The organism is Bacillus sp. FSL R5-0593, from assembly GCF_038603755.1.
Lineage (GTDB): Bacteria > Bacillota > Bacilli > Bacillales > Bacillaceae > Bacillus > Bacillus velezensis.
The window spans coordinates 2,283,282-2,395,107 of sequence record NZ_CP152011.1 but is presented as its reverse complement, the minus strand read 5'-3'; the positions used below and the strand labels follow the sequence as shown (position 1 = coordinate 2,395,107).

The window sequence follows — 111,826 nt, the reverse complement described above, 5'->3', positions numbered from 1 at the left end:
TGAAGCCATGAACAAATGTTAAAAACCTCCTTTTCTCATAAGGAGGTTTTTTTGTATGAAAAAAATCCTTCACCTGGTTGAGGTGAAGGATTTCGTCCGCTAATGAGCGGAATTTGACTGGATGGTTGACGAATTGGACTGCCCGTTGATATTTGAAGATGAGTCTTGGTTTTTGTCCGTTTGACCGTTGTCAGGTTTATTTGAGCCGTCTGAACCGGAATCGGAATCATTATCAGAGCCGTTATCTTGCTGTCCGTTGTTATCGGTCCCGTTACCGGGCTGATTCTGATTGTTGTTATCTGTTTGATCCTTATCGGATTGATCCTGATTTTTATCGGGGTCATCAGTTGGTGTTTGATCCGATCCGTCAGACGTATCTGTCTGATTGTCATCTGTGTTTGAATCATCGGTTTGCGTCTTGTCTTTGTCTTTATCTTCATCAGACTTCTGCTCATCGTCAGTCGCTTTATCTTTATCCGCATCGTCTTCTTCATCTTTCGGGACTTTGAAAGAAGCTGATGCCGTATCGCTTTTTCCGTCATCGTTTTCCGCTGTCACCTGGAAGCTGTATGTGGAGCCTGGTGTGACATCTGAGACGACGGCTTCTTTTGCTGAACTGTTTTGAATGTCACTGTAGCTTCCGCCGTCAACGGATTGTTTGACATTGAATGTTGCATCACCGTCATAATTCCAGCTTAAAGTTAATGATTTTTTATCTTTGTCGTATTTCACTTGCAATCCTGACGGTTTATCGGCTTTTTCTTTCGTGTACGTTTTAGAAACGGCAGTTGGCTGCGTTCCTTTCACGAAGTACTCCGTCACTTTTTTATCATCCGGTGTATTCGGTCCGGCTAAAGCGGCAGGATTCGAGCCTTTCTCAACTGTTTCTTTTACGACGCTGTCAGGCTGCTTGAAGCTTCCTTTACCGTTATCAACGTAAGAGATCAGCTTTTGGAAAATCCGTTTTGCGACTTGCTGGTCAGCAGAAGACAGTGATTTCTTGCCTGCTTTGTTGCCAGACTCAACTCCGGTCCAAACCGCTGCTGTATATTGAGGGGTGTATCCGACAAACCAGGAGTCTGGGACTCCGCCTTGTGCGATATTATATTTTTGAATATCCTCTTTAGTAAAGTTGGTCGTACCCGTTTTACCGGCGACTTCCACGTTCGGCACCTGAGCTAGTCTGCCTGTTCCTGACTGCACGACTGTTTTGAGCATATCGGTAATCATGAATGCCGTGTAATCGCTCATAGCACTTTTCGGTTTCGGTGTTAAATCAAGCTTAGTGCCGTCATTAAATTCAATCGATGTGACCGCGTGCGGTTCATTGTACGTTCCGTTATTTCCGAACGCACTGTAGGCGCCCGCCATTGTCATAGTAGATACACCGCGGTTATCCTCACCAAATCCTCCGATCGAATAAGATTCGGTTACACTCTCTTTGTTTAATCCTAGTCCTAAGTCATTTGCGAAGTCGACGGCATTATCTTTACCGGCTGCTTGATATGCTTTCAGAGCCGGAATATTACGCGAGTCTGAGAGAGCCTCTCGCATTGATATCATATTTCTGTATTTATTGTCGTAGTCGTGAATCGGAGTGCCGTCAGAGTACGTATAAGCTGAGTCGTCAATCTGCTCATACGTCGACCATTTTTTATTTTCAATGACCGGGCCGTAATCAAGAATCGGTTTTATCGTTGAACCGGGCTGGGTTTTACCTTGTGTTGCATAATTGAATCCCCCGGTAGTTCTGTTCCGTCCTGCTCCGATAGCGCGGATTTCTCCGTTTGTCGTATCAAGGAGCGTGACGCCGCCCTGCATGCCTTCCGAAAAGCCGGCTGTATCTCCGTTCATCAATTGATCAAGATAATCTTGTGCTTTCGTATCAAGAGTCGTGTAAATTTTCAATCCGTCAGTTGAAATATCGACGTCTTTCTTTTCTTTTGTCTCAATTTCTTTCATAACTTCTTCGACAAAAGCGCTGTATTTATTTGTGTCCTTTTTATCGTATTCCTTTTGGCTGACGACGCCTTCATCTTTCATGGACACTTTCTTTGCTTTTTGGTAGTCAGAATTTGAAATGAATCCTTGTTTTTCCATTAAGCTGAGAACAATGTTCCGGCGTTTTTCGGAAGCCTTCGGATTTTTAACCGGGTTATATCCGGTCGGGCTTTGCGGCATTCCGGCAAGCGTCGCCGCCTGTTCAACCGTAAGCTTGCTCAAATCTTTTACGCCGAAGAATTCTTCAGCGGCTTTACCGACGCCGTAGGCACGCGGTGAGAAATAAATTCTGTTTAAATACATTTCTAAGATTTCATCTTTAGAATAATGGCGCTCCAGCTGCAGTGAAAGCCACACTTCCTGTGCTTTCCGTTTAATCGTTTTCTGATGGGTCAAAAGCGAGTTTTTCACAACCTGCTGGGTGATTGTGCTTCCTCCCTCTGAACCGAATCCATCCGTAAAGTTGGCGACCAAGGCGCCTCCGATCCGGATCGGGTCTATACCGTGGTGCTTATAAAAACGGGCGTCTTCAGTTGCGATAAATGCTTCTTTCACAACATCGGGTATATCCTTAATCGGGACGTAGGTTCGTTTTTCACCGCCCACTTCCGCGATTTCTTTGCCGTTTTTATCGTAAATCGTTGAAGAGTAAGGCGTTTTCAGCTTGGCTTCGTCCAAAGACGGCGCGCCGGAAACCAAAACGGCAAATGCCGCCGCTCCGCCGACTATGCCAAGGACAAACAGAATAACCAAGGACAGCACAATCTTTTTGAATAAACCGCCTTTACGCTGTTTCTTGCCTTTTTTCGGTGAAGAGGGCTTAGTGCTTTTCGTCTGCCTTGCCTTACGGCGTTCTTCACGGCTCGTAAATTGATCTGACATAACATCTCAACCTTTCGTTTATCAACCTTTCGCTCAGTCTACTGTTCCTGCGAAAAATAAAGCTGTTCAATAATACTAATATAATCAATTCTCGGTGAGTATCCAAGAGAAATCGGAAAGGAAGCATCTTCTAATTCGTCTTTGCGAATTGATTTTCTGCCATTGTTCTCCTTTCTCTCCCAAAAGACAAACAGCTTGTCGGCTTCGAGGAAATAAACCTTTCCGAAAGCGGATATAATAACAAAACAAATGCCGTCTTGCCTGACCACCTGCTTCATATGCTCAATCTGATGATCGTGAAAATTATGCAGCGGAAATGCCGTTTTGTTTTTTGTTTCTTTTGCCTCAAAATCAATGTAGCGTCCTTTATAAATGCCGTTGTAGTCAGTTGTGGAAGACTGTTTAAAATAAGCTTCCTTAATGACTGCGGCGCTTCTTTTCGGATAGTGGACGTTTACAATTTGGACGGGTGTCGGCTTTTTGTGAATGACAGCAATTTGGTTAGCCAGATAATACTTATTCGTTTCATTCAGGTCGTCTTCGAGGGTCATGCCGCGATTACTGTATGAATGGGACCGTTTCTGGCTGTTTTGGGATGAAACCGTTTTGTTCGGCTGAAAAGTTTTTCCATTCGGGTACCGAATCACTTTTTCCATCCTCCTTATCAAACTAATAGTGACGGAAGTGAATGAACGTGCATAAACGACAGACCGTAACCGCCATTCTTCGCCTGATCGAAAAAGAGACGAAAATAAAAAATGCCGATAATATTTCCCGGACGAATGCCTATAAAGCATATTTTGACCGCCATCCTGAGATCAAGTGGCCGCTTTTGGCATCCTTTGTGTCCCGCAATGCGGGCTGGTCGATGACTGATTTAAGAGGCGTCCTTTATCAGGAGGGCCTTGACAGCAGTCAGAAAAACTGTTTTTTCCTTTCGTATGAAAGGGCGAATTGGCTGATTTTTTCTGATGCCTATCCTCAGCTTCTGGTCTACCAGTGGTCAAAACAAATCGGCGAACCTCTTTTCCGTCATCTTCCTCATTTCCGCGTCTCGGCTTTTATGCAGGAAGAGTGGTTTCGCTTTTGGCGTGACGGAGATACGGAACGGCTCATGTATGCTCTTATTATAAATGAACAAAACACTATCCAAGCACCTATTATACAAAATCCTTCGTTTAAAAAGAATGTTTTTGGCACGATTCCTTTTTATTTAAGTGATTGGTTTCACTTTAATACGGTGATATTCCCTTCAATTGACGGACATTTATACGGAATTTCCGTCAAACGGTTTTCAAAAACCGAAGAGAGAATTACGCTCGGAAAACAGCTGGCCCGCCTTCTGTTCAGCCCTGATCTTCACGCTTCTTTTTACCGTTTTCTTGATACCGTTCCTCATACCGGTTCACGCTTTGATATGGAGAAAATGATCGGCATCAAAAAAAGAACATCACCGATGCTGAGGACAACCTATCCCATTGTTGCCCACCCATTAGACGGCGAAAGGGCGGATTGGTTTCAAAAAAGGTTAAGAAAAGGGGCTTTCTTACAGGAGAAAATGCCGAAACAGCTTGAACTGACGGACTGGTACTTCCAGAAAAGACGGGAGCTCCATGCGCTCTTCGCGGTTAAAGAGTGGCTGAAGAAATGAAAAAGCCCGAAACCGTTCGCTGGGGTTTCGGGCTGCTGATGTGTTACGTGGAAGGGCGGTTTGGGCCGCCTAATTTTTTATCAAGCGTATCAGTCGTTTTTGCTTCGGTTTTTTGCTGTTTACCTGCATTTTTCGGTCTCGTTTTCATACGGCACCTCCTCAACTGTATCGTTTGCATTAACGTGCCGGTTCATACAAAGTTTGCGGCACTTTTTTGTCGAAAGGCACGCCTTTTAGGATAATCTCTGTTTGTTTGCCGAACTGCTTCTACTTTTGTCATGTGCAGAGGAGAGCGGTATGAAAACGAGAATTATATTCTAAAGAGACGCAAGTGATAAAAGGGAGGAACATGAATGTCTGTTTACACGAGCAAGGCTGATATTCTCCGTCTGCTTTCTGATATCGAATTCCGGATTTCTGCTGCTGAAAAGACGCTTACCCAAGCAGTCAGATCCTGTCAGGCGGAAGCTGAAGAAATCAGACAGGAGAAACTTTCCCGCCTTGAGGAAGAGGCGCGGGAGCTTCATGTTTGTATTGATGACCTGTTTTTGGCTGACCGGCGTAAAAAGGATTTGCCGAGAGTCTGCCGGATCAGCTGATTTTATGCAAAAACTTTGGTACCATATGTACTGAGGTGAGTCCGTTTGCAGACACAGTCGTTATTGGAGCTGACAGAACAAATGATAGAGGCGGTTCTGGAAGCCGAAAAAAGGTATCAGGATGGAAAAGAGTCAGGCCGTTCATATGATTTTTTTGAGATTATTAAACCCGATGTTGAAAAAAGAGACCGGCTTTGCGCGCTTTGGACAGAAGCAGCACTTGCGTTTATTCAGGAAAACCGTCCGAAATACGTTCATCACGCACAAATTCAGGCCGTTACAGAAAATTTCGGAGAGCTGATGCTCCAATCATATGTTCATCATATTCATAAAAAAAGATACAGGGATTTAACTGAATCTGTTTTATATACGCTTCGTATATTAAGGGATGAAATTGAAAAAGAAGGCAGCTGAAAACGGCTGCCTTCTTTTATATAAAGGGGTCGGGTATGTTATTCATACGCCGGGTTTTCTGCTCCACTTGCTTCGAGAACCTTCATACTGTTTCGAAATTCGGTTGCGGTGAGATGGCCTTGAATATAGAGGAATTTTGCAAAGTCCATCAGTTTATCTGCACAATCTGTTTCATATTTTTTCACTTCAGCAAAACGCTTTCTTAAGTATGATACGTTCATAATGGTGCATCCCCTCTCATGTATGTTGAGATTATGGTAACATAACGATTCGACTTTTTTCTGTTTTTAAAAAATTAAGACTTTCGACAGCATTTGACAAAAATCAGAATCACCGAAAGCACATAACCACGGCGGAATTCATACATATATAGCAGAAACTTAGTGAGAGACAAGGGGGAATGTCGTATGCAATGGAGAGCAGAGCCATATCAAAATATGTACCAGCAGCCGGCGGGATATTTCTACCCGCAGCAGATACAGCCATTACAGCAGCCGTATCCGCAGCAGATACAGCCGCTACAGCCGCCGAGTCCGCAGCAGATACAGCCATTGCAGCATCCGCCATATCATCAGCAAGGGCAGTACCCGCAGCAATTTTATCCGAATCAGGAATACGGTCATATGCAGCAGCCGTTTGCTCCCTCTCCTCCTCAGGCAGCCATGCCCGGGGGGCAGCCGGGGTTTGTGAATCCTTACCCCGTTCCCAGACCGAATCAGCAGCAGTCTTCCCAATTCTCAGGCATACTCTCCCAGTTTAAAAAAACGAACGGACAGTTTGACTTTAATAAAATGATAGATACAACGGGGCAGATGGTAAGCGCCGTAAATCAGGTCGGATCGCTGGTGAAAGGCTTCACCAGTATCTTCAAATAAAAAGCATGAATGATATCCATCATTCATGCTTATTTTTTAGGGAAAAAGAGGGTAAGCGTCTGTTCATTCCAGGATGTTTCCATATCTTCTTCACTCACCTTATACGGGAGGACAACGGTTCTTGTCATGCTTGAAGACACATGGGATGAATGAGCCTGTTTATGATCGTAGCGGATTGTAACGTGAAGGTAGCACCCCTTCGTTTCCACCAGCATATCCCCGTCACGGAACGTCTCGGGAACGCCGATATCAACCGCGAGGCCCTTCGGCTCTTCTCTGACGTCAATCGTCACTTGCGCTTCAGTAAAAGCCGAATTGACAAGGTGCTGAAAACCCTGCATCAATTCTGCGAAGGGACCTGAGTGAAAAAATTGGTCCATCGCATGGCTGATGATGTCCTCATTACTTTGCGGATCAAGTTTATCGTTTTGTGATTGATCCATATGACCACCGCCTTTTTACAAACAGACTATGCGATGTTATGCCGTATGGTTAAGAATTGAAGGAAAAAAGAAAGTATGGTTAAATAGTGGAGAATAAACTGGTAACGGATTCACATTTAGGAAGGGGAGCACAACACATTGCTGAAAAAATTATTCGGATTGGGAGACAGCCGGAAAAAGCCGGCCGAGGAAGTGATTTTTTCTCCGGCTGACGGAGCGGTGATGGATTTGGCTTCAGTGCCGGATCCCGTATTTTCACAAAAAATGATGGGGGACGGGATCGCCGTCGAGCCTGCAAACGGAGACATTGTTTCACCGGTTGAGGGAGAAGTGATTCAGCTGTTCCATACAAAACATGCTGTCGGCATCCGCACCCTTTCCGGAGCGGAACTTTTGATACATGTCGGTTTGGATACCGTCAATATGAACGGCGAAGGCTTTGAAGCGCATGTAAAAGAAGGAGACAAAGTGAAAACAGGCGATCTGCTTTTAACGTGCCGGCTGGATTTAATAAAAGAAAAAGCAAGCAGCACCGTCATCCCTATGGTGATTATGAATGGCGATGCCGCAGAACCTTTGCAATTTGCAGGCGCAAATGAAGCGAAAAAAGGACAAACAGAGCTTTTTACGATAAAAATGAAGTAGGCAGGGGCTGATTCCCTGCTTTTTTTCTTGTGCAGGATTTTCATCTAGCCAGGCAAACAAATATTCGGTAAACTGTACCTCATAAAGAGGTGTGAACGATGAAGAAAAAATCATTGAGCGAACTGATTCAGGAATTAAAAAATCATGAAAATATTGTGCATTGGCATGAAGAGGAACCGCGGGAGGCGAAAACCATGCCGATGCCGGAGCAAGTAGATCGGAAAATTCGGGCGGCTCTCGAAAAGAGGGGGATCGAGCGGCTCTTTACACATCAATACTCCGCTTTTCAGACGGTTCAAAACGGAGAAAGCATTGTGGCTGTCACACCGACGGCCTCCGGAAAAACACTGTGCTATAATCTTCCGGTTCTTCAGTCTATCGCGGAAGATGCCTCAAGCCGCGCGCTGTATTTATTTCCGACAAAGGCGCTCGCACAGGACCAAAAAAGCGAGCTGAACGAAATTATAGACGAGACGGGCATGGACATTAAAAGCTTTACCTATGACGGAGATACGTCACCGGCCATCAGGCAGAAAGTCAGAAAAGCCGGGCATATTGTGATCACAAACCCTGATATGCTTCATTCAGCCATTCTTCCCCACCATACAAAATGGGTGAGTCTGTTTGAAAACCTGAAATATATCGTCATTGATGAATTACATACGTACCGGGGCGTATTCGGCAGCCATGTGGCGAACGTCATCCGCCGTTTAATGAGAATCTGCGCTTTTTACGGAAGCAAGCCGTCATTTATCTGTACATCCGCCACAATCGCCAATCCGAGGGAATTGGCGGAGCAGCTGACGGGAAAATCAGTGCGCCTGATTGACAATAACGGCGCCCCGGCCGGAAGAAAGCACTTTGCTTTTTACAATCCTCCGATTGTAAATAAACCGCTGCATATTCGAAAAAGTGCCACCGTGGAAGTGAACGAACTTGCCAAAACTTTTTTAAAAAATAAGATCCAGACGATTGTTTTTGCCAGAAGCCGTGTTCGGGTTGAAATTATTTTAAGCCACATTCAGGAGATCGTAAAAAAAGAAATCGGTGCGAAGTCTGTCAGAGGTTATCGCGGCGGATATCTTCCGAAAGAAAGAAGAGAAATAGAGCGGGGGTTAAGAGACGGAAGCATTCTCGGCGTTGTCAGCACAAACGCGCTGGAGCTCGGCGTTGATATCGGCCAGCTTCAGGTCTGCGTGATGACGGGGTACCCGGGCAGTGTCGCGAGCGCATGGCAGCAGGCGGGCCGGGCCGGGCGGCGGCAGGGAGAGGCGCTTATCGTGATGGTGGCGAACTCTGATCCGATTGACCAATATATTGTGCGCCATCCTGATTATTTCTTTAAACGCTCGCCTGAATCTGCAAGGATCAATCCCGATAATCTCATTATATTGGTCGATCACCTGAAATGCGCCGCGTATGAGCTGCCTTTCAGAGCCGATGAAACATTCGGAGAAAATGATGCAAGAGACATTCTCGAGTATTTAGAAGAAGAAGGGGTGCTTCACGAAAACCGCGAACGCTATCACTGGGCGAGCGAATCTTTTCCCGCCTCCAACATCAGTCTCCGTTCGGCGTCACAGGAAAACGTGGTCATCGTTGACCGGTCAGAGACGGCTGATGTAAAAATCATCGGAGAAATGGACCGCTTCAGCGCGATGACGCTTCTTCATGATGAAGCGATTTATCTTCATGAAGGGGTGCAGTACCAGGTTGAAAAGCTTGATTGGGATCATAAAAAAGCGTACGTGCGAAAGGTCGATGTCGAATATTATACAGATGCCAATTTAGCGGTGCAGCTGAAAGTGCTGGACATTGACAGAACGGACAGCAGAAAGAAAACGGCCTTACATTTCGGCGATGTAACCGTGAACGCACTTCCGACAATATTTAAAAAAATTAAAATGACGACATTTGAAAATATAGGATCAGGGCCGATTCATCTTCCAGAAGAAGAACTGCATACCAGTGCTGCCTGGCTTGAATTGAAAGAGGCGGATTCGGAGATCGGCGAAAAAACGCTTGAACAGCTGCTTTTAGGCATTGCCCACGTCCTGCAGCATATCGTGCCTGTATACGTCATGTGCGACCGAAATGACGTGCATGTCGTGCCGCAAATCAAAGCCGCACATACCGGACTTCCGACAATCTTTCTGTATGATCATTATCCGGGCGGAATCGGACTTGCTGATGAAGTATATAAGCGATTTGATGAAATCAATGAAGGGGCTGAGCGCCTGATCAGACAATGTCCATGTCAAGACGGATGTCCTTCCTGCATCGGCTCCGAAATAGAAGGAATAGATGCAAAGAAAGCGATACTCCGGCTCTTGAATTACGTGTAAAAGAAAAGGGGGACGAAAGATGTCCTTGAAAAATAAATTAAAGCGGATGAAAAACCACCTGAATGTGCCGGAAGCTGAAAAAAAGCCGGCAGCTTCACAACTTTCGGTCCCGGATATTCAAGTCCCATTTAGAGAAGAATGGGAGGCATTCGGAGTGAAGCCTTTCTTTTTTGAGGATGAATACTGTCTTATCCGCGAAACCGTCTATCCGCTTTCGCACCGCCACGGACGGTACAGCTTCAGTGAACTTGATGACGTCATGGCATTATGGAATAAAGGCGGTTTGACACATACTTTATCAGCAGAAGGATACGAAAAAAGCCAGCTGTTCTTCTTTGATACTGAAACGACCGGCCTCGGCGGCGGGGCCGGCAATATGATCTTTTTGCTCGGCCATGCAAGAGTGTATGAAGACCGTGTCGCGGTTAAACAGCATCTGCTTCCTAAACCGGGAAACGAGACGGCTCTTTACAAAAGCTTTTTAAGTGAGGTTGACATTACGTCTCTTGTTACGTATAACGGAAAAGCCTTTGACTGGCCTCAGGTGAAAACTAGGCATACATTGCTGCGGGACAGGGTTCCGAAGCTTCCTGACTTCGGTCACTTTGATCTTCTGCACGGGGCGAGACGGCTTTGGAAACATAAATTAGAGCGTGTATCGCTTTCGGCGGTTGAAAATGAAGAGCTTGCTTTTAAAAGGGACGAAGACACACCTGGTTATTTGGCGCCGATGCTGTATTTTCAATTTTTAAAGGCGGAGGATCCGGCTCTTTTAACGGGAGTGCTCTCGCATAATGAACAAGATGTGCTTTCCCTCATCGCTCTTTACATCCATATGTCAAAAAAGATTTTTGCATCTTCTGATCAGACGTCAGAACGTCAGGAAGCATACGCCATGGCGAAATGGTTTATCGCTCATAAAGAAACCGATCGGGCTGTTTCACAGCTGGAAGCGCTGCAAGGCAAAGACTTTGAAGATTCGGATCGGGCCCTTTTTGACTTAGCAATGCTTTATAAAAAACAAAACCGCAGGCAAGACGCCGTGCCCCTTTGGGAGAAACTGACGGGCTCTGATCTTCACATATGCAGACACCAATCAGCGGTAGAGCTGGCGATCTATTTTGAACATCACGCAAAAAATTATAAAAAAGCTCTGCAGGCCGCGCAGCAGGCGGCAGAAGACGGGGAAATATCGGAAAAAGAAGCCGAGAAGCTCCATGTGAGAATTGCCCGGCTTAAGAGGAAATATTCTTCTTGAAATATTGCCCGGGAAAGCGCAAAAGCCGAGCTGTTTCGCCAAAAATATTTTTTTCTGAATCCGCATCGATTTTGTTGTAGAATGGTGCCGCATCTTGTAAAATAGCGTTAGTTATTTATAGGGGAGAGTTGGTATGTATAAAGGTGTTTTTTACTTGTTCTTTGTCGTGGTTTTTTTGATTGCGTTTGTATTTTCGAATTTTAAAGACAGCTTGCTGACACACTTTTAAATTGGGTGATTGAATTAGAACATGCACCCTCTTTTCTTCATAACCTAACAGTGTAATATAAGTTAATGGAGAGGGGATTTAGCATGTTTCATCATCATTGTTGCAGACCAAACGTGATGCCGCCGATTGTCCATCCGACTCATTGCTGTGAACACCATTGTTTTTCTAACACAGTTGTGCCGCATATTCATCCGCAACATACAACTAACGTAAATCACCACAACTTTGAGCACGTTCATTACTATCCGCACACTTTTTCAAATGTTGACCCGACAACTCACCAGCATTTTCAGTGCGGAAGCCCTTGCTGCGATCATTAGTATTGAACGCTTAAGCAAGATCGGTTAGGATATCAGCAAATCAAAATGGGGCCCGATGGGGAGCCCCATTTTTTAAGCAGGTGATCAATTGAAAGTATTAGCCGTAACAGGATACAAGCCGTTTGAACTCGGAATTTTTAAACAGGATGACCGGGCGCTTGTTTATATAAAAAAGGCGATAGAAACCAGACTCAGAAGCTTTATTGACGAAGGCTTGGAATGGATTCTCATATCCGGACAGCTGGGGACTGAGCTTTGGGCGGCTGAAACGGCGTACGATCTCAGAGAAGAGTATCCGGAATTAAAGGTTGCCGTTATCACGCCTTTCTACGGCCAAGAAGAAAAGTGGAAGGAACCGAATAAAGAAATGTATGAAGCGGTGCTTGCTCAGGCAGATTATGAGGAGAGCCTGACGCATCGGCCGTACGAAAGTCCGCTCCAATTCCGGCAGAAAAACGCGTTCTTTATTGAAAAGTCAGATGCGCTTTTGCTTTTATATGATCCTGAAATGGAAGGATCGCCGAAATATATGCTGCAGCAGGCAGAAAAACGCCGTGAAACAGACGGATATCCGATTTATTCGATTACGATGGATGATCTCCGTGCCGCCGTTGAAGAAGAAGATTTCTTTTTATAACACGTCAGAGAATATTTGACAACGGGACGTGTTTCTGAATAAAATATAACATGATGATTCACGATATGAGGTGAAAAAGATGCTTGCTGATAAAGTAAAGCTTTCTGCGAAAGACATTTTGGAAAAAGAATTTAAAACAGGCGTTAGAGGTTACAGACAAGAAGACGTTGACAAATTTTTAGATATGATTATTAAGGATTATGAAACCTTTCATCAAGAAATTGAAGAACTGCAGCAAGAAAATCTGCAGCTGAAAAAACAGCTTGAAGAAGCAAGCAAAAAACAGCCGGTGCAGTCCAATACGACCAACTTTGACATTCTGAAAAGGCTGTCCAACCTTGAGAAACATGTATTCGGCAGCAAACTTTATGACGAATAGGGCAGATGCACTTGTCAAATGAGACAAGTTGCTTTATAATGAACAAGTGTTCTTAACGTTCGGGTAATCGCTGCAGATCTTTGAATCTGTAGAGGAAAGTCCATGCTCGCACGGTGCTGAGATGCCCGTAGTGTTCGTGCCTAGCGAAGAAATAAGCTAGGGCAGCCTTGATAGGCTGACGGCAGGAAAAAAGCCTACGTCTCCGGATATGGCTGAGTATCCTTGAAAGTGCCACAGTGACGAAGTCTCATCAGAAATGGTGAGAGTGGAACGCGGTAAACCCCTCGAGCGAGAAACCCAAATTTTGGTAGGGGAACCTTCTTGAAGGAATTGAACAGATAGAAGGACAGAATGCTTTCTGTAGATAGATGATTGCCGCCTGAGTACGAGGTGATGAGCCGATTGCAGTACGACGGAACAAAACATGGCTTACAGAACGTTAAACATTATTGATATGACAAATTAGAGCTCTCCTTTAAAGGGGAGCTTTTATCTTGAATGAGACGAAAGCTTAAAAGAGACAGGGTGATACGATGAAGAAGTACACACTAATAGCGACGGCGCCGATGGGAATTGAAGCGATCGTCGCCAAAGAAGTGCGTGATTTAGGTTATGAATGCAAAGTAGACAACGGAAAAGTCATTTTTGAAGGAGATGCGCTTGCGATCTGCCGCGCTAACTTATGGCTGCGGACGGCTGACCGCATCAAAGTACAGGTCGCCGAGTTTCAGGCGAAAACGTTTGATGAGCTGTTTGAAAAAACAAAAGCGATTGACTGGCGCGCGTACATTCCGGAAAACGCAAAGTTCCCCGTTATCGGAAAATCCGTGAAATCAGTGCTTGCCAGTGTGCCTGACTGCCAGCGGATCGTCAAAAAGGCGATAGCGGAAAAGCTGAAACTTCAATCAGGAAAACAAAATGAATGGATTGAAGAAACGGGCCCCGAGTATAAGGTGGAGATTTCCCTTTTAAAAGATAAAGCCGTGCTTACACTGGATTCATCAGGAACAGGCCTTCACAAACGGGGATACAGGGTTGATCAGGGAGGAGCTCCGATTAAAGAGACGCTCGCTGCCGCGTTAATTCAGTTAACCAACTGGACGCCTGACCGTCCGTTCGTCGATCCGTTCTGCGGTTCCGGCACGATCGCCATTGAAGCCGCTTTAATCGGACAAAACATTGCTCCCGGTTTTAACCGTGATTTTGTTTCAGAAGACTGGGAATGGATCGGAAAAGAACTGTGGGACAAGGCGCGTCTTGAAGTGGAAGAAAAGGCGAACTATGATCAGCCGCTGCAGATCTTTGCCAGTGACGTAGATCACCGGATGGTAAACATCGCCAAAGAAAACGCAGAAGAAGCGGGACTCGGTGACCTGATCGAATGCAAGCAAATGCGGGTGCAGGATTTTACGACGAAACTCGAATACGGCGTAATCGTCGGAAACCCTCCGTACGGCGAACGGCTCGGCGAAAAAAGGGAAGTCGAGCAGATGTATAAAGAAATGGGCCGGGCATTTGAATCTCTTGATACATGGTCTGTCTACATGTTGACGTCAAATGAACAATTTGAAGAGGTCTACGGAAGAAAAGCAACCAAAAAACGGAAGCTCTTTAACGGTTTTATCAAAACGGATTATTATCAGTACTGGGCTAAAGTGCGGCCGCAGCGGAAAAAGCCGCAACAAAGAGAAGACGCCTGAAACAGCGTCTTCTCCGGCATCTTTACGTTTTATTCTGCCATTACCAGCGGTGCGCTTTTGCGTTGCTCCGTAAAATAATGTTGGTCTGGGACATTTCGGTGTGGCCGTTCACTTGCGATTTAGAGCGTTTCGGCCGCGTCCAATTGTGATGAAACAATTCAGAATGCTGATCTAATCGATCTTTATAACTCATGTAACCATCACTCCCGGATAGAATAATTTTGTGAAGATGGATATTCGATCGAATATCTGTTGTAGTTTGTGCAGGTCAGGTGCGGATCATTCAGAATGGCATGTATAGAAAGTGAAGCATCGGCATAGAATGATGATTATTTCTATTTGAGAGGTGATCTATTTTATGCTGAACAGCGAGCACTTCAGTAAAATACAAAAGGCGTTAGACGCAACTGCTTTCCGGCTGGAGGAAGCCGGAGCGGAGTTCGGTCCTTCCGCCATGACACACGCACAGGAAGAACTTGAAAATGCGGTAAAACATACACATTCAACAGACCATCCGTTCCTATGTACACATATCATTAACCGGAAATGATAATGACAAAAACTTGGCGAGGCCAAGTTTTTTTGTTGTATTGAAAAGGGTTAAATGATATTATAGATGGTCTGAATGCCGAATAGTTAGGGGTTGGAGTTGGGTGACAACATCACGTTTGCCTTTTGCTTTAACAAAAGAAAAGAATTTTTACGAAGAATTGAACAATTGGATTGGTGACGTGTTTTACGATATCCTTCCCGAGAAAGGCTTTGACCTTCGGGATGAGCAGGTATTTATGGCGTTTCAGCTTGAACGGGCATTTAAAGAGAAAAAAGTCATGTTCGCTGAGGCAGGAGTCGGTACGGGGAAAACGCTGGTGTATCTGCTGTTTGCCATCAGCTATGCCAGATATACGGGTAAACCGGCCATTATCGCATGCGCCGATGAAACGTTAATTGAACAGCTTGTCAAAAAAGAAGGCGACATTTCCAAGCTGACAGAACATTTGGATCTGCAGATTGATACACGGCTGTCCAAATCCCATGAGCAGTATTTGTGTCTGAAAAAGCTTGAGAAAACGATGCAGCGTTCTGATGATGAAAAGTGGCTGGATCTTTATGAGTCGCTGCCTTCATTCGTACACGAGTCACAAGCGATGCAGCGCTTTTATCCGTACGGCGACCGTAAACAGTACGCTGATTTGACGAATGAAGAGTGGGCAGGCGTCAGCTATGATTCCTTCCAAGATTGTTTAACTTGTGATATGAGACATAGATGCGGTTTAACACTTTCGAGAGATCATTACAGAAAATCAACGGATCTGATTGTTTGCTCCCATGATTTCTACATGGAGCATGTATGGACGGAAGAATCACGCAAAAGGGAAGGACAGCTGCCGCTTTTGCCGGATCACAGCGCCGTCGTGTTTGATGAAGGACATCTGCTGGAATTCGCCGCGCAAAAAGCGTTAACGTATCGTGTGAAGCAGTCGACGCTTGAGCTGTTTTTAGAGCGTCTGCTTCAAAATGATATCAGAGAGGAATTCGCCGAACTGATTGAAGATGCCCTTGCCGCAAACGATGAGTTTTTCTATGTGCTGTCAGAGGAATCGAAGGAAATCGCCGGCTCTCACCGATTGGACATCCAAAACGACCAGCGTGTTAAGCGTGCGGCTGACGAACTGTGCCGTCTGCTCGATAAAATCGGCGAGGCGCTCGTATTTGAATCGGAAATGTATACGATCGATAAGTACGAGCTGTCAGTTGTAGAAGAATACGTCGAACAAATGGCATATTCGCTGTCGCTGTATCAAAAGGATGCCATCAGCTGGCTTGAAACGCGGGATACAGACTCAACGTTTGTCGTTATGCCGAGAACAGTAGCCGAAGTTTTGGGAGAAAAGGTCTTTTCTAAAAAGATTCCTTATATCTTCTCATCGGCCACTCTTTCTGAGGGCGGTTCATTTGATTATATCGCTGACAGCCTCGGAATCCGTGATCCTTTATCATTCACCGTTGAATCTCCGTACGATTACGAGGAGCAAATGTCTGTTGCGCTTCACGGTGACATGACGTCTGAGCAGAAAACTGCCGAAACGATTGAAACCATTAAGGAGAATGAAGGACGCACCCTCGTTCTTTTCCCTTCCTTTGAAGACATGAAGGAATTTAAAGAACAGGCTGCCGCGTGGGAGCTGCCGTATCCGATATACTACGAAGGTGACGAAGAGATCTCCAGTCTGGTCGAAAAATTCCAGCGGGATGAAGAATCCGTGCTTTGTTCCGTCCACTTATGGGAAGGTCTTGACATTCCCGGTGACTCGCTCCGGAATGTGACCATTTGGGCGTTGCCGTATCCGCCTCATGATCCCGTGTTTACCGCAAAGCGGAACGGAGCGAAAAAAGATCCGTTTGAGGAAGTTGATCTGCCGTACATGCTCTTGAGAGTCCGGCAGGGAATCGGCCGCCTCATCCGTTCTAATCAGGACAGCGGAACCATATCCATTTATGCGGGCGGAGAAAGTGAACGGGTCTTGGCCGAAGTCAAAAAGATCTTGCCTGTTACACCGAAAATCGTATAAAAACAAAAGCTGCAGGATTCTTATCCTGCGGCTTTTTTAAATCCGGGAAGTTGACTTTATCACGGCATTCCATTAGCCTGTAATTGATAGTGAAAAGGGAGGGGAACGGATATGGATTTACATACATATGAAAAAGAGTTTTTTGATCTGTTAAAAAGAGTATCCCACTATGTCGAAGCCATTGCACTTATGCATTGGGACTTAAGAACGGGAGCCCCAAAAAAAGGCTCTGATGACCGGGCGGAAAGCATCGGACAGCTGTCGGCTGACGTTTTTCAAATCCAGACATCCGACCGGATGAAAGAGCTGATCGACATCCTTCTCGCGCATGCAGAGGAGCTCTCTGAAGATACAGTGAAAGCGGCGGAACTTGCGAAAAAAGATTATGATCATAATAAAAAAATTCCTGAAGATGAGTATAAAGAATATGTCATTTTAACATCGAAAGCTGAAACGGCTTGGGAGAATGCAAAGGCGGACTCTGATTTCTCTATGTTTGCTCCGTACCTTCAGAAGCTGATTGATTTTAATAAGCGGTTTATTTCGTATTGGGGCTATGAAGATCATCCATACAACGCATTGCTCGATATTTTCGAACCGGGTGTTACGGTAAAGGTGCTGGATCAGCTGTTTTCTGAATTGAAGGAAGCGATTATTCCGCTTATCAAAAAAGTGACGGAATCCGGCAATAAACCGGACACTTCCTTTATAACGAAAACGTTTCCGAAAAAACAACAAAGAGACCTCTCCTTGTATTTCTTAAAAGAGTTCGGGTATGATTTTGACGGCGGCCGCCTGGACGAGACGGTGCATCCGTTTGCGACGACAATCAACCGGGGCGATGTGCGGGTGACGACCAGATATGACGAAAACGATTTCCGCACGGCAATTTTCGGAACGATTCATGAATGCGGGCATGCGATCTACGAGCAGAATATTGACGAAGCGCTGAGCGGAACGAACTTATCTGATGGTGCATCCATGGGAATTCATGAATCCCAATCATTATTTTATGAAAACTTTATCGCCAGAAATCAACATTTCTGGACCGCCTATTATGAAAAAATGGTTGAGGCTTCGCCTGATCAATTTCAAGATGTGAAAAGAGAGGACTTTGTACGCGCCGTAAATGAGGCGAAACCGACATTTATCCGAATTGAAGCCGATGAGCTGACATATCCGCTTCATATTATTATCCGTTATGAAATTGAAAAAGCGATTTTCAGCAATAAAGTGACAGTGGAAGAACTGCCTGCATTGTGGAATCAAAAATATCATGATTATTTAGGCATTACGCCGCCATCTGACGCCAAAGGCATTTTGCAGGACGTACATTGGGCGGGCGGCGATTTCGGCTATTTCCCTTCCTATGCGCTCGGATATATGTATGCGGCACAGCTGAAGCATACCATGCTTGACGATCTGCCCGAATTTGACCAATTAATAGAACGGGGCGATTTTGAGCCGATCAAACAATGGCTGACAGAAAAGGTTCATCAGCACGGAAGACGCAAAATGCCGCTTGACATCATAAAAGATGCAACGGGAGAAGAGCTGAACGTTCAATATCTCATTGAGTATCTCGTCGGCAAATATTCAAATTTATATTTATAAACGAAACGCCCGGCATACACCGGGTGTTTTTCTAAAAATTCTAAAAAGACGAATAATCGAAAACCAATTCTTTGTAAAAGTTCGGAAATATTCAAATTTCACTATGCAAAAGAAGTGTATCTTGTTATAATTTGATTAATATCATACGAACACTCATATAATCGCGTGGATATGGCACGCAAGTTTCTACCGGTCACCGTAAATGTCCGACTATGAGTGAGCAATGGAACGGCTTTATTCGGCCGTTGCGTGTAGATCATTCGGCATTGCTTGCTCTTTTTTTGGAGAGCGGGCAATGCTTTTTTATTTTTTTATAAGCGGGGGTAATCATTGTGGAAGCATTAAAACGAAAAATAGCAGAAGACGGAATTGTTCTTTCTGATCAAGTGCTGAAAGTGGATTCTTTTTTAAACCATCAAATTGATCCGGTTCTCATGCAGCAGATCGGCCGGGAATTTGCGCGCCGTTTTGAAAAAGACGAGATAACCAAAATCGTCACAATTGAATCTTCGGGCATTGCCCCTGCGGTGATGGCCGGCCTTGAACTCGGCGTTCCCGTCATCTTTGCGAGAAAAAGGAAGTCTCTCACATTAACGGATGATCTGCTGACGGCATCCGTCTATTCTTTCACGAAAAAAACAGAAAGTCAGATTGCAATCTCCGGAAATCATCTGTCGAAAGATGACCGCGTGTTAATCATTGACGACTTTTTAGCGAACGGACAGGCGGCAGAAGGACTTTTATCCATTGTAAAACAAGCAGGCGCAGCGGTTTGCGGGATCGGAATCGTCATTGAAAAGTCATTTCAGCCGGGAAGAGATGAGCTGATAAAAAAAGGATGCCGGGTCGAATCATTGGCGAGAATTCAATCGCTTGAAGACGGAAAAGTGACATTTGTACAGGAGGTCCGTTCATGAAAAACGGCTATGCCAAAACACTTTCCCTCGGTATCCAGCACGTGCTTGCCATGTATGCCGGCGCCGTCGTCGTTCCTTTAATTGTAGGAGCGGCATTGGGACTGAACGCAGAACAGCTGACATATCTCGTATCAATTGACATTTTTATGTGCGGGGCGGCTACGCTGCTTCAAGTATGGAGGAATAAATGTTTCGGCATCGGCTTGCCTGTTGTGCTTGGCTGTACGTTCACCGCGGTAGCGCCGATTATTTCCATCGGTAAGGAGTACGGGATTTCAGCCATTTACGGGAGCATTTTGGCATCGGGTCTGCTTGTCATTCTGCTGTCGTTTTTCTTCGGCAAGCTCGTATCCTTTTTCCCGCCTGTGGTAACCGGATCTGTCGTGACGATTATCGGGATGACCTTAATGCCGGTCGCGATGAATCATATTGCCGGCGGGGAAGGCAGCAAGGATTTCGGTGATCCGGCTAACCTTGCCCTCGGATTTACGGTGCTCGTCATCATCGTGCTGCTTTATCGGTTTACAAAAGGATTTTTGAAATCCATTTCGATTTTAATCGGCATTGTCATCGGGACGGTCATCGCATATTTTATGGGAAAAGTGCAATTTGACAATGTGGCGAATGCTGACGCAATTCAAATGATTAAACCGTTTTACTTCGGGACGCCGACATTTCATGCGGCACCGATTATTACGATGTCCATCGTTGCCATTGTCAGCCTTGTTGAGTCAACCGGCGTCTATTTCGCTCTCGGTGACCTGACAAACCGGCGCCTGTCTGAACGTGATTTAGCAAAAGGCTACCGCGCGGAAGGCCTGGCGGTATTCATCAGCGGCATTTTTAATGCTTTTCCGTACACGGCTTATTCCCAAAACGTCGGCCTCGTGCAGCTGACAGGAATTAAGAAAAACGCGGTTATCGGTGTCACGGGCGCACTTTTAATGCTCTTCGGCCTTTTTCCGAAAATCGCAGCCTTCACGACCATCATCCCGTCTTCCGTACTGGGAGGCGCGATGGTGGCCATGTTCGGCATGGTCATCTCCTACGGCATTAAAATGCTCAGTCAAATTGACTTTAAAAAGCAGGAAAACCTTCTGATTGTCGCGTGTTCGGTCGGATTGGGACTCGGTGTAACCGTCGTTCCCGATATGTTTAAGCACCTGCCGTCTTACTTAAATCTGCTGACCACAAACGGAATCGTCGCCGGAAGCTTTACCGCCGTCCTTTTGAATATTATTTATAATATGATTCCTAAAACGAAAAAAACCCTTGATGTGACAAGGGTTCAAGAGGGTTAGTTATCCGTTTTTCTTTAAAATAACATCTTATTTTATCCAGATCGAGGATGCTTCCGAAAGTTGATGAACTTTTTGCGAGGCATTCTCTTTTTTTATTAGTTTCATTGTTTGAAAAGAAACAAATTGAGTGATGAGGCATCCGCCTTATTTCGCCGAAAAACCGTCCTGGACTATATGTACGTGAACGAGTATCTTGTGCACGGATCCTTACAAATGAGAGTGAAAAGAAGGGAAAGCCCCTTCTTTTAATTAATCCATCCTTCAAAAGTTGCGCGATAGAACCCTTCGATTATCTCTACTTTCTTAAGGTAATATGTAACACCATTCTTAGCAGTTGTATTTGGGATATCCCATCTATGAAGGTAATCCATTGTAAAAGAATCTTTGGTCGCTTGTGTCGAAATTTTTGTTTGAGTTGAGTCGCTATTTGTATGACCAGGGCTAGATGCAAAAGTAGGGGCAGCGGAAACGAGTAAAGCGAGAGACAAGGCAGAACCAGTTAAAACTTTTTTTAATTTCATTTTAAACACTCCTTTGTTTTTTAATACACTTGTATTATCACATACAATACAAAAATAACCAAGGTTTTTTTTGTTAATATTTTGTGAGCGTGAATGTAGTTAGGGGCAGTCCTTTCATTCACTGTTGCGGCTTATTTCAGAATATTGATAAGTATATAGAGAAAAAGAGTTGAATATTGCTGGCTTCTGGTGAGCTGCAGCCTTTGAGTCAGTGCTTGCTTTAGCTATTCCAGCGCTTTTCCAACGGGGAAGGTGCGATATGAAATTTAACACTGAAATAATTGTACAAAAGTAAAATCTTTATTTAAAATGTTATAAATACGGATTTTCAATATAGGAGGTTATCTGATGGCAGAAAAGAAAAAAGCTTTAATCATTGTGGATGTACAAAAAGCCTTTGATGATAAAAAGTGGGGAGACCGAAATAACGTAAAGGCGGAAGAAAATATCAGCAAAATACTGAAATTATGGAGAGAAAAAGGATGGACAGTCATATACATACAACATATTTCTGATAAACCTGGTTCTTTATTTTATCCAAAAAATGAGGGGGTTGCTATAAAGGAAATCGTTAAACCTATGGATAAAGAAGTCATTATAACCAAGAAAGTAAACAGCAGCTTTATTGGGACTAATCTAGAAGAGCTCTTAAAAGCAAATGATATAACAACTGTCGTAATCACTGGCTTGACTACGCCGCACTGTGTTTCAACAACCACAAGGATGAGCGGTAATTTAGGATTTGATACATACCTGATTTCAGATGCAACAGCAGCCTTTGGAATGAGAGACCAAAATGATACATATTATGATGCAGAGACTATTCACAATATATCTCTGGCAACATTGCATGATGAATTCGCCACAATATTAACGACTGATCAATTAATCAATGATTTTATAAAAACTCACTGATTGACATTATGGCTAAGGCCGGCGGTGGGGATAGGCGGCTGAAAAGCATATTCAGGCGCATACAAGGACCTCGTCGGAAAATACGGGGATCACGATTGAAAAAAAGGCATCTGTTTCAGATGCCTTTTTGTTTGTTGCGGTCAACGGTTTGATTCGGCCTTAGTTTTGAATAGTAAAAAGGCTTTACCAATCAGCGAATTATTCAAACTTTTTTGGCTTGTGCTGAGTCTGGTGTCTTTTGATTTCCTCGAATAGATTGGCTTGATCATCTTTTTGAGGCTGAGGCTCTTTGTTAAGACATTTTGGATCGATCACATTTTTAAGATCTTTGATGGTTAAAGGCTTACAGTCATCTTTTAATTCGTAGCCTAATTGTCCATTAGCTTCTAAAGTGGCATATTTAATTGTGTTTATATCTGAAATGCCAAGAAGTCTTAAACGCATTTCGAGTTGATCTGCTGTCAGTCTCAGCTTCTTTAAGTTTTCTATATTGAGTTGGCCGTCTTCTATAACGAATTTAGATTTTCCGGTTAAAAAAGATTCAATCCAGTTTACTTTTACTTGAAACCATTCCATCAAAATCAAAGCGCTAAAAAGGATAGACGCAGCGATTAATGTTTTCAATAAACTGGTTTCTAAAATGGGGTGAACGATAATCGTACCGATTGAAATCATCACCATTGTCTGTGCAATGGTCATTTGTGCAATGGATTTTCTCCCTGAAATTCTCAGTAAAATCATTCCGAATGCAATTATAATTAATTCTTCCCAAGCAAATCTCATGTTATCACCTTGGATTGTGTTTTATCAAAAATAAAAGAGCAAGTAAGAGGTTTTATGGGGTACTTGCTCACGAAGAATTATTGCCCTTACATTTGATAACTAAAGAGGGGAGGAAAAACATTCCATGGCCTTTTGTTTACGTCAGCATATATCAAGAATAGAGTTACCTTAACATGAGCTGGGGAACTCAAGCGTCCATAGAAATGTTCTGAAGGATCTGGATTGATTCTTCGTAAAGAGTTGAGGCTCGGCTTTTGGATAGACATGTGATTCACTAAAGTGCTGCAGGATCCGATCAAAAAACCTATGGCAGGAGAGAATTTTAGATTATGTGTTTTTGCGTCTAAAAGCAGAAAACAGTACAACTGATAATGATCATTGGGTGAAATGAAATTACGCACCTAGGTGCTATATGTTGGATCAATTATAAAAGGCAGTGAAACTAGAAAAAGGGGCAAAGCCCCCTTCATATTAGTAACAGTGCTCATCATTCCCATACCAGATTCCGTTCCAGAAAGAAACTTCTTTTAGATACCAATTGTTCATATCCTCCAGAAGTTGCAAAAGCAGGAGATTCCGATACAAGTAGAGCAAGAGATAATTCAGAATCTGTCACAATTTTCAATTTTGACACTTCTTAGGTACATGTTAGCAATCATTTATTCTCTTATCGGCACTGTAACATATGGATTTTTTTTAGTTGTTGCTTAGAACAAACATTCCGCGTCATGAAAAATCAGCTTTTGTAAACGGCTGTCCAAGTGCCATCAGCACCATGGAAGGTGATGTTGTCTAAATAATAGGTGATTCCATTCCGGTAAATTGAAGTAGGATAATCAGGGCCGGAACCATTAAGTATGAACGTCGCCAAAGCAGATACTTCCTTCGTTTTACTTTCTGCAGAAGGTGTATCAGCAGGACCTGCGGCAAAAGCAGGGGCGGCAGAACAGAGTAAAGCGAGTGATAGGGCTGAGCCGGCTAAAGCTTTCTTCATTTTCATTGTAAACACTCCTTTTCTTTTTTAATACAATTGTATTATTACATATTATGTTAAATAAGTACATGCTTATCTTTGTTGATTTTTTGTGAACAAACAGATAATCTATTTAAACGCAGAGATGAAATAAGTATGATGATGAAGCAATTATCATCTATAAATATAAGATCAGGAAGTGGCTGATTTTCTCAAAAATCATCTGCTCTTGCGAAATGGGGAGTTGCATGACATTTACGGAACGGGCGGTAGCCATTATCTGAAGGAAAAGTGATGACGTATGGTCAAATTGCCGGTCTTGCGGGAAGTCCGCGGGGAGCGAGGCAGGTTGTGAGGATTCTTCACTCCATGAGTAAAAAGCATCGTCTTCCTTGGCACAGGGTCATCAATGCAAAGGGCGAAATCGGATTGAGAGACGAAGAGATGTTTTCTGTACAGAAGCTGTCTCTTGAAGCTGAGGGGGTAGCGGTCACGTCAGACGGACGGATCGATCTCAATTTATACGTATATGATCCGAATATGTGAAAAAACCTGCCGTATATCGGCAGGTTTTTCAGTTATATGCTGCGAGCCGGCCAGAAAGGTTTTGCCGGATATAAGGCCATTCCTCCCGAAGGATGGAGTAGTAGGCAGTATCTCTGAGGCCGCCGTCGACAGCCGGAATGTGTGCGCGACGGGTCCCTTCAAATTGGGCTCCGATCCGTAAAATTGCGGTACGTGAGCGCTGATTGCGAACGTCGGTTTTCAGCGTCACCCTGACAGCTTGCCACACGTCAAACGCATGCGTCAGCATCAGAAGTTTACATTCCGTATTGACACCGGTCCGCTGCACGGCAGAGGCATACCATGTGCTGCCGATCTCACACACTTCCGGAGCTGCGTCCGCCGTCCGCGTAAACACTTCCGCATCCATAAACCGCGTGCTTCCGACGATTCGGTCTGTTTCAAGACTCCGTACTGCAAAAGGCAATACAAGTCCTTTTTCATAATCGGAAAGCGCACGCTCAATATAACGCTTTGTTTCTTCGATTCCGTCAGGGACATGGGTGTAAGCGTAATTCGTCCTATTTTCTGAAGCAGCGTCACAAAGTGCCTGAGAGTGATCAATCGTCAGCAGCTCTAACTGAACGAGTGACCCTCTAAGAATGACAGGTGTCAGCATTCTTATCACAACCTTTTTTATGAATGGATCAAGTATAGTCGAACGGTTTCTTATTCAAAAGGGCCAATTTCCTATTAAAATGGCATGTCAGTGAAATCCTCGATTCAAACTTATGCATACATTCAGAAAAAAAGCGGAAACCTTTATGTAAAGAGGTGATGGGCATGGCATATGTGTTATCTGTCGGAACGAGCATTCCAAAGTATCATGTCTCGCAAGAAACGGCGGCGGATTTTGCGAGAGGGATGTTTGCCGATTCATTTAAGGATATTGATCGGCTGTTAAAAGCCTTTCAAAACGGCGAAATTGAATCAAGGCAGTTTGTCCGGCCGATTGAATGGTATAAAACGGCACGGGGTTTTTCAGAAAAAAACCGGCTGTATACGGAAGAAACCGTTAAGCACAGTGCGGATGCAACGCTTGATTGTTTAACAAACCCGGATTGTTTAACAAATCCCTTTCCATATGAAAAAGTGGATGCGATCTTTTTTATTTCCAGCACCGGGCTTTCAACACCCAGCATTGAAGCGAAAGTGATGAATCAGCTACCGTTTTCTGCGAAAACAAAACGGATACCGATCTGGGGCTTAGGATGCGCGGGCGGAGCGGCCGGCCTGTCCAGGGCGTACGAATACTGCCGCGCGTATCCTGAAGCATACGTGCTTGTCATCGCGGCTGAACTTTGCAGTTTAACGTTTCAGCCGAACGACAAGTCAAAAAGCAACTTAATCGGAACCTCCCTGTTTGCGGACGGGATTGCCGCATTACTAATCGGAGGAGAAAAGGCGAACCGAAACGACGTCAAACAGCCGCTTCTTCCGCGGATATTCGCCACTCAATCGGTGATGATGCCGGATGCGGAAGATGTGATGGGCTGGGAATTCACCGACAGCGGTTTTCAAGTCATCTTTTCAAGAGACATTCCCACCCTGGTTTCACAGTGGCTGAAGGACAATGTTGATGAATTTTTATTTGAATATGGTGTCAGTCCTCACGACATTAAAACCTTTCTTGCCCATCCAGGCGGGAAAAAGGTCATTGACGCCTATTTAACGAGTCTTTCAATGGACACCGGTCAGCTTGCGGCATCTCGGAAGGTGCTGCAAAAACACGGGAACATGTCTTCCGCAACTATTTTTCATGTGATAAAAGAACAGTTGCTCCGCGGACGGCAGAAAGAAAACGAAAAAGGGCTGATCGGCGCTCTCGGGCCGGGATTTTCGTCTGAGCTTTTGCTGTTCAGCTGGGAAAAGGGGGCTTCTTAATGTTTTGGCTGTTTATCATGGTGCTTGCGGCCCAGCGGATTGCGGAGATGATCGTGGCCCGGCGCAATGAGCAAAAGGTGAAAAAGCAAGGCGCAGTCGAATACGGAGAAGGACATTATCCCTTTCTCGTCCTGATGCACGTGCTCTTTTTTGTCTCTCTTACAGCTGAGGTGGCGGCGTTTCAAAAAACGCCTTCTCCAAGGTGGGCCGCCATTATATGTATTATTTTATTTGTACAGGGGATCAGGTATTGGGCGCTATTATCATTAGGGCGGTATTGGAATACGAAAATCCTTGTCGTGCCGGATGCGGAGCTTGTCAGAAAGGGGCCGTACAGGTGGATGAAGCACCCGAACTACGCGGTCGTCGTCTTAGAATTTATTTTTCTGCCGCTGTTATACGGAGCGTATTGGACACTGTTTCTCTTTTCGATTCTCAATGCCTGCATGCTCACTGTGAGGATTCACGCCGAAGAGAAAGCGCTAGAAGAAAACACCGCAAAATAGAGATTGAAAATCATTCTCACTCATGATAAGATATAAATATGAAAATGATTCTCATTCAAGGTGGTGCCGAAAATGACAATGTTATTTTTATTTGCAGCCGTTTGTACATACAGTGTTTTAATTGGTTTCGTATTGAAAAAAGTTTCGAATAAATCGATGTCTTCTTAAACATCTGCGGTTTTTCCTGCCGCGGATGTTTTTTCTTTATCAGCTGCCGATATCGGCGGCTTTTTTGCGTTTCCTGAAGAAAAGTGAGCCATTCTTGTGTAAAATGGGGGAGAGGTTTTTTTCAGAGCTTTCTAAAAATGAAAAACGTCATTTGATGCGACAGACACAAAGGGGTAAAGACACATGACAGAAGAAGAACGCCATAACAGGGAGATTTTCAGCAGAACGGGTGCCTTATACGCACAATTTTTGGATCATCAGGATGAAAAACGGGCCGATCAGCTCGCGGCCATTATGAAAAAAGCGGCTGATGAAGAGGTTTATATCGCGTTTACCGGGCATTATTCGGCCGGAAAGTCCTCTTTATTAAACACATTGCTCGGTGAAGACATACTGCCGACAAGCCCGATTCCCACAAGCGCCAACCTCGTTGTCATCCGGCACGGTGAAGATAAAGTCGTGCTTCATACGACGGGGGGGGCTTATGCAGAAATTAAAGGAAGTTACGATAAAGAACAAGTGCAGCAATTCTGTAAAGACGGTGAGCAAATTGAAACGGTGGAAGTCTATGCCGGCTTTAAGGAGTCAGAGCCTTATGCGGCCTACATTGACACACCGGGAATTGATTCGACGGACGAAGCGCACTTTTTATCTGCCGCTTCGGTTCTGCATCAGGCTGACGCTTTATTTTACGTCGTTCATTATAATCACGTCCATTCAGAAGAAAATATGCTGTTTCTCAGCTCCATTAAAGACCGTATTCCAAATTTGTTTCTGATCGTCAACCAAATTGACAGACATGATGAAACTGAAACGAAGTTTGAAGAGTACCGCAGGCAGGTGGAAGACATGCTTGAAGGCGCGGGAATACCGAAAGAATCGCTTTTCTTTACGTCTGTCACAGAGCCTGACCATCCTTTAAACGGCATGGAACAGCTGAAAAAACATCTGCAGAAGCTGAAACAGCAGGCAAAAACAAATTTATGGTCCTTAACGGAGAGAAAAGTTGCACACTTAGTCAAAGAGCATACAGAGATGCTCGTAAAAGAAGATAAAAACGGCAGCGGAGAGCAGTTTGACAAACAAGAAGCACTTGTCCGTTCTGTTGAAGATGAGCTTAAACAAGCCGTTCAACAGGCTGAAACAGCAGAGAAAGACATCAGAAAAGACGTGCAGAACATATTGCAAAACGCTAATCTGACACCCTTTGAGATGAGGGAGCTTGCATCTGCTTATATTGAATCACAGCAGCCCTCATTTAAAACCGGATTATTCTTTTCAAAAGCGAAAACGGCTTCGGAAAAAGAAAGAAGGCATGCTGAATTTTTTGCCGATATTAAAAAAAGAACGGAAGGGGAAGCGGATTGGCATATTATCGACACATTTACGAAAGCGGCCAAGCGGTATGAAGCGGATTCGGACGAACTGATCAAGAAAATCCAGGCGTACCGCACACCGCTTTCTGATGATATCACCGCTCAGGCCCTTAAGCAGGGAGCGGCCTTTTCATCTGAATACGTATTAACTTATACGAAAGACCTCGCTGAAATGATCAGAAGGGAAGCCAAAAGACAGACAGCGGAACTCATTGAGGAGCTGACCGCTTATGTTCAGACAAAAAACGGACCGCTCATTGAGAACTTGAAAAACCGGCTCGAAAAAGAAAAGAAAATAAGGGATGAGCTCGCGCAATCGGCAAAAGAAGAACGCAATGCCTTGGAAAAAGCAGCCCGCGTCCGCGCTTTGTGGGAAGAAGAATTGACCTGTGATACGGGAAGCGGCGACTGGTATACGCGAAAAAAACGCCTTGCAAAAGCGCCCGTCCAAAAGAAACCAAAAGAGGCTGTACAGCATGAAGTAAGCAAGCCCGAAAAAAATGCGATGAAGGAACTCCCTATAAAAGAGCAGACTGATCGGTTCTATGAGCTTGCCGGGATTCTTGAATCCTCAAGCATTTTAGGCAAACAGGCAGAAGCCTTTCGAAGCAGGATTGAGCGGCTTGAAAACCGCCAGTTTACCTTGGCGTTATTCGGCGGATTCAGTTCCGGTAAATCATCATTTGCAAATGCGCTTGTCGGTGAATACGTGCTTCCATCATCACCGACGCCCACAACGGCTACGATCAACAAAATAACGAAACCGCAAGACGGCAAACCGCATAAAACTGCGGAGATCGTTTTTAAAACGGAAGAGGAGCTGGATGCTGAAATGCTTCAGCTGACTGAGCTGAAAGACGCTGACGTAAAGGGGCGTTCACTGAAAGAGAGATGGAATTATGCCATTAAAAAGGGAAAAATTCCGGATGAACTCATCCCGGTGATTCAGACGATGCTGCAGGCGTTTGATGCGTATGAAGAACAGATCCGTCAAAGGCTGACACTGTCGGTGCCGGTTGAAGATTTAAAACCGTACGCAGCCGAAGAAAAAACGGCCTGCTGCGTAAAAGAAGTCACCGTGTATTATGATTCGCCTCTCACGCAAAAAGGCATCACCATTGTTGATACGCCGGGAGCAAGCAGTATAAACAAGCGCCATACGGAACTTGCCTTTCAATATATAAAAGATGCTGACGCGTTCTTTTATATGACGTACTATCAGCATTCTTTTTCAAAAGGAGACAGGTCCTTTCTGAAGAAACTCGGCCTCGTCAAAGAATCATTCGGCATGGATAAAATGTTTTTTGTCATTAACGCCGCCGATCTGGCCAAAACCGAAAGCGAACTGGAAACCGTCAAAGACTATGTCCGCTCAGAACTCTCAAAAGAGGGGATTAACCGGCCGAAATTATATCATGTCTCAAGTAAAGAAGAGCTTGCGGGTAAAAAAGCAGCTTTTTATAACAGGTTCTCTGATGTAAGAACCGGGCTTGAGCACTTTATTGAGGAAGATGTAATGAGGGCCAGCTGCGCCCAGCTGAAAACAGAGGCGGACAAATTGTGCGATATGGTGGAACAGCTTCACGAATCTCTTCACCAGTCGGCAGAAGAAAAAGAGAAAAAGAAACAGCGTCTGGAGTTCTCCTATGAAAAAGCTCTCGCTGACATTTCAAAGCGCCGTACGTCTGAGGTCATCATTCGAAAAGTGATGAAAGATACGGAAGAACAGCTCTACCACATTAAACATCGCCTGACGTTTTATGCGAATGATATGCTGAAAACCGCCTTCCATCCGGGTCTTCAAAACGGTGATTGGAAACGAAATATATCAGCGGCGCTGAATGAAGCGCTCAAGGAATTCCGTTTTGAATATATTCAAGAGCTGAAAACGCTCGATATCCGAATGACCGGTTTTATTGAGCGCCATATGACTGAGGAATGGATGGAAAACTGTCAGAAGAAGCTTATGGAAGACGGAGATTTCTCCATTTATGTGAGCGGTGAAAACGAATTTGCCGTTCAGCTGAAAGAGGTCGCTCCGGTCATTGACGTCTCGGCATTCTCACATCACGTAAAGGAAGTTAAATCACCGAAGCAGTTTTTTGAACAGAACGGAAAAGCAGCGTTTGTAGAAGGGCTCAGGCTGAGCCTGCAAAAAGTGACAGAAAAGTGGCTTGAGCAGGAGAAAGAAAGCCTTTCAGAGCGATATGCTGAGCAGGTGCGCCGTCTGCAAGAAGACATGGCGGATAAAAGCCTTTCCCAGATCCGCGAGCAGCGGGACACTTATTTACAAGGTCTTGCGGAAAATACGAGTGCAAGGGAAATTGAACACCTTTACGAAGCCGAAAAAGCATGGAAAAAGAAAGATGAAATGCTGAAAATTTAAAAATCCGCTTGGCGGGCAGATAACAGTCGTGGTAGACTAAAATGAAAAAAAGCGAGATGAAACCTTTTATGTCAGAAGTCCATAAAGCAATTTCAGCACATTCCGCAAAACAGCATCAGCACGTCAAAACATTTGTACAGCTTGATTATGAGCGTGAACAGGCCATTGAAGAAGCCGTTGTAAAATGCAGACAGAATAAACCGTTCACGACAGATGCCATCAATGGCATCACCGCAAAAATGAACCAGCTGGCGAAAAAGGGCATCGTGCCGCAAAGACGATTCGTAAGTGAAGCGATGGTGAAAGAATTCGTCAGCAGACAGTAATGGATGAACCTGCCGCGTGTGTCATCAGCACTTGCTGTACATACTATCCGTATCTTCTCTAAAGGGGGATATGACCATGGGCAGAACAAAACTGGGAAACAGAAATGCTCAGCAGAATAACAATGCCAAAAAGAAAAACGGCTTCGGACAGAAATTTGATTCTTATGCCGGCCGTGAAGCTGAAAAGCTGATGGCAAGCAATAAAAGACACGGTGAGTAAACGTGACGGCAGCATCTTCCAAATGGGGGGATGCTGTTTTTTTACCGCCTTCTTTGGTAAAATAGGAACATTGAATAAAAAAGGAGTTTCGATATATGAATAAAAAATTACTGCTCGTTGACGGCATGGCGCTTTTGTTCCGCTCGTTTTTCGCGACGGCCGTTCATCGCAATTTTATGATAAATGAAAACGGAATTCCCACAAACGGAGTCAACGGTTTTTTAAAGCATCTTATTACGGCGGTTGATACGTTTCAGCCTACACATGTCGTCTGCTGCTGGGATATGGGAAGCAAAACGTACCGCAATGATTTGTTTCAAGATTATAAGGCCAACAGAAGCGAACCGCCGCTAGAGCTGATTCCGCAATTTGATCTAGCGAAAGAAGCAGCGCGAGAGCTCGGTTTTTTAAACATCGGCATAAAAGGCTATGAGGCGGATGACTGTATCGGTACGCTTTCTGCCCTATTTTCCGGGGAAGCGGAAATTACGATTGTAACGGGTGATAAAGATCTGCTTCAATTGCTGAATCATCAAGTTCAAGTAGCGCTGCTGCAAAAGGGTATCGGTAATTATAAGGTATATACAGATGAGATATTCAGAGAAGAAACGGGAGTTCCTCCAAAAGCGCTGATTGACATTAAGGCGCTGATGGGAGACACGAGCGATAACTATCCCGGCGTTAAAGGGATCGGGGAAAAAACGGCGTACAAGCTGATCCGTGAATATCAAAACATAGAGCGGTTATTAGAAAGCCTCGCTCTCTTGCCGAAGGGCCAGCAAACGAAAATTCAGCAAAGCTTGAAAGAATTGGAGCTGTCAAGGCAGCTTGCTGAAATACATTGCGAGGTGCCGTTAGTCTGTACGCTTGAAGAAGCGCTTTTTTCATTAAAGATGGAAGAGGCGGCATTAATGCTCAGACGTCATCAGATAAAAGGAATTGAAAGGATGCTCGAAAAGCTGAACGCCAGAGAGATCAGCTGATCCCTCTAGCGTTTTGTATTGCTTTTTTTTGCGTTGTTTTCAAGGGCTGATTTCGGGTCTTTATGCGCATTTCCTTCCATATTTCCCTGAGGATTCACGCCCCCGGTCAGCCTGCCTTTATTTTCTTTTCTCATAGCTGTTCACCTCATTTGTAGGATGAACAGTGAGACGCAATTTCATTCCGGTTATTTATTCAGCCGAATCGCTTTTTTTGCGAGCTGATCGGCTGTTTGGTTTTGTCTGCCGGGAATCCACTTAATGAAAAACAATGGAAATCCGGCCTTTAACTGGATGATTTCGTCCACAAACGGCTGGAAAGCCTTGTTTTTAACCGCTTCAAGATCTGCGGCCCGCTCCACGATATCCGAATCCGTCCGGAATGACACGGACTCAAATCCGCGGGCGGCACACAGCTTCATTCCTTCAATTAAAGCGAGAAATTCAGCTTCCTGATTTGAATGGTCGCCGATCGGAATTGAGAAAGATTCTGTTTTCCCGTCATGTTTAATAAAAATACCGATACCGGACGGGCCCGGGTTTCCGGCGCTTGCACCGTCTACATAAATTTCAGCGGGCATCATCCGTCACTCTCCCTTCGGTGTCATTCGTTTTGCCGCATACGCATAAGGGACAGAAATGAGTGATACCGCAAATTTAATCAGGTAAGTTGAAATGAAGATGCTGAACCATACGCCCGCGGAATAAACGCCGATAAAGGCCACGGCAGTGAAGATAAATGTATCCAGCAGCTGGCTGAGCGCCGTGCTTCCGCTGTTTCTGAGCCAGAGAAGCCTGTCTGAAGGAAAGATTCTCCGAATGGCTGAATATACATAAACATCTATCGTTTGGCTGAAAATAAAAGCCAAGAGGCTTCCGAGCGCAACACGCGGGAGAAAACCGAAAATCGTCTCAAGGGCAGGCTGTGCGATATCTGACGCAGCCGGTTTATATAAAAGAGCCCCCTGCATGGCGCATGTCAAAGCGAGCAGAGTGGAAAACCCGAGCCAGACGGCTTTGCGCGCTTCCTTGGGACCGTATTTTTCATTCAGCACATCCGTTGCGAAGAAAACGGTGCCGTACATGATATTTCCCAGTGTCGCCGTAAGCCCGAACAGCTCGACTGTTTTGACAACCTGCAAGTTGGCGCACACCGTGGCGAAACCGATCCATACGAATAGGCCCGTTTTGCCAAATCCTTTATAAAACAGAAGAACAATGATAAAATGAATGACCGCAAATAAGATCCATAACACATCGTTAAACAAAACCTGCTGACTTCCTTTCAATTTGAGAATGGTTTGATTATAGCACACGCCCGTCAACTAATGAATGGTAAGGTGATTTCAATGAATCTAAAGCCGTATATCGAAATAGAAGCAAAAGGAACAGGCCCTGTCGCGTTTTTTTCCGAAGATTGGCTGACCGTTCCGAAAGCGCGCATGCTTGCAAGAGAAGTCAGCCGCTTTCCTTATATAAAAGACATTCATTTTGAGGATGAAAAAGGCGCGAGCTGGACGCTTAAAGAATTAGAAAAGCTTACTGAAGAGCTTGCGCACGAACCTGACGACATTACAGTGTATTTCGACGGCGGCTTTGACAAAACAAGCGGACGCGCCGGACTCGGAATTGTCGTGTATTATTCTCTCGGCGGCAAGCGGCACCGCATACGAAAAAACAAAAGCTTAACGCTTCAGACGAACAATGAGGCGGAATATGCCGCTTTATACGAAGCGCTTAAGGAAGTGCAGGAACTTGGCGCAAGCAGAAATTCAATCACGATAAGAGGGGATTCCCTCGTCGTTTTGCATCAGCTTGACGGCAGCTGGCCGTGTTATGATGAAACGCAAAACGAATGGCTGGATAAAATTGAAGCGCTGCTCGAATCCTTAAAGCTGACACCGACATATGAAGCCGTAAACCGAAAGGAAAATCAAGAAGCGGATGACCTTGCCAGAAAAATTCTCTCGGACCGGCAGATTGAAAGCCGCATAACATTAGAAGGTAACGGAGATGACTGATATTGGATAAAAAAAGCATTTATAAAGAATTGACAGAGCTTCAGGATGAATATTGCAAAGACTGTTTCGTAAAAAAGCATTTCCGCAAAGAGTTTGGAAAAACGCACGCTCATTCTTTCTGCATCAACCAATGCACAGTGGGGGAGAAGCTGAAAGCCTACGGCAAGGTGCTGACAAATCAATAAAAAATAAAACCGCAGCTTCTGCGGTTTTATTTTTCGAATTCATCGAGCTGATGCTGGCAATCGTCGAGAAGCATTCGCTGCTTTTGCAGAAAATCCTGGTCGAGAGCTTGCAGTTCACTGGATTGTGACATTGTTCTGGCATCCTGAATCGCCTGGTAAGCAGATTCCACCAAAGTTGAATTTTGGCCCCGGGTAGCCGCTCCCGTTGTTTTCTGGGCCGTTTCCACCGCTAATTCAAGCTGGCGTTTATCCGTCAGTCCGTTTGGGAAAAATTCAGAGTCCATTAAAAAACACCTCCGCAAATAGTTTGGAGATTTTTTTTAGAAATATGTACGGAAAATAGAAAAAAATATAGAAAATAAGCCGATATAACTATTGAACCTGATTAATTAGGGCTTATTTACTATTATTCAGGGTATCTTGGGAGAGAAGGGAAAAACCAGCCGTGAATGATAAAGATTTAAAAACAATCCTTCAGCAGACATTTAAAGAAATATACGGTGATTTGGGAAGTTTAGCGGAAATGGCAAAAAAAGGAATGCCGTCAATGGAGAAACAAATTGAAGAAATTGAGCAGCGCTGCAAGCAGAATCTTGTCGCAATTGAGATTCAGACGGCAATCAAATAGGAGAGGCATACGCCTCTCCTCTATTTGTCATCTGATCAACATGTATTGAGTTTAGAGTTTTACAACATTAGAAGCTTGAGGTCCACGATTACCTTCGACAATTTCAAAAGAAACTTCTTGTCCTTCTTCTAATGATTTGTATCCTTCTCCTTCGATAGCAGTGAAGTGAACAAATACGTCGTCTCCGCCTTCAACTTCGATGAAGCCGAATCCTTTTTCGTTATTGAACCATTTTACTTTACCGTTTTGCATATTGCTTAATTCCTCCTAGTACTGTAGCACCTTCGTGCTAAAAAAAATTTTGTCATCATCCAACCGTACGTATGTAAACGTTGTTAAATGATGGTTCAACTATACACCATATGGGAGCGGACGTCAAGCGGCCGCTCCCTATTTTTTATCTTTATTTTTCCAGTCACAAAGCTTAACCGAAAAAAACAAAAAGCACACGAATCGTTCGTGTGCTTTTCTCTTACGATAATGCCATATCCGCCTTTTCGGCCATCATTTCAGATTCTTTTATAATGTCCTGCAAAATGACTTCAGAGGAGTTAGGGAGGTGCAGGCTTTTAATATTGTCCTTCATCCGGTTCAGCTTCTCCTCATCCGCGAGAAGGGAGGTGACAGACTCTAAAATTTCTTCGTGGCGGTTGACCACGACAGCCGCACCGCGATCTTCAAAGAAAATGGCATTTTCTTTTTCCTGTCCGGGAACCGGTTTGTACAAAATAACGGGTACTCCGATCGCCGTCGCTTCCGTCAGTGTGATGCCGCCCGGTTTCGTGATCATACAGTCCGTAATACGGAACAGCTCGTCAATTCTTTCTACATAGCCCAGGACTTTCAGCCGGTCGGCATTGTCACCTTCCAAGCTGCTGAGGGATTCTTTCAGCGAGCTGTTTTTGCCGCATACCACCACAACCTGCACCTGATCGTCATGAACGAGATTTTCGCACAGTTCTTTTACGTTTTTCAGCACACCATGCGCTCCCGCCATAATAAGAAGAACTTTTTTGTCGGGAGAGAGATTGTATTTTTTATAAATCGGCTCTTTCGGCATCGATTCCTCGAATTGAGGCCTGATGGGAATGCCCGTGATCTTTACGTTGTTCGGGTGAGTGCCGATTTCAATCAGTTTTTCCTTCACGTAATCTGTGGCGACATAATATTTATCAACATTTTCATGAACCCAGATTTTGTGAAGGCAGAAATCGGTCATAACGTTGAACGTCGGGATCACTTTTCCGGTTCTCCGTCTGTATTCCGGTACGACAATCATCGGAAATGTATTGATAATAATGTCCGGCTTATGCTCTTCGACGAGCTGGCCTAAACGTTTATTTCCCATTTTAAAATAAATATTGAATTTGCGTTTATTATAGATTTTGTCAACTCCGTAATAAAACAAACGATAAAACTGTTTCCCGATTGAGAAGCTTTTTAAATAAAGGTATTGAGTAACCTCTGAAACAATCGGATTTGACTCTTGATACAAATTGGAAACCGTCACATCTAAGCCGAGACGCAGACATTGTTCGTAGAGCGTTTTGGCCACTTGAACATGCCCGTTTCCGTAATTTGCAGTCAAAATTAATACTTTTTTATTGGTATTCAAGTAAATTCACCTCAATGTAATCAACAACAAGCAAGCTTCATGCATCGTAAGGAGTTATTGTCTATAGATAAACATAACACAAGTGCATCATTTTATAATAAGCGCGGCAACATATTTAAACTAAATTTAATTGATATGTTCCATTATTTTAAAGTTTTGTTATACGCATACTGAATCAAGAGTATTTTATCATATTTTTGTCACCGTATCACTCAAAACAAAAATTAATCCCATTCATACGGGGTTTCCTGATATACGTAATAATTCAGCCAATTCATAAACAATAACGTTGCATGAGCTTTCCAGCGGTTAACAGGTTCTTTCCCGCCGGGCGCAAAATAGTGCTTAGGAGCTTCTACGTTTGAAAGATTTCTCTCTATGTCTCTCTCATACTCCTGAAGTAGCGTATCGGTATCATATTCCGGATGACCCGTTAAGAAAATCTGTTTTTCGTCTTTTGAAACGATTAAACAGACCCCCGCTTCCTCTGAAACGCTGAGCACATCCAGATCCGAAGCCGATTGCAGCTGCTCCTTATTAATATCTGTATGCCGTGAGTGGGGCACATAGTATAGCTCGTCAAATCCTCTTACCAATCTCTCATGTTTTTTAAGAACGGTATGCTCAAACACACCGAAGATTTTTTTCGGCAGCTCCACTTTCTCAATGCCGTAATGATAGTATAAACCGGCTTGAGCGCCCCAGCAGATATGGAGGGTTGAAGTGACGTTCGTTTTGCTCCATTCCATGATTTCCTTCAATTCTTCCCAGTAAGAAACATCTTCAAACGGCAGGTGCTCAATCGGAGCCCCGGTAATAATCATTCCGTCAAACCGTTTGTGGCGGATGCTGGAAAAATCCGTATAAAATTCATCCAGATGCTGCCTTGCCGTATTTTTTGGAGTATGTGTGCTCGGAATTAAGAACGTAAAGTGAACTTGTAAAGGTGAATTCCCAAGCATCCTGAGGAGCTGGGTTTCCGTTTGGATTTTTTTCGGCATCAGATTTAAAATCACGATCTTCTGCGGCCGGATATCCTGATGAAAAGCCCGGCTTTCATCCATTACAAAGATGTGTTCACTTTCAAGCACCTGCTTAGCGGGCAGGTGATTTGGTATATTAATAGGCAACATGCCACCTCCGTTATTCCCCGTTAATTTTCTTCATTATAGAAATTTTTAAGCCATTTTTCAATCCATCCCGGCGTAATAAACCGCATTTAACGCATAATGACAGGGATAAAAGCGGCAAATGGGCATAAATTCGGAGCGGCTCTTTATTATGACGGGTAAAGAGCCGTTTGGTTCCTCGAAAAAAACGTTTTCCGTTAAGTGGAAGGAAAAAGCGGTTGCCGTTTGTTTTGCAGTGTAAAACAGGTAAAATAAATGAAGAATGTAAAAAGGAGGGCCGCAGATGACAATTTACGATATAAACGTACGGACCATAACAGGCGAAGACATGACGCTATCGGCTTACAGAGGCAAGGTGATGATCATTGTGAATACAGCAAGCAAATGCGGGTTCACATCCCAGCTCAAGCAGCTTCAGGAGCTCTATGATACATATCGGGAGGAAGGTCTTGAAATATTGGGATTTCCCTGCAACCAATTCATGAACCAAGAACCTGGAAACGAAGCGGAAATTCAAGAGTTCTGTGTGAAAAACTACGGAGTCACATTCCCTATGTTTGCGAAAGTTGATGTCAATGGAGCAGACGCTCATCCTCTCTTCACATATCTGACGGAGCAGGCGAAGGGGATGCTCGGCACAAAAGCGGTCAAATGGAATTTCACTAAGTTTATCGTGGACCGAAACGGTGAAGTCACCGGGCGTTTTTCACCGAACGTCAACCCAAAAGAGCTTGAAGATACGGTGCAGAGGCTTTTGGCCCGATAAGAGGTGATACGGTGAACGAAAAAGAGCAGCTGGAAAGCGTCAGGAATTGGGTCAGAGAAAAGCTTATCAATGAACGAACGGGCCATGACTGGCTTCATATTTCCCGGGTCGCAACACTTTCTGTTTATATGGCAAAAGAAGAAGGCGCCGACTTATTTATCACTGAGACGGCCGCGCTGGTTCATGATCTGATTGACGCCAAGCTCGAAAAAAGCGAAAGGCTGACGGCAGGCGAAGTGACAGAACGGCTGGCTGCTTTCAACATTGCGGATGGCTCCATTCAGGAGATCGCGGATATTATCACGAGAATGTCATTCAGACATAGGGAACTGCTGATAAAGCGGCCGCTTTCATTGGAGGGGAAAGTTGTTCAGGATAGACATGCTTGATGCGATCGGCGCAGCGGGCATCGGCAGGGCTTTTATGTTTGCCGGGGCGAAGGGTCACCCGATGTACGGAACTCAATCAAGTGTGCTGGCCCATATAGAGGATAAATTAATCAAGCTTAAAGGCTTAATGAATACAAAAGCGGGGGCCGGTTTAGCAGAGGAGCGGCATCAATTTCTTTTGCAGTTTGCCGCCCGTATCCAAAAAGAGGCCGGCATTTGCAAAAGCTAAGCGGCGCAATAGAACGCTTGTGCCGACTATGTTAGAATAAGTGTCAGATTGTGCATAGGAGGACCAATATGAAGATTAAATCAATAGAACCGACGCCGAGTCCGAACACGATGAAAGTGATTTTGACTGAAGAGCTTCCGGCAGGGAAAAGCAACAATTACAAGCCCGATCAGGCAGATGATGCTCCGGCTGTCGTACGTGATATTTTAAACATTGAAGGAGTAAAGGGCGTTTATCACGTTGCCGATTTCCTTGCTGTGGAGAGAAACGCACGTTTTGACTGGAAGGAAATTCTGCCTCAGGTCCGTTCCGCCTTCGGAATGGAACATACGGAGCAGTCTGAGAGCCGTTCTGAACAGGAATCGTTCGGTGAAGTGAAGGTTTTCGTACAAATGTTCAGCGGAATCCCGATGCAGGTCAAATTGACGGACGGCGAACGTGAAGAACGCTTCGGCCTTCCGGAACGTTTCCAAGAAGCCATTTTAAAGCTGCGTTCCGAAGCTTCAAATGTTGTATTTGAGCGGACTTGGAAAGAACAAGGCGTGCGCTTCGGAGATTTTACCGAAATCGGACACGATGTCACAGAAGAGCTTCAGGCCGCCTACAGTGATGAGCGGCTCAAACGTCTGACAGAAGCAGCCGCACAGCAAAAGGGTGAGGCCAGACCGGCAGTGCAGCGGAAAGCTTATAAAGTGACACTGGACATGCTTGATGATGAAGACTGGAAACAGCGCTATGCCCATCTTGAGCAAATGGATCCGGATGAAGACGATTTACCAGTATTGGAAAAGGCGCTGCATGATCCGAAGACTTCGATCAGAAGACAAGCCGTCGTTTATTTGGGAATGATCGAAAAGCCGTCTGTGCTTCCGCTGTTATACAAAGCGCTTGAAGACAAAACGGTGACGGTCAGAAGGACGGCGGGTGACTGCCTGTCGGATCTCGGCGATGCGAGCGCCATCCCGGCCATGATGAAATCGCTCAGTGACTCAAGCAAGCTCGTGCGCTGGCGCGCGGCCATGTTTTTATATGAAGTCGGCGATGAAAGCGCGCTGGAAGCATTAAAAGCGGCGGAAGACGATCCGGAATTCGAAGTCAGCCTGCAAGTCAAAATGGCGATTGAACGGATTGAGCACGGAGAAGAGGCGAAAGGTTCAGTCTGGAAACAGATGACTGAAAGCAGAAAAAAAGAACAGTTATAACAAAAAGGTGCGCCATGCACCTTTTTTATTTGAATTCACTTTTTATAAAAATTATTTAGAATATTGTTGAAAAATGATTCAAAACTCTATATAGTAAGTACAATATTAATTGTTGGAGGGTTTTTATCGAAATACAGAAAGAATAGAAAAGCGAGACAGGGCAAAGACACTGTAAAATTTGCAGAACGCGCCCTAGAATAAACTGAAAATTTTAAAAATAGTGCACAGTCTAAAAACAGTAGGGGGATCACCATGGCAGAATTACGCAGTAACATGATCACACAGGGAATTGACAGAGCGCCGCACCGCAGCCTTCTTCGCGCTGCCGGCGTAAAAGAAGAGGACTTCGGCAAGCCGTTTATCGCGGTCTGTAATTCATACATCGATATCGTTCCCGGGCATGTTCACCTGCAGGAATTTGGAAAAATCGTAAAAGAAGCAATCAGGGAAGCGGGCGGTGTGCCTTTTGAATTTAACACGATCGGAGTAGATGACGGAATCGCAATGGGGCATATCGGCATGAGATATTCGCTGCCGAGCCGCGAAATCATTGCCGATTCAGTTGAAACGGTCGTCTCGGCGCACTGGTTTGACGGAATGGTCTGCATTCCGAACTGCGACAAAATTACGCCGGGAATGCTGATGGCGGCTATGCGGATTAATATTCCGACCATTTTTGTCAGCGGGGGGCCGATGGCAGCCGGCCGCACAAGCGACGGTCGCAAAATTTCGCTTTCTTCAGTATTTGAAGGCGTCGGCGCATATCAAGCCGGGAAAATCGGTGAAAGCGACCTGCAGGAGCTGGAACAGTTCGGCTGCCCGACGTGCGGATCTTGTTCGGGCATGTTTACGGCAAACTCCATGAACTGTCTGTCTGAAGCGCTCGGTCTGGCGCTTCCGGGCAACGGAACAATTCTTGCAACTTCACCGGAAAGAAGAGAGTTTGTGAGAAAATCAGCGGCCCAATTGATGGAGACCATCAAAAAAGACATTAAGCCGCGCGATATCGTCACCGAAAAAGCGATTGACAACGCATTTGCGTTAGACATGGCTCTCGGCGGCTCAACCAACACAGTGCTACATACGCTTGCGCTTGCCAATGAAGCTGGGGTTGAGTACTCTTTAGAACGCATTAACGAAGTGGCTGAACGAGTGCCTCACTTATCGAAATTGGCGCCGGCCTCGGACGTCTTCATTGAAGATCTGCACGAAGCGGGCGGAGTCTCGGCGGCCCTTAATGAATTAGCGAAAAAAGAAGGGGCGCTTCATCTTGACGCGCTGACTGTAACAGGCCGCACACTCGGAGAAACAATTGCGGGTCATGAAGTAAAGGATTATGACGTGATTCATCCGCTTGACAATCCGTTTACCGAAAAAGGCGGTTTGGCCGTCCTGTTTGGGAATCTGGCTCCGGACGGCGCCATTATCAAAACAGGCGGGGTGCAGGACGGGATTACAAGACATGAAGGCCCCGCTGTTGTCTTTGATTCCCAGGATGCCGCGCTTGAAGGCATTATAAACCGCAAAGTAAAAGAAGGAGATGTTGTCATTATCCGTTATGAAGGGCCAAAGGGCGGCCCGGGCATGCCGGAGATGCTCGCTCCGACGTCTCAGATTGTCGGAATGGGGCTTGGCCCGAAAGTGGCGCTTATTACAGACGGCCGTTTTTCAGGAGCGTCCCGGGGCCTTTCAATCGGGCACGTATCGCCTGAAGCGGCTGAAGGCGGCCCGCTCGCATTCGTAGAAAACGGCGACCATGTCATCGTTGACATAGAAAAACGGATTTTGGACGTACAAGTGCCTGAAGAAGAATGGGAAAAACGCAAGGCCGAATGGAAAGGCTTCGAGCCGAAAGTAAAAACAGGATATCTGGCCCGGTATTCCAAACTCGTAACAAGCGCCAATACGGGCGGAATCATGAAAATATAAAACAGAGGCCTGAACAATTGAATTCCGGCCCCCTCTATAGTATCCTTGACTTCATATAAGGATTTTAGAGGGGGCTTTTTTATGTCAATGGCTTATGAAGAATATATGCGCCAGCTGGTCGTGCCGATGCGCCGTGAGCTGACGGGTGCGGGTTTTCAGGAATTAACGACTGCTGAAGAAGTAGAAAGCTTTATGGAACAGGCAGAGGGCACGACATTGGTCGTTGTCAACTCTGTGTGCGGCTGTGCAGCAGGTCTTGCCCGTCCGGCTGCGACTCAGGCTGTTTTACAGCATGAAAAAGCGCCTAATCATACGGTTACCGTATTTGCCGGTCAAGATAAAGACGCAACTGCAAAAATGCGTGAATACTTTACAGGGCAGGAACCTTCCTCGCCATCAATGGCGCTGTTAAAAGGTAAAGAGGTCGTTCATTTTATTCCCCGTCACGAAATCGAAGGGCATGACATGGAGGAAATTATGAAAAATCTGACGGATGCCTTCGATGCGCACTGCTGAAATGCCCGAATTCCGGGCATTTTCTTTTTGGAGAAAAAGATGATCACAACGAGTTACCGACCAAGCGAATATACGATACACACAGCGCAGTCACTCAGTGTCAGGCTGGGTGACACTTACTGCAGCCGCAATAAACAGCCCATTGAAAAAATGCTGGAACGAGCGGCTGGCGATCTTTTAGTCATCGGAAAGGAACGGTTCGAACTTTACACGAAGCAAGGGGAGAAGTTCTTTTTTCACCCGAATACAGCGATGTTCCGCGCAAAGCGGTTTTTGAGAGGGGAAGCCGAGCCGTTGTTAAAAGCAGCCGGATTACGCGAAGGGGATTCCTTTTTAGATTGTACGCTCGGCCTGGCATCCGATGCGATTTTGGCAAGCCTGGCAGTCGGAAAAAGCGGACAAGTCATTGGCCTGGAGAAAAACAAGCTTGTCTCATTGCTTGTTGAAACAGGACTTCAAACGTGGGAAACCGGAATGGAGCAGCTCCAAACCGCCATGAAACGCATTCAGGTCAAACATGCCGACTGCGCCGATTATTTGCGGGAGCTTCCTGATTCATCGGTAGATGTCATTTATTTTGACCCGATGTTTCACGAACCTGTTGAAACGTCAGACGGCATTGCACCGCTCCGCGCGCTGGCAGAAGAGGGTTTTAACGAAGAGTGCATCACGCAAGCCGTCCGGGCGGCGAAAAAATGCGTAGTGCTTAAAGACCATTGGAAAAGCCCGCGGTTTGAACGATACGGCTTCAAGGTGCTGAAAAGAAAGACGGCGCTTTTCCACTTCGGTGTCATCCATGTGAGCTCATGATATCATGGGCCTCTTTTTCGTTAATCAGTGATTTCCATAACGACAAAATAAAGCAGCGTGAGAAGTGATACTGTCGCAAATAAAACGTTAATCATCTCATCCCCTCCTTTTTCTCCTTCTTATTGTAAGCGGTTTATCCGCTCGGTCACAGTTACCAATTTCCCATATTGCATGATAATACGCTGCCGGACATGACGCCGCGCTTTCATCTATGCTAAAATAAAGGAAAAGAGGACAATAAAACAGAGGGGAACAATCTGTCATGAAATTGTGGATGAAAAAGACCCTTGTGGTTCTGTTTACCATTGTAACGTTCGGACTCGTGTCTCCTCCGGCTGCTTTGATGACAGACAAGCCTTCAGGACAGTCGAGCAGTCTTGAGCAGAATGATTACACCGCTTTTTATGATGAACACGCCCTGCCGGGAGAAGAGAAGGCAGGGCGGGAGCCTGAATTACTGTTTCAATCGTATCAGCAGCAGCTTCTCGGTGATGCTGAAAATCAATCATTTTTAAAATTCGGCAGCAAAATCTCTCCGGTCATTGAAGATGATTACAGAAGTGAAATTCTGCCGAAAATCGAAGATGTGATCACAGGACATTTAGCCAAGTTTCAAGATGATGAAGCGTATCAGGATGTGGTTATTTCCAGCAAACCGTCGGCCGGAAAAACTGAAAAAATTTTTCATGTGTATAACAGGCTGACGGGTGAAGATCTTTTAAGGTTCCACGTCCGCCGGGATCATCCTCCGCAAGACGGCTACTGGTTTAATTTTCATTACCATACCGCTGAAGACGGATTTCAGTCACATCATGAGCTCGGCAGCATTTACTGGGACCGCAATACGCCGCCTGACTGGATGAGCGTGTAATAGCGAGAAGAAATAAAAAAATCATTTCTGAGAAATTTTGCAGAAATGATTTTTTATTGTGTTACACTACTAAAAGACTACTTTAAAAGGATGAAAAAAATGAAACAATATAAAGATTTGTGCCGTCATGTGTTAGAAAACGGAGAAAAAAAAGGAGACCGTACGGGAACGGGTACGATCAGCACGTTCGGCTACCAAATGCGGTTTAACCTTCAGGAAGGTTTCCCGATGCTTACGACGAAAAAGCTCCATTTTAAATCCATCGCGCATGAGCTGCTTTGGTTTTTAAAAGGAGATACGAATGTCCGCTACCTTCAGGATAACGGAGTCCGCATCTGGAACGAATGGGCGGATGAAAACGGAGAGCTCGGACCGGTTTACGGTTCTCAATGGCGTTCATGGCGCGGAGCGGACGGCGAGACCATCGATCAAATCTCCCGGCTGATTCATGACATCAAGACAAACCCGAATTCCAGGCGTTTAATCGTCAGCGCCTGGAATGTCGGCGAAATTGATCATATGGCGCTTCCGCCTTGCCACTGCCTGTTTCAGTTTTATGTCGCGGACGGAAAACTGTCGTGTCAGCTTTATCAGCGCTCAGCGGATGTCTTTCTCGGCGTGCCGTTTAATATTGCGTCTTATGCGCTTTTAACAATGATGATCGCGCATGTGACGGGGCTTGAACCGGGTGAGTTTGTTCATACATTCGGAGACGTCCACATTTACCAAAACCATGTGGAGCAGGTGAATTTGCAGCTGACAAGGGATGTCCGTCCGCTGCCGAAACTGCGGTTTGCGCGAAATGTTGATTCTATTTTTGATTTTACGTTTGAAGACTTTATCATTGAGGATTATGACCCGCATCCGCACATAAAAGGAGCTGTCAGCGTATGATTTCGTTTATTTTTGCGATGGATGAAAACCGGCTGATCGGAAAAGATAACGATCTGCCTTGGCACCTTCCCGATGATCTCGCATATTTCAAAAAAGTGACGACGGGCCACACCATTGTAATGGGGCGGAAAACGTTTGAATCAATCGGACGCCCGCTTCCGAACCGGCGTAACATCGTTGTAACCTCACGGGACGAATCTTCATTCCCGGGCTGTATTATCGCTGACTCGGCTGAGGAAGTGCTCAAGCTGATCCCAGCAGATGAAGAATGCTTTGTGATCGGCGGCGCCCAGCTGTACAGTGCGCTCTTTCCTTATGCGGACAGACTCTACATGACAAAAATTCACCATGTCTTTGAAGGAGACCGTTTTTTTCCGGAATTTAATGAAGCTGAATGGGAATTGACATCCCGCAAACAGGGAGTAAAAGATGAAAAAAACCCTTACGATTATGAGTACCTTGTATACGAGAAAAAGAATTGAGTTTAAGCAGGGGGACAAGAATTGATTCGTTACGGCTGCCTTGTGATGTACGTTGTATTTATGTTCATGAAAAATATTCAGGAATATATCAATCAAAAAGAGCTTGACCCGCGGCTTTCTTTTCAAAAACAGATGAGGCTGGTGTATGAGCGGCCGAAAGCCTTTATGAGAGGCTGCATTGACGTGTCGGGATCGGCAATCGGCATTCATCATGATCAGCCGATACCGGACGGCCCCGTATTGTATGTGCATCCTAGATTGCGCCCGGCTGATCTTCTGCTGCTTGCGGGACATCTTGAAGAGCCGGCTGGTTTTATCGCTGGCGAGAAAGCTTTCCGGATGCCGTTTCTCGGAAATTGGCTGCGGCTGATGGGTGTCATTTGTGACGGGGACAGCCGGGATGCCGTGTTGCAGGAGGCAGAAGTCCGTCTGCAAAAAGGGCAAAGTCTGATTCTGTCCGAAGACGGCAAAATCAATCCGGAGGAACTGGCCCTTCGTTTCGATCTCCCGATTGTGCCTGTCAGCACTTCGGGAACAGACCGGCTGCTGCGGGGCAGATTACTGAAACGGCTGAAACCGGCTGACATTGAATTACATATAAAGCCCGCTTATTATCCGGCCGGTCAGAAACGGCTCCGTGCATAAAAAAGCACAGTCTCTATAGAGAGGCTGTGCTTTTTATTTCAGATAAAGGGGACTTTGACGCAATAAAATAAAATACAGAAAAACATCGAGGCGCTGCCGCCTAAAACAAAACTGTGCCAAATGGCGTGATGATACGGAACCTTTCTCCAAATATAAAATATTGTGCCGGCGGAATACAATAAGCCGCCGAAAAGAAGAAGGCCGAAACCGGGGCCTGACAGCGAAGCGTACAGCGGTTTAATGGCGACGATGATCAGCCAGCCCATCATTAAATAGACAAGCGTTGAAAAAATGATAAACCGCTTCACGAAAAAGATTTTAAACACGATGCCTCCGATGGCAAGCGACCAAACAATAATTAAAAGGGTCAGACCGAGCGCCCCTTTAAGGGGTCCTAATAAAAATGGCGTATATGTTCCGGCTATTAATACGTATATCGCGGAATGATCCACAATTTCAAGAATGTCTTTCGTTTTTTTATGCTGAATGCTGTGCAAAAGAGTCGAGCTGAGATACAGAAGCAGCATTGAAGCGCCGAAGATTGAAAAGCTGACGATGTCTGTCGGCGAGCCGTATTTCACCGCGAAGAGAATGAGAAAAATAAGCGCCGGAATCGACAGCAATACACCGATTCCGTGTGTGACGGCATTTGCGATTTCTTCTTTTATTGTGAACAATCAAATGTCCTCCTTTTTAAAGGATTTGTTTTTGCAGTGACTGCAAAAAGCTCAACCCTTCTAATGTAATTTTTGTTCCAGCGCGTCCACGGCCTTTTGTCACATAGTTCATCTTTTCTAAGTAATCAAGCCTGTTTCTGACCTGCTGGGGCGATAATGTCATTGTGCTGTTTTCGCTTAATTCGGATATGCTCCGTCTGCTGGCGGGTTCGCCTTTTGTATTTAAGTCTTTAATTGATTCCAAAATAAACAAAAACTCTTCTTTCTCCATCAATGTCAGCCGTTTTTCTTTTTTCTTAGCTGTTTTCGCTTTCTGGCTGTTTTTGATATACAGCGGGACATCATCGGGATAAATCGTGCTGCCGGATGCTGCCGCGGCCATATAGTGCGCCGCATTTTGAAGTTCTCTGATGTTGCCGTTAAAGGTGTGCCGCTCAAACAGCGGATAAACGGACGGATCGATATGAACATGCTGCCCCGAGGCTGTCAGCATATGCTGCAGAAGAAGCGGTATATCGCTTTTTCGTTCAGATAAAGCAGGGAGCGGAAGGCATAACACGTGAAGCCTGTAAAATAAATCTTGGCTGAACGTATTTTCTGCGCCGGTATCGCCAAGATCCGCCGTGCTGCTTGCAATGATGCGGGCGGAAAACCCGGCATCCAGCTCGGAAAGAAGGCGGGCCTGTACCGAGAGCGGCATGTCTCCGATTTCATATAAGAATAATGTTCCGCGGCGGGCCCTGTTTAATGCGCCTTCAGCGCCGAACAGTTCATATTCGAGCCGCTCTTCGCTTTGGCTGCAGTGAACGGTAATAAATAGTTCGCTGTTTCTGCGGGATTTATGATGGATCGCTCTGGCCATTTGTTTTTTTCCGGTTCCGACTTCACCTGTTATGAAGACCGGCAAATCAGATAAGGCAAATTGCGAGGCCAATCGTTTCGCTTCTGAAAAGGTGTGATGTTCGCCGGCCAGCTGATAAAAAGGATCAGTTTGTTCAATTACACTCATGAATTGGCTCCTTTTGGTTCTAATTGGTTTAAGTATAACACGTTTGTGCGATCAAAAATATCTTTTTCTCTTGTATCGGTTCATTTAATTTTATTTACAAAATTAAAATAATTGTCTTATTATTTGAATATTCATGTTATAATGGCATATTAAATAGGGATTTAAATAAGAAAGGACTCTGTAAATGAAACCGTTGCTTAAAGAAGACTCTCTCATCCAGGTAAAAGACATTTTAAAAGCGCACCAAAATGTAAAGGACGTTGTGATACATACGCCTTTGCAGAGGAATGACAGACTTTCTGAGAGGTATGGCTGCAACATCTATTTGAAAAGGGAAGACCTGCAGGTGGTCAGATCATTTAAGCTCAGAGGGGCTTATAATAAAATGAGGCAGCTCTCAAAAGAGCAGACTGAAAACGGAATTGTATGCGCAAGTGCGGGAAACCATGCGCAGGGGGTTGCGTTTTCATGCAAACACCTCGGCATTCACGGCAAGATTTTTATGCCGTCAACCACACCGAGACAGAAAGTATCCCAAGTGGAACTGTTCGGAAAAGAATTTGTAGAAATCATATTGACGGGTGACACTTTCGATGATGCGTATAAGAGTTCTGCGGAATGCTGTGAAAAAGAAAACCGCACGTTTATTCATCCGTTTGACGATCCCGATGTCATGGCCGGACAGGGAACGGCTGCCATCGAAATTTTAAATGACATTGACGTTGAACCGCATTTTCTTTTTGCAAGCGTAGGGGGAGGAGGACTCCTGTCCGGGCTCGGCACGTACATGAAAAACATCTCGCCGGATACAAAAATCATAGCGGTAGAGCCGAAGGGCGCAGCCTCCTATTTTGAATCGAAAAAAGCCGGACAAGTGGTTGAACTTGAGAAAATTGATAAATTTGTCGATGGGGCGGCCGTAAAAAAAATCGGCGCCGAAACCTTTCAAACGCTCGAAACCGTCGTCGATGACGTTGTGCTTGTCCCGGAAGGAAAAGTGTGCAGCACGATTCTCGAATTATATAATCAATGCGCCATCGTAGCGGAGCCGGCGGGGGCATTGTCCGTGTCAGCACTTGATCTGTACAAGGAAGAGATTAAAGGGAAAAACGTCATCTGCATGGTCAGCGGAGGGAATAACGACATCGGCAGAATGCAGGAGATGAAGGAGCGCTCCATGATTTATGAGGGGCTGCAGCATTATTTTATCGTTAATTTCCCGCAAAGGGCGGGAGCGCTTCGCGAATACCTAGATGAAGTGCTTGGGCCTGATGATGACATCACCCGGTTTGAATACACGAAAAAAAATAACAAAAGCAGCGGCCCCGCATTGGTCGGCATTGAGCTTAAGCATCGGGAAGATTACGGCGCGCTCATTGCCCGGATGAATCAAAAAGGATTTCATTACGTAGAGGTGAATAAAGATCAGGATCTGTTCCACCTGTTAATCTGACTTTTTTTAGAACGGCCGCGCAAAATGACAGACACGCTTTCTCAGATTGTATATAATAAAAAGAAAACAATCGAAAAAGAAGGATTGATATCTTGTTACTCAAAAGCCTAGAGTTCAAACGACAGGACGGGATTCAGGTAAAAGTGACAGAAATTCCGGTTGTCACGGAAGGTGAACATTATTTTTTTCAAATTCATCAGCACCTTGAGCTTTATTTGAGAGAGGTTTTTGCTTCACAAAGTGTGAGAACAGTGTATTCATTCCGACAATATGTCAAGCGCCGTATGAAGTGGAAAGATTACGAGGCCGTTTTCAACCAAGAGATTTTAAAACATAACGCCTAACGGTGCATATTCCTTAGCGCCTTCCTTTTGATAAGGGAGGGTGCGGGAATTTTTTTATGATGAATGCTGTAAGCGTTTTATCCATGGGGGGAATGGAAATGAAAAAAATGAAAATCTTCGCTGCCGTCTTTTGTTTGCTGCTCTTGTGCGCCTGCGGGGGGAAAACGATAAAAGACCCGCTGAACTATCAGATTGAACCGTTTTCATATCAGAACCAAGATGGGAAAACAGTGTCACTGAAAAGTCTGAAGGGGCATGTCTGGATTGCCGATTTTATGTTTACAAATTGTAATTCAGTCTGCCCGCCGATGACGGCCCATATGACCGAACTGCAAAAAAAACTGAAGGCTGAGAATCTGGACGTGCGGATTGTGTCGTTCAGTGTAGATCCTGAAAATGATACGCCGAAACAGCTGAAAGCATTTGCTGCCAAATATCCGCTTTCGCTTCGCAACTGGGATTTTCTGACCGGTTACAGCCAAAAGGACATTGAAGATTTTGCGCTGAACAGCTTTAAATCAATCGTCAAAAAGCCGGAGGGAGAGGATCAGGTCATACATAAAACCTCTTTTTATTTAGTCGGGCCTGACGGCAAGGTGCTTAAAGATTATGACGGCGTGCAGAAGGTTCCGTATGATGACATCATCTCAGATGTCAGAGCGGCTGAGGAGCTCAAGTAAACTGGCAGATTAGACATTTTCAAATCTGAAAAAACATGTTACACTTTCCACTAGTAGACGGGGAAGGAGCAACCAGATTGAAGCTGCGAATGTTCTCATTGATCGCCGGACTGGCTTTGCTTTTATCAGCTTGTTCTGTCCAGCGCACCGGTTCTGACGCTGAAGAACCGAAAACGAAAGATCATATTGTCATAGCTGCGGTCGGTGATTCATTGACTGAAGGAGTAGGAGATCCTGACGGTTCAGGATACGTCGGCAGGGCAGCGGAGTCTCTTAAGAAAAAGGGACAGGTGAAAACGGTTGATATTAAAAATTATGCGGTGCAGGGTGACAAAACGTCTGACCTGCTGGAAAAGCTTGATAATAAAAAAGTGCAGAAATCATTAAAGAGCGCCGACTATATCTTTTTTACCATCGGCGGTAATGACTTAATGAAGGTGCTCCGCCAGAATATGATGCAGCTGACGGTTCAGCCGTTCCAAAAGGAAGAGAAACCTTTTGAAAAACGGTTCAAGGCGATCGTTTCAAAAATCCGCAAATATAATGAAAACGCAGAGCTGGTGTATGTCAGCATGTATAACCCATTCACGTTTACGCTGCCTGAATTAAAAGAAATTAATGGGGTTGTAACGGATTGGAACAAGATCGCCGCAAAAGAGCTGGAAAAAGATCCTCACGCCGCCGCGGTGAATGTTGAAGACTTGTTCAGTCAAAAAAGCGGCAGCAGACGGATTTCAAAGGATGATGATTTTCATCCGAACGCAAAAGGGTATGCACTCATCGCCGATCGATTATACGGCATCATTGAAAAACAAGGGTTACCAGCAGAATAGGGTGAAATGATGAAAAAGTGGAAATCGCTGTTTTTTGTTCTTCTCGCACTCAATGTGATTGCCGCCGCGGTAATTGTGACATTATTGGTTATGCCGGGAGAGCAGGCGAAAATACAGGATCAGACAAAAAGTGAGTACGGCTTTCATATCACGAGCTCGAAAGAATCTCTTGCCAGGTTTGTGAATGCATACTTAAAAGAGAAGGCATCGAATCAGCTTGACTACAAAGTGGACATCAATAACGATGTGCACGTGGCAGGTAAAATCAAAGCGTTCTCAACCTCCATTAACGCGGTCGTCACATTTGAACCGTCCGTACAGGAGAACGGAGATGTGATGTTGAAAGTGACGAAGTTTTCATTAGGCGAATTAAGCCTGCCGATCAGCTTTGTGCTGAATTATATGGACAGCTTTTATGAACTCCCGTCATTTGTGCACGTTCATTCCGGGGATAAAAGCATCGAGATCCGTCTGTCGGAAATGCCTTTAGACAACGGCATGTATGTAAAAGCGGATAAAATCAATCTCGACACGGATGAAATTGAATTTTCCTATTACCATCCGAAACAATAAGTTTTCATAAAAAAAACACAGATCCTTTCAGGGATTTGTGTTTTTTCGTGTCAGCGTTTTTTATCCAGCTTGCTGAACAGTTTGATTAACGTTGCGAGCTCTTCATCAGAGTAGCAGTCAAACCGTTTAAAAAAGTATTCTGTTTTTTTCTGGTTGAAATGATCGACAATTTTCTCCCCGGCTTCCGTAATATGGATTCTGATAATTCGCCTGTCCTCTTTAGAACGGATGCGGGTGATCCATTCCTTTTCTACTAAAGCGTCGGTCACTGCGGTAATATGGCTTGCGGAGACCTCAAGAATGGGGGCGAATTCCGTTACTTTTTTAGGTCCTTGTTCACTGAGAATCCGCAAAATGATAAATTCATTCCTGGACAGCTCTTTATCTAGAATTTCATTAACTTCATTTCTGATTTGTTTAAACACTTTTCGAAGCAAAGCTTCCATATCATACATCATTTGTGTCCTTACTTTCAAATCATGAACCTCCAATATGTAGTCAGCGTGGCATTCGTTCAGCTTCCCCTGAAAGCAGAATTATTTTTATTCTGTTTATACATGCTATAATATAATAATACCACGTATGAACAAAGGAGGGCACCCGTATGTCAGAAAAAAAAGAAATCGCCACATTTGCAGGCGGCTGTTTTTGGTGCATGGTGAAGCCGTTTGACGAACAGCCCGGGATTGAAAAGGTGGTGTCCGGCTATACAGGAGGCCATACTGAGAATCCGACTTACGAAGAAGTATGCAGTGAAACGACCGGACACAGAGAAGCCGTTCAAATCACATTTCAACCTGACATTTATCCGTATGAAAAGCTTGTCGAGCTGTTTTGGCAGCAGATCGATCCGACTGATGCAGGCGGCCAGTTTGCAGACCGCGGAAGTTCATATCGGGCGGCGATATATTACCATAATGATGAACAAAAACAAATCGCTGAAGCCTCAAAAAAACAGCTTGAAGAAAGCGGCATATTTAAAAAGCCGATCGTGACAGACATCTTGAAGGCTGAGCCTTTTTATGAAGCGGAAGGCTATCATCAGCACTTTTATAAGAAAAACCCTGATCACTACGGGCGCTACCGTGTAGGTTCCGGACGTCAAGGCTTTCTGGATGAGCATTGGAGGGACAGATAAGATGGCTTTTAATAAAGAAGAAAAAATCAAATCATTAAACCGCATGCAATATGAAGTCACACAAAATAACGGAACGGAGCCGCCGTTTCAAAATGAATTCTGGGATCACAAAGAAGAGGGGCTGTATGTTGATATCGTATCGGGAAAGCCCTTGTTTACTTCTCTGGATAAATTCGATTCTCATTGCGGCTGGCCCAGTTTTACAAAACCGATTGAGGAAGAAGAGGTTGACGAAAAACTGGACACAAGCCACGGGATGATCCGGACGGAAGTGAGAAGCAAAACAGCTGATTCCCACTTAGGCCACGTATTTAATGACGGCCCGGGGCCAAGCGGTCTCCGTTATTGCATTAACTCTGCGGCACTCCGGTTTATTCCGAAAGACAAGCTGAAGGAAGAGGGCTATGAAGCCTGCCTGCATTTATTTGAAAAATAGAGCTCAGCAATGAGGCCTGCCTATCAGACAGGCCTTTTTTCTATGTTTTTTTTTCTTCATTTAATCGTTCAATAATCTTTACGATTGTGTCTTTTGTGATGAGCGGCGCCTGATCGGATTGATATCTGGGGAGATTGACCTTCCGAAATTCCGGATGTTTGGCGGGTTCCGGCAATATTGCGTAAAGATTGCCCCATTCATATAAAGATTCCGTCTCATGCGGAGAGGTCAGTTCTTCATGAAGCTTTTCACCGGGGCGTTTTCCTACTTCAACAGCGGCGGGGCGCGGCAGTCCGTGCCGGAACGCATACTCCTCAAACCCGTGAAGCAGTTCTTCAAGCCTCAGGGACTCCATTTTAAAAATAAACGTTTCTCCGCCCTTTGTGATCGCCGCAGATTGCAGGGTGAGCGTTGCGGCGTCATCAATCGACATAAAAAACCTCGTCATGTTTTTATCCGTAATGGTGAGCGGACCGCCTGCCATCAACTGCTCAAATAAAATAGGAATAACGGAACCGCGTGAACCTAGAACATTGCCGAAGCGGACCGAACAAAATACCGTACCGCGGTTTTGAACATGATGATTCGCCTGATGAAACAGCTTTTCGGACAACAGCTTCGTAGCTCCCATTGTGTTTACCGGGGAAACAGCTTTATCGGTTTTTTAAGATATTTACTGCATTTTGAGGGACTATCAGTGACGGTGAGGTCGAAAACGAAAAATTAAACCTCAGAATAGGGGTAATTTCAAACTGAGCCGGAATTGGTCCTTTTCTTTTTTGTGTCATCGTAACGATAACTTCTTTGAAGACCATTCTTAATAGCGCGTTCTTTTTCTCTGTGCTTGATTCAATGTGATATTGATCAATTATCCTATTTATGTTGTTTCTGACTGTATTACTGTCTATTTCTGATTGCGCTTCTTGAGTTCCATTGAGCTCATGCTTGGCAATCTGGAGTTCTTTAAATTCTTCATCTAAAACAGCTTTTCTTTTCAAAAAAAGTTCATCAGTGTAAATGCCGCTCTCATATTTCTCGAAGATAAAATTCTCTTTGTTTTTTAACTCTTGTTCTTTTTGTGAAAGATGTTCAGACATTTGCTTTTTTGTTTTCACATTACTATTTACGTCTTCGTATTTAGAAATCATTGAAGTGATATGTTTTGTTAAAGTCTTATTATCTAAGTTGCTTAAAGAAGAGAGGTAATCCAAAATGGCATATTCAACATCGTTATATCTTACATAAGTGCATTTATTCTTTTTGCAAGTGAGTGATTTAACGTGATACACACTTTCCGTGCCGTTTTTGTTTTCTCGCGTTCGTCTAGTTTCGTATTTAGATAATGGTTCACCGCACTTAGAACAAGTGCATACGCCTGCCAATTCACTTAATTCCAATGCATTTTTATTAGGCAGCAGGGGGACTTTGTTTGCAATTTTATCTTGTGATTGTTGAAATTGTTCTTGATCTATTATAGGGGCATGTGCATCCGATACTACAATTTGTTCCTTTTCAGGTCTAATTGTTCGTTTACCGTCTTTTGTTTTTTCTCTAACCTTATATTTAACAGTTCCGATATACGCTTCGTTTTGCAGAATTGCTTTAATTGTGTATTGATTCCAGCGCTTTTTTCCTGATGGAGTCGGTATTTGTAATTTTGTTAAGTGAGAAGCAATCGCTGTATAACTATAATCTTTTCCATTCAACCCATTTAAAAAGAGGTTAAAGATGAGTTGAACGACTTTTGCTTTTTCTTCGACTGGGACTAGTTTGGATGTTTTTTTGTTTAACCGGTATCCATAAGGCGCTAGTCCGGAAATCCATTTCCCTTGTGCCGCATATGTGTATTTAGCGCCTGTCATACGCTCTCTGGTCATTTCAAATTCTTCTCTGGCCATAAACAATTCAAAACGAATCTGACGCATGTCTGCAGGGTTTCGAGGGTCATAAACTTTATATGGTGTAATGATAATCAATCGCTTGCTTTGAAGAAGGTTAACAATTTGTCCCGCATCACTGTAGCTCCCTCGGCTGAGTCTTGTTATTTCTTTAACAGCAATTGCCTGGTACTTGCCTTCCTCGAGGTCTTTAAGACATTCTTTAAAAACAGGGCGGCCCTCAATGCTTTCCCCAGACCCGATTTCCATTTTTAATTCATAGGGGATTTCAATCGACTTCAGTATTTTATTCATGAGTTCTTTTTGTTCTGTTAGCGTATCTTCGCCTGTTCTTTTTTCTCGCTCCATATCCTGACGAGAGCGTCTAAGATAACCCAAAATATTTGTAATGTTGTAAGAATGAACGATGTTTTTTAATTCCAAAAAAACAGCACCTCCTCTTTATTGTATTTACTGTAAAAACAGTAGTATTCGTACAATATTCTGTCTGACATTGAACACGAAAATAACGTAATAAATATTGTAGGGGCTGTATTCTTTAAGTGTTGGGCTAAAGAGCTCGCTCATACGCTCTATGTTTTTTGTTAGCCTGAGAAAATACTCAAATAAAAAAAGAAGCCTCAGAGGACTTCAAAATAATTAATTCTTCTCACATGCAAAGTTGTCATTATCCCGATCCATTTTAGATGTATAGGCAGGGTGAGTGCTTGGTACTCCATGCGGATATTTCTTTCTCAGCTCTGTGCAGTTTGCAAAGTGTTCTGTTCCTCCAGCAGAAGGGGAGGCTTGTGCAGAGTTAGAAGAGCTGCTTGATGCTGAACCGCTTGAGTTCGATTTATGTGTCTCGGATTGGTGTGTTGTAACTGACTTTTGAGCCGGCTTAGATACACTTACTGATTTCTTCGGTTTCGTTACGCAGCCATTAAATCCTTTATCAGTCGCATATCCATTCTTACTCCAAATCTTCAAGTCTTTATCTTTCGCAGCTTGCTCATCTTTCTTATACGTGTCTAAATACTTCGTGTTTGGCTCATATACATAAGCTACTCGTGCTAATCCTTCTTTAAGCAGTGTTTCTTGTACTGATTTGCCATCTGCATAAACGTAAGACAGCATTCTGCCATACTTGTCTGTACGATCTCCTTTATCAAACTCCAGTTGAAGTTTTCCCTTGTTAACCAGCTGTTTGTTTCTTGCTGAAGCATCCTCACCATATGGTTGTACGCAAGAGTTTGGGTTCTTAGTTTTAGGCGTGTCAACAAGTAAATAACGAACAGTTTTGACTTCGCCTTTATAGTTAACTTTAATCGTATCCCCATCAACTGTTCTGTTAAGTGTTACATCGACCAGCTTTTTCTTTTTGTCAGACGCCTTTTTATCCGACGAATCCTTCTTTGAAGCATTTTCGGCTTTTTCATTGTTGTCATTAGTACTTTTGTCATTTGATTGAGTGTCTGCCTTTGTCTCTTTTGCATCCTTTTCTTCTTGCTCTGTTGTTTTAGCTTGATCTGAATCTGTTTTATCTGTAGAAGCAGAATCAGATCCACACGCAGCCAAAGAAAAGCTTAGAGATAATGCGCCAATACCTAACAGCCATTTCTTCAATGTAATTCCCCCAATTTGTTTGTTCTGTCTCTATATCGGACAAACCTTCCTAATTATAAGTGTAAAACCAAATATTGTAAATTTCATTTTGGCATTTTAAGACACTCAAATACAGTTGTGTGGTAAAATTTAGTGACTCAAACACCTTAGAGGAGGGAAATTTAATTGGAAGAAAGAAAGTTAATTCGCATGACTCTTGATGGGATAAAGGAAGCTGTTTCTAAATACGGAACTTTTCCTATGCTCCAACATGGAGGGCATGTCATGGAAGATGCTGCTTTTCAATTCAGAGACCCAGCCAGTCCTCAAGAAATTAATAGTTTAGAAAAGATGTTAGGGGTAACTTTGCCTAATGATTATAAAGAGTTCCTATTCAATCACAATGGAATGGAAATGTTTAATGGTATTGAGCTTCTTAGTACAGAAGGGATAATTGAATTTAATGAAGTTCAAGACTTCCCTAAGGGATATGTCCTAATTGGGTATCATTATGATGGCAGGTATGTTATTGATGTAAACAAATCAAATAAAGGGTTGGGGTATATGTTGCATCTGAATTCAATTGATAATATTGAAGATGCGGTATATTTAGACTCTAACTTTGAGATATGGTTTGACATGTTGGTGTCATCAAACGGAACTAAATACTGGGAAGTAAATCCAAATATTCAAGAGTATTATAAATATATTTCAGAATAGAAAATTTAGATAAGATTAAGTGGGAAGGAGGCTTAAATGAAAGTATTTGAAGCAGCCTCGTTCATTTCAGCCGCAGAAAAGCGGGCAAAACAATACGATCAGATTAGAGAACAATTTATCAATCTCAGAAAAGCGTTTCAGGGAATGGCTGACTTAGACGACAGTGAGTTTTCAGGCAAAGGCGCCGACAACATTAAAGCATTCTTTCAAGACCACGCCGGCGTCACGGACAGCTGGCTTGATCTGATCGATATGAAGATTGCGTTTCTTAACAGTATTTCAGGAAAAGTAGCTGATGCCGGATTGGCCGATTCGTTTGTGGAAGAGTCCTTTTTAGAACACGAGCTGATTCATGCGAAGAATAAATCAAAAGCCATCATGCAAGAGCAGCGGAATGAACTCAAGGACATCATAAATGAAATCAGCGATATCATTCATCTTGATGTTTTCTCTACAGAAGATGTCGATCAAAATCTGGAATCAGCAGACAAAAAACGGGACGATACCGTAAATAGGCTCGGAAAGCTCGATCATGATCTAACGAAAGAATACGCAGAAACCGAGGCAAACGAACATTTCATTCAGGCCGATTTTCAACAGCTCCAAAACGCTACGGGAAAAGGGAAAAACGCCACTCCGCTTCACTATAACGCCAAGGCATACAGGGAAAGTGACATACATAAGAAAAAAGGCGAGATTGCAAGACATTCAGACACATATTTAACGTTTAAGAAGGAAGAAGCAAAAGAGCGGGAAATCAAGGATCTGAAGAAAAAGCTCGCTGACGGTGTGACCGATCCGGATGAATATTTGGAAATTGCGAAGAAGATCGGCTATGAAAACCTTGAACCTTCCCAGCAGCAATATGTCATTCAGCTTGAACAAGCAAAACAGCTGGAAGAAGCCGGAGAAGTGACTTGGGATATATTAAAAGGCGCCGGCGTTGGTTTATATGATGTCGGGAAAGACACGGTAACCGGTTTATGGGACTTCATAACCGATCCGGGGGAAACCTTGTCAGCACTGGAGAATGCAGTACTTCATCCTGTTAAAACATATGATGCTGTTTCAGCAGCAATCGAGGAATCGTATCAAAAGGATATGGTAAATGGAGATGCTTACTCCAGATCAAGATGGGTGACATATGCAATTGGTTCAGCAGCTGTGGCTGTCGTCGGAACGAAAGGCGCAGGAGCCGTTAACAAAGCTGATGCGGCGGGGAAGGTCATAAACAAGGCAGGACAGGCAGGGAAGAAAATTAAAGACGTTAAACTTCCAGAACTGCTTCCTTATAACTCTAAATATGATCTTGCTCTGTCGGGTGACGTACCATACAATGTGGTTGACAGCCAAAACCTTAAAAATGAACTTTTGACCAATGCAAAGAAAATCCCGGATGGAACGAGAAAGCCGTTTACTGGTCAAGAAATAAACCTTCCTTGGTTAAATAAAGAAAAGTATGGCGCCTTTGAAGTTAAAGGGAAGGTAAAAGCTTCGGGTAAAACTAAAGATGTAAGTCGAAGAGTATACACGTTGAAAGATATTGATATAAACAAAGTTGATGCTGAAAGCGGAAAAACAAATTTACAACTTATGAAAAAAGGTGACGCTCCTTTTGCTAATGATGGCACAAAAATCAACTTACATCATTTAATTCAAGAAGAGCCAGGAACGATGGTGGAAATTCCAGCTTCTGTTCATCAAAATAATAAAAAAGTTCTCCATGGATTGAAAAAAGGTGGGGAAAGTTTTAGAAATGACAGGGAGTTGCGGAATCAGTATAAAAGCTTTCAACGAAGATATTGGAAATGGAGAGCGAGCCAATTTGAGAAAGGAGAAATGTAACAATGACTTATCATGAAATTGAAGAATTTATTAAAGAAAACGCTGAAGATGATGATTTTACAGGCGGAATAAGTGAAGAAAAAATCAAAGAGATACAAAGTCGTTTAAATGTAAAACTTCCCGAGAGTTATAAGTGGTTTTTAAATAAATATGGCTCCGGTGGAATTTACGGGGTAAATATACTAGGCCATGGGAAAGTTTCTGCAAGGGTTGTTACAGTTACTGAGGAATATAGAACTTATTATAATTTAAGTGACGGTATTATCGTTATAGAAGATGTAGATGAATTCTCTTATTGCCTTGATACAAACAAAATGGAAAACGACGAATGTCCAGTAATAGTTTGGGCAAATGAAGCCGGTTATGGTGACAAGGTTGCAGATAACTTTCTGCAATTTTTCTTGGAAGAGCTTGAAGAAGCAAAAGAAAATTGGGAAGAGGACGAAGATTGGGACGATTAAGTAGAAGTATTGCAAAGTTAAGCTCTCTTTTTGAGAGCTTTTTTGTATGAAATAATGAAGTAAGATACTGTTGGTTGAAAAGAAACTGTTTTTCCATCTATTATATTTGGTCGAATTTAAGTTGAATATCTCGCTGGAATTACCGATAAATAACATGTGAAATAATACCAAACGGAAGGAATTTGTTATACAAAGGTGAAGCGAACATATACAAATATGATGCTATACTTGGACAAAACAGGGTAGTAGTAGGATGGGACAAATACATTGAAATTCCAATGAACGAACTTCCTTCAAATGAGATTCAAGTTGAAGGTCTTGGGAAAAACATGAAAATCATTTATAGCAACGTTGTAAAATTCGAGAGAGGGTGAATGTTATGGAAGGCCTTAATAACTCTTACAACATTACGAAAGACCCTAAGTTTTTAGCGTTTTGCAGTTTAGCGACAGAAGGTGCAGGAATTAGTTCGAATCAGCAATGTTCAATTGGTTTTACTGAATTCAAAGAAGCGCTGGAGAATGGCAAAGTAGTTGATAATAAAAACCTTAAGAGCAGTTCAGAGTTAAATCACCAGTTTGATTACTGAAAGTCCAGAATAACTGGGGGACGAGCTGTAACTGAAACAGATAATCAAGTGCTGGATATCATCAAACAAGCATACAATCTTGGAATGGTGACGAAAGATAATATGCTTATGAGAAATCAAGCTATTAACGCGTATAAAACATCTATTTAATTTAAAATTAAAGCCCCGTATTCAGGAGGGGCTTTTGCTTTGCAACTTATTCTTTATGTTTAATCTAAAACCATAAAGTCCTGCACTTTTGTTTCTTCTTCAGGCAAATCAAATTCATTAAGTTTCTTTTTAGTACGGATATCAAAAATCCCCATATAGCCACCAATGCCTTTTTTGTTTTCCTCTTGTGAAATCACATAAAGTTTTTGATCTTTAAACTTTGCATTCATATACGGAAATTTTAAATTGAATTTTTCAAAAGAAAAATCTTTATCGTACTCAAGTAAGCAGGCGTATCCGGATTTGTTAATATATGTAACGTAAAATTTACCGCTTTTTTTGTCGTAATACACAGCGTCCGCTTGTTCGATATCATCAGGATATTTTATGAATTTTGATTTCCATGATCCTTTTTCGATTACAGTTAGTTCATGTTCTGAGCTAGCCACAACATATTTTTCAGAGTGATCAAATACATCTCCATAGGAAGCTAATCCAATCGTTTTAATAATCTCTTCTGTTTTTCTATCAATGACGTACAAAGACATTCCTTGAATGACGTAAATATACTTATCATCGCTTTCTCCCATGGTTACTAGGGAGGGCAAAGTCAGGCTATATTTTTTATTGAACTTTTTATCATTTACTTTCAGTTCATTTCCATTGGTGTCGACATTATAGGCTTTTACAGAAATATCTTCTCCTTGATACCAAAAAGCAAATGGATTGGATAATTTATGTTCTTTAATGGTGTTGTTTTTTAATGTGTAATAATATGGTTCATGTTCAGCTAACAAGACGATATCGTCTGAAGAGGGGGTTTTTTTCTGGATATATGGTATATCCGGTACCTTAAAGTATCGTTTATTGAATTTTTCTCCTTGTGATGTGGATATGAGTACGCTTTTCTTGATGAGTGGATTTGAATAGATAAAAAAGATTTTATCCTCGGTTGGATTAATTTTAGAAGTACTTACAGAGTGTTCACCTTTATTTATAAAGAATGCATTGATCAACAATATAACTATTGCACTAATTAGAACTCCTGAAATCCCATATAAAACATAAGACTTTTTCATATAATGCTCCTTATCTTTTATATAAAATAAAAAGACACTTGCAGAATAAATCTGCAAGTAAAATGATTAGTAGCTAACAGTTTTTGATGAACGATCAATATCTGGAGATGTGACAAGTGCGCCTCCATTACTGTCTAGGTCCGTTCCTTTTGAATTTTTGTATGATTGCCACACAAGTTTAGAGCAATACTATTTATTTGTACTTTTTTGGTTGCAGCAACTGAATAAGGCTTATCTGTTTTACTACTAGCATATGTCTGAGCCTTTACCTTATCATAGATATCTGCGCCCTTATGCTTTTGAATCGCTTACTCCAGTTGTTCTGATAATTCCTTACCCTTTTCCAGCCCATGCTTCCATAATTTTGTTATGGAGGGGATAAGAAATAAATACGGATCAAAAGCGATCTTACGAGCTGTTTCTTATACACCTGGAGGCACAGCTTTGCATAGAGCAGGTTTGACAGGTGATCACAAATCATAAAATAAAAAGCCCACTCATATGAGTAGGGCTAAATTAATTTTTAACCTCCGACTGGCCTTTCAGCTACCTGGATGTTAGATGGTGAATCTGTACTCAATTGCGTTAAAGCTACCCCACTTAAAATTACAGTTAAAATAGATACGCAAAGCACAATTTTTTTCATAAGATTCCCTCCACCTGATTCATTTTCTGTTCAGCCCAAATTTTTTCATTGAAAAAGCTTGTTGCTTCTTCAAAAGCACCTATTGATTCAAACCTTTTTGCAGCTATGTAGGACAATTCATCTACACTTTCAAGGTCATTTTGTTGTTTTAAAAACTCAATATAACGGATGCAATTATTGAAGTTGTTTTTTAATTCACCGCAATATAGGTTGTATAGGATGCTAATTTTGGCTTCGTATATCTTATTCTCCATTAATATGAGTCTTTCCTGTGCTTTATTGTAAAAATTAATGGCTTTCATTTTTTCGTCAATTTTAAATAGTTCCTTAATTATCATGAATAAAGAATTTATATAATAATTTGAATTCATCCAAGATTCATTTCCAATAGCTTTTTCGAGAGATTTAATGCACTTATCAGGTTTGTCCCAATCAGAATACACGATACTAAGGTTGTGATATAACTGAGCTTCCAAATATTCATCCTTTGTTTCTTGTGCAATGTCTATTGCTTCTAAATAATATGTTTCTGACTCTTCAAACCGTTTCATATCGGAATAGTTTGCAGCAGCAATCATTGTTGAAGTTGCCAGTTTGCATTTATAATCAGGGTGTCGCTTATATATTGCAATTGCATTCTTGATGTAGTGTTGTGCCACAATGCTTTGTTTAACAAGAGTGTATAAGTAGGAGACCTTGGAGTAGAATTCAGCTGCTTCAATTTCATCCGGAATTTCTGCAAGCTTTTTCTCTGCTAATCCATATAAGTTAATTGCTCGATCATAATTTTTGTTGTATGCCTCGTACATTGCTTCGAATAAATAAAAGTTATATTCCAATTTATCGTTCGTTCTTTTTATGAAATTTTCATTCTCTTCAGTGAAATAAGTGTGCTTTTGTAAAGGCTCTCCGCGTGAAGAGTGTAGCAACATTTTGTGTCTTTCTTCTAATAAACTGTAATATGCAAGAACTTCTTGATCCTCTTCCATATCATCGAACAGGCTTTTAATCTCTGAGTAATATTTTATTGACTCATGTACCTTTTGTTTCTTTATAGCAATGTACCAATCATTCAGTGTAGTAGCAACAACTTCTGAAGCGATCTTGCTCATCCAAACCCCTCTTTCTGAAAATTTCAAAAACCCTTTGGGAATAATCATAACATAGTCATTGAAAAAATTGTAAAAGGATGTAGAGATTTTGGGATTTTCTAATTTGAAAAAACGAAAAAAAATACCCTCCTCGTTAGAGAAGGGATGTGATCAGTTTGTTGTTGCTTTTAACGAAGCAAGCCACTCATCTAATGTTCCTGAGAAACCTTGTTGAGCTGCTAATTCATATGCTGATTTTCCATCTTTACCTGCAGCACCAGTAGCTCCAGTACTGCCTTTTTCACCTTTTAATGAAGCTAACCATTCAAAAGTGATGAATATTCAAGGCGGGAGTAAGGGAAATTAACAAAAAAATGTGAGGGAATGTAGATGAAACGATTTATCTTGGTTATACCGTTATTGGCTGCTGTTATTGCCTCTCCAACTCAAATGAAAGCAAGTCCAATGCCTTGTAGTGCAGTACTCGAACCGGTAAATCAAAAACTGAAAAATGCGAAGGGTGCGGCACTAATCTATAAAGTGCAGTTATACCCGCCAAGTGCTGCAAGAACGAATATGAGTATTCTTGCTGTCCACCTTCCTCAGCCATCTTCTTATGGAAGCTACGACGGTTATGAAGGATTTGCCGCCAAAACAGGGGAGATCAGTTGGCGATTTAAACTATATCCAACTCCCGAGGAAGAGAGCCCTAATTGGGCTGGAAGGATTGATTCCATATCGGCTGAAATGACAAATGTTAAAGTGCAAGTACGCCTTTCAAATTCTAAGACACAAAAGTTGGGGCCAAGTGTATTAACAAACAATATTCAATCTTGCTATTAGAAATGTAGAGTTCTTATCAAAGAGAGCAATGCGACTGGAGTCAAAAAGGTAATTGATCGAGAAATTCTGGTGAAAAATGAAAAAGAGTCCATTAAGATGCAATGTCTGGAGTCAATTCATCATTTGACAGAAGAGAGCCGGCAAAAGTCGATATTGCGTTTGATAGAAAGACGGCATAAAAAGAAATGGTTAGCTAAAAAAAGGCAAAGAGTCAACGCTCTTTACCATCAGGTGTTTTCCTTAAGCGGTCTGCAATATGCTTAATTAAACTCAGCGCAGCAGTCACTAATCCAATAACTAAAACAATTTCAAGTAAGAGGATAAATCCAAAATTTAAACCGCGACTTTCAAAGTAATCACCAGTAAAAAAGAGCAATTGATAAATTCCAAGCATTAGCACAATAAAGGAAGCGCCTATAATCGCCAGAGACTTTTTAGAGAACTCCTTAGTATGGTTAAAATTATAAACCAATAAGAACAAAAATAGACAAGCCATGGCGATCTTATGAGTCAATGAATCACTTGCTGAGAATCCTTGCACAAGTAAGGAGATAATTAATCCGGTCATTCCGATTATTTTGTTCAATATATCACCTGCTTTGTATAAGTATGACCTTAGATGTCAGCTTACCAATTAAAGGTGATATTCTCAACATAATGCAGTTTAAAGTTAACTTAAAAATGTGATTATTTTAAGAAAGGGGTTGAAATATGCTCGGTTGTCAAAAAGGGGAGCAAGTAAGGTCTTTGAGAATGGAGAAATGGGAATTATATTGTGGACGACAAATCGAGGTTCTGTAGGTGTTGAATGGGACTCTGGTGAATATGGTGAATACAATGATAATGTCGATGAGCTATTAATGTTAGCAGATTAATATGTTTTCCGAAAGTTAAACGAAAGCAGTTCATTAAAGGAAGGGTTAGACAATGATTAAAATAACGTTATTCCAAGATGAATATTGCAATGGTGAATGGGTTGAAATTGATAGGCTATTAAATGGTTTCATAAGAGCAGAGTCAATTAATATTGAAGTGATTGATATCAAATACAATTCATTAAATACTATGCGAACTCATAATACAGCTCTGCGTATATTGAGAAAGGACTTAAGATCACTAGGACGTGAAGATGAAATCGTGATTTTAAACGGAGTAAGAGGAAGAAATGAAACCTATGTAGCAACCAGGGAAACTGAGTACTTTACCAATGAATCAATTAAAGAGGTGCATTATGCTGGTGACAATAAAGAAGCTGCCTTTAGCAAAATTGATGGCACTTCAGGCAACAGGCTAATTTTAGATGTTTGTTTTGATGGCTTGAGGATTAAATCTTTTATCAAAATTCATAATGGTGAGCTTTTGATAAATTGGGCAGCACAAAGAAAGAGGTTGAAGACTACAATGCCAAACTAATTGCGGCACAATTTCTTTGAAATGTTGGAGAGAGCTGAACAAGTCTAGATAAAAGAAGAAGGATTTTATCACTGGCTTGTTTTTTGTGTAGGAGCCTTGAATCTTCGATTGTATTATCAATATATCATGTTTTTACAAATAATTCATTTCTGTCTTACGATAGTTTTTAATGAATACAAAAAGCCCCACGAATGGAGCTTAAATTACGTTTTATTGAACATAGCCAGAAAAGTCGCTCGGAGCAGAGAAAGATAGATAGTAAAGCGCATTGGCATCTAGATTTTTTATTGTTCCTGTAGCTGTACCGTTAGCATTTACAGTTAGTGTTTCAGTAGCAAAAATCCAGTCGGAATCATTCCAAACTTTCACAGTTAGTTTAGTTCCAATATTGTTTGTAATTGAATAGCTTATCGAAGATTTTCCTTGAAAATAACTGTTTGAATATAATGTATTGCCAGTTGCTTGTCCAGCGAATGTCAATTTGTTTTTCGTAAGATTTACAATGCTATTTGAATTAGGAGGGTTAAGACCAAAAGCTTTAAATTCACCTTCGGCAGAGCTAGTAAGCTTAGTTGAAAACCTAGAATTGCCGGTCTCAGCAGACGCGGCAGTGGCAAAGCTCAGAGAAAGAATGGCCACCATGGTGCAAACAATAAAACTAAACAACTTTTTCAAATTAAACACTCCTTTATTTGTAAATTCAAGTAAATAATAACACTTAATTTTAGGAGGTCAATAGGTTTATTCAAACTGGAATGAATCTGTCACAAAATATGAAGAGCATTTGGTGAAGGATAACTTATTGTATTATGTACTAAATTTTCAGTTCATTTTAAGGGGCTAAGCATTAAGGAGTTATGTAACGGAGAGATTATACTCTCCAAGATTCAAAGGAATGTATGCGGGGTTTACCATGTAGTCTTAAATCTATAATCACTTTCAGCCAGCTATAAGAATGTTTATTAATCTCATGGGGGCTTTTTTAATACGATTCCTTCAAGATGCTTTTCTTTGGCAGATTAAAGTAAGCTAGCGTCCCATTACAGTCTCAAAGCCAGGAACACCACCTTGGGCTGCAAAAACAACAGTACCATTGAGCATATCAAGATTCGAGAGTTCTGGGAACTTGCTTGTTACTTTATTGTTGTGACGAAGTATAAAGCATGAAGGTTCAGTGTGAGCTTTAGGAGCTGAATTTCTTAGAGAAAGCACTGTATGAAGAGGGATTTTAATTAAATAAAGCAGACATTAAGCCTGCTTTATCTTTTTGAACATTATTCCTTTTTTATATGCATTATATTCTCACCAAATGCCCGTCCTTAAGATTTTAAATTCTGGGCACGATCAGACTTTTTAGGGAAAATACATTCTAACAAAAGAAAAAATAAAGTTAATCCTAATGATAATTTAAAATTGTCGCTGTTCCCAATTGAACATAAGATACCCACTATATAAATGAATAAAAACCTAAACAATGAGGCAAATATAAACTTGAAGAAGTTATCCCCAATGAGATGCCTTCCAACAGCCACAAAAATATTATCAAAAGTAAAAGAATAAACAACCATACACACACTTGTTATAACAATCTGTTTAAATTCTATTTCTAATTCAAAGAAGCTTACAAGCACATTTGCTGATCCTGTTGCAAATAAGATTATCACCATTATGACTGCAGTAGGAATGAGTGATAAAACCAAAGCTCCTATTACTGTAGATAATAAAAATTTTTCATTTGTGTTTTTTTCTGCAGCTTCTTTCTTTTCTCCTCTGTACATAAAAATAAAAAAGACGATGAGAGATAAAAGATAAATTGATAACGTCATAACAAGCAGATTCATGGTGATCTCTCCTTACCTAATTAAAACAAAAGAGTGAAGGTTGTAAGCCTCACTCTCTTGTTTTTAATGTATAGTTATACCAAAAAGAACACAACAACCTTCGCAATTAACTGTGCATCAGCTAATGGAATTCCGGCTTTCACTAAGGCCACAGTAACAGCTGTTTCTCCGAAATTTGTAAGTTCATCTATAACGTCCGCCGCTTTGTGTCCCCACTTAGAACAAGCATCACCAGCTTTTTGAGCCCATTTATATGGGATCTTTTTAATAAGGTTTCCTAAAGCGGGACCGCCAACCCTAAGTGCTTTTACTAATATTTGTTTAGCGAAAGGAATGCCCTGTGTATGTACTTCAGAATTTGAAGCTAAAGGAGCCTGTACGCTATTTTGAACTACAGGTGCTTTTTTACTTTCTGCTGCACTTGCATAGCCAGGAGAAACAACTGATATAGTCAGCACAGCCAACGTGAACACCATGATAAATGAAATAGGTTTTTTCTTCATTAAAATTTTCAGTTATAAAAGAAGGAACAAGAATTTTAAAAACATACTTTTGTTATTATACGAGACACAACTTTTTTAAAAAAGAACCGAAAGTCTCACTGGGGATGCCCATTTTATGCCGTGGAGAAGATTCAATAAAACTGTAATTTTAACAAAAACAAATATTTTCAGGGTAACGTCTGAGTGTTAAAACACTCAGAGGGGGGAATTAGGTTTGAGAAACACCATTGGCAAGATTGGAATTTTACTGGAGTGGTTTGCTTTATGATTTTGGGCAGGAGTTAATGCGAAAGAGCTAACTCAGACTAGGAATGATACTGAAAGCAACATCTACCTTTAATCAATCAGTCAATATACTTAACTTAAAACCGCCTCAAATATTAAGACCCTAAGTTACTCGACAACTGCAGATGATTGGGAGGATGCCGGAACTACATACGGGATACCAAATTTGAAAAGTACTCAACGGCCGCTGTCGTTCAAACATAGGATTTGCTTTTAAATTTGCCTACAGGGGGTTGGTCATCTTATTTAGCTGGATTAGCTAATATGATCATTCTAGGTGAATGTAAATTGTTTACTTTAAGGATAGGCAGGAATTTAAGATGGCAGGGGCAACTTTAATGACAAAACACCTTGTAACGATTGATGAAGATAAGGATCGAAAGAAAAAATCGGGAGTGACAGCTTTATCATCTCAAACTAAGGCGGCCCAAAAGTTGCTGCAATGTGATAAAAAATAATCCTGCCTTAAGGTGGGGGGGATTATGACATGCTGTTTATTAAGCTGTAAACAAACGCAACAATAAATAGTGGATAAGAGATAATAGCAATTAGTTTTGAAGATTTGCTCTTTTTTTCAAATGTGTATATCAGTGCAAATCCTAAAAAGAATATTGTGACAAACCAAGAAGAATAGGACGGGTACAATGCAATAAGTAAGACAATAAGAGTGGATAACGCAAAAGAAGAGTTTAGTGTTATTTTCTGATCGTTTTTCAAATAAACCGCCTCCTTACACATATTCCCCCCATATAAAAACACTTAAACATTATATTAAGTCAGCATGATTAAATGATAAACATTTTAAGTAAAGAACAAGATAAAGCAATCCGGCATTTCAAGGACAAGCTGAACATGTCTGAAAAACTGTAAATACCCTTAGTTAATGTAAACTGCTTAGAGATAAGCAAAATGATTAAGCGGAGGAGCTGTATAGACTTATAAGACCTTATATAAACATTAGATCGCTTAAAGAAGGTGATGTGGTTGATCAGCCAATTGAATATTTCATGATGCAATTGTACGGTTCTATAATGGTGAAGACCTCGCCGTGTTCCATTTGTCTAGGGGGAATTGGTTTAAATTCATAAACATGAGGCGTTTTAGTCTGTCATTTCCTAAAACAGTGTTTTATTCTTGTTACAAATATGCAAGAAGGGCGGTTTGAACTTGTATAAAGTGTTTATAATGCTGTTAATTTTGTTATGTATAACATTAGGGTGTCAAAACCAACATAACAAACATTTTATGGAGGCTGAGCAAACTATGGTCGGCTATGTCATCTTAAAAAGAGAGAATCAAGCAATTCTCATACCTAATGAGAAAGCTGATGTTAAAGACTATAAAAATCTTAGTGAAAAAGAAATTATTGAGAAGTATAGATCGGATATAGTTATACTGGGACTTAGTCAACTTAACAATAAAGATGACTTGAGCAAAGGACAAAAAATACGTATTTGGTATAAAAAATTAAATGAATCTTCACCTCCAAAAACAAACATCTCAAAGTTTGAAAGTATTTAGTACCATATTCTGTAATTCCTCGGAATGCCGCTGCAAAACTGAAGCGGCATATTGAACAGAAATAATGTCTTCAAACCTTACCTCATTCGCGGTGGCTTAATCCTGCCCCAAGATTTATTTGACGATTGTTGACTCAGGTGCAGAGAAGGCACATGCCAAGAACACATTTTTGAATTACTGGGCACCTTGAATAAAACCAGCATTCCCGTATTCATATGAGAAGAGATCGGTACTGAACGCTGGATAAAGAAAAAAGTTAACCGTACATTTGAACAAGCTTGCGAGGTTTTGATAAAGAAAGAACAGTCAAGAGACGAACCATTACATACATATAATACTCCTGTGAAAGCGGGGGTGTAGTTTTGGAACCTTACCAACGTTATGAGGAATTGAAGAAGAAAACAATAAAGGTTGTCCATAAAGATAATTACAGTATCCGCTATATAGAACAGGATGAAGCCAGTGATGACTTAGATGAATTTTATAAACAATTTGCTCAACATTTATTGGAAGCTGCTTTGGAAAGAACTGCAGAGTAAGCTTCTTTTTTTAATTGGTTAGTAGTAAGTATCTTAATAAACAGCTTTATCGGTACTGATATTAATCACATGCGTCACTTCTTGCAGCAAAGCGGCTTCTGCGACATTTTGTCCGCCGATAAGGTTGGTTTGAATGGCTTCAAAGGGATTATCCTCACATGTCGGAACCTGCTTCAGCGCAGCTGTGTGAAAGACAATATCAACACCTTTCATCACTTGGTTGACTCTTCTGTAGTCACGAACATCGCCGAGCACAAACGACAGTCTTTGTTCATCCGCGTATTTTTGTTTCATCACATATTGTTTGCTGTCATCTTTGCTGAACACAATGACTTCTTTAGGGGTTAAGAGCAAAAGGCGTTTTACTATTTGGCTTCCGATTGATCCTGTCCCGCCTGTGACGAGAACAGTTTTATCGTGAAAAAACGGTTGTAGCTCTACTGCTTGCTGTTTAGGCATGGCTTATCCTCCAACTCTCGTTTCTCTACCATGCATCATATGTTGAACAATTTCAGCGAGTTAATGAAAGAAACCAATAAATCAAAAATTAGAGAAAAACATTAATCTGATGCGCTTTTATATCGCTTTACCTGGTTAATAGAATAGAAATAACAAATAAAACATTGTACTAAATGTTCATTTTAAATATTTGCTCATGTCAATTCTTTCTCTTCATAAATTCTCACATGCGGACAATCTTCACAAAAACTTAACACTGAACTTCCTGTATGTATTTTACAATTAAAGTACACTTTCATAAAAGGAGGAAGGAAAATGAATCATTCAAAAACACTTTTGTTAACCGCGGCAGCCGGATTGATGCTCACATGCGGTGCGGTTTCTTCCCAGGCCAAGCATAAGCTGTCTGATCCTTATCATTTTACCGTAAATGCGGCGGCGGAAACGGAACCGGTTGATACAGCAGGTGATGCAGCTGATGATCCTGCGATTTGGCTGGATCCCAAGAATCCTCAGAACAGCAAATTGATCACAACTAATAAAAAATCAGGCTTAGTCGTGTACAGCCTAGAGGGAAAGATGCTTCATTCCTATCCTACCGGGAAGCTGAACAATGTTGATATCCGCTATGATTTTCCGTTGAACGGAAAAAAAGTCGATATTGCGGCGGCATCCAATCGGTCTGAAGGAAAGAATACCATTGAGATTTACGCCATCGACGGAAAAAACGGCACATTACAAAGCATTACGGATCCAGACCGCCCGATTGCGTCAGCAATTGATGAAGTATACGGTTTCAGCTTGTACCACAGTCAAAAAACAGGAAAATATTACGCGATGGTGACAGGGAAAGAAGGCGAATTTGAACAATACGAATTAAATGCTGATAAAAATGGATACATATCCGGCAAAAAGGTAAGGGCGTTTAAAATGAATTCTCAGACAGAAGGGATGGCAGCAGACGATGAATACGGCAGTCTTTATATCGCAGAAGAAGATGAGGCCATCTGGAAGTTCAGCGCTGAGCCGGACGGCGGCAGTAACGGAACGGTTATCGATCGTGCCGACGGCAGGCATTTAACCCCTGATATTGAAGGACTGACGATTTACTACGCTGCTGACGGGAAAGGTTATTTGCTTGCATCAAGCCAGGGTAACAGCAGCTACGCGATTTATGAAAGACAGGGACAGAACAAATATGTTGCGGACTTTCAGATAACAGACGGGCCTGAGACAGACGGCACAAGCGATACAGACGGAATTGACGTTCTGGGTTTCGGGCTGGGACCTGAATATCCGTTCGGCCTTTTTGTCGCACAGGACGGAGAAAATATAGATCACGGCCAAAAGGCCAATCAAAATTTTAAAATGGTGCCTTGGGAAAGAATCGCTGATAAAATCGGCTTTCACCCGCAGGTCACTAAACAGGTTGACCCGAGAAAACTGACTGACAGAAGCGGAAAATAAACATGAAAAAAGCAGCTTATCCAAGCTGCTTTTTGATGTGAAGAGCGTTTCATGAGAAAGTCTTGGAACGGATAGCCGCAAGCACAGCCGGAAGCTGGTCATACGTGTACGCCGGTACTGTCTCTTCATAATTAAGCGCCGCGATTTGTTTACGTTCACCTGGGTTTGTCATATAAAAATGGATTTTATCCGCAAAATCCGCAAGCCCGCTGTAAGAAACAAAGGATGAAAACGGGGGCGCGGGAGAAAGGTCTGTCAGCTGAAAGGCCTGACAAGCCGCAATGTCTAAGCTTCTCGTATTTAAACTGATATTTTCGATGCCGCGTCCGTTCTGATTGAGCGCAAACCGATAAGAACGATGAGGGTTTAAGACCACGTCCGCGCTGTTGTAATATAATGCGGCACGTTCGGGTGCAATCCATTCATCCATTACGAGCACATTTTGCTGCCTGACGATTTTTTTAGGCAGATGTCTGCGCCATCCCTTCCCGATAATACGAAGCGTATACGGAAGCTTCGCCGCTGCTTTCACCAGTTCAACGCGGTTCGGGTACGGGTATCCGATCAGAAGCAGATTTGTGTGAAGAGAAGATTCAGCAGGTTGTTTCTTAAAAAGCCGCTGATTAACGGGGATCGGGACATAATATACGTGCTGTAAGCCCATTTGCCGGTAAGCATCAAGCGCGTTTTGTTCTATCGTTAAAACGGCATCGGCGAAAGGGGCGATTGTCATGCTCACATCGAAATAAAAAGGATCTTCCGTCATCCATAGATAAACGGGAATCTGTTCTGTCTTCAGCCATTGAAGCCATTCAGACGGAATACGGTCTCCCGTCATCATCAGGCTGATGTCTGGTTTGAATGCCCGTATACTGCGGATGGTATCTTCCTCAAACTCAGAAACAGAAAAAAAGCGGACGGAAGACTGTAAAAAGCCTTCCTCGATCCAGCGGTCAAAATACGTGTATATGCCTTTATATCCTGAACGGATATATAAAACGTTCATATGCTGTTACGAAGTGAACGTGACACTTTCAACTTTGTCGACGTCAAGCAATGTTGTAGCAGAGCCTGCCGGTGTAACGGAATTTTCCTGCGTAACAAAAACGATTCCGTGAATTTCGTCAAAGGCAACAAATTGAACCGGGCCGATCATGTCTCCTGAATCCATCACAATGCTGATGACAGTGCCGGGCTGAATTCTTGCAAAAATCCATCTCGCCGCTAATGAAATACCGCTTCCCAATACAGATTGTGCGCTGAGACTGTCTTTCACCGCTGCTTCATCTACTTTTGCATCAATTGCCGCTTCCAATAATTCTTTTACGCTGTTTTTCACGTTATCTCCTCCATCTGTACCGCTAGATAAAGCGCTGTTGTCAAATACAGGGGCTAAAAGAGTTTTCAATAAGTTCTTTTTAAGCTCCAAACGATCTTCGCTCATGCGGACATACACCTCCTTTAACAATTTCAACCTCACGTTTATTCATATTCCTGATTGAAGAGATTGGTATAAGTCGAATGCCGTTTTGCTTGTGTTTTTTTCAATATTTAATCAAACAGCTGAATTTTCGAATCAGGCTTTGTTTGCCTATGCGGTTTGTAAGAGTATGACATACGTTGTATAGATTAAAAAATGAAGGAGAGGAATACTTTGGATTCAGAAGAAACTGTAAAACACGGGGGTTTTGAGGAGGAATTTCAGCTCGTACTGCTTCTTCTTCTTTTGTTATCCCGTCAGCCGTCCGAAGATCATTCAGATTTGCGGCGTCAGCTTGTAATGGCAAAAGAGCTTGGGGTTCCTGTATCACGCGTCAATCTGATTAACGGCAGCACACTGCAAAACGTAATAGTCAAAGAAGTGCTGTCAGATTTGGCCGTTTTTCAAAATCCGCTCAATCATACGAGATCAAACGTCGCGATTTCAAGCATCGTCAGCTGGGGTGCTTTTTAATAACGGATATCAGGCTCTGTCTCTTTCGGAGCCGTTTTTTATGTTTTACAGAAGGGGTGATGGGATGGAAAAGAAGATCTCAATTATCTTAACGAGTTACAACAAACCGGATCTTGTGAAACAGGCGATTGAAAGTGTTTTGCATCAGACCCACAGCAATTGGGAGCTGTTTGTGATGGATGATCATTCAAATGAAGAAACCTCGGCTGTCATCAGTACGTATATAAAAGATCCTCGCATATATTATGACAACAGTTTTATCAATCCTGCCGAACGGCTGAAGTCCACCCGGTATGCCGTTTTGATTAATGATGCGCTTTCACGGGCTAAAGGCGAATACATCACTTATTTGACAGACGACACCGTATTTCATCCGGATAGGCTCAGCCGCATGGCGGAAGCGCTTAATCAATACAGCGAGTTTGATGCCGTCTATTCCAGCCAGAAGGTGATACATGTAAACGGGCGCGGAACAGAACAATTCCACTTCTATCGTTTTGCTGAAGAGGTGCTTGATCAGGCCGCTTTTCTCGTTGATCACTGTTCAGTGATGCACCGGAGATCATTGCTTGAGCGTGTGAAAGAGAAGTTCGGCAGCTTTTGGGACGAAGATGTTATGCATTGGAATCACGGAGACTCTGTTTTTTGGAGCAGGCTCAACACATTTACATCATTTCTGCCGATAAAAGAAGTGTTGGATACGACCTATAAAACACCCCACTCATTTCAGAACACGTATCAATCGCTTCCGTCTGTCCTGATCGACGGATCCTTTGTAAAGGGGACGGATCAGAAAGTATATCAGCTTGACCGAAATAAAAGGAAGCCTGTAAACGAGCGCTGGCATTCGTTATATGAAGGGCGAACCGTCGTCATTCCGGATCCGTTTTTATTTCAATATGAGGAAGAGAACTCCGTCAGTATTCCGAATTTTCAGCTCGTCAGGGATCAGTTTCATGTTTATTTTATAGAAGACGGGGAGAAAAGACTGGTTGATCATAGCGCATTTCGCTTTTACCGATTTAAACGGCATGACATCCCGGCTTTAGAACGGGACGAAATACAAGCGCTTCCGGACGGTCCGCCGATCAGCCGGGGGACATCGGGGTGTATTCAACATCTGCCCGGGAGAATGCTGTTTCGCATTGAACGGGAATTTTATGTTTATTTGAGAGGGGTTCTCCATCCGATCAGTCATGACGTAGCGAAACGTTTTTTTGCGAATCAGAAGGCGATACCCATTTCCTTCCAGCAAATTAAACAATTACCAATTGGAATGCCGTTCTATCCGGTGTACGATGAAATTATGAGAAATCTCAATATAACAAAAGGTTGAGAGATGCAGTTGGATGTGTAAGGAAAAGGAGAGCTTTTATGACCGATCAATTTGATAAAACCGAGAAGCAGTATATAGAGCTTACTTCCGGCATTCAGAGGTTCGAGCATTTCAGTGTATATACGGACCCTTTTTTGCCGCAGATTTTTTCGCATAACTTTGTTCAGCTGCACCGTACATTTCCGTTAGACAAACTGCTGCCGTTTTTTTCGTCCGTTCCGGGCTTGCTTCAAGCCAATTATATTCATGTGAAAGCGGCTCCGGAGCACGCGTTTCCGCTTCTTCTGAAACAAAATCTCGTAAAGCAGGGCTGCGTAGTGGAAGATGAGCTGTTTTTTGCAAGGAAACTGGAAAATGGGGACCTGCAGGCGGGACACCCGCTCACTGCTTGGGGGACGGAAAAAAGCCTCGCCGACGGGTCGTCTATTATGAACATCTATGACGCCCTTTACATTGGCGAGGCGGCGGCCGAACAAAAGCTTGAGCGGAAATATCCTTTGTATAAGGACGGAACGGTCATGCTTGTTGTGTGCTACAGCGACGCCTCGCAAACGATTCCGATCGGCTGCGGAGAGCTTTTCATCAACAAAGCAGATAAAACCGCAAAAATAGAAGAAGTCGCAATTCTGGATCAATTCCAACGAAAAGGCTACGGATCGATATTGATGAATGAGCTGATGGCGGCGGCAAAGCTGAACGGCATGGAAACCGTATACCTTGTGACGTCCGGGATGGACGGTGTAAACCGCTTTTATGAAAAACTCGGCTTCAAAAGATTTCGGCGCGTGCATACAATTTTTCATTATTTTCTTACATAGTTGGGCATTCGCATAAACCAATTGGGAGTTGGCCCGCATACAATGCCGTATATCGTAAGAAGAAAGGATGATTTGCGTATGTACGGATACGGATATGGCTACGGTTGCGGCAGTTTTGGCTATGGTTACGGGCACGGCGGCTGCGGAGGCGGAACCAGCACTTTTGTGCTGATCGTGGTATTGTTTATTTTATTAATCATCGTCGGTGCGGCTTTTATTTGTTAGACTGAAAAAAATCCTATAATGAAAATCAGCCTGCAGAGAACATCACTTTCTGCAGGCTTTTTGTTATATCCATGCTGAAAAATCAGCTTGAAAAACATTTTAATACATATTACCTTTCTGGAGAAGGGGGCGAAAATGTGAACATAACGATTGAAGAATTACCTGAATCGAGAATTGCTTATTTCCGAAACGTCGGAGAGTATGGCGGAAAGCAAAACAAAGAACTGATGGAGTCATTTAAAAACTGGGCGCAATTGAATGGTCTGCTTGATCATTCTGTCATTTTAGGAATTCCGCAAGATCATCCGAATCGTACTCCTAAAGAGAAATGCCGCTATGATGTTTGTCTTGTTATCAATCAAGACCATGTGCCTGAACCAGCCCGGATCGGTACATTTTCCGGAGGTAAGTACGCTGTTTTCTTGCTTGATCATACAAAAGAGGCAGTCAGTGGATTTTGGAACACTGTTTTTTCTGAGATCGAAAAAAATAATTTATCAATCAGAGAACAGCCCATTATCGAAAGGTATACTTTACAAAAGGTGAATCATCATTTGTGTGAAATATTGATTCCCATACAGTAAAGAAGACGGGAATTTTCCGCCTTCTGCTTATCTGATTCAGACCAAAAATGATGTGATGATGAGCTGAGCAAAGAATAAAATCAACAATAGGAATAGAATTTCCAGAACGCTCTTCAGGCTGTCGGGACATTTCCGGCAGCCTGTTTTACAGAAAGGCATTTTCTGCAAAAAACTTTCTGAAGGATAAGAATGCGGTTATTCATCTGTTCATACAATGAAGCAAATGGGTTTTCGAGGTGGAAAGATATGGGGAGCTATTTAATCAAACCGGAGCTTGACGCAAATTATCCGTCAGTCAGTCATGGAAAGGGATCATATGTGTATGATCAGGAGGGGAACAAGTATCTTGACGGAGCATCGGGGGCGGTCACTTGCAATATCGGCCACGGCACGGAGGATATTATACAAGCTTTAAAAGAGCAGCTTGACTCTGTTTCGTTTGTGTATCGCTCGCAATTCACCAGTACTCCGGCAGAAGAACTGGCTTTATTTCTGGGGGATCATCTGCCGGGCGGGCTGAATTGGTCATTTTTTGTAAACAGCGGCTCAGAGGCAGTCGAAACAGCGATGAAAATGGCCGTTCAATATTGGCAGGAAAAAGGGCAATACCAAAAATCCGTCTTCTTATCAAGATGGGGCAGTTACCACGGCATTACTTTGGGAGCGCTTTCATTATCGGGGTTCTACGAACGGAGATACCGCTTCACCCAGTTGATCGAACGGTTTCCTGCCGTTTCAGCGCCTAATATGTATCGTTCAGAGCTGCAGGGAGAGGAATTTGTGAAAGCTGCGGCGGCTGAACTGGAAACGGCTGTTCAACGGATCGGTTCCTCATTTATCGCGGGATTTGTCGCAGAACCGATTGTCGGAGCAGCCGGGGCGGCCATCACTCCGCCGGCAGGTTATTATGAAGCGCTTGAGGAGGTCTGCCGCCGGCACGGTATTTTGTTTATCGCGGATGAAGTCATGACGGGGCTCGGGAGAACAGGGCGGATGCTTGCTTCTGAGCATTGGGGGATCGCACCTGATATCGCGGTGCTCGGAAAAGGGTTAGGCGCCGGTTACGCTCCGATAGCGGCAGCTGTTGCGTCTGATGACATCATTGAAACGATCAAGCGGGGCTCCGGGGTCATTATGAGCGGACATACGTACAGTGCCAACCCATACTGTGCTAGAGCGGCGCTTGAAGTGCTTCGCTATGTTAAGAAACACGAGCTGCTTCGGCAGTCAGAGGAGAAAGGCGTAATGCTGAAGCGGAAATTAGAAGAAATCAAAGAGCGCAGCGGGGTGATTGGGGATGTCCGCGGTAAAGGCCTCCTGATCGGGGTTGAATTCGTTAAGGATAAAACGACGAAGGACGTTTTTTCGAAAAAACAGGCCTTCACCGAAAAAATCATTAAAGCGGCAAAAAAACGGGGCCTGCTTATTTACCCTGCAAAGCCCGGTATTGACAGCGGAGAAGGAGACGCCGTCATCATCGCCCCGCCGTTCACGATTTCATATGCCGAGCTGGATGAGCTGTCAGATCTATTTTCACAGGCCGCAGAAGAAGTTGAAAAAATGATGAAGAAGGATTGAGCTGATATGTCTATTTTTCATAAAAAAATCGATATTCATGAAGCAATTGCCGATGTCAAGGACGAATCTGTCATTATGTTCGGCGGTTTTGGGGGAGTGGGTTCACCTCCGTCATTAATCGAAGCGATTTTGGAAAGCGGCGTTAAAGAGCTGACCGTCATCTGCAATGATGCCGGATTTCCGGAAATCGGCATCGGCCCGCTTATCGTTCATAAGCGGGTAAAAAGGCTGATCGCTTCCCATATCGGCTCAAATCCTGTCGCGGGCAGACAAATGACTGACGGAGCGCTTGAGGTGGAATTTTCGCCGCAAGGGACGCTTGCTGAACGGATTCGCGCAGGCGGAGCGGGGCTAGGCGGTATTTTAACTGATATCGGCATTGATAACGCAACCGTTTGTGAAAACAAAGAAACCGTAACGATTGACGGAAAGTCCTATTTAGTTGAAAAAGCGCTGACGGCTGATTTCGCTTTTGTGTCCGCACATACTGCTGATGAATTCGGGAATCTGACGTTTGACAAAACGGCGCGCAACATGAACCCTCTGATGGCTGCGGCGGCCGAAAGAACATTTGCTGAGGCGGCAGAGATTGTGCCTGCCGGCGAACTTGACAGCGAGCATATTGTAACGCCGGGCGTTTTCGTGGAGGGTGTCGTGCAAAGTGAAGGAGTGAAGTGGAAATGGGCTTGGGAATAGCGGAAAGAGAGAGTATCGCGAGGCGGGCCGCCAGTGAAGTTACCTCAGGTATGATTGTCAACCTGGGGATCGGCATTCCTTCTTTAGTGCCGAACTTTCTGCCGGCCGGCATGGAGGTCATGCTGCAGGCGGAAAACGGCGTCCTCGGGATCGGCGGCAGTCCGGAGCGCGGAGAGGAGGATGAGCTTTTATGCAATGCGGCCGGATTTCCTGTCAGTACAGTTAAGGGAGCTTCCTATTTTGATTCAGCTCTGTCTTTTGCCATGATCAGAAAAGGGCTGATAGATATTACCATTTTAGGCGCGCTCCAAGTCAGCAGGACAGGTGATCTCGCCAATTGGCTCGTGCCGGGAAAAAAAGTGCCTGGAATGGGCGGGGCGATGGAGCTTGCCCAAGGCGCGAAAAAAGTGGTTGTCGTCATGAGCCACACCGATCAGAAAGGCCGGCCGAAGCTTGTCGAAAGCTGTTCATTGCCGCTTACAGCAGCTGGCTGTGCAGATCTCATCATTACAGAGAAAGCCGTCATCAGCATAGATGATGGGGCTTTTGTTCTTGAGGAACTGCTGAATGGCACGACCATAGACGATGTCATTCAAACAACGGATGCCGAAATCAGATTGGGAGAATGTTTTCTTAAAAGGGGGCCTGTCCATGGATCAATTAGAAAAGAAAGTCACTGAGTGGGCGGAAGAAAACACAGCAAAAGCGGTAAGCTTGCTGAAACGGCTGATCGGGGAAAAAAGCACGTTCGGCCATGAATTTAACGCACAGGCGGTCGTTTTAGAAAAACTGAGACAGTTTGACATGGATATTGATGTATGGGAGCCGAGTGTCAAACATTTGAAAGAGCATCCTTATTTTGTATCGGAACGCGAAGACTTCCATGAAAGCCCGAATATCACAGCTGTAAAGAAAGGGGCCGGGGGCGGAAGATCACTGATACTGAACGGACATATTGATGTTGTCCCGGAAGGAAATCCCGCCGCATGGACGTATGAACCGTTTGCCGCTGTTGAAAAGGACGGCAAAGTTTACGGCCGCGGGTCAACGGATATGAAAGGCGGCAATACAGCCCTCTTGTTTGCGTTAGAAGCGCTTGAAGCCTGCGGGATTACATTAAAAGGAGAAGTTCTGTTTCAAAGTGTCGTAGATGAAGAGTGCGGCGGCGCGGGAACACTGGCGGCTGTTATGAGGGGCTACAAGGCTGACGGGGCGCTTATTCCCGAACCGACTAATTTAAAGCTGTTTGTTAAGCAGCAAGGGTCTATGTGGTTCCGCATTACGGTAAGGGGATTGTCCGCACACGGCGGCACCCGCTATGAAGGGGTGAGCGCCATTGAAAAAAGCCTGCATGTCATCACAGCCCTTAAAGAGCTTGAACACGTCCGCAACGCCCGTATCACAGACCCGCTTTATCGGGACGTTCCGATTCCGGTTCCCATTAATATCGGCACCGTCCAAGGGGGAACGTGGCCATCATCGGTAGCTGACCGTGTGGTGATAGAAGGCAGGTGCGGAATAGCGCCGGATGAAACGCCCGAAGCAGTAAAAGAAGAGCTCGCAAGCTGGCTGAAAGATTTGGAGTACCGGGATGAATGGTTTAAACACCACCCCGCGGAAATAGAATGGTTTGGGGCTCAGTGGCTTCCGAATGATCTCCCGGATGAGCATCCGCTGATTTCCGCTCTGGAATCTTCTTTTGAGAAAATGAAAGGGGCAAAACCGGTTCGTGAAGCGTCCCCGTGGGGAACGGACGGAGGGCTTTTGCAGCACGCGGGACAGACGCCGGTCATCGTCTTCGGGCCGGGAGAAGTCAAGGCGGCGCATCAGGCGAATGAATACATTGAAATCCGGGCGTTAATCGATGCCGTCAAAATCATTTCTCTTTTTATCATGGAATGGTGCGGGGTGGCAGATGGGGGTGACGGAGCTGATAAAGGAACTGAGGGCTGAAAAGGGAGCGGCCGAGATTGATGCAGACCGTTTCAATGAGCGGCTCAGAGTCATTCGTTATGACGGACAGATCACGGCGCTTATTCCGGCCGTTTTGGCAGAAGCAAAGCAAGAAGGAGCCCAAAAGGTAATTTTCTTTGCCAAGCGCGGCGATGAGCCGGAATTTGTCAAGCATCTTTTTATTGTTGAGGGTGTCATAGACGGGTATTACAACGGGCATGAGGCTGTTGTGATGGTGCGCTATTTATCAGAGGAACGGAGACGGTCAGATTCATATGTATCAGAAGATTCGACTGTTGACCGTTTATATGAGACACCGCGGCGGGGACTGACTCAGACAGAAAGCACGCTGATGTTCAGAAAAGCGGCCGAAGATGATGCAGACCGTTTAACGCACTTATATAAACATGTTTTTCTTACCTATCCGACTCCTGTCTTTAATCCCCTTTATATTAAAAAAACAATGAGAGAAAACACCATCTATTATGCCGCATTCGATCAGGATCGTCTCATTGGGGCGGCAAGCGCAGATATCAATCCGGTATTGGGGCACGCTGAAATGACCGATTGCGCGGTTCTGTCAGATTACAGGGGGAACTCCGTAACGGCACACTTGTTTAAAGCGTTGGAGCAGGAACTCGCGGGCCGGGGAATCATCCATCTTTTTTCCTTGGCCCGTGCAGCGTCTTACGGGATGAATGCTGTTTTGTATCATGCCGGATACGGCTACAGAGGCAGGCTTGTGAACAACTGCCGCATTTCAGAAGGGCTCGAAAATATGAATATATGGTGCAAGACTTTACGTTTGGCCATTCATAAGGAGGAATTCGTTTGACAAACAAATGGTTTCAGCCGAAGCGTCATTGGAAGGAGATTGAATTGTGGAAAGATGTGCCGGAAGACAAGTGGAATGATTGGCTGTGGCAGCTCACCCATACTGTAAGAACCGTCGATGATCTGAAAAAAGTCATTCATTTGACCGAAGAGGAAGAAGAAGGCGTCAGGATGTCTGTAAAAACCATTCCCCTGAACATTACGCCTTATTATGCTTCTTTAATGGATCCCGATAACCCGAGATGTCCGATCCGCATGCAGTCCGTGCCGCTGTCAGAAGAAATGCACAAAACGAAATATGACCTTGAAGATCCGCTGTTTGAAGATGAAGATTCACCGGTTCCCGGTCTTACGCACCGCTATCCCGACCGCGTTCTTTTTCTGGTGACAAATCAATGCTCGATGTATTGCCGATATTGCACAAGAAGGCGTTTTTCCGGACAGATCGGAATGGGGGTGCCGAAAAAACAGCTTGATGCGGCCATCGCTTACATCCGGGAAACGCCGGAAATCCGTGACTGCCTGATTTCCGGCGGAGACGGGCTTTTAATCAACGATCAGATTCTGGAATATATTTTAAAAAACCTGCGTGACATTCCCCACCTTGAAATTATCCGGATCGGAACGAGAGCACCCGTCGTATTTCCGCAGCGGATAACGGATAACCTTTGTCAGATTTTGAAAAAGTATCATCCGGTCTGGCTGAACACTCATTTTAATACGAGCATTGAACTGACGGAAGAATCGGTTGCGGCGTGTGAAAAGCTCGTTAACGCAGGTGTTCCGGTCGGTAACCAGGCCGTTATTTTAGCAGGCATTAACGATTCGGTGCCGATTATGAAAAAACTCATGCATGATTTAGTGAAAATCCGCGTGCGTCCGTATTATATTTATCAATGTGATTTGTCAGAGGGGATCGGCCATTTCAGAGCGCCTGTGTCGAAAGGGCTGGAAATCATTGAAGGACTGAGGGGCCACACAACTGGCTTTGCCGTGCCGACCTTTGTCGTCGACGCCCCGGGCGGAGGCGGTAAAATCGCCCTGCAGCCGAACTACTTGCTCTCCCAAAGTCCGGAGAAAGTTGTGATCAGAAACTTCGAAGGGGTGATTACATCTTATCCCGAGCCGGAAAACTATATCCCGAATCAAGCCGACGACTATTTTGAATCTGTTTTTCCGGGAACGATGGCCAAACGCGAGCCGGTCGGACTGAGCGCCATTTTCGCGGACAAAGAGGTTTCGTTCACACCGGAAAATGTATCGAGGATCGACAGGAGGAAAACGTTTACATCAAACCCTGATCATGAAACGCTGAAAGACCGCAGGGAAAAGAGAGATGAATTGAAAGAAAAGAAATTTATTGCACAGCAAAAGAAAGAGCAAAAAGCAGGATCGGAAGTCGGAGGTGAGTCGCCGTGAAGCCATGCGAGTGGTGCGGCAATCAGAAGGCGTCAGCTTGTCAGGCGGCTGTGTACTGGGAGCTTCCTGACGGTACGAGGGCCATAGAAATTACAGAAACACCCGCATTCGCCTGTTCCTCCTGCGGCATGACTTATCAGGAGGAAGCGGTCATAGCGGAAATCGAAAATCAGCTTTTTTTAGTCAATGCAAAAAAATTACCGGAAACACTCACATATCAAGAGCTGATGGAGACAGAACGGATCTTGAAACGGAATTATTTTGACTTCTCCTAGTCTTCTTTTGTTGTAATTTCACACTTGAATTGTATAATAGTACAACAAAAGACAGTCATCAGGAGGGGAAACCCATGAAATCCTTTTATCACTATTTGATGAAATACAGGCATCCCAAGCCGCAGGACGCAATCAGCCAGTTTGCGAATCAGGCATACGAAGATCACGGCTTTCCGAAAACGTCAAGCGATTATCACGAGCTCAGTTCTTATTTAGAACTGAGCGCCGACTATTTAGAAACGATGGCGACATTTGATGAAGCTTGGGAAAAATATGAGACCGAGGTGCATCACGCCTGACGAAAAACCGCACATTGTGCGGTTTTTTTCTGTTGAAATCACTCGCTTATGAGGTGCCGTATGATCAAATCCCGTAACGCCGTCCGTTTTGATCAGCACGTAAACAAATCTTCCTGACGGCACGGATCATAAGGCAGGAGAATGTATAGCTGCAGAGTTCACCGGATCAGGCCTGCTGACGGTGGGGTCCTGGGTAAGGAGCCTCTTTTCACGGAGAAATAATCAAACATTTAAATGAAGTGAGGGGAATTAAATGATCCATTAGGTAAGACTGATGAGGCACTGACGTTTGGACGGAATAGGGGATTTTATGTGACAAGGTTGAAGCGGATTGAAGTTGTGCCTTGCAAATATGCAGCCGGAATTGGATCTCCTTACATCTTCGATGATGTGTTTCACGGCAAATCTTGAACATCACGGCGGTGATATTGTCAACATGCCTTCGGACCGGGTATTTACCTTTGCGTCATAGAGAAAAAAACAAAGACTCATAAAAAATAGAAGCTTTTTGTCTCAGCATTGTTACTGCTCACTGCTCAGTCGATCGAGAGCGGAATGTCATCGGACGCTTCTGTTACGGTAAGTGAAAAAACGCACAAGCATGTTGCGGTTTTTGCCATTTTGAACAGGTGCAGAAATAGATATTTCCTGTGGTTTTCATGCCCATGCGAAATGATGGCGGCCGGCATACGATAGCGTATGACAGTCCGCGGCAAGGGGGAGACAGCATGAAGCCAGATAAACCGAAATTTCAAGTGGGAGACATCGTGGTCGTCGTGATGTACGGAACCGTCGGCACCATTACGAAGGTTCATCAAATTGATAAACATTATCTTTACGAAGTCAATCATAATGAAGTGCTTTATTTTGAATCGTCCATCCAGCTTTATAAGGATTATGAGGGCGTGATCGTCGATATGGAGAAATTGGATATTGAATATGAATTTCTGATCGGCGACGTCGTATATGTAAAGGACTACGGAAAGGAATTATTCCGTGTCATCGGCCACAGAACTGAAATATGGAGATATTTAGAGGATGGCTGGGAGGATATTATTTATGAGCTGACTCGGCTGAAAGACGGAGAGTGGCTTGAAACGGAGGAAGAGGATCTCACGCTGGTTCTGAGAAAATATGAAATGGATCAGTTTGTGCATCAGCTGCTGTTTGTCCACTATGTTGGAGAAGCATCTCATGAGATCGGCGAGGATACCGTCGCGTCTGCTCTTCTTCAGTTTGAAGGCGATGCTGATGATCCCGATACCCTGCATGTGCTGGCGGTATCGATTGTAGATGAGCTGCTTGATATTTATAACGATTATAAGATTCTTTATCATTTGTTCGGTGACGAAGAATATAAAGATATGATGAATTTTGTGCTGGAAAGCCTGCGGGAGCATTTCAGCTAGCCGGCAAAAAAACGGACGGTGACATATAAAAACCAGGGCAGACAGCCGGCAAAGATGACAAACGACATTCCTTTCAGCACTTTTTCCAATACGATATCAAATCCATCTCCGTCCAATAAAGCCATCATTTTCGTCATCATCTTTTCTCCCTCCGGGGCTTGTTTTTAAAAGTATATGAGCGGACAAAACGTTTAGAACTTTCGGGTATAATTTGAACGGTTTTTTCATAAAACATAAAAAAGGAGGCGGTGTTTGCATGAAAGAAATAGATCTTGTGATTGACACAGAAGAAATAGCTGATTATTTTTACAGTCAGCTTGCTATGCGCGGGTACATACCGAGTGAAGAGGAAATCTTCGAAATAGCCGACATCACCTTTGATTATTTATTAGAAAAATGTATGATAGACGAAGAGCTTGATGAAGACTGAAACTGCGGAACCGAAGTGAAAAAGCTTCGGTTTTTTCAATCAGCTCGGGAGAATGAAACATGGGGGGAAAACGTTGTACAAGCCAGCAAGTCTTTTCGCATTGTTTATTCTGCTCGCAGCAGCGATCCGGATAGAAGCCGTCCGGGTTTTTGATGAGCGTGTCATAGAAGCGGCTGTCAGGATCAGGGCTGCCTGGCTGAATGAATTGATGTTATGGATAACGGAGCTCGGCACGACCGCGGTGCTTTTGCCGCTTCTTCTTTTGACAGGCGCGGCTCTGTATATGTACAAAAAAACGCCGGATGTTGTTTTTTTGCCGCTTCTCTTTCTCATTGAACGGATTGTAAACATAAAAATAAAAGAATTGATTGAAAGAGCCAGACCCGCTTTTGAACCGCTCGTCCATGAAACCTCATACAGTTTTCCGAGCGGCCACTCCATGAATTCGGCAGTGATGTATCCCGTCATCGCTTACTTTTTGATCAAGCATGTTCCGTTTTTCACGAAAAGAAAACGGGCCGTCACCGTCTTTACCGGAGTTCTCGTCATTCTGATCGGATTCAGCAGAATTTATTTGGGCGCGCATTTTCCGACGGATGTCCTTGCCGGATTCAGTCTCGGACTTTGCCTCGTTGCGCTTTTTGCGCTCTTTGACGAAAAGTATCATCCGTTTCGACAAAAATAGAGACAGGAGAAATGAGAAAAAACGCTAATACTATTAAGAAATAAGAGGGAGGGATCTTGATGCTGTTATCGCTGCCCGTGTTTAAAAAAAAGACTTGCGCCTATGATGTGACGATTTTTCAAACACCCCGCTACGGCGAGAAAAAGGGATACAGGGTCGTCTATCGGACAGAGCTGGCCGCTGACAATCATCAAGACGCACTGGAAAGGGCATTTTCTGTTTTTAATGTGCCTGATACGGTCCCAAACGACTATCAAGCCAGATTCATAGCGACCGGAGATGTCATACTCATAGACGAAGGAAGAAAAGGAAAGACCTATTACAGGCTTAACCCTGCGGGATGGAGCAAAATTAACCGGCTGCTCGTCCAGCCGAGGTAAGATGGGGCCGGCTGAATCTTCAGCCGGCTTCCGTATTGTCTGGGAAACACAGTGTTAAGGCTTCCGTTTAGCGGCGGAATGCTCTTTTCCATGCGCTTCATCAGCTGCAATGACGTCTGAAACGGGCACGTGATTGTTCTTTTTCTGGCCGGTCACCCGGTTGCGCTGTTTTTTGCCCATTATGTTCACTCCTTTTTCTTTAGGCTTGTCATCCCGCATATTCTGCCCAAGATCGCCCTGATCATGCTGATGATTGTCTCTTACCGTTATTCAGTGTACAATGGGTGGGAGTTTGAATAGGCAGGAGGAAAAGGAAATGAGTGTACATATAAACGCTGAAAAAGGCCAAATTGCGGATACAGTGCTTTTGCCGGGAGATCCGCTCCGAGCGAAATTTATTGCGGAAACGTATCTTGAAAATGTGGAATGCTATAATGAAGTCAGAGGAATGTACGGATTTACGGGTACATATAACGGCAAAAAAGTATCAGTTCAAGGCACCGGCATGGGTGTTCCGTCTATCTCTATTTATGTGAATGAACTGATTCAAAGCTATGATGTTCAAAACTTAATCAGAGTCGGCTCATGCGGAGCCATCCGTAATGACGTGAAGGTGCGTGACGTGATTTTGGCTATGACGTCTTCAACGGATTCACAGATGAACCGTGTCGCCTTCGGCAGTGTAGATTATGCTCCTTGCGCAGACTTCGAACTGCTTCATAAAGCGTACCAGGAAGCGCAAAAAAACAATCTTCCCGTAGCGGTCGGAAGCGTATTCACCGCCGATCAGTTTTACAATGAAGACTCCCAAATCGAAAAGCTTGCCAGATACGGCGTTCTCGGCGTAGAGATGGAAACGACTGCTTTATATACGCTTGCCGCTAAATACGGCAAAAAAGCGCTGTCTATCCTGACTGTAAGCGATCACGTATTAACGGGAGAAGAAACAACGGCAGAGGAGCGTCAAACGACTTTTCATGATATGATTAAACTGGCGCTGCATACTGTTTCGTAAACTTGAGATGAGGGTTATGCTGATTAAAGCAGCCCTCTTCTTTATGCATCGCCCTGATTCAAAAAAAGAAAGGTAAGTGTAAAATGAAGAAATCCACTAAATGGTTCTCGCTCGCTGCCGCTCTCAGCGTAACCGCAATCGTGGGAACCGGCTGCAGCATTTCAGGCGGCGACAGCCACAAGGACACAAAAACAGCAGCTGAAACAAAACAATCAGATGACACATCAAGCAAAAAAACAACGAAGGCAGAAAACAGCGATTTTGTATTGGAGAGCAAATATTTTAATGATATTAAAGAAGTGAACGGGCTTGAGACCATTCAAAACCCGACAAATACACTTGCGCTCGTGAATAAGACATACACGCTGCCGGGAGATTATAAACCGAATGATCTCGTGATCCCGAAAGTCGAATTTTCTTTTACTGAGAAAATCGAGAAACGATATATCCGCAAACCTGCCGCCGATGCTTTGGCGAAACTATTCAGCGCCGGGAAAAAAGAAGGTTATGACCTGGTTGCCGTTTCAGGATACCGTTCTTATGACAGACAGAAAGTTATTTTCGATAATGAAGTCAGTCTGAAAGGTGAAAAAAAGGCGAAAGAAGCCGTCGCATATCCAGGGCAAAGCGAACACCAGACGGGGCTTGCCATGGACATTTCCAGCAAAAGCAACGGATATGAGCTGAATGAAGCGTTCGGAAACACGGCGGACGGCAAATGGGTGAAAGACCATGCGTATGAATACGGCTTTATCATCCGCTATCCTAAAGGCAAAGAAAATGTCACAAAGTATGAGTATGAACCATGGCATTTACGCTATGTAGGCAAAAAAGCGGCAAAAGCCATCCATGACCATCAATTAACGCTTGAAGAATATTTTAATGAAGTAAAGAAAGTGTAATAAGAAGAAGCCCGCTTGAAAAATAGAAAGCGGGCTTTCTTTATTACCAGAAGAGTAAACCTCCAAGCGCAAATCCGGTAATTAAACCAAGGCCGATACCGTAGGCTGCTCCCCAGCCTCCCCAGCCTCCCCAATAGCCGAACCCGTATCCTCTGTGACGGCCGCCGACAGGGGCGATATACACTTTGCTGTTAGTCACCCGTACGATTCTTCCGACGTGGACTCTGCCGTTTCGTTCTGTAATTCTTGCTACTTTTCCCTGGTGCTGCCGGCAAAGATGATAATAGTTTTGCATCTTTTCTCCTCCTATCCAACCTATCTTTCTATGTCAGCTTATGATAGAGTGCGGTAAAAAGGTTGGACGAAAACAGGAGGACAATCGCCGTTTTACTTGTAAGCGACAAAAGCGCAGTGTCCCATATATTCACGGTACGTCTGCATAAGCTCGTAATGAGCCGTCAGCGTATCGTAGTGAACCGGCTGAATAACGGGCGATAAATCCATTTCTGTAGTCGGCTCCTGCGCATTGTTTTCATAGACAGCGGGAATGAAATCCGCTTTTTGAAAGCCTTGCTGAAGCAATCTCTGTTTCCATGACGTTTCATCCTGCAATACGGTAAAACCGTAGAAGTCTTTTATCTGCGTGATGGCGTTTTCCGGCATGGGCTTTTGTAAAGCAGCTTCAATGCCGATCAGCATACCCCCGGGTTTAAGGACCCGCAGGATTTCAGACAGCGATGAATCAAGATTTGAAAAGGTGAGAACTGATTCGGAAAGAACGGCGGAAAATTGATTTTCAGCAAACGGGAGCCGCTCAAGCTCCGCCAAATAGCCCGGAATGGTTAAGCCTTCAGCGGCAAATCGTTTTGCTGCTTTTTCAAGCATAAGGGGATCCTTATCAACACAGGTGACGGGGTACAGCAGGTGGCCGAGATAAGCGGCCGTCTGTCCCGTTCCGCAGCCGGCGTCAAGAATCGGTTCGCCAGGAGGAGGAGCCGCTTTTGTGAGAACGGCTTTGGAAAAAGCGAGCCCGCCCGGGTGAGCCCCTCCGACTCCGAATAAGGACAGCATTTCTAAATATTTGCTCAAAGGCCGAATCCTCCTTTTTTCCTCAGCATATGTTGAGAGAAAAACATAGGTTTGGGTAAACGGGAAAGAAGGGCGCCTCACGTTTGAAGTTGACGAATGAGCGTTCGTCTATGATAATAATGTAAGAATAAAAAGGTGGTGTTTTCTTGAAGCGGCAATTTAAACTGTTTTTTATTATATTGATCACCGCGGTCGCAGCCTCGGCGCTTACGCTGTTTATCACGGGCAATACGACCATTTTCGGACAAGGCTCGGCTGCTTTGACGAACAGCAAATTTGAGAAATTCAATAAAGCCTACGAACAGATTAAAAGTGATTACTATCAAAAAACAGATGACAGCAAATTAGTAGACGGAGCGATAAAAGGCATGATCAGTTCCCTGGATGATCCATATTCTTCTTATATGGACCCGCAGGAAGGAAAGTCTTTTGAAGAAACAATTTCCGCTTCGTTTGAAGGCATCGGCGCACAAGTGGAAGAAAAGGACGGCAGTATCCTGATCGTATCGCCGATTAAAGGGTCACCCGCGGAAAAAGCGGGGGTTAAACCGAATGACCAGATTTTGAAGGTCAACGGCAAAAGCGTTAAGGGCCTTAATGTAAACGAAGCCGTCGCATTAATCCGCGGCAAAAAGGGAACAAACGTCAAGCTCGTGCTGCACAGAGCGGGTGTCGGCGATCTGAACCTGTCGATCAAACGTGACACCATTCCGGTTGAAACGGTGTACTCTGAAATGAAAAAAGGAGACATCGGCGAAATCCAAATCACATCCTTCTCCGAATCGACGGCAAAAGAGCTGAATTCAGCCATTGACAGCCTCGAAAAACAAGGAGCGAAAGGATACATTCTCGATTTAAGGGGCAACCCGGGCGGACTGATGGATGAAGCCATCAAAATGAGCAACATGTTTATCGATAAAGGGAAAAATATCATGCAGGTCGAATACAAAGACGGCACGAAAGAGGTTATGAAAGCGACGAAAGAGCGCAAAGTGACAAAACCGACAGTCGTCCTCGTCAATGACGGCACCGCGAGCGCCGCAGAAATCATGTCGGCTGCGCTGCATGAATCATCGGGCATTCCGCTGATCGGCGAGAAAACGTTCGGAAAAGGAACCGTGCAGACGGCAAAAGATTACAGCGACGGTTCTACCGTTAAACTGACAATCGCTAAATGGCTGACAGCGGACGGAGAGTGGATTCATAAAAAAGGCATCAAACCGCAATATCAGGTTAAGCTTCCTGAATATGCGAACCTGCCGTATTTAGATGCGAAAAAAACATACAAATACGGGGATTCCGGAACTACCGTCACCAATGCGCAAAAAATGCTGAAAGCGCTGGGGTACAGCGTGAAAGTAAACGGCACGTATGATAAAGCATTTGAACAAGCCGTTAAACAATTCCAAGCAAAAGAGAAACTGAAACAAACAGGCATTATAAAGGGAGACACAACGGCAAAATTGATGACGGATCTGCAAAAACAGCTTGCGGACAACGATACACAAATGAAAAAAGCCGTTGAAACATTAAATAAGAATATGAAATAGTAAAAAACACCCGATGCGCCGCTCGCGCATTGGGTGTTTTCTGTTTGCGAAAAGCCCGTCTTATGTCGTTTCCTGTTCAAAAAGGTGGCTGTTCGCCTGAATGAAAAACTGTGATTGCTCATAGTGATAGGTGACTTTTGAGAAGTCAAACGGCTGGCCGTTGGTTAAATGAAAAATCGTTTCAACGCAAAGCTTAGGCGCTCCTGTAAACAGACCTAAGTACTCCGCTTCTTCCTCATTTAACATCCCCGCGTACAGATATAAATCTGAAAAACCACGCTTTAACCCGAGACCTTCTCTAATATAATCAAATATTGATTCTGCCACGATCTCTTTATTCAAATACGTAATAATCGATTTGTTGTAAAATGACTCTTCGATACACAATGTCAGCCCGTCAATATATCGGATTCGCTTGACATAATACACGTCGCCGTCAGGCGGCATATTCAGATTTTGGGCAGCCTCAGGCGTGGGTTTTCTCACTTCCAGCGCTAATAATTTGGAAGTGACATTAAAATCTTCCAGCGATTCTTTAAATCCCTGATTAGAAAGCAGACTGATATACCCTTTTCTTTTATTCCGTCTGACAAAAATGCCGCTTCCCCTCACTTGAAACACAATCCCCTTTTTTTCTAATAAATCTAAGGACTTGGTGATCGTGCTTTTGCTCACGTTAAACCGGGTCATTAAGGTTTGCAGCACAGGCAGTTTATCCCCTTGCTGCAGCTGATGTTCTTCTATGTATTTTTCAATATCTATCGCGATTTGCTGGTATTTTAACATATACATTCCTCATTCATTTATTGTCCCGCTTCTTCCAGAATTATAGCATAATCGTTTTTAAAAGCCATTTCGTAAATTAACTATAATTGTTTATGTATTGATAAATTATACCGGTACAATTATAATGTAAACGTATAATATGAAAATGAAGGCAGGAATTCTTCTGCACTTGCGAAGCGGATGCTTGAAGCGGCTGCAGTGCATTTATTCGGCATGCAAGCGGCAGTCAAATAAAGGAGGATATAAACGATGGGGACATTGCCAAAAGATTTTTTATGGGGAGGCGCTCTGGCCGCCCACCAATTTGAAGGGGGATGGAATAAAGGCGGCAAGGGACCGAGTGTAGTGGACGTTATGACAGCAGGTGCGCATGGTGTGCCCCGGAAAATAACAGATACAATTGAAGAGCGGGAATTTTATCCGAATCATGAAGCGATTGATTTTTATCATCGTTATAAAGAGGACATCGCATTATTCAGCGAGCTGGGTCTGAAATGTTTAAGAACGTCCATCGGCTGGAGCAGAATTTTTCCTAAAGGTGATGAAGCCGAGCCCAATGAGGAAGGATTGGCTTTTTACGACCGGGTGTTTGATGAATTGCTGAAACATGGGATTGAACCGGTAATCACGTTGTCACATTTTGAGATGCCGCTGCATTTGGCGAGAGAATACGGCGGTTTCAGAAACAGAAAAACAGTCGGATTTTTTGTAAAATTCGCTGAAGTGTGTTTTGAACGCTATAAACATAAGGTGAAGTATTGGATGACGTTTAACGAAATCAATAATAAGATGGATGTGAATAATCCTATCTTTTTATGGACGAACTCGGGCGTCGCCGTCAAAGAAAACGAAAACGCAAAAGAAGTCATGTATCAGGCCGGCCATCACGAACTGCTGGCAAGCGCATTGGCTGTTTCGAAGGGAAGAGACATCAATCCCGAGTTCAGGATCGGCGCGATGGTATCACATGTTCCGATTTACCCGTACTCATCTCACCCCGACGATGTGATGCTGGCTGAAGAAACGATGAGACAGCGTTTTTTCTTCCCGGACGTGCAGGTTCGCGGATATTATCCAAGCTATGCGTTAAAAGAGTTTGAAAGAGAAGGCTATCAGATACACTTTGAAGACGGTGATGAAGAGATTTTGAAAAACGGCCGAGTGGACTACCTCGGATTCAGCTATTACATGTCCACTACCGTAAAAAGTAACGTGATAAACGATAATACCGGGGATGTCGTAAACGGAGGATTGCCAAACGGTGTGGAAAATCCTTATATTACAGCGAGTGATTGGGGCTGGGCGATTGACCCGACCGGTTTACGGTACACATTAAACCGCTTATACGACCGCTACCAGATTCCATTATTTATCGTGGAAAACGGATTCGGCGCCATCGACACATTAGAAGAGGACGGTTCAATTCATGACACTTCAAGAATTGAATATTTATCGTCACATATAAATGCTTTGAAAAAAGCAATCACATATGATGGTGTGGATGTAATGGGCTATACACCATGGGGAATTATTGATATCGTGTCATTTACAACCGGAGAAATGAAAAAACGCTACGGCATGATTTATGTTGATCGGGATAATGAAGGCAACGGTTCAATGAGGCGGCTTAAGAAAGACTCATTTGAATGGTATAAAAAAGTGATTGAAACAAACGGCTCATATGTATCTTAAAGGTGTAAAAAGGGAAGGCTTCACCGTTGTGTGAAGCCGGCTTTTTATCAGTAATTTTGAAAGCGTATTCATTTAAGCGGAAAGGAGGTGACTGTCCGGCTTTTCATTTAGAATCGCTTATAAAAATAAGGAAAGGGATGGTGGTTCATGTTTTTGAAAAAAGGTCTGCACATGACCCTGGTTTTTCTTATGTTTTTCTTTTTCATATCAAGCAGCACGGAAACCGAAGTGTATGCGGCTGATCGGAAGGCTTCAGACAAAAACAAAGTAAGGGTGTGGTTCAGTTCTGAAAAAGATCCGGCTTCCCGTACGTGGTATGACGGGCCGCTGGAAGTGAAATACGCCTTAGACGAACAAACACCGCTTACATGGACAAAAAAGAAGGCTTCTGACTCCGCCGCCGTGTATATTGATCCGTCGCGCCGCTATCAAAGTGTGTTAGGCGTAGGATCGTCCCTGGAAGAATCCACAATCCATAATTTATCAAAAATGACACCCGCAAAAAGAAAAGAAGTGCTGAAAAAACTGGTTGATCCCAAAGATGGTATCGGAATGGACGTTATGCGCATAACGATCGGGACATCTGATTTTACGGCACAGGAATTTTATACGTATGACGATATGCCTGAAGGCCAAACAGATCCTAAGCTCCATCATTTCTCGATTCAAAAGGATGTTGATTTACACATTACAGCAACCATCAAGGAAGCGCTGGCGATAAATCCGGAACTGAAAATCATTGCCTCGCCGTGGAGCCCGCCGGCTTGGATGAAAACGAATGAAAACCTCAAGCGGGGAAAGCTGAAAGATAAATATATCGGCGAACTGGCCGTTTACTTCCGCAAATTTATTGAGGCGTACGAAAAGCAAGGAATTCCGATTTATGCCATGACCCTTCAAAATGAACCTTTGCTGGAAATCGACTATCCGAGCATGTATATGCCGCCGTCTCAGCAGCGCAAACTGGCACTGGCCTTAAAAAAAGAAATGAAAAAACACGTAATTGACACGAAAATTTGGATTTATGATCACAATGCGAGCGGGGCGTGGAACTATATTCCGCCGATTTTAGATGATAAAAAAGGAAACCGGGCGGCAGACGGCATCGCTTTTCACGATTATGACGGTGACCTTTCCGTCATGTCGGAAATCGGAAAGAGATATCCTGATCAATCTATTCACTTAACGGAGCGGTCTGTCTGGGGGACGGCAGGGGCGGACCGGATCGCGCAGTATTTCCGCAACGGCGCGTCGAGCTACAATGCGTGGGTGACGATGCTCGACAGTCAAATCAAGACGCATCATTGGATAGGCACCCCGGACCCGACGCTGTTTATTCAGGATGCCAAAAACCCTGACCGCTATTGGAATATCCCGATCTTTCATATGACAGGCAACTTCTCAAAATTTATCGACCGGGGAGCAAAGCGGATAGAAAGTAATTACGGCTCCAAAAACACAGTCTCGAATGTATCGTTCCTTAATCCTGATCAATCCATTGTGACAGTCGTAATCAACCAGACATCCGCCGATCAAAAATTCCATGTCGTTTCAGAAAATCGGCAGTTTGAAGCCGTCATCCCGGCTAAAACCGTGGCTACCTACAAATGGAAGCGGAAAAAGTAAAAACCGGCACATTTACGTGCCGGCTTCTTTCTGTTAAGCGCCTTTTTGGTTCAGTTCATCAGAAGGCGCTTTATTGAATAAACCGTCTTTGACGGCGTTTGAAGCCGCTTTTTTTACAAAAAACGGGTTGAGGATAATAACGGCTGCCATGTTAGCGGTCAAACCCCAAAAGCCTTCATATATACCGTGGGCGGATTGGGTGATATTTACCGTGAATGTCACGATAAGACCGACGAGAAGACCGATAATTGTCGCTTCTTTCGTTTGATTCTTCCAAAACAGACTGACGGCGATAGCCGGAAAGATCTGAACCATGCCGGAAACACCGAGAAGCTGAAGGGTAACGAGCGCAGTCGGGAACAGCATGCCGAATAAAAGCGCGAGCCCGATGACGACAAATACCATTGAACGGGTGATCATCGTCAGCTTGCTTGGTGACACATTCGGGTGAATCAAATCCCGATATAAGTTATTCGCAAATAAGTTTGATGCTCCGATGGCCATGATAGAGCAGGGAATCAATGACGCAAGAGCAATCGTGGAGTAAGCAAAGCCCTGCGCGACTCCGCCGTAAGACGTTTGAATCAGCTTCAATAAAGCGAGCCGCGGATTGGTATCTTCCGGCAGGACAAGAAACGCGATAAAGCCGAGAAAAATAACAAGAATCAAAACAATATTATAAAGCGGCAGAAACATGCTGTTTTTGCGGACGGCATCTGCGCTTTTTGCCGTAAATACGCCGGTTGCCGCATGCGCCCACATAAAGAGCGCCAGCGCAGATACGATGGAAGCTGTGATAAACCAAGGAATTCCTTTCGGCCCCGAGTCCGGAATCGTCAGCATTTGCGGCGCTTTTTCAGCCAGAGTGTGAATCATCGGCGTCCAGCCGTGAAAATGGATCAGCGGGAGTGACACGACCATAAACAGCATAATCACCCACACGAGAATGTCTTTAATAATCGCCGTAAACGTCGGCCCTTTAATTCCGCTGAAAAAAGTATAAAGCGCTACAAGAATAAAAGAGATGATGACGACCACATTGACATTAATGACACCCGTTCCGGCCACCTGAAGCGTATCTTGAATTCCGCTCAGCTGGAGACAAATATAAGGAATGAGCATAAGAACGCCGACAATGGCGACAAGACTGGCCAAAAGTTTACTGTCAAAACGCTCACGGGCATAATCGGCAAGCGTCGTTAATTTGTGTATTTTTGCCACTTTCCACAGCTTCGGCAGAAAGAAATACGCGATAAAATACGCCAAAACAGAATACGGAATGGCAAAAAAAGCAACGCTTCCCCCTGTGTAGGCAGTGCTTGTTAAGCCTAAAAACGTATAAGCCGTATAGAGATCCGCGCCGACTAAAAACCAGACGAGGAGCCCCCCGAACCGTCTGCCGCCGACAGACCATTCCTCAACAGAAGTGCGTGATGATTTGTCTCTCCCGGCTATAAAGCCGATGCAGACAACGGTTAAAACGATGACGGCTGTAATGATCAATGCTGTTATATTTGCGGGCATCAGTCCAGTCCTCCTTGTTTCTTCTGCAGCCTATAAATAAGAAACGAACATAATGGAGTGACTGCGATCCATAAAAGCAGCCAGAAATGAAAAAAAGGCAGCCCGATAATGATCGGATGAACCCGATTAGCGACTGACAGCAGGGCCAGCTGGCTGAAAGGGATTAAGATGAGAACGAAAATTAGTGCTTTTCTGACCATTTACTTTCCTCCTGAAACTTGATAATGCTCCTTATCATAGCAGGTGTCAGATAAGATCACAAGATATTTTTCAGAAAAAAAAGAATTCTATTACTTTTTTAACTGAAACACTTTAGTTGCATCTTCATTCATATTAAATTAGAATAGTTAATATCTCGAAATCAAGATATTTAGGAGTGAATACATTGAATACGCAAGGATTGCACCATGTTACCGCATTTGCAAAAGATCCTGCTGAAAATCTTCGGTTTTATACTGAAGTGCTGGGTTTGCGGCTCGTTAAAAAAACCGTTAATTTTGACGACCCGGCCACTTATCACTTTTATTTCGGCAACCAAAACGGAGAGCCGGGTACGATCATTACATTTTTTCCTTTTCAGGGAAGCCGCCCGGGAACCGTGGGAAAAGGGCAGGCCGGAAGAATTTATTTCTCCGTGCCGAAAGGAGCACTCGCGTTTTGGAAGCGCCGGCTTGAAGGAAACGGCTTGTCTGTAAAAGAACAGATCATGCTGTCTGAACAAGTGCTTCTCTTTAATGATACAGAAGACCTGCCGCTTGCCATAATGGAAGATGAAAGAAGCGGACAGAGTGAATGGACTCCTGCGGGCATTACTGAAAAAGAAGCGATCACAGGCATGAGAGGTGTTCTTCTGTACTCGTACCGTCCTGAAGCAACCATTCAATTTCTCATAGAACGCTTCGGTTATTCAAAGACAGGAGAAGAACAGCAGATTGTCAGGCTGCAATTGGAGGCGCGGATCGGACATATTATAGATGTTGACCTTGCGCCGAAAGAAACAGGTATCGGCGGTTACGGGACAGTTCATCATGTCGCTTTCCGCACTAGCGAAAAAGAGCAGGCGAAATGGAAGGATATTCTTGCTGATTCTCATCTTGCTTCATCTGACATTCTTGACAGGTCTTACTTTACATCAATCTATTTCAGGGAAAGCGGCGGCATTTTATTTGAAATGGCAACCGATGAACCGGGCTTTATGACGGATGAATCCTTTGAAAATCTCGGAACAGAGCTGAAGCTTCCGGAATGGCTGGAAGAGCATCGCAGCCAGATTACAGCTGTTCTGCCCAAAATGGAGAAAGGAGAATGATGATGAAACATGTGTTTGAACAGGGAACGTCAGAAAATGTTCTGCTGCTTTTGCACGGAACGGGAGGAAATGAACATGATCTTCTGTCGCTCGGACGTTTTATCGATCCGAACGCAAGTCTGCTCGGGGTCAGAGGATCAGTGTCGGAAAACGGCATGCCCCGTTTTTTTAAGCGGCTGAAAGAAGGCGTATTTGACGAGAAAGATTTAATTGAACGGACGGAAGAATTAAAGAATTTTATTGATGAAGCGGCGCAAATGTACGGATTCAGCAGAGAAAACGTGATTGCTGCCGGCTATTCAAACGGCGCCAATATTGCAGCAAGTCTTTTGTTTCATTATAAAGATGTACTGAAAGGAGCGGTTCTGCATCATCCGATGGTGCCGATACGCGGAGTGAAGCTGCCTGATATGGAAGGGCTGCCTGTGTTTATCGGTGCAGGAAAACGCGATCCTCTATGTACAAAAGAAGAATCGGAGGAGCTTTATCAGTATCTGACAGATGCCCATGCATCCGTTTCTCTTGTTTGGCAGGAGGGCGGTCATCAGCTCACACAGCAGGAAGCAGAGCAGGCACGAACCTGGTACAGTGAGCGATTCCTATAAAAAACCCTTAGTCTGCTTAAGCGGACTAAGGGTTTCTTTCATCTTACAGCCAAGTTGACACTTTAGATACAGGCAGCCGGTTGCTTTTATGCGCCGGCTTAACGGCTTTACCGATTGAAATCAGCATGACGGGCACGAAACGCTCGCTCACGTCGAATTCCTTAACGAATTGCTCTTTATTGAATCCGCCGATCGCGCAAGTGTCGTAGCCTTTTGCTTTAGCGGCTAGCATCAGCTGCATCGCTGCTAAAGAAGCGTTTAAAAATGCTGAATCACGGGCAAACTGATCATTTTGGTATGCACCGTTAATCTGGCCTAAAAGCGTTTGTTTAATCTCTTCTGTGATATTGCCTTGCTCAGCCAGTTCAGCATAAACGTCTTCACCATTTTCATTTGCTTTTAAATCGCCTAATACGGCAATAACTGCTGATGAATCAATAATCTGTTTTTGATTAAAAGCAACCGGAAGCAGGGCAGCTTTTGCTTCATCACTGTGAAAGACTTGAAAATGCCAATGCTGAAGGTTCCAGGCGGAAGGCGCTTGCGTTGTGATTTCAAGGAGTTCTGTTAATTCCTCTTTTGTAATGACCGCGTCTTTATCGTATTCTTTAACAGATGCGCGTTCTTTTAAAACGTCTAATACGGATGTCATCATGTTTCCTCCTTCGGATAAACGTGTTATCATAATAGAAAAGTTAGAAGCTTACTAAATGTAACTCGAAAACTAATTTTAATGGATCACAAAAAACTTGTCAATTCATAGATGAAGGGATGAACTCACGTGGGATATACAATGTGTCCTAAAATGGAATCCGCTTTTTCTCTTTTGGGAAAGCGCTGGAACGGCCTCATTATCCATGTACTGATGGACGGGCCGAAACGATTTAAAGATATGACCGAAACGATACCGACAATCAGCCAAAAAATGCTCGCGGAGCGGCTCAAAGAGCTGGAACAAAATGAAATCGTCGAGCGTCAGGTGCTGCCTGAAACACCTGTCAAAGTCATTTATAAACTGACTGATAAAGGCTTGGCCCTGCAAGCCGTTTTTCAGGAAATGCAAAAATGGGCAGACAGTTTTTGCGAGCCCGGGGGATCTGCCAACGACACATGTGATGAATAACAAAGGCTGCCCAAGGCAGCCTTTTCTTAATGATCATGTTTACTCGTCATAAAAACCATTAATATCAAAATTGTTCAGATTGAGGTTCAAGCCTTTTAATTGCTTTAATAAAGCATCGAATGTAAGGAAATGATCATTTTTATATTCCGCCGGGACATCATTTGGAGAAAATAGTTTCATTCCTCCTTCAATCCACTGTTTCCGGTATAACTGAAATGCCGCTTCAATTAAATGATCAGGCGTTACAATAAACCCTAAGCTTACGTCATGGTCCTCGCTGTAGCCGAATTCAAACCCGCAGCAGGGGCAAATATCAAATGTTTTTTGATATTCGCCGTTATAAACGGGACTTGTCTCTAATCCTTTAAATCCGCATATTAAACAAGGATACAACTCACTAACCAACATACATCCCTCTTTTATTCAGTTTGCAATCATTCAGAACAAGCCGGGAGGCCTTTTACAGTTTCCCGGTTAAAAACTGAGCCTCACCAAGCCCGAAGCTCCAATCGGCGTTCCCGTTTTCTGTAATGGAAATCATGACGTCCTCGGGTGATATGCCGCATTCTGTTTTAAGCTGATCAGCCATCAGTTGATATAACGTTTCTTTTTGATGTTCGGTGCGCGCTTTGCTGACAATGCTGATGATGACAAGATCTTTGCTTCTTTTGAAACCGAGCCCGGTATCTTCAATGATAAGCTCATGAGGCCGATGCTGGTGAACGATCTGATAACGGTCCGTTACAGGGACGTCAAAAGCTTTAACCATGGCGTAATGGGCGGTATCCAGTAATTTTTTTAATGCTGCGTCATCCCGGCCTTCAATAACGTCAAAACGAAGTAATGGCATATTTTATTCCCCCTGATGGTTTTATAATGTCGAAACTTGTAAAAAAGTATAACATTTAATCAAAATGTAATCAAATTATAACCAAAATGTTTATGCATTAATGCAATATCAGAGAGAGGCACATGTTGTTACAATCGCCCAATCAATTTCCTCATTTTATGAATACGCTTAAGAATAGGCAGACATAAAGGAGGAAAAACATGTACCCTCGTCATGCATTGTATCGCGGGAATTTCGGTCCTGCCGGATTTCCGGCGAGAAGTCCTTTTTTGTTCGGCGCTCCTTTATTCGGCGGATTTTTAGGCGGTCTTCTCGGAGGCGTGATTGCCACAGGTTTCACAAGACCCCGCTATCCGTACGGGTTCGCCGGTTACGGATACGGAGGCGTCCCATACGGCGGTTTTGGGCCGGGTGCCGGCGGTTATCCGCCATTTTATTAAAGAAAAAACGGCCTGCATCGCGCGGGCCGTTTTTTTTATCTTAAAATCTCCACTTCCGATAGATTGTAGTCTTCCTGTTTTGAAAACATAACTTCAATCATCCCGTCTTTATAGACTGCTTTTGTTCCTTTCCGTTTGACGAGGCTCGGAAGGACGATTTCTTTTTTTCCTTCTCCCAGACTGCTGTTCTCTACAACGAGGCTGTGTGACGTATGCTTAATCCTGATACGGTCGAGTTCCTCTTGTTCGGCGGGAATTTTCGCAAAAACATGATCGGATGTTTCAAAAAGGTCAATTTCCGGCTTGGGCGGTTCCGCTTCGACCGGCTCGGCCTTTTTGGACATTGGGTCGCGAAAAGGGAACTGTCCGGCATAACCGGCGCCGAATACGCTTTCCATCACTCGGTTGACATATGTCTCGACATCTTTCGGATCAGCATTTTTAAACGTTTCTTTAGAGAACTGATTTTGGAAGGGAAAATATCTGTTCCAATCAAACACGGCATCTCACCCTTTCTTAACGGACAACATAGTATATGCCCGCCGGAAGCTTCCCGTGATATAATATAATCTGTTTACAGAAAGGAAGGGGAAGGCCGTGCAAGGGAATAACGCAAGAAAAGGAATCATTTATACCGCTTGTTCTTTCGTCATGTGGGGGCTGTTTCCGGTCTATTGGAAACTTCTTGAACAAATACCCGCATTGGACATTTTAGCTCACCGGATTTTATGGTCATTTGTTTTCATGTGTGTGCTTTTAACTGTGCTTAAGAAGTGGAAAACCGGATGGCGTGAACTGCGTCTTTTGAAATCGGAAGGGGGCCTGCTGGCGCTTTTTTTCGCTTCCGTTTTAATTTCCGTTAATTGGTTTGTGTACATATGGGCCGTCAATCACGGCTTTTTGCTTGAAGCAAGTCTCGGGTACTACATTAATCCGCTCGTTTCCGTTCTTTTGGGCATCCTATTCTTAAAAGAAAAGCTTAACAAGATGCAAACAGCAGCCGTTTCTATTGCCGGGGCGGCCGTGATCATATCTGCGTTTCAATATGGCGCGGTTCCTTATATCGCATTGCTGCTTGCATTCAGCTTCGGCCTGTACGGCTTATGTAAAAAAAAAACCCGCATGTCCAGCACGATCGGACTGACGCTGGAGACGCTTTTGATTACCCCGGCTGCACTTATTTATTTAGGATATACAGCTGACGGGAGCACTTCCGGGTCCTTGGGGGCGGGAACATGGGCGCTCCTATTCTTCGCAGGCGTATTTACGGCTCTGCCGCTGTTGCTGTTTGCAGAGGGGGCAAAGCGTCTTCCGCTGTATCAAGTCGGCATTTTGCAATATATAGCGCCGACCATTACCCTTATGCTCGGCGTATTTGTGTATCATGAACCGTTTTCCGGGCAAAAAGCGTTTACCTTCATTTGTATATGGGCAGCATTGCTTTTGTTTACCTTTTCACAGATAAAATGGAAGCGGCCGATAAAAAGCCGCTAAGCCTTTCGCTTTCCAGCGATAGCTTAAATTATGTATAATCATTACGAGTATGTAAAGGAGCTGTACAATGGGCACTGATAAAGACATAGCAAAAGCCTATCAGGCACTGTGGAATAACCGCACTCTCCCGGCTTCAACTCTTGAAGAAGCGGAGAAGGCAATTGATCTTGAATTGCTTGATCAAAGAACACATCCGAGGCTCCGGAAGTCACCCGAGGAAAAGTTTGCTCTGGCGGTGCAGCGAATTGTAGATTCCCGGCTGCGGCCGATTGAGAAATATGAATTGGTTGAACTACATACGAAGCGTTTGCAATTTTTAAAAGAAGAAAGAGGGGAGCAGCTATGAAAGCGATCATAAAAGAAGATGTGCAAACTTCTTTAGAGCGATATGCCGATCGTCCTGTATATATCCATTTGGAAACAACGACCGGTTCTTATTCAGCGCATCTGAATGAGAAAAACATGACGGTTGTAGCCTATATACGCAATGCAAAAGTGACGTACCATCAGGCGAAAATCAAAGGAAACGGCCCGTACCGCGTCGGTTTGAAAACGGAAGAAGGCTGGATTTACGCAGAAGGTCTGACTGAATATACAGTAGATGACGAAAACCGCTTGTTAATGGCAGGGCATCTGCCGGGCGGAAAATTGGCGATTTCGCTTCAAATCAGCGAAAAGCCGTTTACAGTTTAAAGAAAAGGGTGAAAATCATGAAAGAACATGTACTCGTCATCCTGCCTCACCCTGATGATGAATCATACGGAGTGGCAGGGCTGATTGCTTTACACAGACAAAAAGATATTCCCGTTACGTATGCATGCGCAACGCTTGGCGAAATGGGCCGGAACATGGGAGATCCTTTTTTCGCGAACCGTGAAACACTGCCGCTGTTAAGAAAACAAGAGCTGATCGACGCATGCAAAGCAATGGACGTTACTGACCTGAGAATGCTCGGGCTTCGTGATAAAACACTTGAATTTGAAGATGACGAGTGGCTCGCTGATATGATGGAAGAGATTATCGACGATGTAAAACCGAGTCTGATTGTCACATTCTATCCGGAGCACGGCGTCCATCCGGATCATGATGCATGCGGCGAAGCGGTTATCAGAGCGCTTTACAGAAAGAAAAAAGAGGACCGCCCGCGCACGCTTTGCATGGCAATCACCCGCAACAGGGAGGAAGCCGTCGGCAAGCCTGATGTTATTCTTGATATTAAAGAGGTTGCCGATATTAAAATGAATGCCTTAAAAGCGCACCGCACCCAAACGGAAGGCATGCTGAGAGAGCTGGAAGAAAAAATAAAAAATAACGAGCCGGTTCTTCAGACATGGTTTGAAGAAGAAGTGTATTGGACATATCCGTGGAAAGACTGATAAAAAAAGGGATAAGGCTGAAATGCCTTATCCCTTTTTTTGTGTCAGATCGGAAGCGATCGCTTCTGCAAGCGAAGACCTTATTGATAAATTTGAAAAACTCAGTCCCAGCTGCACTGCGGTTTGGGCGATTTCAGGACGGATTCCGGATAATGTCGCTTTCACGCCGAGCATTCCGAGTGATTCAATTAAGGTGAAAAGCTGTTGGGCAACCATCGTATCAATCATGGCTACGCCCGATAAATCAATGTACAGCTGCGTGATGCGCTTCTCTGAACACTGGTGCAGCGTATTCTCCAAAATCATTTTGGCTCTTGCCGTGTCAATATCCCCGATCAGCGGCAGCAGTCCGACATTGTCAAAAAGCACAATTACCGGCGAGCTCAGCTCGGTGATCAATTCTTTTTGCGCTTCAAGCTGAATGTTTGTGTTTTTATACATTTCTTCTATGAAAATATGAATGACCACATCAAAAGATTTGATCAGCGTATGGAATATATCTTCGGCATCTTCTTCTGTCACGGTGTCGGCATGAACTCTGGTAAACTGCTTGACATGGCCGACATACAAATCACGAACTCTGATAAACTCGCGAATAATATAATGGATGGGAGTTTTTAAATGTTCTTTATCCCGTGCGGCTTCAAACGCCCACTTTTCCAATGCCGCTGTATATACTTCCTTCTCTTCAGAAAAAATCCGATTGAGTTGATAATTAAACGCCAGATTTTGTTTTTTCAGATTTGTGAGTACAGCCGGGTCAGTAGAAGCATAAACAGAATCAGGATCTGTTTCATGAAGCGTATCAAACCATGTCTGACTGATGTCCTCCGCCCGTTCAGTTAAATAATCGTACAGCAGTTTATGTTTTGGCATTGCTGCTCCTCCTTTATAAAATCATTTTTTTCACATAATGCTTTTGCAGTTTCATCAGTCTGAAAAATAAACCGACAGCTCCTGCGGCAAGTCCCGCAATTAAACCGATCCAGTAGCCGTATGCCCCGAGGCCCGTATAAGTGCCGACTGCGTAACCGACCGGAAGCCCGATAATCCAATACGACACAAAAGCCGCGCCGAGTGTATAATTGACATCCTTATATCCTCTCAGAGCGCCTTGTATCGGAGCTGCTACGGCATCAGAAAGCTGGAAAAACAGCGCATAGATTAAAAAGTGCTGCGTCAACATGAGCACCGCCGGATCTGATGTATACATTCCGGCGATTTGCGGTCTGAACAGCAAAATGAAAGCCGCCGTGCATAAAGAAAAACTAAGCGCCATCACGATCCCGATATAGCTGTATGAGCGGGCATCTCTATAGCGATTTGCACCTGCTTCAAAGCCGACCAAAATGGTCATGGCCATGGATACGCTGAGCGGCAGCATATACAAGAGGGAAGCAAAATTCATTGCCGCTTGGTGGGCTGCAATCGTCACCGTCTGAAAATGGCTCATAAGCAGTGTGACAGCCGCAAAAATGCTCGTTTCAAAAAATACCGCAAAACCGATAGGCAATCCGATTTTCAAAAGCTTCCTGCATTCAGACGGAGAAAAACGATACAGTTTCCGAAATACAGAGTACCCGGCAAACGGCTCAAATCTGCAGACGATAAAAAAGCTGATGGCGCAAATACACCAGTAAGTCAGGGCGGAAGCGAGCCCCGCCCCGACTCCTCCCAATGCCGGCATGTTGAATTTCCCGAAAATAAATACATAATTTAAAACAAAATTAATAGGCAATGAGCAAAGCGTAATAAGCATTGTGCCTCGCGTTTTGCCGAGTGCGTCAATGAACGAGCGCAAAACGGTGTACACAAACAAAGGAAAAATACCGAGGGATAAAAATCCTAAAAAGTGTTTTGCGATCGTCCGGACACGAGGTTCCAGGCCCAAATGTCCCAAGATCATATCAACGGTGAAAAAGCCGATCAGGATAACCGCCGCACTGAGAACGGCCGCTACATAAACGGCCTGGATGACGGAAAACGGCACTTCCTTTTGTCTGCCGGCTCCAAACAGCTGCGAAACAACGGGCGTAACGGCCATTAATATTCCTGCCAGGCCCGTATAAACCGGCGTCCACAGGCTTGAACCGATTGCAACCCCGGCTAAATCGGCAGCGCTCACTTTCCCTGACATCACCGTATCCAAAAAGGTGATCAGGGAAAGGCCCGCCTGTGTGATTAAAATCGGAATGAAGATATGTAACAGCTGTCTGACCTTTTGGCCGATCGTGTTCGTTTCTCTCAAGTTAGGTTCCCCGTTTCTTTATTTTAACGAGAGAAATTATAACATTTTATGTATAAAAAGCAATGAAAGCCGGCCTACTCTTTTTTGTCCGGTTTCGGCTTTTTAAACATCTTGGCATAAATGAATGAAAGTGAAATGACCCCTAAAAAGGTGCAGATATATTGCATCAGCCGTGCGAATTCCATATGATGTGCGCCTCCTTTCATGATTATGGTGCACACAGCGGCGCATATCCATGCGCACGATGCAGAAAATAAGGGAAAGGAGCTGATGTGACATGCGCCACACTCAAATGACGGAAAGCGCGTTTACCGCTGCCGTTCAAACGTATTTGAAACAAATTACAGAGGATGCCGGAATGATCCTGCGGACATTGAATGAAAAAGACCAATGCCTTCTTTGCGAATTAGATGAACTGGGACATACGTTTCAGGAAATGCAGGCTGTCGCTTCGTCGTTTTACCTGCAGTCATATATCGAACATTTCACGCCTTCCTATACAGAGCTGGCGAGGGCCGTGCAGCATCTGGCGGAAGAAAAACACGGAGCGCTGATTGTGATTGAACGTGCAGATCCGCTGGACGGAATGATACAAAAAGGGACCAGCCTGCATGCCGAGATCAGTGCAGCTTTAATTGAGAGTATTTTTTATCCCGGCAATCCGCTTCATGACGGAGCCGTATTGGTCAGAGAAAACCGAGTTGTATCAGCAGCCAATGTGCTTCCGCTCACAACAAAACATGTCGATCTCAAATACGGGACGCGCCACAGGGCCGCGATGGGACTTTCGGCCGTGACTGATGCACTCGTGCTCGTTGTTTCAGAAGAAACGGGAAAAATGTCCTTTGCTAAAGACGGCGGACTGTATCCGCTTGTTTCGCCGCGGGCGCTTCATACGAAATAATAAGAAAATGGGAATATTGTACCCATTTAATATTAATAAGGTGAACATCTTTACCTTTTTCTGTATTGATGTTATCGTTTAAATATACATAAAATTTAAAAGAATAGGGAGTGGAAAGATGGCAAATGTATTGATGATCGGCTTTCCGGGAGAAGGCCATATCAATCCGTCTTTAGGCGTCGTAAAAGAACTGAAGGCAAAAGGGGAACATGTCGTATATTACGGCGTGAAGGAATATGAGAACAAAATCGCGTCAAGCGGAGCGGAATTCCGTGAATATGAAGATTTCCGAAAAGATGAATTCGGAAAAAACGCAACGGGTGATGAACAGCGGGACGCTACCGAGTTTTTGCTTTTAATGATTGAGACTTCCAAAAAAGCCGCACTCCGTATTCTTGAGGAAGTAAAAGATGAATCCTACGACTACATCCTGTATGATCATCATTTTCTGGCAGGAAGGCTTGTGAGAAACCAGCTAAAACTGCCGGCATATTCACTTTGTACGACATTTGCAATGAATGAAGCATTTATTAAAGAAGTGTTTTCAAATACAAACCTTGTATCAGAGGAATCATCTCATTATCCGGCTTATACCGAAGCGGTCAGCCGGCTCAATGAAGAATTCAGCGCAGACATTAAAACGCCGTATGATATTTTCTCAAATGACGGCAGAAAAACCATCGTATTTACTTCAAGAGCGTTTCAGCCGAAAGAAGAAGAGTTTGGCGATTCTTATCTCTTTGTCGGTCCGTCCATAACCGAAAGGGCGGCGGCTCAAGATTTCCCGTTTGAACAGCTTGCAGGAGAAAAAGTCCTGTTTATTTCCATGGGCACGATTTTTAACAATCAGAAGGAATTGTTTAATAAATGCTTAAAAGCGGTCAGAAACTTTAACGGAAAAGCCGTCATGTCAATCGGCAAACATCTTGATCCTGCGGAGCTTGATGAAATTCCTGAGAATGTCATTGTCAAGCCTTATGTTCCGCAGCTTGAGATCCTGAAAAGAGCGGACTTATTTATCACTCACGGCGGAATGAACAGTACGAGCGAAGGGCTTTACTACAAAACCCCGATGATCGTCATTCCGATGGGCGCAGATCAGTTCGCCGTCGGAAGCCAAGTGGAAAACACGGGCGCGGGCAAAATGTTTAAAAAAGAAGATGTAACAGCGGAACTGCTCACTGAAGCAATAAAAGAATTGAGCGAAAATCCTGAATATCAGACAAAAGCATCTGAAATCGGAGAATCCCTGAAAGCGGCCGGCGGAGCACAGCGTGCAGCGGAATTGATAGCAGAAGACGTGAAAACTGCCGAGACCCGGGTTTTGTAATCAGCCATCACCCGCTTCCTTTAAAGGAAGCGGGCTTTTTTTGATTGTTTTTCGGGAGGATTTTTCACGCCGTAAAGAGAATTGTATGAAAAACAGACAAGAAAGGTGGAATGTCGCGGAAAAAAGCCATGTTATGAAAATGATTCCAAAGTCTTTTGTGAAATGTTCTCAATTTATGTAAAATGTGTGACATTGGTGATGATCTAAGGCCAAATGATTCGGAATTAATGTCGACTTCTGAATGAATCCTGCATAACAGGCGGCGTCCAAAGAAAAGGAACGTCCCTTTCAGCAATGATAAATAGGAGGTTTTTCGTTATATGAAGAAAAAAATCGCAGCCGGACTGGCTGTATCTGCAGTAATGACTTCAACCTTCGCCGTGCATCCCGCTGAAGCAAAAACCATTCAAGTAAAAAGCGGCGACTCTCTTTGGAAGCTTTCCCGGCAATATCATACCAGTATTTCAGCCCTGCAGTCGGAAAATAAACTGAAATCAACGATACTCCACCCAGGACAGCGGCTGCACATTCCCGACGGCAGCGGCACACATAAAACGGGGCAAAAGGGAAAACGAAGCACGGGTGCCTACACAGTTACATACGGAGACTCGTTATGGGTGATCGCAAAAAAATACAAAATGAGCGTTTCTGAGCTGAGAAGCCTGAACCGTTTGAGTTCAGATGTCATCTATCCCGGCCAGAAACTGAAAATTAAAGGGTCTGCCGGCGGCACGGACGGAGGCGGCAGACAGACAAAGCCTGATAAAGGCGCATCAGGGACTTACACTGTGAAGCCGGGTGACTCGCTGTGGAAAATCGCCAATCAAACCGGCATCACCATCGCCGATCTGAAAAAGCTGAATCAATTAACATCAGACATGCTGTATCCGAATCAAGTGTTAAAGATCAAAGGTTCTTCACATAACGGAAACAGCGGCACAACACCGCCATCTCATTCAAACCCTTCTGAGAAGCCATCCACTTACAAAGTAAAAGCAGGCGATTCCCTCTGGAAAATTGCTAATCGGTTCGGCATCACCGCTCAGCTCATCAGAGAAAAAAATAAATTGACAACTGATGTGCTTCAAATCGGACAAGTTCTGGTGATTAACGGAACGGGAAAAACAGAAGATCCTGTACGGCAGCCGGATAACAAACCGGCAAAACCAAACAAGCCGAATACTCCCGAACCTCCGGTGACAGGGTCAAAGATTGACAGAATGATAGGCGAGGCGAAAAAACATGTCGGCGTGCCTTACCGCTGGGGAGGCAATACGCCTGCGGGCTTCGATTGCAGCGGTTACATCTATTACCTTTTAAATAAGGTAAGCTCTGTTTCCCGTCTGAGCACGGCCGGATATTGGAATACGATGAAACATATCAGCCAGCCGTCAGCAGGCGACTTTGTCTTCTTTACGACATATAAAGCGGGCCCTTCTCATATGGGAATGTATTTAGGCGGAGGAGATTTTATTCACGCAAGCTCCTCCGGGGTTGAAGTTTCAAACTTAAGCAATCCGTATTGGAAAAAAGCTTATTTAGGAGCGCGCAGTTATTTTTAAAAAAAGCCTTTCGGGGCTTTTTTTGTTTACCATTTTCACGTTTTGACAAGACTGATGGGTAAAAAAATAAGGGGGAGGAAGCATGAATCGTCTCTTGCTTTTTCTCATGCTCGCATCAATTACGCTTTGCGGCTGCGGGGGGAGACCCGCTCCTGTTCCGCCCAAAAAACATGGGGAAAGCCGCGCATTGGAAGCATCTGCATACCGTGAGCATGCCGGACTCATCAATCAAAACGGGAAAACGATCGGATATATCGAAGTGAGGGAATCTGATGATGAAGGGTCAGACATTCATATATCAGCGGGGCATCTGCCGCCCGGCACTTCTCTCGGGTTTCATATTTATGAAAAAGGGACATGTCAGGCACCTGATTTCGAATCAGCCGGCGGTCCGTTCAACCCTTTGAACAAAGAACACGGCTTCAACAATCCGATGGGTCATCACGCCGGGGATCTCCCCAATCTTGAAGTGGGGGCTGACGGTAAAGTGGATGTCATTATGAACGCGCCGCAAACTTCATTAAAAGAAGGGAGCAGACTCAGCCTGCTCGACCGGGACGGAAGCGCGTTCGTCATTCATGAACATACGGACGATTATTTGACAAACCCGAGCGGAAATTCCGGAGCCAGAATCGCCTGCGCTCCCCTGACAAAAAGCGCCCGCAGGGAATGAGCCCTTTTGTATTGAGTATACAAGGGCTTTTTTAGTATACTCGGTTATGGAATACAAATGGAAAGGAAACATCACCTAT

The 111,826-nt window shown here is 43.8% G+C and carries 132 protein-coding genes, 1 other RNA gene, 8 pseudogenes and 1 riboswitch (2 of these 142 only partly in view); of the genes and pseudogenes, 92 read left to right on the top strand and 49 right to left on the bottom strand.

What is annotated here, in order from left to right; all coding sequences use genetic code 11:
• Positions 1–22: the final stretch of a YpoC family protein gene (locus tag NYE36_RS11810; RefSeq protein ID WP_064115547.1), read on the top strand. It extends 470 nt beyond the left edge of the window; only the last 22 of its 492 coding nucleotides appear in the window; the start codon falls outside the window, past its left edge; the stop codon is at positions 20–22.
• 77 nt (positions 23–99) lie between these two features.
• Here the strand turns inward: NYE36_RS11810 and NYE36_RS11805 are convergent, their stop codons facing one another.
• Both NYE36_RS11805 and recU read right to left on the bottom strand, forming a co-directional pair.
• Complete coding sequence (locus NYE36_RS11805; protein ID WP_064115546.1) at positions 100–2,883, bottom strand: PBP1A family penicillin-binding protein; 2,784 nt, start codon at positions 2,881–2,883, stop codon at positions 100–102.
• Between the two features lie 38 nt (positions 2,884–2,921).
• Positions 2,922–3,530, bottom strand: coding sequence for a Holliday junction resolvase RecU (gene recU / locus NYE36_RS11800; protein WP_015417702.1), 609 nt, complete (start codon positions 3,528–3,530; stop codon positions 2,922–2,924).
• A gap of 41 nt (positions 3,531–3,571) precedes the next feature.
• Between recU and NYE36_RS11795 the strand changes: the two genes are divergently transcribed.
• Entirely contained in the window at positions 3,572–4,534 is a 963-nt protein-coding gene (locus NYE36_RS11795; protein WP_094032288.1) for a DUF2515 domain-containing protein, read from the top strand.
• Between the two features lie 43 nt (positions 4,535–4,577).
• Here the strand turns inward: NYE36_RS11795 and sspM are convergent, their stop codons facing one another.
• The gene (gene sspM, locus NYE36_RS11790; protein ID WP_003153525.1) at positions 4,578–4,682 is read right to left on the bottom strand and encodes an acid-soluble spore protein SspM; all 105 of its coding nucleotides are present in this window, start codon (positions 4,680–4,682) and stop codon (positions 4,578–4,580) included.
• Positions 4,683–4,887: 205 nt separating this feature from the next.
• Between sspM and NYE36_RS11785 the strand changes: the two genes are divergently transcribed.
• Both NYE36_RS11785 and NYE36_RS11780 read left to right on the top strand, forming a co-directional pair.
• Entirely contained in the window at positions 4,888–5,133 is a 246-nt protein-coding gene (locus tag NYE36_RS11785) for a DUF5446 family protein (protein WP_094032289.1), read from the top strand.
• 45 nt (positions 5,134–5,178) lie between these two features.
• Entirely contained in the window at positions 5,179–5,547 is a 369-nt protein-coding gene (locus NYE36_RS11780; RefSeq protein WP_007409492.1) for a YppE family protein, read from the top strand.
• 38 nt (positions 5,548–5,585) lie between these two features.
• On the opposite strand, the gene NYE36_RS11775 is transcribed toward NYE36_RS11780, so the two are convergent.
• Positions 5,586–5,768 (bottom strand): YppF family protein, encoded by a 183-nt coding sequence (locus NYE36_RS11775; protein WP_003153532.1) that lies wholly within the window; start codon positions 5,766–5,768, stop codon positions 5,586–5,588.
• A gap of 186 nt (positions 5,769–5,954) precedes the next feature.
• Here NYE36_RS11775 and NYE36_RS11770 point away from each other — a divergent pair, with 186 nt between their 5' ends.
• Positions 5,955–6,422, top strand: coding sequence for a YppG family protein (locus NYE36_RS11770; protein ID WP_094032290.1), 468 nt, complete (start codon positions 5,955–5,957; stop codon positions 6,420–6,422).
• A gap of 29 nt (positions 6,423–6,451) precedes the next feature.
• On the opposite strand, the gene NYE36_RS11765 is transcribed toward NYE36_RS11770, so the two are convergent.
• Entirely contained in the window at positions 6,452–6,865 is a 414-nt protein-coding gene (locus NYE36_RS11765; RefSeq protein ID WP_039254739.1) for a hypothetical protein, read from the bottom strand.
• A 138-nt stretch (positions 6,866–7,003) separates the two neighbouring features.
• Between NYE36_RS11765 and NYE36_RS11760 the strand changes: the two genes are divergently transcribed.
• The 9 genes and pseudogenes from NYE36_RS11760 (at position 7,004) to NYE36_RS11720 (ending at position 14,378) form a co-directional block, all read left to right on the top strand.
• The gene (locus tag NYE36_RS11760) at positions 7,004–7,510 is read left to right on the top strand and encodes a PTS glucose transporter subunit IIA (RefSeq protein WP_012117833.1); all 507 of its coding nucleotides are present in this window, start codon (positions 7,004–7,006) and stop codon (positions 7,508–7,510) included.
• 98 nt (positions 7,511–7,608) lie between these two features.
• Positions 7,609–9,855, top strand: a complete 2,247-nt coding sequence (locus NYE36_RS11755) for a DEAD/DEAH box helicase (protein WP_094032291.1) — start codon at positions 7,609–7,611, stop codon at positions 9,853–9,855.
• Between the two features lie 19 nt (positions 9,856–9,874).
• Positions 9,875–11,113, top strand: coding sequence for a ribonuclease H-like domain-containing protein (locus NYE36_RS11750; RefSeq protein ID WP_094032292.1), 1,239 nt, complete (start codon positions 9,875–9,877; stop codon positions 11,111–11,113).
• Positions 11,114–11,234: 121 nt separating this feature from the next.
• Positions 11,235–11,342 (top strand): annotated as a pseudogene (locus NYE36_RS11745) (hypothetical protein); the annotation flags it as partial.
• Between the two features lie 83 nt (positions 11,343–11,425).
• Complete coding sequence (gene cotD, locus NYE36_RS11740) at positions 11,426–11,662, top strand: spore coat protein CotD (RefSeq protein WP_003153539.1); 237 nt, start codon at positions 11,426–11,428, stop codon at positions 11,660–11,662.
• Positions 11,663–11,750: 88 nt separating this feature from the next.
• Positions 11,751–12,299, top strand: a complete 549-nt coding sequence (locus NYE36_RS11735; protein ID WP_094032293.1) for a DUF1273 domain-containing protein — start codon at positions 11,751–11,753, stop codon at positions 12,297–12,299.
• Between the two features lie 79 nt (positions 12,300–12,378).
• On the top strand, positions 12,379–12,678 hold the full coding sequence (gpsB, locus tag NYE36_RS11730) for a cell division regulator GpsB (protein ID WP_003153541.1): 300 nt from the start codon (positions 12,379–12,381) through the stop codon (positions 12,676–12,678).
• A gap of 55 nt (positions 12,679–12,733) precedes the next feature.
• Positions 12,734–13,115, top strand: an RNA gene (gene rnpB / locus NYE36_RS11725) — RNase P RNA component class B.
• Between the two features lie 96 nt (positions 13,116–13,211).
• The gene (locus tag NYE36_RS11720; protein WP_015417697.1) at positions 13,212–14,378 is read left to right on the top strand and encodes a class I SAM-dependent RNA methyltransferase; all 1,167 of its coding nucleotides are present in this window, start codon (positions 13,212–13,214) and stop codon (positions 14,376–14,378) included.
• Positions 14,379–14,418: 40 nt separating this feature from the next.
• Here the strand turns inward: NYE36_RS11720 and NYE36_RS11715 are convergent, their stop codons facing one another.
• Positions 14,419–14,571, bottom strand: coding sequence for a YpzG family protein (locus tag NYE36_RS11715; protein WP_003153548.1), 153 nt, complete (start codon positions 14,569–14,571; stop codon positions 14,419–14,421).
• A gap of 165 nt (positions 14,572–14,736) precedes the next feature.
• Between NYE36_RS11715 and NYE36_RS11710 the strand changes: the two genes are divergently transcribed.
• The 5 genes from NYE36_RS11710 (at position 14,737) to pbuX (ending at position 20,783) form a co-directional block, all read left to right on the top strand.
• On the top strand, positions 14,737–14,928 hold the full coding sequence (locus NYE36_RS11710) for a hypothetical protein (protein WP_003153550.1): 192 nt from the start codon (positions 14,737–14,739) through the stop codon (positions 14,926–14,928).
• Between the two features lie 103 nt (positions 14,929–15,031).
• Complete coding sequence (locus NYE36_RS11705; RefSeq protein WP_014721409.1) at positions 15,032–16,951, top strand: ATP-dependent DNA helicase; 1,920 nt, start codon at positions 15,032–15,034, stop codon at positions 16,949–16,951.
• Positions 16,952–17,062: 111 nt separating this feature from the next.
• On the top strand, positions 17,063–18,565 hold the full coding sequence (locus NYE36_RS11700) for a carboxypeptidase M32 (RefSeq protein ID WP_094032294.1): 1,503 nt from the start codon (positions 17,063–17,065) through the stop codon (positions 18,563–18,565).
• Between the two features lie 133 nt (positions 18,566–18,698).
• Positions 18,699–18,798: riboswitch (purine riboswitch) on the top strand.
• A 99-nt stretch (positions 18,799–18,897) separates the two neighbouring features.
• Positions 18,898–19,482 (top strand): xanthine phosphoribosyltransferase, encoded by a 585-nt coding sequence (xpt, locus tag NYE36_RS11695; protein WP_094032295.1) that lies wholly within the window; start codon positions 18,898–18,900, stop codon positions 19,480–19,482.
• The gene (pbuX, locus tag NYE36_RS11690; RefSeq protein WP_094032296.1) at positions 19,479–20,783 is read left to right on the top strand and encodes a xanthine permease PbuX; all 1,305 of its coding nucleotides are present in this window, start codon (positions 19,479–19,481) and stop codon (positions 20,781–20,783) included. The genes xpt and pbuX overlap by 4 nt, the downstream gene beginning before the upstream one ends.
• A gap of 245 nt (positions 20,784–21,028) precedes the next feature.
• Here the strand turns inward: pbuX and NYE36_RS11685 are convergent, their stop codons facing one another.
• Positions 21,029–21,304 carry a hypothetical protein gene (locus NYE36_RS11685; RefSeq protein WP_094032297.1) on the bottom strand — a complete coding sequence of 92 codons (276 nt, stop codon included), beginning with the start codon at positions 21,302–21,304 and terminating at the stop codon, positions 21,029–21,031.
• A 348-nt stretch (positions 21,305–21,652) separates the two neighbouring features.
• Here NYE36_RS11685 and NYE36_RS11680 point away from each other — a divergent pair, with 348 nt between their 5' ends.
• The gene (locus tag NYE36_RS11680) at positions 21,653–22,219 is read left to right on the top strand and encodes a cysteine hydrolase family protein (protein WP_094032298.1); all 567 of its coding nucleotides are present in this window, start codon (positions 21,653–21,655) and stop codon (positions 22,217–22,219) included.
• A 198-nt stretch (positions 22,220–22,417) separates the two neighbouring features.
• Here NYE36_RS11680 and NYE36_RS11675 read toward each other — a convergent pair whose 3' ends face one another.
• Positions 22,418–23,002: a DUF421 domain-containing protein gene (locus NYE36_RS11675; RefSeq protein WP_053104013.1), complete on the bottom strand. Its 585-nt coding sequence runs from the start codon at positions 23,000–23,002 to the stop codon at positions 22,418–22,420.
• A gap of 736 nt (positions 23,003–23,738) precedes the next feature.
• A complete protein-coding gene (locus tag NYE36_RS11670; RefSeq protein ID WP_032866282.1) occupies positions 23,739–24,002 on the bottom strand; it encodes a hypothetical protein in 264 nt (87 codons plus the stop codon).
• A gap of 221 nt (positions 24,003–24,223) precedes the next feature.
• Here NYE36_RS11670 and NYE36_RS11665 point away from each other — a divergent pair.
• A pseudogene (locus NYE36_RS11665) lies at positions 24,224–24,521 on the top strand (MGMT family protein).
• 28 nt (positions 24,522–24,549) lie between these two features.
• Here NYE36_RS11665 and NYE36_RS11660 read toward each other — a convergent pair.
• Complete coding sequence (locus NYE36_RS11660) at positions 24,550–25,158, bottom strand: GNAT family protein (RefSeq protein ID WP_020955973.1); 609 nt, start codon at positions 25,156–25,158, stop codon at positions 24,550–24,552.
• A 164-nt stretch (positions 25,159–25,322) separates the two neighbouring features.
• Here NYE36_RS11660 and NYE36_RS11655 point away from each other — a divergent pair, with 164 nt between their 5' ends.
• The 7 genes from NYE36_RS11655 (at position 25,323) to NYE36_RS11625 (ending at position 32,388) form a co-directional block, all read left to right on the top strand.
• Positions 25,323–26,423 carry a 3-oxoacyl-[acyl-carrier-protein] synthase III C-terminal domain-containing protein gene (locus NYE36_RS11655; protein ID WP_094032300.1) on the top strand — a complete coding sequence of 367 codons (1,101 nt, stop codon included), beginning with the start codon at positions 25,323–25,325 and terminating at the stop codon, positions 26,421–26,423.
• Entirely contained in the window at positions 26,423–26,929 is a 507-nt protein-coding gene (locus NYE36_RS11650) for an isoprenylcysteine carboxyl methyltransferase family protein (protein WP_094032301.1), read from the top strand. The genes NYE36_RS11655 and NYE36_RS11650 overlap by 1 nt, the downstream gene beginning before the upstream one ends.
• Positions 26,930–27,001: 72 nt before the next feature.
• Positions 27,002–27,097: a Fur-regulated basic protein FbpC gene (gene fbpC, locus NYE36_RS11645; RefSeq protein WP_025284905.1), complete on the top strand. Its 96-nt coding sequence runs from the start codon at positions 27,002–27,004 to the stop codon at positions 27,095–27,097.
• A gap of 183 nt (positions 27,098–27,280) precedes the next feature.
• Positions 27,281–30,859 (top strand): dynamin family protein, encoded by a 3,579-nt coding sequence (locus NYE36_RS11640; protein ID WP_094032302.1) that lies wholly within the window; start codon positions 27,281–27,283, stop codon positions 30,857–30,859.
• Between the two features lie 68 nt (positions 30,860–30,927).
• The gene (locus NYE36_RS11635; protein WP_040238965.1) at positions 30,928–31,185 is read left to right on the top strand and encodes a YpbS family protein; all 258 of its coding nucleotides are present in this window, start codon (positions 30,928–30,930) and stop codon (positions 31,183–31,185) included.
• Between the two features lie 76 nt (positions 31,186–31,261).
• Entirely contained in the window at positions 31,262–31,405 is a 144-nt protein-coding gene (locus NYE36_RS11630; RefSeq protein WP_003153570.1) for a hypothetical protein, read from the top strand.
• 95 nt (positions 31,406–31,500) lie between these two features.
• Positions 31,501–32,388, top strand: coding sequence for a 5'-3' exonuclease (locus tag NYE36_RS11625; RefSeq protein WP_094032303.1), 888 nt, complete (start codon positions 31,501–31,503; stop codon positions 32,386–32,388).
• A 5-nt stretch (positions 32,389–32,393) separates the two neighbouring features.
• On the opposite strand, the gene sspL is transcribed toward NYE36_RS11625, so the two are convergent.
• The 3 genes from sspL to NYE36_RS11610 are packed head-to-tail and all read right to left on the bottom strand — an operon-like array spanning position 32,394 to position 33,653.
• On the bottom strand, positions 32,394–32,522 hold the full coding sequence (gene sspL, locus NYE36_RS11620; RefSeq protein WP_003153575.1) for a small, acid-soluble spore protein L: 129 nt from the start codon (positions 32,520–32,522) through the stop codon (positions 32,394–32,396).
• A 51-nt stretch (positions 32,523–32,573) separates the two neighbouring features.
• Positions 32,574–32,966, bottom strand: coding sequence for a reverse transcriptase-like protein (locus tag NYE36_RS11615; protein WP_032873511.1), 393 nt, complete (start codon positions 32,964–32,966; stop codon positions 32,574–32,576).
• A gap of 6 nt (positions 32,967–32,972) precedes the next feature.
• Positions 32,973–33,653 (bottom strand): queuosine precursor transporter, encoded by a 681-nt coding sequence (locus NYE36_RS11610; RefSeq protein ID WP_015417685.1) that lies wholly within the window; start codon positions 33,651–33,653, stop codon positions 32,973–32,975.
• An 81-nt stretch (positions 33,654–33,734) separates the two neighbouring features.
• Here NYE36_RS11610 and NYE36_RS11605 point away from each other — a divergent pair, with 81 nt between their 5' ends.
• On the top strand, positions 33,735–34,406 hold the full coding sequence (locus NYE36_RS11605) for a ribonuclease H family protein (protein WP_094032304.1): 672 nt from the start codon (positions 33,735–33,737) through the stop codon (positions 34,404–34,406).
• 2 nt (positions 34,407–34,408) lie between these two features.
• On the top strand, positions 34,409–34,591 hold the full coding sequence (locus NYE36_RS11600) for a zinc-finger domain-containing protein (RefSeq protein WP_003153581.1): 183 nt from the start codon (positions 34,409–34,411) through the stop codon (positions 34,589–34,591).
• 26 nt (positions 34,592–34,617) lie between these two features.
• Here NYE36_RS11600 and NYE36_RS11595 read toward each other — a convergent pair whose 3' ends face one another.
• Positions 34,618–34,875: a DUF2564 family protein gene (locus NYE36_RS11595; protein WP_007409519.1), complete on the bottom strand. Its 258-nt coding sequence runs from the start codon at positions 34,873–34,875 to the stop codon at positions 34,618–34,620.
• 161 nt (positions 34,876–35,036) lie between these two features.
• Here NYE36_RS11595 and NYE36_RS11590 point away from each other — a divergent pair, with 161 nt between their 5' ends.
• On the top strand, positions 35,037–35,219 hold the full coding sequence (locus NYE36_RS11590; RefSeq protein WP_012117812.1) for a hypothetical protein: 183 nt from the start codon (positions 35,037–35,039) through the stop codon (positions 35,217–35,219).
• Positions 35,220–35,270: 51 nt separating this feature from the next.
• Here NYE36_RS11590 and cspD read toward each other — a convergent pair whose 3' ends face one another.
• The 4 genes and pseudogenes from cspD to metA all read right to left on the bottom strand — a co-directional run bounded on the left by cspD (position 35,271) and on the right by metA (position 37,964).
• Positions 35,271–35,471 (bottom strand): cold-shock protein CspD, encoded by a 201-nt coding sequence (cspD, locus tag NYE36_RS11585; RefSeq protein WP_003153604.1) that lies wholly within the window; start codon positions 35,469–35,471, stop codon positions 35,271–35,273.
• A 15-nt stretch (positions 35,472–35,486) separates the two neighbouring features.
• Positions 35,487–35,598 (bottom strand): annotated as a pseudogene (locus tag NYE36_RS11580) (hypothetical protein); the annotation flags it as partial.
• A 93-nt stretch (positions 35,599–35,691) separates the two neighbouring features.
• A complete protein-coding gene (locus NYE36_RS11575) occupies positions 35,692–36,834 on the bottom strand; it encodes a diglucosyl diacylglycerol synthase (RefSeq protein ID WP_015417683.1) in 1,143 nt (380 codons plus the stop codon).
• A gap of 224 nt (positions 36,835–37,058) precedes the next feature.
• Positions 37,059–37,964, bottom strand: coding sequence for a homoserine O-succinyltransferase (gene metA / locus NYE36_RS11570; protein WP_015417682.1), 906 nt, complete (start codon positions 37,962–37,964; stop codon positions 37,059–37,061).
• 283 nt (positions 37,965–38,247) lie between these two features.
• Between metA and NYE36_RS11565 the strand changes: the two genes are divergently transcribed.
• The 10 genes and pseudogenes from NYE36_RS11565 to NYE36_RS11520 all read left to right on the top strand — a co-directional run bounded on the left by NYE36_RS11565 (position 38,248) and on the right by NYE36_RS11520 (position 46,697).
• Positions 38,248–38,730, top strand: a complete 483-nt coding sequence (locus NYE36_RS11565) for a glutathione peroxidase (protein ID WP_007409521.1) — start codon at positions 38,248–38,250, stop codon at positions 38,728–38,730.
• 11 nt (positions 38,731–38,741) lie between these two features.
• Positions 38,742–39,348 (top strand): annotated as a pseudogene (locus NYE36_RS11560) (HD domain-containing protein).
• A gap of 68 nt (positions 39,349–39,416) precedes the next feature.
• Positions 39,417–40,550 (top strand): conserved virulence factor C family protein, encoded by a 1,134-nt coding sequence (locus tag NYE36_RS11555; RefSeq protein ID WP_064107608.1) that lies wholly within the window; start codon positions 39,417–39,419, stop codon positions 40,548–40,550.
• Between the two features lie 252 nt (positions 40,551–40,802).
• Complete coding sequence (gene ilvD, locus NYE36_RS11550; RefSeq protein ID WP_007409524.1) at positions 40,803–42,479, top strand: dihydroxy-acid dehydratase; 1,677 nt, start codon at positions 40,803–40,805, stop codon at positions 42,477–42,479.
• Between the two features lie 81 nt (positions 42,480–42,560).
• Positions 42,561–42,995: a BrxA/BrxB family bacilliredoxin gene (locus tag NYE36_RS11545; protein ID WP_094032305.1), complete on the top strand. Its 435-nt coding sequence runs from the start codon at positions 42,561–42,563 to the stop codon at positions 42,993–42,995.
• A gap of 39 nt (positions 42,996–43,034) precedes the next feature.
• The gene (locus NYE36_RS11540; protein WP_017418003.1) at positions 43,035–43,805 is read left to right on the top strand and encodes a class I SAM-dependent methyltransferase; all 771 of its coding nucleotides are present in this window, start codon (positions 43,035–43,037) and stop codon (positions 43,803–43,805) included.
• 262 nt (positions 43,806–44,067) lie between these two features.
• Positions 44,068–44,676, top strand: a complete 609-nt coding sequence (locus tag NYE36_RS11535) for a YpjP family protein (RefSeq protein ID WP_007409526.1) — start codon at positions 44,068–44,070, stop codon at positions 44,674–44,676.
• Positions 44,677–44,775: 99 nt separating this feature from the next.
• A complete protein-coding gene (locus tag NYE36_RS11530; protein WP_015417677.1) occupies positions 44,776–45,570 on the top strand; it encodes a thymidylate synthase in 795 nt (264 codons plus the stop codon).
• Positions 45,567–46,052 carry a dihydrofolate reductase gene (locus tag NYE36_RS11525; protein WP_040238022.1) on the top strand — a complete coding sequence of 162 codons (486 nt, stop codon included), beginning with the start codon at positions 45,567–45,569 and terminating at the stop codon, positions 46,050–46,052. Before NYE36_RS11530 ends, NYE36_RS11525 begins: the two co-directional genes overlap by 4 nt.
• 21 nt (positions 46,053–46,073) lie before the next feature.
• Complete coding sequence (locus NYE36_RS11520; RefSeq protein WP_064107610.1) at positions 46,074–46,697, top strand: lysophospholipid acyltransferase family protein; 624 nt, start codon at positions 46,074–46,076, stop codon at positions 46,695–46,697.
• 38 nt (positions 46,698–46,735) lie between these two features.
• Here NYE36_RS11520 and NYE36_RS11515 read toward each other — a convergent pair whose 3' ends face one another.
• Both NYE36_RS11515 and NYE36_RS11510 read right to left on the bottom strand, forming a co-directional pair.
• Entirely contained in the window at positions 46,736–47,374 is a 639-nt protein-coding gene (locus NYE36_RS11515) for a hemolysin III family protein (RefSeq protein WP_033574696.1), read from the bottom strand.
• 16 nt (positions 47,375–47,390) lie between these two features.
• Positions 47,391–48,383, bottom strand: coding sequence for a sigma 54-interacting transcriptional regulator (locus NYE36_RS11510; protein ID WP_094032306.1), 993 nt, complete (start codon positions 48,381–48,383; stop codon positions 47,391–47,393).
• A gap of 184 nt (positions 48,384–48,567) precedes the next feature.
• On the opposite strand from NYE36_RS11510, the gene ilvA reads away from it, so the two are divergent.
• The 5 genes from ilvA (at position 48,568) to NYE36_RS11485 (ending at position 52,266) form a co-directional block, all read left to right on the top strand.
• Positions 48,568–49,836, top strand: a complete 1,269-nt coding sequence (gene ilvA / locus NYE36_RS11505; RefSeq protein ID WP_007612085.1) for a threonine ammonia-lyase IlvA — start codon at positions 48,568–48,570, stop codon at positions 49,834–49,836.
• 92 nt (positions 49,837–49,928) lie between these two features.
• A complete protein-coding gene (locus tag NYE36_RS11500; RefSeq protein ID WP_007409532.1) occupies positions 49,929–50,180 on the top strand; it encodes a DUF2535 family protein in 252 nt (83 codons plus the stop codon).
• Between the two features lie 98 nt (positions 50,181–50,278).
• Positions 50,279–50,860 (top strand): SCO family protein, encoded by a 582-nt coding sequence (locus tag NYE36_RS11495; RefSeq protein ID WP_094032325.1) that lies wholly within the window; start codon positions 50,279–50,281, stop codon positions 50,858–50,860.
• A gap of 77 nt (positions 50,861–50,937) precedes the next feature.
• Positions 50,938–51,693, top strand: coding sequence for an SGNH/GDSL hydrolase family protein (locus tag NYE36_RS11490; RefSeq protein ID WP_053573241.1), 756 nt, complete (start codon positions 50,938–50,940; stop codon positions 51,691–51,693).
• A 9-nt stretch (positions 51,694–51,702) separates the two neighbouring features.
• Positions 51,703–52,266 (top strand): DUF2140 family protein, encoded by a 564-nt coding sequence (locus NYE36_RS11485; RefSeq protein ID WP_007409535.1) that lies wholly within the window; start codon positions 51,703–51,705, stop codon positions 52,264–52,266.
• Between the two features lie 50 nt (positions 52,267–52,316).
• On the opposite strand, the gene NYE36_RS11480 is transcribed toward NYE36_RS11485, so the two are convergent.
• A complete protein-coding gene (locus tag NYE36_RS11480; RefSeq protein ID WP_012117803.1) occupies positions 52,317–52,742 on the bottom strand; it encodes a MarR family transcriptional regulator in 426 nt (141 codons plus the stop codon).
• Between the two features lie 128 nt (positions 52,743–52,870).
• Between NYE36_RS11480 and msrA the strand changes: the two genes are divergently transcribed.
• Positions 52,871–53,404 carry a peptide-methionine (S)-S-oxide reductase MsrA gene (gene msrA, locus NYE36_RS11475; RefSeq protein ID WP_003153641.1) on the top strand — a complete coding sequence of 178 codons (534 nt, stop codon included), beginning with the start codon at positions 52,871–52,873 and terminating at the stop codon, positions 53,402–53,404.
• A 1-nt stretch (position 53,405) separates the two neighbouring features.
• Positions 53,406–53,840, top strand: coding sequence for a peptide-methionine (R)-S-oxide reductase MsrB (gene msrB, locus NYE36_RS11470; RefSeq protein ID WP_007409536.1), 435 nt, complete (start codon positions 53,406–53,408; stop codon positions 53,838–53,840).
• A 40-nt stretch (positions 53,841–53,880) separates the two neighbouring features.
• On the opposite strand, the pseudogene NYE36_RS11465 reads toward msrB, so the two are convergent.
• The 3 genes and pseudogenes from NYE36_RS11465 to NYE36_RS11455 form a co-directional block, all read right to left on the bottom strand.
• A pseudogene (locus tag NYE36_RS11465) lies at positions 53,881–54,501 on the bottom strand (polysaccharide biosynthesis protein); the annotation flags it as partial.
• Positions 54,477–56,161, bottom strand: a pseudogene (locus NYE36_RS11460) (recombinase family protein). The pseudogenes NYE36_RS11465 and NYE36_RS11460, both read right to left, overlap by 25 nt.
• A 216-nt stretch (positions 56,162–56,377) precedes the next feature.
• On the bottom strand, positions 56,378–57,343 hold the full coding sequence (locus NYE36_RS11455; RefSeq protein ID WP_094032307.1) for a thermonuclease family protein: 966 nt from the start codon (positions 57,341–57,343) through the stop codon (positions 56,378–56,380).
• A gap of 264 nt (positions 57,344–57,607) precedes the next feature.
• Here NYE36_RS11455 and NYE36_RS11450 point away from each other — a divergent pair, with 264 nt between their 5' ends.
• The 4 genes and pseudogenes from NYE36_RS11450 (at position 57,608) to NYE36_RS11435 (ending at position 61,087) form a co-directional block, all read left to right on the top strand.
• Complete coding sequence (locus NYE36_RS11450; protein ID WP_094032326.1) at positions 57,608–58,042, top strand: SMI1/KNR4 family protein; 435 nt, start codon at positions 57,608–57,610, stop codon at positions 58,040–58,042.
• Positions 58,043–58,078: 36 nt separating this feature from the next.
• Complete coding sequence (locus tag NYE36_RS11445; RefSeq protein ID WP_199021991.1) at positions 58,079–59,887, top strand: T7SS effector LXG polymorphic toxin; 1,809 nt, start codon at positions 58,079–58,081, stop codon at positions 59,885–59,887.
• Between the two features lie 2 nt (positions 59,888–59,889).
• Positions 59,890–60,348 carry an SMI1/KNR4 family protein gene (locus NYE36_RS11440; protein ID WP_094032087.1) on the top strand — a complete coding sequence of 153 codons (459 nt, stop codon included), beginning with the start codon at positions 59,890–59,892 and terminating at the stop codon, positions 60,346–60,348.
• Positions 60,349–60,727: 379 nt separating this feature from the next.
• Positions 60,728–61,087: pseudogene (locus NYE36_RS11435) on the top strand (hypothetical protein).
• Between the two features lie 59 nt (positions 61,088–61,146).
• Here the strand turns inward: NYE36_RS11435 and NYE36_RS11430 are convergent.
• The 3 genes from NYE36_RS11430 to NYE36_RS11420 form a co-directional block, all read right to left on the bottom strand.
• Positions 61,147–62,166, bottom strand: a complete 1,020-nt coding sequence (locus NYE36_RS11430) for a hypothetical protein (RefSeq protein ID WP_342496854.1) — start codon at positions 62,164–62,166, stop codon at positions 61,147–61,149.
• Between the two features lie 523 nt (positions 62,167–62,689).
• Positions 62,690–62,812 carry a phosphatase RapK inhibitor PhrK gene (phrK, locus tag NYE36_RS11425; protein ID WP_016936664.1) on the bottom strand — a complete coding sequence of 41 codons (123 nt, stop codon included), beginning with the start codon at positions 62,810–62,812 and terminating at the stop codon, positions 62,690–62,692.
• Complete coding sequence (locus tag NYE36_RS11420) at positions 62,809–63,924, bottom strand: Rap family tetratricopeptide repeat protein (RefSeq protein ID WP_043021835.1); 1,116 nt, start codon at positions 63,922–63,924, stop codon at positions 62,809–62,811. Before NYE36_RS11420 ends, phrK begins: the two co-directional genes overlap by 4 nt.
• A 369-nt stretch (positions 63,925–64,293) precedes the next feature.
• Here NYE36_RS11420 and NYE36_RS11415 point away from each other — a divergent pair, with 369 nt between their 5' ends.
• Positions 64,294–64,746, top strand: a complete 453-nt coding sequence (locus NYE36_RS11415) for a hypothetical protein (protein ID WP_060675231.1) — start codon at positions 64,294–64,296, stop codon at positions 64,744–64,746.
• A gap of 211 nt (positions 64,747–64,957) precedes the next feature.
• Here the strand turns inward: NYE36_RS11415 and NYE36_RS11410 are convergent, their stop codons facing one another.
• A complete protein-coding gene (locus tag NYE36_RS11410; protein ID WP_015240044.1) occupies positions 64,958–65,332 on the bottom strand; it encodes a YoqO family protein in 375 nt (124 codons plus the stop codon).
• Between the two features lie 341 nt (positions 65,333–65,673).
• Between NYE36_RS11410 and NYE36_RS11405 the strand changes: the two genes are divergently transcribed.
• A complete protein-coding gene (locus tag NYE36_RS11405) occupies positions 65,674–66,159 on the top strand; it encodes a hypothetical protein (protein WP_039254805.1) in 486 nt (161 codons plus the stop codon).
• A gap of 210 nt (positions 66,160–66,369) precedes the next feature.
• Here the strand turns inward: NYE36_RS11405 and NYE36_RS11400 are convergent, their stop codons facing one another.
• The 5 genes and pseudogenes from NYE36_RS11400 to NYE36_RS11380 all read right to left on the bottom strand — a co-directional run bounded on the left by NYE36_RS11400 (position 66,370) and on the right by NYE36_RS11380 (position 69,505).
• The gene (locus NYE36_RS11400; RefSeq protein WP_039254808.1) at positions 66,370–66,834 is read right to left on the bottom strand and encodes a hypothetical protein; all 465 of its coding nucleotides are present in this window, start codon (positions 66,832–66,834) and stop codon (positions 66,370–66,372) included.
• A 313-nt stretch (positions 66,835–67,147) separates the two neighbouring features.
• Positions 67,148–67,311: pseudogene (locus NYE36_RS11395) on the bottom strand (hypothetical protein); the annotation flags it as partial.
• 167 nt (positions 67,312–67,478) lie between these two features.
• Complete coding sequence (locus NYE36_RS11390; RefSeq protein WP_021493934.1) at positions 67,479–68,000, bottom strand: hypothetical protein; 522 nt, start codon at positions 67,998–68,000, stop codon at positions 67,479–67,481.
• A 74-nt stretch (positions 68,001–68,074) separates the two neighbouring features.
• Positions 68,075–68,503 carry a hypothetical protein gene (locus NYE36_RS11385; protein ID WP_033574684.1) on the bottom strand — a complete coding sequence of 143 codons (429 nt, stop codon included), beginning with the start codon at positions 68,501–68,503 and terminating at the stop codon, positions 68,075–68,077.
• A gap of 765 nt (positions 68,504–69,268) precedes the next feature.
• The gene (locus tag NYE36_RS11380) at positions 69,269–69,505 is read right to left on the bottom strand and encodes a hypothetical protein (RefSeq protein WP_113766748.1); all 237 of its coding nucleotides are present in this window, start codon (positions 69,503–69,505) and stop codon (positions 69,269–69,271) included.
• Positions 69,506–69,964: 459 nt separating this feature from the next.
• On the opposite strand from NYE36_RS11380, the gene NYE36_RS11375 reads away from it, so the two are divergent.
• Both NYE36_RS11375 and sprB read left to right on the top strand, forming a co-directional pair.
• Entirely contained in the window at positions 69,965–70,309 is a 345-nt protein-coding gene (locus NYE36_RS11375) for a DUF3221 domain-containing protein (RefSeq protein ID WP_223255331.1), read from the top strand.
• Positions 70,310–70,671: 362 nt separating this feature from the next.
• Positions 70,672–70,848: a recombination directionality factor SprB gene (gene sprB / locus NYE36_RS11370; RefSeq protein ID WP_015417661.1), complete on the top strand. Its 177-nt coding sequence runs from the start codon at positions 70,672–70,674 to the stop codon at positions 70,846–70,848.
• A 33-nt stretch (positions 70,849–70,881) separates the two neighbouring features.
• On the opposite strand, the gene NYE36_RS11365 is transcribed toward sprB, so the two are convergent.
• Positions 70,882–71,307 carry an SDR family NAD(P)-dependent oxidoreductase gene (locus NYE36_RS11365; RefSeq protein WP_003153663.1) on the bottom strand — a complete coding sequence of 142 codons (426 nt, stop codon included), beginning with the start codon at positions 71,305–71,307 and terminating at the stop codon, positions 70,882–70,884.
• 315 nt (positions 71,308–71,622) lie between these two features.
• On the opposite strand from NYE36_RS11365, the gene phyC reads away from it, so the two are divergent.
• Positions 71,623–72,774 (top strand): 3-phytase, encoded by a 1,152-nt coding sequence (gene phyC / locus NYE36_RS11360; RefSeq protein WP_094032091.1) that lies wholly within the window; start codon positions 71,623–71,625, stop codon positions 72,772–72,774.
• Positions 72,775–72,823: 49 nt separating this feature from the next.
• On the opposite strand, the gene NYE36_RS11355 is transcribed toward phyC, so the two are convergent.
• Together NYE36_RS11355 and NYE36_RS11350 are read right to left on the bottom strand one after the other, a co-directional pair.
• Positions 72,824–73,780, bottom strand: coding sequence for a DUF3880 domain-containing protein (locus tag NYE36_RS11355; RefSeq protein WP_033574683.1), 957 nt, complete (start codon positions 73,778–73,780; stop codon positions 72,824–72,826).
• A gap of 6 nt (positions 73,781–73,786) precedes the next feature.
• The gene (locus NYE36_RS11350; RefSeq protein ID WP_033574682.1) at positions 73,787–74,218 is read right to left on the bottom strand and encodes a hypothetical protein; all 432 of its coding nucleotides are present in this window, start codon (positions 74,216–74,218) and stop codon (positions 73,787–73,789) included.
• Positions 74,219–74,428: 210 nt separating this feature from the next.
• Between NYE36_RS11350 and cgeC the strand changes: the two genes are divergently transcribed.
• From cgeC to NYE36_RS11280, 14 genes are all read left to right on the top strand, one after another.
• Positions 74,429–74,728 carry a spore maturation protein CgeC gene (gene cgeC / locus NYE36_RS11345; protein ID WP_033574681.1) on the top strand — a complete coding sequence of 100 codons (300 nt, stop codon included), beginning with the start codon at positions 74,429–74,431 and terminating at the stop codon, positions 74,726–74,728.
• A gap of 64 nt (positions 74,729–74,792) precedes the next feature.
• Positions 74,793–76,064 (top strand): glycosyltransferase family 2 protein, encoded by a 1,272-nt coding sequence (locus NYE36_RS11340; protein ID WP_094032092.1) that lies wholly within the window; start codon positions 74,793–74,795, stop codon positions 76,062–76,064.
• 38 nt (positions 76,065–76,102) lie between these two features.
• Entirely contained in the window at positions 76,103–76,882 is a 780-nt protein-coding gene (locus NYE36_RS11335; RefSeq protein WP_015240038.1) for a GNAT family N-acetyltransferase, read from the top strand.
• Positions 76,883–76,960: 78 nt separating this feature from the next.
• The gene (locus NYE36_RS11330; RefSeq protein WP_014418145.1) at positions 76,961–77,107 is read left to right on the top strand and encodes a YjcZ family sporulation protein; all 147 of its coding nucleotides are present in this window, start codon (positions 76,961–76,963) and stop codon (positions 77,105–77,107) included.
• Positions 77,108–77,244: 137 nt separating this feature from the next.
• The gene (locus NYE36_RS11325; protein ID WP_043867216.1) at positions 77,245–77,691 is read left to right on the top strand and encodes a GyrI-like domain-containing protein; all 447 of its coding nucleotides are present in this window, start codon (positions 77,245–77,247) and stop codon (positions 77,689–77,691) included.
• A 246-nt stretch (positions 77,692–77,937) separates the two neighbouring features.
• Entirely contained in the window at positions 77,938–79,269 is a 1,332-nt protein-coding gene (locus NYE36_RS11320) for an aspartate aminotransferase family protein (protein ID WP_053573286.1), read from the top strand.
• Positions 79,270–79,275: 6 nt separating this feature from the next.
• Complete coding sequence (locus NYE36_RS11315; protein WP_015240035.1) at positions 79,276–79,965, top strand: CoA transferase subunit A; 690 nt, start codon at positions 79,276–79,278, stop codon at positions 79,963–79,965.
• A complete protein-coding gene (locus NYE36_RS11310; protein WP_015240034.1) occupies positions 79,950–80,645 on the top strand; it encodes a 3-oxoacid CoA-transferase subunit B in 696 nt (231 codons plus the stop codon). The genes NYE36_RS11315 and NYE36_RS11310 overlap by 16 nt, the downstream gene beginning before the upstream one ends.
• Positions 80,611–81,918 (top strand): peptidase, encoded by a 1,308-nt coding sequence (locus tag NYE36_RS11305; protein ID WP_094032106.1) that lies wholly within the window; start codon positions 80,611–80,613, stop codon positions 81,916–81,918. The genes NYE36_RS11310 and NYE36_RS11305 overlap by 35 nt, the downstream gene beginning before the upstream one ends.
• Complete coding sequence (gene ablB / locus NYE36_RS11300; protein ID WP_033574677.1) at positions 81,881–82,753, top strand: putative beta-lysine N-acetyltransferase; 873 nt, start codon at positions 81,881–81,883, stop codon at positions 82,751–82,753. The genes NYE36_RS11305 and ablB overlap by 38 nt, the downstream gene beginning before the upstream one ends.
• Positions 82,750–84,171: a lysine 2,3-aminomutase gene (gene ablA, locus NYE36_RS11295; protein ID WP_031379013.1), complete on the top strand. Its 1,422-nt coding sequence runs from the start codon at positions 82,750–82,752 to the stop codon at positions 84,169–84,171. Before ablB ends, ablA begins: the two co-directional genes overlap by 4 nt.
• Positions 84,168–84,446, top strand: a complete 279-nt coding sequence (locus tag NYE36_RS11290) for a YokU family protein (RefSeq protein WP_012117773.1) — start codon at positions 84,168–84,170, stop codon at positions 84,444–84,446. Before ablA ends, NYE36_RS11290 begins: the two co-directional genes overlap by 4 nt.
• 74 nt (positions 84,447–84,520) lie before the next feature.
• On the top strand, positions 84,521–84,745 hold the full coding sequence (locus NYE36_RS11285) for a YozE family protein (RefSeq protein WP_007407941.1): 225 nt from the start codon (positions 84,521–84,523) through the stop codon (positions 84,743–84,745).
• A gap of 728 nt (positions 84,746–85,473) precedes the next feature.
• Positions 85,474–86,154 (top strand): hypothetical protein, encoded by a 681-nt coding sequence (locus tag NYE36_RS11280; protein ID WP_014418138.1) that lies wholly within the window; start codon positions 85,474–85,476, stop codon positions 86,152–86,154.
• Here NYE36_RS11280 and NYE36_RS11275 read toward each other — a convergent pair.
• Entirely contained in the window at positions 86,151–86,294 is a 144-nt protein-coding gene (locus NYE36_RS11275; RefSeq protein ID WP_012117771.1) for a hypothetical protein, read from the bottom strand. The genes NYE36_RS11280 and NYE36_RS11275 overlap by 4 nt on opposite strands.
• A 116-nt stretch (positions 86,295–86,410) precedes the next feature.
• Here NYE36_RS11275 and NYE36_RS11270 point away from each other — a divergent pair, with 116 nt between their 5' ends.
• The 3 genes from NYE36_RS11270 (at position 86,411) to NYE36_RS11260 (ending at position 87,649) form a co-directional block, all read left to right on the top strand.
• Positions 86,411–86,584 (top strand): YozD family protein, encoded by a 174-nt coding sequence (locus NYE36_RS11270; protein ID WP_003153696.1) that lies wholly within the window; start codon positions 86,411–86,413, stop codon positions 86,582–86,584.
• Positions 86,585–86,657: 73 nt separating this feature from the next.
• Positions 86,658–87,269 carry a phosphatase PAP2 family protein gene (locus NYE36_RS11265; protein ID WP_053573290.1) on the top strand — a complete coding sequence of 204 codons (612 nt, stop codon included), beginning with the start codon at positions 86,658–86,660 and terminating at the stop codon, positions 87,267–87,269.
• A gap of 59 nt (positions 87,270–87,328) precedes the next feature.
• Entirely contained in the window at positions 87,329–87,649 is a 321-nt protein-coding gene (locus NYE36_RS11260) for a YodL domain-containing protein (RefSeq protein WP_003153700.1), read from the top strand.
• A gap of 54 nt (positions 87,650–87,703) precedes the next feature.
• Here the strand turns inward: NYE36_RS11260 and NYE36_RS11255 are convergent, their stop codons facing one another.
• Complete coding sequence (locus NYE36_RS11255) at positions 87,704–87,829, bottom strand: hypothetical protein (RefSeq protein ID WP_003153701.1); 126 nt, start codon at positions 87,827–87,829, stop codon at positions 87,704–87,706.
• A gap of 136 nt (positions 87,830–87,965) precedes the next feature.
• Here NYE36_RS11255 and deoD point away from each other — a divergent pair, with 136 nt between their 5' ends.
• Positions 87,966–88,664 (top strand): purine-nucleoside phosphorylase, encoded by a 699-nt coding sequence (gene deoD / locus NYE36_RS11250; RefSeq protein ID WP_003153702.1) that lies wholly within the window; start codon positions 87,966–87,968, stop codon positions 88,662–88,664.
• An 83-nt stretch (positions 88,665–88,747) separates the two neighbouring features.
• On the top strand, positions 88,748–89,566 hold the full coding sequence (locus NYE36_RS11245; RefSeq protein ID WP_015417648.1) for a M15 family metallopeptidase: 819 nt from the start codon (positions 88,748–88,750) through the stop codon (positions 89,564–89,566).
• 43 nt (positions 89,567–89,609) lie between these two features.
• Here NYE36_RS11245 and NYE36_RS11240 read toward each other — a convergent pair whose 3' ends face one another.
• Positions 89,610–89,861: a hypothetical protein gene (locus NYE36_RS11240; RefSeq protein WP_007612011.1), complete on the bottom strand. Its 252-nt coding sequence runs from the start codon at positions 89,859–89,861 to the stop codon at positions 89,610–89,612.
• A 92-nt stretch (positions 89,862–89,953) separates the two neighbouring features.
• Positions 89,954–90,655 (bottom strand): class I SAM-dependent methyltransferase, encoded by a 702-nt coding sequence (locus tag NYE36_RS11235; protein ID WP_015417647.1) that lies wholly within the window; start codon positions 90,653–90,655, stop codon positions 89,954–89,956.
• 146 nt (positions 90,656–90,801) lie between these two features.
• Here NYE36_RS11235 and NYE36_RS11230 point away from each other — a divergent pair, with 146 nt between their 5' ends.
• Positions 90,802–92,205 carry a S41 family peptidase gene (locus tag NYE36_RS11230; RefSeq protein WP_039254848.1) on the top strand — a complete coding sequence of 468 codons (1,404 nt, stop codon included), beginning with the start codon at positions 90,802–90,804 and terminating at the stop codon, positions 92,203–92,205.
• Between the two features lie 60 nt (positions 92,206–92,265).
• Here the strand turns inward: NYE36_RS11230 and NYE36_RS11225 are convergent, their stop codons facing one another.
• Positions 92,266–92,991 (bottom strand): GntR family transcriptional regulator, encoded by a 726-nt coding sequence (locus NYE36_RS11225; RefSeq protein WP_015417645.1) that lies wholly within the window; start codon positions 92,989–92,991, stop codon positions 92,266–92,268.
• A gap of 249 nt (positions 92,992–93,240) precedes the next feature.
• On the opposite strand from NYE36_RS11225, the gene bglA reads away from it, so the two are divergent.
• Positions 93,241–94,683 carry a 6-phospho-beta-glucosidase BglA gene (gene bglA / locus NYE36_RS11220; protein ID WP_094032094.1) on the top strand — a complete coding sequence of 481 codons (1,443 nt, stop codon included), beginning with the start codon at positions 93,241–93,243 and terminating at the stop codon, positions 94,681–94,683.
• 147 nt (positions 94,684–94,830) lie between these two features.
• Positions 94,831–96,309, top strand: a complete 1,479-nt coding sequence (locus tag NYE36_RS11215) for a glycoside hydrolase family 30 beta sandwich domain-containing protein (protein WP_265451407.1) — start codon at positions 94,831–94,833, stop codon at positions 96,307–96,309.
• 33 nt (positions 96,310–96,342) lie between these two features.
• Here NYE36_RS11215 and NYE36_RS11210 read toward each other — a convergent pair whose 3' ends face one another.
• Positions 96,343–97,833: a sodium:solute symporter gene (locus NYE36_RS11210; protein ID WP_144464419.1), complete on the bottom strand. Its 1,491-nt coding sequence runs from the start codon at positions 97,831–97,833 to the stop codon at positions 96,343–96,345.
• Entirely contained in the window at positions 97,833–98,033 is a 201-nt protein-coding gene (locus NYE36_RS11205) for a DUF3311 domain-containing protein (RefSeq protein ID WP_003153716.1), read from the bottom strand. The genes NYE36_RS11210 and NYE36_RS11205 overlap by 1 nt, the downstream gene beginning before the upstream one ends.
• Positions 98,034–98,218: 185 nt before the next feature.
• Here NYE36_RS11205 and NYE36_RS11200 point away from each other — a divergent pair, with 185 nt between their 5' ends.
• Positions 98,219–99,142 (top strand): ring-cleaving dioxygenase, encoded by a 924-nt coding sequence (locus NYE36_RS11200; RefSeq protein WP_241457499.1) that lies wholly within the window; start codon positions 98,219–98,221, stop codon positions 99,140–99,142.
• A gap of 2 nt (positions 99,143–99,144) precedes the next feature.
• On the top strand, positions 99,145–99,747 hold the full coding sequence (locus NYE36_RS11195; protein ID WP_052827554.1) for an alpha/beta hydrolase: 603 nt from the start codon (positions 99,145–99,147) through the stop codon (positions 99,745–99,747).
• Between the two features lie 43 nt (positions 99,748–99,790).
• Here the strand turns inward: NYE36_RS11195 and NYE36_RS11190 are convergent, their stop codons facing one another.
• On the bottom strand, positions 99,791–100,399 hold the full coding sequence (locus NYE36_RS11190; RefSeq protein WP_003153727.1) for a nitroreductase family protein: 609 nt from the start codon (positions 100,397–100,399) through the stop codon (positions 99,791–99,793).
• 129 nt (positions 100,400–100,528) lie between these two features.
• On the opposite strand from NYE36_RS11190, the gene NYE36_RS11185 reads away from it, so the two are divergent.
• On the top strand, positions 100,529–100,870 hold the full coding sequence (locus tag NYE36_RS11185) for a winged helix-turn-helix transcriptional regulator (protein ID WP_012117759.1): 342 nt from the start codon (positions 100,529–100,531) through the stop codon (positions 100,868–100,870).
• Positions 100,871–100,909: 39 nt separating this feature from the next.
• Here NYE36_RS11185 and NYE36_RS11180 read toward each other — a convergent pair whose 3' ends face one another.
• Together NYE36_RS11180 and NYE36_RS11175 are read right to left on the bottom strand one after the other, a co-directional pair.
• Positions 100,910–101,278 (bottom strand): hypothetical protein, encoded by a 369-nt coding sequence (locus NYE36_RS11180; protein WP_144664655.1) that lies wholly within the window; start codon positions 101,276–101,278, stop codon positions 100,910–100,912.
• A gap of 52 nt (positions 101,279–101,330) precedes the next feature.
• Entirely contained in the window at positions 101,331–101,720 is a 390-nt protein-coding gene (locus NYE36_RS11175) for a tautomerase family protein (protein ID WP_003153733.1), read from the bottom strand.
• A gap of 200 nt (positions 101,721–101,920) precedes the next feature.
• On the opposite strand from NYE36_RS11175, the gene NYE36_RS11170 reads away from it, so the two are divergent.
• Positions 101,921–102,160 carry a hypothetical protein gene (locus NYE36_RS11170; RefSeq protein WP_003153736.1) on the top strand — a complete coding sequence of 80 codons (240 nt, stop codon included), beginning with the start codon at positions 101,921–101,923 and terminating at the stop codon, positions 102,158–102,160.
• A gap of 35 nt (positions 102,161–102,195) precedes the next feature.
• Here NYE36_RS11170 and NYE36_RS11165 read toward each other — a convergent pair whose 3' ends face one another.
• Positions 102,196–102,660, bottom strand: coding sequence for a hypothetical protein (locus tag NYE36_RS11165; protein ID WP_039254863.1), 465 nt, complete (start codon positions 102,658–102,660; stop codon positions 102,196–102,198).
• A gap of 97 nt (positions 102,661–102,757) precedes the next feature.
• Between NYE36_RS11165 and rarD the strand changes: the two genes are divergently transcribed.
• From rarD to bshB2, 4 genes are all read left to right on the top strand, one after another.
• Positions 102,758–103,654 (top strand): EamA family transporter RarD, encoded by an 897-nt coding sequence (gene rarD / locus NYE36_RS11160; protein WP_265451408.1) that lies wholly within the window; start codon positions 102,758–102,760, stop codon positions 103,652–103,654.
• 67 nt (positions 103,655–103,721) lie between these two features.
• Positions 103,722–104,000 (top strand): hypothetical protein, encoded by a 279-nt coding sequence (locus tag NYE36_RS11155; protein WP_003153742.1) that lies wholly within the window; start codon positions 103,722–103,724, stop codon positions 103,998–104,000.
• Positions 103,997–104,347 (top strand): YojF family protein, encoded by a 351-nt coding sequence (locus tag NYE36_RS11150; protein WP_007407960.1) that lies wholly within the window; start codon positions 103,997–103,999, stop codon positions 104,345–104,347. Before NYE36_RS11155 ends, NYE36_RS11150 begins: the two co-directional genes overlap by 4 nt.
• 17 nt (positions 104,348–104,364) lie before the next feature.
• A complete protein-coding gene (bshB2, locus tag NYE36_RS11145; protein WP_007407961.1) occupies positions 104,365–105,030 on the top strand; it encodes a bacillithiol biosynthesis deacetylase BshB2 in 666 nt (221 codons plus the stop codon).
• Positions 105,031–105,057: 27 nt separating this feature from the next.
• Here bshB2 and NYE36_RS11140 read toward each other — a convergent pair whose 3' ends face one another.
• On the bottom strand, positions 105,058–105,906 hold the full coding sequence (locus NYE36_RS11140; RefSeq protein WP_265451409.1) for an STAS domain-containing protein: 849 nt from the start codon (positions 105,904–105,906) through the stop codon (positions 105,058–105,060).
• A gap of 13 nt (positions 105,907–105,919) precedes the next feature.
• A complete protein-coding gene (locus tag NYE36_RS11135; RefSeq protein WP_265451411.1) occupies positions 105,920–107,278 on the bottom strand; it encodes an MATE family efflux transporter in 1,359 nt (452 codons plus the stop codon).
• Positions 107,279–107,555: 277 nt separating this feature from the next.
• Between NYE36_RS11135 and cdaS the strand changes: the two genes are divergently transcribed.
• The 5 genes from cdaS to NYE36_RS11110 form a co-directional block, all read left to right on the top strand.
• Positions 107,556–108,182: a sporulation-specific diadenylate cyclase CdaS gene (gene cdaS / locus NYE36_RS11130; protein WP_015417634.1), complete on the top strand. Its 627-nt coding sequence runs from the start codon at positions 107,556–107,558 to the stop codon at positions 108,180–108,182.
• A 118-nt stretch (positions 108,183–108,300) separates the two neighbouring features.
• A complete protein-coding gene (locus tag NYE36_RS11125; RefSeq protein WP_053573299.1) occupies positions 108,301–109,512 on the top strand; it encodes a macrolide family glycosyltransferase in 1,212 nt (403 codons plus the stop codon).
• 320 nt (positions 109,513–109,832) lie between these two features.
• The gene (locus NYE36_RS11120; protein ID WP_053573300.1) at positions 109,833–111,074 is read left to right on the top strand and encodes a peptidoglycan endopeptidase; all 1,242 of its coding nucleotides are present in this window, start codon (positions 109,833–109,835) and stop codon (positions 111,072–111,074) included.
• 82 nt (positions 111,075–111,156) lie between these two features.
• Entirely contained in the window at positions 111,157–111,747 is a 591-nt protein-coding gene (locus tag NYE36_RS11115) for a superoxide dismutase family protein (protein WP_007407968.1), read from the top strand.
• A 77-nt stretch (positions 111,748–111,824) separates the two neighbouring features.
• Positions 111,825–111,826: a 2-nt sliver of a MoxR family ATPase gene (locus NYE36_RS11110; protein WP_003153758.1), read on the top strand. The gene runs 889 nt beyond the window's last position; a 2-nt sliver of its 891-nt coding sequence is all that appears in the window; only part of the start codon is in view: it crosses the right edge, with 2 bases visible at positions 111,825–111,826; its stop codon lies off the right edge, out of view.

Bases quoted from the DNA above. Each gene is read 5' to 3' on its own strand.
- NYE36_RS11805 (WP_064115546.1), bottom strand. From the start codon at position 2,883: ATGTCAGATCAATTTACGAGCCGTGAAGAACGCCGTAAGGCAAGGCAG.
- NYE36_RS11795 (WP_094032288.1), top strand. From the start codon at position 3,572: ATGAACGTGCATAAACGACAGACCGTAACCGCCATTCTTCGCCTGATC.
- sspM (WP_003153525.1), bottom strand. From the start codon at position 4,682: ATGAAAACGAGACCGAAAAATGCAGGTAAACAGCAAAAAACCGAAGCA.
- NYE36_RS11785 (WP_094032289.1), top strand. From the start codon at position 4,888: ATGTCTGTTTACACGAGCAAGGCTGATATTCTCCGTCTGCTTTCTGAT.
- NYE36_RS11775 (WP_003153532.1), bottom strand. From the start codon at position 5,768: ATGAACGTATCATACTTAAGAAAGCGTTTTGCTGAAGTGAAAAAATAT.
- NYE36_RS11770 (WP_094032290.1), top strand. From the start codon at position 5,955: ATGCAATGGAGAGCAGAGCCATATCAAAATATGTACCAGCAGCCGGCG.
- NYE36_RS11765 (WP_039254739.1), bottom strand. From the start codon at position 6,865: ATGGATCAATCACAAAACGATAAACTTGATCCGCAAAGTAATGAGGAC.
- NYE36_RS11755 (WP_094032291.1), top strand. From the start codon at position 7,609: ATGAAGAAAAAATCATTGAGCGAACTGATTCAGGAATTAAAAAATCAT.
- NYE36_RS11750 (WP_094032292.1), top strand. From the start codon at position 9,875: ATGTCCTTGAAAAATAAATTAAAGCGGATGAAAAACCACCTGAATGTG.
- cotD (WP_003153539.1), top strand. From the start codon at position 11,426: ATGTTTCATCATCATTGTTGCAGACCAAACGTGATGCCGCCGATTGTC.
- gpsB (WP_003153541.1), top strand. From the start codon at position 12,379: ATGCTTGCTGATAAAGTAAAGCTTTCTGCGAAAGACATTTTGGAAAAA.
- NYE36_RS11720 (WP_015417697.1), top strand. From the start codon at position 13,212: ATGAAGAAGTACACACTAATAGCGACGGCGCCGATGGGAATTGAAGCG.
- NYE36_RS11715 (WP_003153548.1), bottom strand. From the start codon at position 14,571: ATGAGTTATAAAGATCGATTAGATCAGCATTCTGAATTGTTTCATCAC.
- NYE36_RS11710 (WP_003153550.1), top strand. From the start codon at position 14,737: ATGCTGAACAGCGAGCACTTCAGTAAAATACAAAAGGCGTTAGACGCA.
- NYE36_RS11700 (WP_094032294.1), top strand. From the start codon at position 17,063: ATGGATTTACATACATATGAAAAAGAGTTTTTTGATCTGTTAAAAAGA.
- pbuX (WP_094032296.1), top strand. From the start codon at position 19,479: ATGAAAAACGGCTATGCCAAAACACTTTCCCTCGGTATCCAGCACGTG.
- NYE36_RS11685 (WP_094032297.1), bottom strand. From the start codon at position 21,304: ATGAAATTAAAAAAAGTTTTAACTGGTTCTGCCTTGTCTCTCGCTTTA.
- NYE36_RS11680 (WP_094032298.1), top strand. From the start codon at position 21,653: ATGGCAGAAAAGAAAAAAGCTTTAATCATTGTGGATGTACAAAAAGCC.
- NYE36_RS11675 (WP_053104013.1), bottom strand. From the start codon at position 23,002: ATGAGATTTGCTTGGGAAGAATTAATTATAATTGCATTCGGAATGATT.
- NYE36_RS11670 (WP_032866282.1), bottom strand. From the start codon at position 24,002: ATGAAAATGAAGAAAGCTTTAGCCGGCTCAGCCCTATCACTCGCTTTA.
- NYE36_RS11660 (WP_020955973.1), bottom strand. From the start codon at position 25,158: ATGCTGACACCTGTCATTCTTAGAGGGTCACTCGTTCAGTTAGAGCTG.
- NYE36_RS11655 (WP_094032300.1), top strand. From the start codon at position 25,323: ATGGCATATGTGTTATCTGTCGGAACGAGCATTCCAAAGTATCATGTC.
- NYE36_RS11650 (WP_094032301.1), top strand. From the start codon at position 26,423: ATGTTTTGGCTGTTTATCATGGTGCTTGCGGCCCAGCGGATTGCGGAG.
- fbpC (WP_025284905.1), top strand. From the start codon at position 27,002: ATGACAATGTTATTTTTATTTGCAGCCGTTTGTACATACAGTGTTTTA.
- NYE36_RS11640 (WP_094032302.1), top strand. From the start codon at position 27,281: ATGACAGAAGAAGAACGCCATAACAGGGAGATTTTCAGCAGAACGGGT.
- NYE36_RS11635 (WP_040238965.1), top strand. From the start codon at position 30,928: ATGTCAGAAGTCCATAAAGCAATTTCAGCACATTCCGCAAAACAGCAT.
- NYE36_RS11630 (WP_003153570.1), top strand. From the start codon at position 31,262: ATGGGCAGAACAAAACTGGGAAACAGAAATGCTCAGCAGAATAACAAT.
- NYE36_RS11625 (WP_094032303.1), top strand. From the start codon at position 31,501: ATGAATAAAAAATTACTGCTCGTTGACGGCATGGCGCTTTTGTTCCGC.
- sspL (WP_003153575.1), bottom strand. From the start codon at position 32,522: ATGAGAAAAGAAAATAAAGGCAGGCTGACCGGGGGCGTGAATCCTCAG.
- NYE36_RS11615 (WP_032873511.1), bottom strand. From the start codon at position 32,966: ATGCCCGCTGAAATTTATGTAGACGGTGCAAGCGCCGGAAACCCGGGC.
- NYE36_RS11605 (WP_094032304.1), top strand. From the start codon at position 33,735: ATGAATCTAAAGCCGTATATCGAAATAGAAGCAAAAGGAACAGGCCCT.
- NYE36_RS11595 (WP_007409519.1), bottom strand. From the start codon at position 34,875: ATGGACTCTGAATTTTTCCCAAACGGACTGACGGATAAACGCCAGCTT.
- cspD (WP_003153604.1), bottom strand. From the start codon at position 35,471: ATGCAAAACGGTAAAGTAAAATGGTTCAATAACGAAAAAGGATTCGGC.
- NYE36_RS11565 (WP_007409521.1), top strand. From the start codon at position 38,248: ATGACAATTTACGATATAAACGTACGGACCATAACAGGCGAAGACATG.
- NYE36_RS11555 (WP_064107608.1), top strand. From the start codon at position 39,417: ATGAAGATTAAATCAATAGAACCGACGCCGAGTCCGAACACGATGAAA.
- ilvD (WP_007409524.1), top strand. From the start codon at position 40,803: ATGGCAGAATTACGCAGTAACATGATCACACAGGGAATTGACAGAGCG.
- NYE36_RS11545 (WP_094032305.1), top strand. From the start codon at position 42,561: ATGTCAATGGCTTATGAAGAATATATGCGCCAGCTGGTCGTGCCGATG.
- NYE36_RS11540 (WP_017418003.1), top strand. From the start codon at position 43,035: ATGATCACAACGAGTTACCGACCAAGCGAATATACGATACACACAGCG.
- NYE36_RS11535 (WP_007409526.1), top strand. From the start codon at position 44,068: ATGAAATTGTGGATGAAAAAGACCCTTGTGGTTCTGTTTACCATTGTA.
- NYE36_RS11530 (WP_015417677.1), top strand. From the start codon at position 44,776: ATGAAACAATATAAAGATTTGTGCCGTCATGTGTTAGAAAACGGAGAA.
- NYE36_RS11525 (WP_040238022.1), top strand. From the start codon at position 45,567: ATGATTTCGTTTATTTTTGCGATGGATGAAAACCGGCTGATCGGAAAA.
- NYE36_RS11510 (WP_094032306.1), bottom strand. From the start codon at position 48,383: ATGAGTGTAATTGAACAAACTGATCCTTTTTATCAGCTGGCCGGCGAA.
- ilvA (WP_007612085.1), top strand. From the start codon at position 48,568: ATGAAACCGTTGCTTAAAGAAGACTCTCTCATCCAGGTAAAAGACATT.
- NYE36_RS11495 (WP_094032325.1), top strand. From the start codon at position 50,279: ATGAAAAAAATGAAAATCTTCGCTGCCGTCTTTTGTTTGCTGCTCTTG.
- NYE36_RS11485 (WP_007409535.1), top strand. From the start codon at position 51,703: ATGAAAAAGTGGAAATCGCTGTTTTTTGTTCTTCTCGCACTCAATGTG.
- msrA (WP_003153641.1), top strand. From the start codon at position 52,871: ATGTCAGAAAAAAAAGAAATCGCCACATTTGCAGGCGGCTGTTTTTGG.
- msrB (WP_007409536.1), top strand. From the start codon at position 53,406: ATGGCTTTTAATAAAGAAGAAAAAATCAAATCATTAAACCGCATGCAA.
- NYE36_RS11450 (WP_094032326.1), top strand. From the start codon at position 57,608: ATGGAAGATGCTGCTTTTCAATTCAGAGACCCAGCCAGTCCTCAAGAA.
- NYE36_RS11445 (WP_199021991.1), top strand. From the start codon at position 58,079: ATGAAAGTATTTGAAGCAGCCTCGTTCATTTCAGCCGCAGAAAAGCGG.
- NYE36_RS11440 (WP_094032087.1), top strand. From the start codon at position 59,890: ATGACTTATCATGAAATTGAAGAATTTATTAAAGAAAACGCTGAAGAT.
- NYE36_RS11430 (WP_342496854.1), bottom strand. From the start codon at position 62,166: ATGAAAAAGTCTTATGTTTTATATGGGATTTCAGGAGTTCTAATTAGT.
- phrK (WP_016936664.1), bottom strand. From the start codon at position 62,812: ATGAAAAAAATTGTGCTTTGCGTATCTATTTTAACTGTAATTTTAAGT.
- NYE36_RS11420 (WP_043021835.1), bottom strand. From the start codon at position 63,924: ATGAGCAAGATCGCTTCAGAAGTTGTTGCTACTACACTGAATGATTGG.
- NYE36_RS11415 (WP_060675231.1), top strand. From the start codon at position 64,294: ATGAAACGATTTATCTTGGTTATACCGTTATTGGCTGCTGTTATTGCC.
- NYE36_RS11405 (WP_039254805.1), top strand. From the start codon at position 65,674: ATGATTAAAATAACGTTATTCCAAGATGAATATTGCAATGGTGAATGG.
- NYE36_RS11390 (WP_021493934.1), bottom strand. From the start codon at position 68,000: ATGAATCTGCTTGTTATGACGTTATCAATTTATCTTTTATCTCTCATC.
- NYE36_RS11385 (WP_033574684.1), bottom strand. From the start codon at position 68,503: ATGAAGAAAAAACCTATTTCATTTATCATGGTGTTCACGTTGGCTGTG.
- NYE36_RS11365 (WP_003153663.1), bottom strand. From the start codon at position 71,307: ATGCCTAAACAGCAAGCAGTAGAGCTACAACCGTTTTTTCACGATAAA.
- phyC (WP_094032091.1), top strand. From the start codon at position 71,623: ATGAATCATTCAAAAACACTTTTGTTAACCGCGGCAGCCGGATTGATG.
- NYE36_RS11355 (WP_033574683.1), bottom strand. From the start codon at position 73,780: ATGAACGTTTTATATATCCGTTCAGGATATAAAGGCATATACACGTAT.
- NYE36_RS11350 (WP_033574682.1), bottom strand. From the start codon at position 74,218: ATGAGCGAAGATCGTTTGGAGCTTAAAAAGAACTTATTGAAAACTCTT.
- NYE36_RS11340 (WP_094032092.1), top strand. From the start codon at position 74,793: ATGGAAAAGAAGATCTCAATTATCTTAACGAGTTACAACAAACCGGAT.
- NYE36_RS11335 (WP_015240038.1), top strand. From the start codon at position 76,103: ATGACCGATCAATTTGATAAAACCGAGAAGCAGTATATAGAGCTTACT.
- NYE36_RS11330 (WP_014418145.1), top strand. From the start codon at position 76,961: ATGTACGGATACGGATATGGCTACGGTTGCGGCAGTTTTGGCTATGGT.
- NYE36_RS11320 (WP_053573286.1), top strand. From the start codon at position 77,938: ATGGGGAGCTATTTAATCAAACCGGAGCTTGACGCAAATTATCCGTCA.
- NYE36_RS11315 (WP_015240035.1), top strand. From the start codon at position 79,276: ATGTCTATTTTTCATAAAAAAATCGATATTCATGAAGCAATTGCCGAT.
- NYE36_RS11310 (WP_015240034.1), top strand. From the start codon at position 79,950: ATGGGCTTGGGAATAGCGGAAAGAGAGAGTATCGCGAGGCGGGCCGCC.
- ablB (WP_033574677.1), top strand. From the start codon at position 81,881: ATGGGGGTGACGGAGCTGATAAAGGAACTGAGGGCTGAAAAGGGAGCG.
- NYE36_RS11285 (WP_007407941.1), top strand. From the start codon at position 84,521: ATGAAATCCTTTTATCACTATTTGATGAAATACAGGCATCCCAAGCCG.
- NYE36_RS11280 (WP_014418138.1), top strand. From the start codon at position 85,474: ATGAAGCCAGATAAACCGAAATTTCAAGTGGGAGACATCGTGGTCGTC.
- NYE36_RS11275 (WP_012117771.1), bottom strand. From the start codon at position 86,294: ATGATGACGAAAATGATGGCTTTATTGGACGGAGATGGATTTGATATC.
- NYE36_RS11270 (WP_003153696.1), top strand. From the start codon at position 86,411: ATGAAAGAAATAGATCTTGTGATTGACACAGAAGAAATAGCTGATTAT.
- NYE36_RS11260 (WP_003153700.1), top strand. From the start codon at position 87,329: ATGCTGTTATCGCTGCCCGTGTTTAAAAAAAAGACTTGCGCCTATGAT.
- NYE36_RS11255 (WP_003153701.1), bottom strand. From the start codon at position 87,829: ATGGGCAAAAAACAGCGCAACCGGGTGACCGGCCAGAAAAAGAACAAT.
- deoD (WP_003153702.1), top strand. From the start codon at position 87,966: ATGAGTGTACATATAAACGCTGAAAAAGGCCAAATTGCGGATACAGTG.
- NYE36_RS11245 (WP_015417648.1), top strand. From the start codon at position 88,748: ATGAAGAAATCCACTAAATGGTTCTCGCTCGCTGCCGCTCTCAGCGTA.
- NYE36_RS11240 (WP_007612011.1), bottom strand. From the start codon at position 89,861: ATGCAAAACTATTATCATCTTTGCCGGCAGCACCAGGGAAAAGTAGCA.
- NYE36_RS11225 (WP_015417645.1), bottom strand. From the start codon at position 92,991: ATGTTAAAATACCAGCAAATCGCGATAGATATTGAAAAATACATAGAA.
- bglA (WP_094032094.1), top strand. From the start codon at position 93,241: ATGGGGACATTGCCAAAAGATTTTTTATGGGGAGGCGCTCTGGCCGCC.
- NYE36_RS11215 (WP_265451407.1), top strand. From the start codon at position 94,831: ATGTTTTTGAAAAAAGGTCTGCACATGACCCTGGTTTTTCTTATGTTT.
- NYE36_RS11210 (WP_144464419.1), bottom strand. From the start codon at position 97,833: ATGCCCGCAAATATAACAGCATTGATCATTACAGCCGTCATCGTTTTA.
- NYE36_RS11205 (WP_003153716.1), bottom strand. From the start codon at position 98,033: ATGGTCAGAAAAGCACTAATTTTCGTTCTCATCTTAATCCCTTTCAGC.
- NYE36_RS11195 (WP_052827554.1), top strand. From the start codon at position 99,145: ATGAAACATGTGTTTGAACAGGGAACGTCAGAAAATGTTCTGCTGCTT.
- NYE36_RS11190 (WP_003153727.1), bottom strand. From the start codon at position 100,399: ATGACATCCGTATTAGACGTTTTAAAAGAACGCGCATCTGTTAAAGAA.
- NYE36_RS11180 (WP_144664655.1), bottom strand. From the start codon at position 101,278: ATGTTGGTTAGTGAGTTGTATCCTTGTTTAATATGCGGATTTAAAGGA.
- NYE36_RS11175 (WP_003153733.1), bottom strand. From the start codon at position 101,720: ATGCCATTACTTCGTTTTGACGTTATTGAAGGCCGGGATGACGCAGCA.
- NYE36_RS11170 (WP_003153736.1), top strand. From the start codon at position 101,921: ATGTACCCTCGTCATGCATTGTATCGCGGGAATTTCGGTCCTGCCGGA.
- NYE36_RS11155 (WP_003153742.1), top strand. From the start codon at position 103,722: ATGGGCACTGATAAAGACATAGCAAAAGCCTATCAGGCACTGTGGAAT.
- NYE36_RS11150 (WP_007407960.1), top strand. From the start codon at position 103,997: ATGAAAGCGATCATAAAAGAAGATGTGCAAACTTCTTTAGAGCGATAT.
- bshB2 (WP_007407961.1), top strand. From the start codon at position 104,365: ATGAAAGAACATGTACTCGTCATCCTGCCTCACCCTGATGATGAATCA.
- NYE36_RS11140 (WP_265451409.1), bottom strand. From the start codon at position 105,906: ATGCCAAAACATAAACTGCTGTACGATTATTTAACTGAACGGGCGGAG.
- cdaS (WP_015417634.1), top strand. From the start codon at position 107,556: ATGCGCCACACTCAAATGACGGAAAGCGCGTTTACCGCTGCCGTTCAA.
- NYE36_RS11125 (WP_053573299.1), top strand. From the start codon at position 108,301: ATGGCAAATGTATTGATGATCGGCTTTCCGGGAGAAGGCCATATCAAT.
- NYE36_RS11120 (WP_053573300.1), top strand. From the start codon at position 109,833: ATGAAGAAAAAAATCGCAGCCGGACTGGCTGTATCTGCAGTAATGACT.
- NYE36_RS11115 (WP_007407968.1), top strand. From the start codon at position 111,157: ATGAATCGTCTCTTGCTTTTTCTCATGCTCGCATCAATTACGCTTTGC.